The sequence below is a fragment of the Enterococcus sp. AZ128 genome, from assembly GCF_051714485.1.
Taxonomy (GTDB): domain Bacteria; phylum Bacillota; class Bacilli; order Lactobacillales; family Enterococcaceae; genus Enterococcus_A.
Map to the genome: position 1 here is coordinate 1,091,140 of NZ_JBIORZ010000002.1, position 115,343 is coordinate 1,206,482.

The 115,343-nt window shown below is 40.1% G+C and carries 95 protein-coding genes and 2 riboswitches (1 of these 97 running past the window's edge); of the genes, 59 read left to right on the top strand and 36 right to left on the bottom strand.

What is annotated here, in order from left to right; all coding sequences use genetic code 11:
• The 9 genes from IGI38_RS17080 to IGI38_RS17120 all read left to right on the top strand — a co-directional run.
• Positions 1 to 5,297 carry the 3' portion of a KxYKxGKxW signal peptide domain-containing protein gene (locus IGI38_RS17080; protein ID WP_438732776.1) on the top strand. Its footprint begins 2,332 nt before the window's first position, so the window shows 5,297 of its 7,629 coding nt (coding positions 2,333-7,629); the start codon falls outside the window, past its left edge; the stop codon is at positions 5,295 to 5,297.
• Positions 5,298 to 5,363: 66 nt separating this feature from the next.
• A complete protein-coding gene (locus IGI38_RS17085) occupies positions 5,364 to 11,588 on the top strand; it encodes a MucBP domain-containing protein (RefSeq protein ID WP_438732779.1) in 6,225 nt (2,074 codons plus the stop codon).
• 87 nt (positions 11,589 to 11,675) lie between these two features.
• Complete coding sequence (locus IGI38_RS17090) at positions 11,676 to 12,368, top strand: class A sortase (RefSeq protein WP_438732781.1); 693 nt, start codon at positions 11,676 to 11,678, stop codon at positions 12,366 to 12,368.
• Positions 12,369 to 12,440: 72 nt separating this feature from the next.
• Positions 12,441 to 14,024 (top strand): hypothetical protein, encoded by a 1,584-nt coding sequence (locus IGI38_RS17095; protein ID WP_438732783.1) that lies wholly within the window; start codon positions 12,441 to 12,443, stop codon positions 14,022 to 14,024.
• A 25-nt stretch (positions 14,025 to 14,049) separates the two neighbouring features.
• Positions 14,050 to 14,763, top strand: coding sequence for a winged helix-turn-helix domain-containing protein (locus IGI38_RS17100; protein WP_438732785.1), 714 nt, complete (start codon positions 14,050 to 14,052; stop codon positions 14,761 to 14,763).
• A gap of 148 nt (positions 14,764 to 14,911) precedes the next feature.
• A complete protein-coding gene (locus IGI38_RS17105; RefSeq protein ID WP_438732787.1) occupies positions 14,912 to 18,142 on the top strand; it encodes a CapA family protein in 3,231 nt (1,076 codons plus the stop codon).
• Positions 18,143 to 18,272: 130 nt separating this feature from the next.
• Positions 18,273 to 19,751 (top strand): Mur ligase family protein, encoded by a 1,479-nt coding sequence (locus tag IGI38_RS17110; RefSeq protein WP_438732789.1) that lies wholly within the window; start codon positions 18,273 to 18,275, stop codon positions 19,749 to 19,751.
• A 44-nt stretch (positions 19,752 to 19,795) separates the two neighbouring features.
• Entirely contained in the window at positions 19,796 to 20,821 is a 1,026-nt protein-coding gene (locus IGI38_RS17115; protein ID WP_438732791.1) for a D-alanine--D-alanine ligase family protein, read from the top strand.
• A 659-nt stretch (positions 20,822 to 21,480) separates the two neighbouring features.
• Entirely contained in the window at positions 21,481 to 25,212 is a 3,732-nt protein-coding gene (locus IGI38_RS17120) for an InlB B-repeat-containing protein (protein WP_438732793.1), read from the top strand.
• A 91-nt stretch (positions 25,213 to 25,303) separates the two neighbouring features.
• Here the strand turns inward: IGI38_RS17120 and IGI38_RS17125 are convergent, their stop codons facing one another.
• Entirely contained in the window at positions 25,304 to 26,242 is a 939-nt protein-coding gene (locus tag IGI38_RS17125; RefSeq protein ID WP_438732795.1) for a helix-turn-helix transcriptional regulator, read from the bottom strand.
• 79 nt (positions 26,243 to 26,321) lie between these two features.
• Here IGI38_RS17125 and IGI38_RS17130 point away from each other — a divergent pair, with 79 nt between their 5' ends.
• From IGI38_RS17130 to IGI38_RS17150, 5 genes are all read left to right on the top strand, one after another.
• Positions 26,322 to 26,939 (top strand): Type 1 glutamine amidotransferase-like domain-containing protein, encoded by a 618-nt coding sequence (locus IGI38_RS17130; RefSeq protein ID WP_438732797.1) that lies wholly within the window; start codon positions 26,322 to 26,324, stop codon positions 26,937 to 26,939.
• A 477-nt stretch (positions 26,940 to 27,416) separates the two neighbouring features.
• The gene (gene spx, locus IGI38_RS17135) at positions 27,417 to 27,842 is read left to right on the top strand and encodes a transcriptional regulator Spx (protein ID WP_438732799.1); all 426 of its coding nucleotides are present in this window, start codon (positions 27,417 to 27,419) and stop codon (positions 27,840 to 27,842) included.
• 171 nt (positions 27,843 to 28,013) lie between these two features.
• Entirely contained in the window at positions 28,014 to 28,619 is a 606-nt protein-coding gene (locus IGI38_RS17140) for a hypothetical protein (protein ID WP_438732801.1), read from the top strand.
• Between the two features lie 455 nt (positions 28,620 to 29,074).
• A complete protein-coding gene (locus IGI38_RS17145) occupies positions 29,075 to 29,329 on the top strand; it encodes a hypothetical protein (protein WP_438732803.1) in 255 nt (84 codons plus the stop codon).
• Positions 29,330 to 29,895: 566 nt separating this feature from the next.
• The gene (locus tag IGI38_RS17150) at positions 29,896 to 31,461 is read left to right on the top strand and encodes a C39 family peptidase (protein ID WP_438732805.1); all 1,566 of its coding nucleotides are present in this window, start codon (positions 29,896 to 29,898) and stop codon (positions 31,459 to 31,461) included.
• Between the two features lie 103 nt (positions 31,462 to 31,564).
• Here IGI38_RS17150 and IGI38_RS17155 read toward each other — a convergent pair whose 3' ends face one another.
• The gene (locus tag IGI38_RS17155; RefSeq protein ID WP_438732807.1) at positions 31,565 to 32,197 is read right to left on the bottom strand and encodes a pentapeptide repeat-containing protein; all 633 of its coding nucleotides are present in this window, start codon (positions 32,195 to 32,197) and stop codon (positions 31,565 to 31,567) included.
• A gap of 64 nt (positions 32,198 to 32,261) precedes the next feature.
• Positions 32,262 to 32,801 carry a GNAT family N-acetyltransferase gene (locus tag IGI38_RS17160; protein ID WP_438732809.1) on the bottom strand — a complete coding sequence of 180 codons (540 nt, stop codon included), beginning with the start codon at positions 32,799 to 32,801 and terminating at the stop codon, positions 32,262 to 32,264.
• A gap of 140 nt (positions 32,802 to 32,941) precedes the next feature.
• On the opposite strand from IGI38_RS17160, the gene IGI38_RS17165 reads away from it, so the two are divergent.
• Entirely contained in the window at positions 32,942 to 33,367 is a 426-nt protein-coding gene (locus IGI38_RS17165) for a MerR family transcriptional regulator (protein ID WP_438732811.1), read from the top strand.
• A 15-nt stretch (positions 33,368 to 33,382) separates the two neighbouring features.
• Positions 33,383 to 33,778, top strand: a complete 396-nt coding sequence (locus tag IGI38_RS17170; protein ID WP_438732813.1) for an FMN-binding protein — start codon at positions 33,383 to 33,385, stop codon at positions 33,776 to 33,778.
• A 39-nt stretch (positions 33,779 to 33,817) separates the two neighbouring features.
• Here IGI38_RS17170 and IGI38_RS17175 read toward each other — a convergent pair whose 3' ends face one another.
• From IGI38_RS17175 to IGI38_RS17190, 4 genes are all read right to left on the bottom strand, one after another.
• Positions 33,818 to 33,985 carry a hypothetical protein gene (locus IGI38_RS17175; protein ID WP_438732815.1) on the bottom strand — a complete coding sequence of 56 codons (168 nt, stop codon included), beginning with the start codon at positions 33,983 to 33,985 and terminating at the stop codon, positions 33,818 to 33,820.
• The gene (locus IGI38_RS17180; protein ID WP_438732817.1) at positions 33,982 to 34,566 is read right to left on the bottom strand and encodes a DUF1700 domain-containing protein; all 585 of its coding nucleotides are present in this window, start codon (positions 34,564 to 34,566) and stop codon (positions 33,982 to 33,984) included. Before IGI38_RS17180 ends, IGI38_RS17175 begins: the two co-directional genes overlap by 4 nt.
• Positions 34,563 to 34,877 (bottom strand): PadR family transcriptional regulator, encoded by a 315-nt coding sequence (locus IGI38_RS17185; protein ID WP_438732819.1) that lies wholly within the window; start codon positions 34,875 to 34,877, stop codon positions 34,563 to 34,565. The genes IGI38_RS17180 and IGI38_RS17185 overlap by 4 nt, the downstream gene beginning before the upstream one ends.
• An 81-nt stretch (positions 34,878 to 34,958) precedes the next feature.
• The gene (locus IGI38_RS17190) at positions 34,959 to 35,324 is read right to left on the bottom strand and encodes a DUF6713 family protein (RefSeq protein WP_438732821.1); all 366 of its coding nucleotides are present in this window, start codon (positions 35,322 to 35,324) and stop codon (positions 34,959 to 34,961) included.
• Positions 35,325 to 35,458: 134 nt separating this feature from the next.
• Here IGI38_RS17190 and IGI38_RS17195 point away from each other — a divergent pair, with 134 nt between their 5' ends.
• The 5 genes from IGI38_RS17195 (at position 35,459) to IGI38_RS17215 (ending at position 40,456) form a co-directional block, all read left to right on the top strand.
• Positions 35,459 to 35,914 (top strand): response regulator transcription factor, encoded by a 456-nt coding sequence (locus tag IGI38_RS17195; protein WP_438732823.1) that lies wholly within the window; start codon positions 35,459 to 35,461, stop codon positions 35,912 to 35,914.
• Between the two features lie 23 nt (positions 35,915 to 35,937).
• Positions 35,938 to 36,138, top strand: coding sequence for a winged helix-turn-helix domain-containing protein (locus IGI38_RS17200; protein WP_438732825.1), 201 nt, complete (start codon positions 35,938 to 35,940; stop codon positions 36,136 to 36,138).
• Positions 36,131 to 37,120 carry a sensor histidine kinase gene (locus IGI38_RS17205; protein WP_438732827.1) on the top strand — a complete coding sequence of 330 codons (990 nt, stop codon included), beginning with the start codon at positions 36,131 to 36,133 and terminating at the stop codon, positions 37,118 to 37,120. Before IGI38_RS17200 ends, IGI38_RS17205 begins: the two co-directional genes overlap by 8 nt.
• A gap of 82 nt (positions 37,121 to 37,202) precedes the next feature.
• A complete protein-coding gene (locus IGI38_RS17210; protein WP_438732829.1) occupies positions 37,203 to 37,889 on the top strand; it encodes an ABC transporter ATP-binding protein in 687 nt (228 codons plus the stop codon).
• Entirely contained in the window at positions 37,886 to 40,456 is a 2,571-nt protein-coding gene (locus IGI38_RS17215) for an ABC transporter permease (protein WP_438732831.1), read from the top strand. The genes IGI38_RS17210 and IGI38_RS17215 overlap by 4 nt, the downstream gene beginning before the upstream one ends.
• 134 nt (positions 40,457 to 40,590) lie before the next feature.
• Here IGI38_RS17215 and IGI38_RS17220 read toward each other — a convergent pair whose 3' ends face one another.
• The gene (locus tag IGI38_RS17220; RefSeq protein WP_438732833.1) at positions 40,591 to 41,370 is read right to left on the bottom strand and encodes an ABC transporter ATP-binding protein; all 780 of its coding nucleotides are present in this window, start codon (positions 41,368 to 41,370) and stop codon (positions 40,591 to 40,593) included.
• An 89-nt stretch (positions 41,371 to 41,459) separates the two neighbouring features.
• On the bottom strand, positions 41,460 to 43,097 hold the full coding sequence (locus IGI38_RS17225) for an ABC transporter permease subunit (RefSeq protein WP_438733397.1): 1,638 nt from the start codon (positions 43,095 to 43,097) through the stop codon (positions 41,460 to 41,462).
• A gap of 181 nt (positions 43,098 to 43,278) precedes the next feature.
• Positions 43,279 to 43,448, bottom strand: a riboswitch (M-box (ykoK) riboswitch).
• A 304-nt stretch (positions 43,449 to 43,752) separates the two neighbouring features.
• On the opposite strand from IGI38_RS17225, the gene IGI38_RS17230 reads away from it, so the two are divergent.
• Positions 43,753 to 44,655, top strand: coding sequence for a LysR family transcriptional regulator (locus IGI38_RS17230; RefSeq protein ID WP_438732835.1), 903 nt, complete (start codon positions 43,753 to 43,755; stop codon positions 44,653 to 44,655).
• 111 nt (positions 44,656 to 44,766) lie between these two features.
• On the opposite strand, the gene IGI38_RS17235 is transcribed toward IGI38_RS17230, so the two are convergent.
• On the bottom strand, positions 44,767 to 45,891 hold the full coding sequence (locus IGI38_RS17235) for an LCP family protein (RefSeq protein ID WP_438732837.1): 1,125 nt from the start codon (positions 45,889 to 45,891) through the stop codon (positions 44,767 to 44,769).
• Positions 45,892 to 45,972: 81 nt separating this feature from the next.
• A riboswitch (M-box (ykoK) riboswitch) is annotated at positions 45,973 to 46,141 on the bottom strand.
• A gap of 423 nt (positions 46,142 to 46,564) precedes the next feature.
• Between IGI38_RS17235 and IGI38_RS17240 the strand changes: the two genes are divergently transcribed.
• Complete coding sequence (locus tag IGI38_RS17240; RefSeq protein WP_438733398.1) at positions 46,565 to 48,163, top strand: Nramp family divalent metal transporter; 1,599 nt, start codon at positions 46,565 to 46,567, stop codon at positions 48,161 to 48,163.
• Complete coding sequence (locus tag IGI38_RS17245) at positions 48,153 to 48,578, top strand: universal stress protein (protein ID WP_438732839.1); 426 nt, start codon at positions 48,153 to 48,155, stop codon at positions 48,576 to 48,578. The genes IGI38_RS17240 and IGI38_RS17245 overlap by 11 nt, the downstream gene beginning before the upstream one ends.
• 60 nt (positions 48,579 to 48,638) lie before the next feature.
• Here the strand turns inward: IGI38_RS17245 and IGI38_RS17250 are convergent, their stop codons facing one another.
• On the bottom strand, positions 48,639 to 49,010 hold the full coding sequence (locus IGI38_RS17250) for a YxeA family protein (protein WP_438732841.1): 372 nt from the start codon (positions 49,008 to 49,010) through the stop codon (positions 48,639 to 48,641).
• Positions 49,011 to 49,251: 241 nt separating this feature from the next.
• Here IGI38_RS17250 and fsa point away from each other — a divergent pair, with 241 nt between their 5' ends.
• Complete coding sequence (fsa, locus tag IGI38_RS17255) at positions 49,252 to 49,899, top strand: fructose-6-phosphate aldolase (protein ID WP_438732843.1); 648 nt, start codon at positions 49,252 to 49,254, stop codon at positions 49,897 to 49,899.
• A gap of 44 nt (positions 49,900 to 49,943) precedes the next feature.
• Here the strand turns inward: fsa and IGI38_RS17260 are convergent, their stop codons facing one another.
• From IGI38_RS17260 to IGI38_RS17270, 3 genes are all read right to left on the bottom strand, one after another.
• Complete coding sequence (locus tag IGI38_RS17260; protein ID WP_438732845.1) at positions 49,944 to 50,990, bottom strand: LPXTG cell wall anchor domain-containing protein; 1,047 nt, start codon at positions 50,988 to 50,990, stop codon at positions 49,944 to 49,946.
• Between the two features lie 120 nt (positions 50,991 to 51,110).
• Positions 51,111 to 52,031, bottom strand: a complete 921-nt coding sequence (locus IGI38_RS17265) for a DNA/RNA non-specific endonuclease (RefSeq protein ID WP_438732847.1) — start codon at positions 52,029 to 52,031, stop codon at positions 51,111 to 51,113.
• Between the two features lie 37 nt (positions 52,032 to 52,068).
• Positions 52,069 to 52,338: a hypothetical protein gene (locus IGI38_RS17270; protein ID WP_438732849.1), complete on the bottom strand. Its 270-nt coding sequence runs from the start codon at positions 52,336 to 52,338 to the stop codon at positions 52,069 to 52,071.
• 438 nt (positions 52,339 to 52,776) lie between these two features.
• On the opposite strand from IGI38_RS17270, the gene IGI38_RS17275 reads away from it, so the two are divergent.
• Positions 52,777 to 53,883: a glycosyltransferase family 1 protein gene (locus tag IGI38_RS17275; protein ID WP_438732850.1), complete on the top strand. Its 1,107-nt coding sequence runs from the start codon at positions 52,777 to 52,779 to the stop codon at positions 53,881 to 53,883.
• Positions 53,884 to 54,180: 297 nt separating this feature from the next.
• Complete coding sequence (locus tag IGI38_RS17280; protein ID WP_438732852.1) at positions 54,181 to 54,897, top strand: DUF5131 family protein; 717 nt, start codon at positions 54,181 to 54,183, stop codon at positions 54,895 to 54,897.
• Between the two features lie 100 nt (positions 54,898 to 54,997).
• On the opposite strand, the gene IGI38_RS17285 is transcribed toward IGI38_RS17280, so the two are convergent.
• Positions 54,998 to 56,569 (bottom strand): Nramp family divalent metal transporter, encoded by a 1,572-nt coding sequence (locus tag IGI38_RS17285; RefSeq protein ID WP_438732854.1) that lies wholly within the window; start codon positions 56,567 to 56,569, stop codon positions 54,998 to 55,000.
• 163 nt (positions 56,570 to 56,732) lie between these two features.
• Here IGI38_RS17285 and IGI38_RS17290 point away from each other — a divergent pair, with 163 nt between their 5' ends.
• Entirely contained in the window at positions 56,733 to 57,173 is a 441-nt protein-coding gene (locus IGI38_RS17290) for a hypothetical protein (protein WP_438732856.1), read from the top strand.
• Positions 57,174 to 57,275: 102 nt separating this feature from the next.
• On the opposite strand, the gene IGI38_RS17295 is transcribed toward IGI38_RS17290, so the two are convergent.
• From IGI38_RS17295 to IGI38_RS17315, 5 genes are all read right to left on the bottom strand, one after another.
• Positions 57,276 to 58,805, bottom strand: coding sequence for an ABC-F family ATP-binding cassette domain-containing protein (locus IGI38_RS17295; protein WP_438732858.1), 1,530 nt, complete (start codon positions 58,803 to 58,805; stop codon positions 57,276 to 57,278).
• Positions 58,806 to 59,322: 517 nt separating this feature from the next.
• The gene (locus tag IGI38_RS17300) at positions 59,323 to 59,469 is read right to left on the bottom strand and encodes a hypothetical protein (RefSeq protein ID WP_438732860.1); all 147 of its coding nucleotides are present in this window, start codon (positions 59,467 to 59,469) and stop codon (positions 59,323 to 59,325) included.
• A gap of 753 nt (positions 59,470 to 60,222) precedes the next feature.
• On the bottom strand, positions 60,223 to 61,281 hold the full coding sequence (locus IGI38_RS17305; RefSeq protein WP_438732861.1) for a CPBP family intramembrane glutamic endopeptidase: 1,059 nt from the start codon (positions 61,279 to 61,281) through the stop codon (positions 60,223 to 60,225).
• Between the two features lie 111 nt (positions 61,282 to 61,392).
• A complete protein-coding gene (locus tag IGI38_RS17310; RefSeq protein WP_438732863.1) occupies positions 61,393 to 62,787 on the bottom strand; it encodes a sensor histidine kinase in 1,395 nt (464 codons plus the stop codon).
• Between the two features lie 13 nt (positions 62,788 to 62,800).
• Complete coding sequence (locus IGI38_RS17315) at positions 62,801 to 63,544, bottom strand: LytR/AlgR family response regulator transcription factor (RefSeq protein WP_438732865.1); 744 nt, start codon at positions 63,542 to 63,544, stop codon at positions 62,801 to 62,803.
• A 200-nt stretch (positions 63,545 to 63,744) separates the two neighbouring features.
• Between IGI38_RS17315 and IGI38_RS17320 the strand changes: the two genes are divergently transcribed.
• Both IGI38_RS17320 and IGI38_RS17325 read left to right on the top strand, forming a co-directional pair.
• Positions 63,745 to 64,113, top strand: a complete 369-nt coding sequence (locus IGI38_RS17320) for a nuclear transport factor 2 family protein (RefSeq protein ID WP_438732866.1) — start codon at positions 63,745 to 63,747, stop codon at positions 64,111 to 64,113.
• Between the two features lie 310 nt (positions 64,114 to 64,423).
• The gene (locus IGI38_RS17325; RefSeq protein ID WP_438732868.1) at positions 64,424 to 65,239 is read left to right on the top strand and encodes a Cof-type HAD-IIB family hydrolase; all 816 of its coding nucleotides are present in this window, start codon (positions 64,424 to 64,426) and stop codon (positions 65,237 to 65,239) included.
• 84 nt (positions 65,240 to 65,323) lie between these two features.
• On the opposite strand, the gene IGI38_RS17330 is transcribed toward IGI38_RS17325, so the two are convergent.
• The 3 genes from IGI38_RS17330 to IGI38_RS17340 all read right to left on the bottom strand — a co-directional run bounded on the left by IGI38_RS17330 (position 65,324) and on the right by IGI38_RS17340 (position 67,308).
• Complete coding sequence (locus tag IGI38_RS17330) at positions 65,324 to 65,872, bottom strand: ECF transporter S component (protein ID WP_438732870.1); 549 nt, start codon at positions 65,870 to 65,872, stop codon at positions 65,324 to 65,326.
• Positions 65,862 to 66,680 (bottom strand): bifunctional hydroxymethylpyrimidine kinase/phosphomethylpyrimidine kinase, encoded by an 819-nt coding sequence (gene thiD, locus IGI38_RS17335; protein ID WP_438732872.1) that lies wholly within the window; start codon positions 66,678 to 66,680, stop codon positions 65,862 to 65,864. The genes IGI38_RS17330 and thiD overlap by 11 nt, the downstream gene beginning before the upstream one ends.
• Positions 66,681 to 66,771: 91 nt before the next feature.
• Positions 66,772 to 67,308, bottom strand: coding sequence for a PadR family transcriptional regulator (locus IGI38_RS17340; RefSeq protein WP_438732874.1), 537 nt, complete (start codon positions 67,306 to 67,308; stop codon positions 66,772 to 66,774).
• Positions 67,309 to 67,416: 108 nt separating this feature from the next.
• On the opposite strand from IGI38_RS17340, the gene IGI38_RS17345 reads away from it, so the two are divergent.
• Complete coding sequence (locus IGI38_RS17345; RefSeq protein WP_438732876.1) at positions 67,417 to 67,950, top strand: phenolic acid decarboxylase; 534 nt, start codon at positions 67,417 to 67,419, stop codon at positions 67,948 to 67,950.
• Positions 67,951 to 68,005: 55 nt separating this feature from the next.
• Here the strand turns inward: IGI38_RS17345 and aspD are convergent, their stop codons facing one another.
• Positions 68,006 to 69,601: an aspartate 4-decarboxylase gene (gene aspD, locus IGI38_RS17350; RefSeq protein ID WP_438732878.1), complete on the bottom strand. Its 1,596-nt coding sequence runs from the start codon at positions 69,599 to 69,601 to the stop codon at positions 68,006 to 68,008.
• 340 nt (positions 69,602 to 69,941) lie between these two features.
• On the opposite strand from aspD, the gene IGI38_RS17355 reads away from it, so the two are divergent.
• Positions 69,942 to 70,196, top strand: coding sequence for a hypothetical protein (locus IGI38_RS17355; protein ID WP_438732880.1), 255 nt, complete (start codon positions 69,942 to 69,944; stop codon positions 70,194 to 70,196).
• 163 nt (positions 70,197 to 70,359) lie between these two features.
• Here the strand turns inward: IGI38_RS17355 and IGI38_RS17360 are convergent, their stop codons facing one another.
• Positions 70,360 to 71,094 carry a YdcF family protein gene (locus IGI38_RS17360; protein ID WP_438732882.1) on the bottom strand — a complete coding sequence of 245 codons (735 nt, stop codon included), beginning with the start codon at positions 71,092 to 71,094 and terminating at the stop codon, positions 70,360 to 70,362.
• A 103-nt stretch (positions 71,095 to 71,197) separates the two neighbouring features.
• A complete protein-coding gene (locus IGI38_RS17365) occupies positions 71,198 to 71,458 on the bottom strand; it encodes a DUF6442 family protein (RefSeq protein WP_438732884.1) in 261 nt (86 codons plus the stop codon).
• 389 nt (positions 71,459 to 71,847) lie between these two features.
• On the opposite strand from IGI38_RS17365, the gene IGI38_RS17370 reads away from it, so the two are divergent.
• The gene (locus tag IGI38_RS17370; RefSeq protein WP_438732886.1) at positions 71,848 to 72,462 is read left to right on the top strand and encodes a histidine phosphatase family protein; all 615 of its coding nucleotides are present in this window, start codon (positions 71,848 to 71,850) and stop codon (positions 72,460 to 72,462) included.
• A gap of 505 nt (positions 72,463 to 72,967) precedes the next feature.
• Here the strand turns inward: IGI38_RS17370 and IGI38_RS17375 are convergent.
• A complete protein-coding gene (locus IGI38_RS17375; RefSeq protein WP_438732888.1) occupies positions 72,968 to 73,471 on the bottom strand; it encodes a GyrI-like domain-containing protein in 504 nt (167 codons plus the stop codon).
• A gap of 78 nt (positions 73,472 to 73,549) precedes the next feature.
• Positions 73,550 to 74,455: a GIY-YIG nuclease family protein gene (locus IGI38_RS17380; RefSeq protein ID WP_438732890.1), complete on the bottom strand. Its 906-nt coding sequence runs from the start codon at positions 74,453 to 74,455 to the stop codon at positions 73,550 to 73,552.
• 295 nt (positions 74,456 to 74,750) lie between these two features.
• Here IGI38_RS17380 and IGI38_RS17385 point away from each other — a divergent pair, with 295 nt between their 5' ends.
• The 5 genes from IGI38_RS17385 to IGI38_RS17405 all read left to right on the top strand — a co-directional run bounded on the left by IGI38_RS17385 (position 74,751) and on the right by IGI38_RS17405 (position 80,558).
• On the top strand, positions 74,751 to 76,313 hold the full coding sequence (locus tag IGI38_RS17385) for an NlpC/P60 family protein (RefSeq protein ID WP_438732891.1): 1,563 nt from the start codon (positions 74,751 to 74,753) through the stop codon (positions 76,311 to 76,313).
• 129 nt (positions 76,314 to 76,442) lie between these two features.
• Complete coding sequence (locus IGI38_RS17390; protein WP_438732893.1) at positions 76,443 to 76,970, top strand: GNAT family N-acetyltransferase; 528 nt, start codon at positions 76,443 to 76,445, stop codon at positions 76,968 to 76,970.
• Positions 76,971 to 77,066: 96 nt separating this feature from the next.
• Complete coding sequence (locus IGI38_RS17395; protein WP_438732895.1) at positions 77,067 to 77,723, top strand: MurR/RpiR family transcriptional regulator; 657 nt, start codon at positions 77,067 to 77,069, stop codon at positions 77,721 to 77,723.
• A 101-nt stretch (positions 77,724 to 77,824) separates the two neighbouring features.
• Entirely contained in the window at positions 77,825 to 79,216 is a 1,392-nt protein-coding gene (locus IGI38_RS17400; RefSeq protein ID WP_438732897.1) for a 6-phospho-alpha-glucosidase, read from the top strand.
• A gap of 10 nt (positions 79,217 to 79,226) precedes the next feature.
• Positions 79,227 to 80,558, top strand: coding sequence for a PTS sugar transporter subunit IIC (locus IGI38_RS17405; RefSeq protein WP_438732898.1), 1,332 nt, complete (start codon positions 79,227 to 79,229; stop codon positions 80,556 to 80,558).
• Between the two features lie 229 nt (positions 80,559 to 80,787).
• Here the strand turns inward: IGI38_RS17405 and IGI38_RS17410 are convergent, their stop codons facing one another.
• The 4 genes from IGI38_RS17410 to IGI38_RS17425 are packed head-to-tail and all read right to left on the bottom strand — an operon-like array spanning position 80,788 to position 84,505.
• Positions 80,788 to 82,254, bottom strand: a complete 1,467-nt coding sequence (locus IGI38_RS17410; protein WP_438732899.1) for a sensor histidine kinase — start codon at positions 82,252 to 82,254, stop codon at positions 80,788 to 80,790.
• Complete coding sequence (locus IGI38_RS17415; RefSeq protein WP_438732900.1) at positions 82,251 to 82,940, bottom strand: response regulator transcription factor; 690 nt, start codon at positions 82,938 to 82,940, stop codon at positions 82,251 to 82,253. The genes IGI38_RS17410 and IGI38_RS17415 overlap by 4 nt, the downstream gene beginning before the upstream one ends.
• Before the next feature lie 53 nt (positions 82,941 to 82,993).
• Positions 82,994 to 83,773 carry an ABC transporter permease gene (locus IGI38_RS17420; protein ID WP_438732902.1) on the bottom strand — a complete coding sequence of 260 codons (780 nt, stop codon included), beginning with the start codon at positions 83,771 to 83,773 and terminating at the stop codon, positions 82,994 to 82,996.
• Between the two features lie 21 nt (positions 83,774 to 83,794).
• Positions 83,795 to 84,505: an ABC transporter ATP-binding protein gene (locus IGI38_RS17425; protein WP_438732904.1), complete on the bottom strand. Its 711-nt coding sequence runs from the start codon at positions 84,503 to 84,505 to the stop codon at positions 83,795 to 83,797.
• A 252-nt stretch (positions 84,506 to 84,757) separates the two neighbouring features.
• On the opposite strand from IGI38_RS17425, the gene IGI38_RS17430 reads away from it, so the two are divergent.
• Positions 84,758 to 85,078, top strand: a complete 321-nt coding sequence (locus IGI38_RS17430; RefSeq protein WP_438732906.1) for a hypothetical protein — start codon at positions 84,758 to 84,760, stop codon at positions 85,076 to 85,078.
• 57 nt (positions 85,079 to 85,135) lie between these two features.
• On the opposite strand, the gene IGI38_RS17435 is transcribed toward IGI38_RS17430, so the two are convergent.
• On the bottom strand, positions 85,136 to 85,423 hold the full coding sequence (locus IGI38_RS17435; protein WP_438732908.1) for a porin: 288 nt from the start codon (positions 85,421 to 85,423) through the stop codon (positions 85,136 to 85,138).
• Positions 85,424 to 85,546: 123 nt separating this feature from the next.
• Positions 85,547 to 86,506: a helix-turn-helix domain-containing protein gene (locus IGI38_RS17440; RefSeq protein WP_438732910.1), complete on the bottom strand. Its 960-nt coding sequence runs from the start codon at positions 86,504 to 86,506 to the stop codon at positions 85,547 to 85,549.
• A 206-nt stretch (positions 86,507 to 86,712) separates the two neighbouring features.
• Here IGI38_RS17440 and IGI38_RS17445 point away from each other — a divergent pair, with 206 nt between their 5' ends.
• Positions 86,713 to 87,660, top strand: coding sequence for an IS30 family transposase (locus IGI38_RS17445; RefSeq protein ID WP_438725454.1), 948 nt, complete (start codon positions 86,713 to 86,715; stop codon positions 87,658 to 87,660).
• Here IGI38_RS17445 and IGI38_RS17450 read toward each other — a convergent pair.
• Complete coding sequence (locus IGI38_RS17450; protein ID WP_438732912.1) at positions 87,633 to 88,382, bottom strand: PrpR N-terminal domain-containing protein; 750 nt, start codon at positions 88,380 to 88,382, stop codon at positions 87,633 to 87,635. The genes IGI38_RS17445 and IGI38_RS17450 overlap by 28 nt on opposite strands.
• A gap of 168 nt (positions 88,383 to 88,550) precedes the next feature.
• Here IGI38_RS17450 and IGI38_RS17455 point away from each other — a divergent pair, with 168 nt between their 5' ends.
• The 8 genes from IGI38_RS17455 (at position 88,551) to IGI38_RS17490 (ending at position 98,853) form a co-directional block, all read left to right on the top strand.
• Positions 88,551 to 89,786 carry a four-carbon acid sugar kinase family protein gene (locus IGI38_RS17455; RefSeq protein ID WP_438732913.1) on the top strand — a complete coding sequence of 412 codons (1,236 nt, stop codon included), beginning with the start codon at positions 88,551 to 88,553 and terminating at the stop codon, positions 89,784 to 89,786.
• A gap of 21 nt (positions 89,787 to 89,807) precedes the next feature.
• Positions 89,808 to 90,965, top strand: a complete 1,158-nt coding sequence (locus IGI38_RS17460) for an iron-containing alcohol dehydrogenase (RefSeq protein ID WP_438732915.1) — start codon at positions 89,808 to 89,810, stop codon at positions 90,963 to 90,965.
• Positions 90,966 to 91,040: 75 nt separating this feature from the next.
• Positions 91,041 to 92,066, top strand: a complete 1,026-nt coding sequence (pdxA, locus tag IGI38_RS17465) for a 4-hydroxythreonine-4-phosphate dehydrogenase PdxA (RefSeq protein WP_438732917.1) — start codon at positions 91,041 to 91,043, stop codon at positions 92,064 to 92,066.
• Positions 92,067 to 92,098: 32 nt separating this feature from the next.
• A complete protein-coding gene (locus IGI38_RS17470; protein WP_438732918.1) occupies positions 92,099 to 93,271 on the top strand; it encodes a sialidase family protein in 1,173 nt (390 codons plus the stop codon).
• A gap of 60 nt (positions 93,272 to 93,331) precedes the next feature.
• Positions 93,332 to 94,240, top strand: coding sequence for a 4-hydroxy-tetrahydrodipicolinate synthase (gene dapA / locus IGI38_RS17475; RefSeq protein WP_438732919.1), 909 nt, complete (start codon positions 93,332 to 93,334; stop codon positions 94,238 to 94,240).
• A gap of 119 nt (positions 94,241 to 94,359) precedes the next feature.
• Entirely contained in the window at positions 94,360 to 95,646 is a 1,287-nt protein-coding gene (locus tag IGI38_RS17480; protein WP_438732921.1) for an SLC13 family permease, read from the top strand.
• Positions 95,647 to 95,666: 20 nt separating this feature from the next.
• Positions 95,667 to 96,014, top strand: a complete 348-nt coding sequence (locus IGI38_RS17485) for a 2-dehydro-3-deoxyphosphogluconate aldolase (protein ID WP_438732923.1) — start codon at positions 95,667 to 95,669, stop codon at positions 96,012 to 96,014.
• A gap of 106 nt (positions 96,015 to 96,120) precedes the next feature.
• Positions 96,121 to 98,853, top strand: coding sequence for a cation-translocating P-type ATPase (locus IGI38_RS17490; RefSeq protein ID WP_438732924.1), 2,733 nt, complete (start codon positions 96,121 to 96,123; stop codon positions 98,851 to 98,853).
• Positions 98,854 to 98,901: 48 nt separating this feature from the next.
• On the opposite strand, the gene IGI38_RS17495 is transcribed toward IGI38_RS17490, so the two are convergent.
• Positions 98,902 to 99,048 carry a hypothetical protein gene (locus tag IGI38_RS17495; protein ID WP_438732926.1) on the bottom strand — a complete coding sequence of 49 codons (147 nt, stop codon included), beginning with the start codon at positions 99,046 to 99,048 and terminating at the stop codon, positions 98,902 to 98,904.
• 258 nt (positions 99,049 to 99,306) lie between these two features.
• On the opposite strand from IGI38_RS17495, the gene IGI38_RS17500 reads away from it, so the two are divergent.
• The 11 genes from IGI38_RS17500 to IGI38_RS17550 all read left to right on the top strand — a co-directional run bounded on the left by IGI38_RS17500 (position 99,307) and on the right by IGI38_RS17550 (position 115,341).
• Positions 99,307 to 101,001 (top strand): metallophosphoesterase family protein, encoded by a 1,695-nt coding sequence (locus IGI38_RS17500; protein ID WP_438732928.1) that lies wholly within the window; start codon positions 99,307 to 99,309, stop codon positions 100,999 to 101,001.
• 173 nt (positions 101,002 to 101,174) lie between these two features.
• Entirely contained in the window at positions 101,175 to 101,708 is a 534-nt protein-coding gene (locus IGI38_RS17505; protein WP_438732930.1) for a PadR family transcriptional regulator, read from the top strand.
• 54 nt (positions 101,709 to 101,762) lie between these two features.
• Positions 101,763 to 103,295, top strand: coding sequence for an MFS transporter (locus tag IGI38_RS17510; protein WP_438732932.1), 1,533 nt, complete (start codon positions 101,763 to 101,765; stop codon positions 103,293 to 103,295).
• A 342-nt stretch (positions 103,296 to 103,637) separates the two neighbouring features.
• The gene (locus IGI38_RS17515; RefSeq protein WP_438732934.1) at positions 103,638 to 103,862 is read left to right on the top strand and encodes a hypothetical protein; all 225 of its coding nucleotides are present in this window, start codon (positions 103,638 to 103,640) and stop codon (positions 103,860 to 103,862) included.
• 30 nt (positions 103,863 to 103,892) lie between these two features.
• Entirely contained in the window at positions 103,893 to 105,107 is a 1,215-nt protein-coding gene (locus IGI38_RS17520) for a helix-turn-helix domain-containing protein (protein WP_438732936.1), read from the top strand.
• Between the two features lie 214 nt (positions 105,108 to 105,321).
• The gene (locus tag IGI38_RS17525) at positions 105,322 to 105,840 is read left to right on the top strand and encodes a hypothetical protein (RefSeq protein WP_438732937.1); all 519 of its coding nucleotides are present in this window, start codon (positions 105,322 to 105,324) and stop codon (positions 105,838 to 105,840) included.
• Positions 105,841 to 105,873: 33 nt separating this feature from the next.
• A complete protein-coding gene (locus IGI38_RS17530; protein ID WP_438732938.1) occupies positions 105,874 to 106,491 on the top strand; it encodes a hypothetical protein in 618 nt (205 codons plus the stop codon).
• 333 nt (positions 106,492 to 106,824) lie between these two features.
• The gene (locus IGI38_RS17535) at positions 106,825 to 110,391 is read left to right on the top strand and encodes a hypothetical protein (RefSeq protein WP_438732939.1); all 3,567 of its coding nucleotides are present in this window, start codon (positions 106,825 to 106,827) and stop codon (positions 110,389 to 110,391) included.
• Between the two features lie 632 nt (positions 110,392 to 111,023).
• Positions 111,024 to 113,363 (top strand): adhesive domain-containing protein, encoded by a 2,340-nt coding sequence (locus IGI38_RS17540; protein ID WP_438733399.1) that lies wholly within the window; start codon positions 111,024 to 111,026, stop codon positions 113,361 to 113,363.
• Between the two features lie 56 nt (positions 113,364 to 113,419).
• Positions 113,420 to 115,108 carry a hypothetical protein gene (locus IGI38_RS17545; protein ID WP_438732941.1) on the top strand — a complete coding sequence of 563 codons (1,689 nt, stop codon included), beginning with the start codon at positions 113,420 to 113,422 and terminating at the stop codon, positions 115,106 to 115,108.
• On the top strand, positions 115,102 to 115,341 hold the full coding sequence (locus IGI38_RS17550) for a hypothetical protein (protein WP_438732943.1): 240 nt from the start codon (positions 115,102 to 115,104) through the stop codon (positions 115,339 to 115,341). The genes IGI38_RS17545 and IGI38_RS17550 overlap by 7 nt, the downstream gene beginning before the upstream one ends.
• The last annotated feature ends 2 nt before the right edge of the window (positions 115,342 to 115,343 follow it).

Here is a 115,343-nt window from a genome sequence, read left to right on the forward strand (position 1 = left end):
CTTCCGATAGTGGAACGATCAAACCTTCGGGAACATCAGAAGTAACCTATGTGTATCAGCCAATGGGGAGTTATTCTCTGAAAAGTGATGACCCTGATTTCACTGAGGATACGGTTCTTTACCCGAATGATCCTACTGATCCAAGCAAAGCACTAGCAGTGGATGCACCTTCTCACCCTGGCATTGCCTATGTAGAGGGTTATACACCGACGGATAAAAACGGCGGCGCATTGGAATGGATGGATACGGAGGATGAAACCAAAGGATACAAATCACCAGCGATTGCGGACGCAAGTAAAGACACTGAAATTACGTACAAATTAAATGATGCGAAAATTCTCTATCATTATGTAGATCAAGAAGGAAATCCAGTCGCAGAAACGAAGACAGTTCCAGCGAAAGTGAAAGACACGATTTCCGAGAAGATCGATGTCGTATCCGGCTGGTTGTACGTGGAGAAAGATGCGGATTCAGATTCCGATATGATCGTGAATATGAATGGCACGTCAGAAATTACGTATGTGTATACCAAAATGGGCAGCATTACCATTGGTAGTGAAGATTCTAAGTTTCCAGGAAGCGGAACAATTATCTATCCAAATGATCCAAACGATCCAAGCAAGATGCTCGATCAATCAGATCCAGATTTCCCAACGATTGACTATGTTGAAGGCTATACACCGAAGGATAAAGATGGTATTCCGTTGGAATGGGTTGATCCAGAGGATGAAACCAAAGGGTACAAACTGCCAGATATTGATGATCCAACCGAGGATACTGAAATTAAGTATGAGTTAGATGAAGATGAGTCAGATTCAGACTCAGATTCAGATAGCGATTCAGATTCGGATAGCGATTCAGATTCGGATAGCGATTCAGATTCGGATAGCGATTCGGACTCAGATAGCGACTCAGATTCGGACAGTGACTCAGATTCAGACAGCGATTCGGACTCGGATAGCGACTCAGATTCGGACAGCGATTCAGACTCGGATAGCGATTCGGACTCGGACAGTGATTCGGACTCGGACAGCGACTCAGATTCAGACAGTGACTCAGACTCAGATAGCGACTCAGATTCGGACAGCGATTCGGACAGCGACTCAGATTCAGATAGCGATTCAGATTCGGATAGTGACTCAGACTCAGACAGCGATTCAGACTCGGATAGCGATTCGGACTCAGATAGCGACAGTGATTCAGACAGCGATTCGGACTCAGATAGTGACTCAGATTCCGATAGTGATTCAGACTCAGACAGCGATTCGGACTCGGATAGCGATTCAGACTCGGACAGCGATTCAGATTCAGACAGTGACTCGGACTCAGATAGCGATTCAGATTCGGATAGCGACGCAGACTCCGATAGTGATTCAGATTCGGACAGTGATTCAGACTCAGATAGCGACTCAGATTCAGACAGCGACTCAGATTCAGATAGCGACTCAGACTCGGATAGCGATTCGGATTCAGATAGCGATTCAGATTCGGATAGTGATTCGGACTCGGATAGTGACTCAGATTCAGACAGCGATTCGGACTCGGATAGTGACTCAGATTCAGATAGTGATTCAGATTCAGACAGCGATTCGGACTCAGATTCGGACAGCGATTCAGACTCGGATAGCGATTCGGATTCGGATAGCGACTCAGATTCAGACAGCGATTCGGACTCGGATAGCGACAGTGATTCAGACAGCGATTCAGACTCGGACAGTGACTCAGATTCAGACAGTGATTCAGACTCGGACAGTGACTCAGATTCAGATAGTGATTCAGACTCGGACAGTGACTCAGATTCGGACAGCGATTCAGACTCAGACAGTGACTCAGATTCGGATAGCGACTCGGATTCAGACAGCGATTCAGACTCGGATTCGGATAGCGACAGTGATTCAGATAGTGACTCAGATTCAGATAGTGATTCAGACTCGGACAGTGACTCAGATTCGGACAGCGACTCAGACTCGGACAGTGACTCAGATTCGGATAGCGACTCGGATTCAGACAGCGATTCAGATTCAGATAGCGATTCAGACTCGGATTCGGATAGCGACAGTGATTCAGATAGTGACTCAGACTCAGATAGCGATTCAGACTCGGATAGCGATTCAGATTCGGATAGTGACTCAGACTCAGATAGCGATTCAGACTCGGATAGCGATTCAGATTCGGATAGCGATTCAGATTCAGACAGCGATTCAGACTCGGATAGCGACAGTGATTCGGACAGCGATTCAGATTCCGATAGCGATTCAGACTCAGACAGCGACTCAGATTCGGACAGCGATTCAGACTCAGATAGCGACTCAGATTCAGATAGTGACTCGGACTCAGACAGCGATTCAGACTCAGATAGCGACTCAGATTCAGATAGTGACTCAGATTCGGACAGCGATTCAGACTCAGATAGCGACTCAGATTCGGATAGCGACTCGGATTCCGATAGCGACTCAGACTCGGATAGTGATTCAGATTCGGACAGCGATTCGGACTCAGATAGCGATTCAGATTCGGATAGTGATTCGGACTCAGATAGCGACTCAGATTCGGACAGCGATTCGGACTCGGATAGTGACTCAGATTCAGACAGTGATTCAGACTCGGATAGCGACTCGGATTCGGATAGCGACTCAGATTCCGATAGCGATTCAGATTCGGATAGTGATTCAGACTCAGATTCCGATAGCGATTCGGATTCAGATAGTGACTCAGATTCGGATAGTGATTCGGACTCGGATAGTGACTCAGACTCAGACAGCGATTCGGACTCGGATAGTGACTCAGATTCCGATAGCGATTCAGACTCAGATAGCGACTCAGATTCAGACAGTGACTCAGACTCGGATAGCGATTCGGATTCAGATAGTGACTCAGACTCGGATAGCGATTCGGACTCGGATAGTGACTCAGATTCCGATAGTGATTCAGATTCAGACAGCGATTCAGACTCAGATAGCGACTCAGATTCCGATAGCGATTCAGACTCGGATAGCGATTCGGATTCAGATAGTGACTCAGACTCGGATAGCGATTCGGACTCGGATAGTGACTCAGATTCCGATAGTGATTCAGATTCAGACAGCGATTCAGACTCAGATAGCGACTCAGATTCAGATAGCGATTCAGACTCGGATAGCGACTCAGATTCGGATTCGGATAGTGATTCAGACTCGGATAGCGACTCAGATTCAGATAGCGATTCGGACTCGGATAGCGACAGTGATTCAGACAGCGATTCGGACTCAGATAGCGATTCGGATTCGGATAGTGACTCAGATTCGGACAGCGATTCAGACTCGGATAGCGATTCGGACTCAGATAGTGACTCAGACTCGGATAGCGACAGTGATTCAGACAGCGATTCAGATTCGGATAGTGACTCGGATTCAGACAGCGATTCGGACTCGGATAGCGACTCAGATTCAGACAGCGACTCGGATTCAGATAGCGATTCAGACTCGGATAGCGACAGTGATTCAGACAGCGATTCGGATTCAGATAGCGACTCAGACTCGGACAGTGATTCGGATTCAGATAGCGATTCAGACTCGGATAGCGACAGTGATTCAGATTCGGATAGCGACAGTGATTCGGATAGCGACAGTGATTCAGACAGCGATTCAGACTCAGATAGTGACTCAGATTCAGATAGCGATTCAGATTCGGATAGTGACTCGGATTCAGACAGCGATTCGGACTCAGATAGTGACTCAGACTCAGATAGCGATTCAGATTCGGATAGCGACTCAGACTCAGACAGTGACTCGGATTCGGACTCGGATAGTGACTCAGATTCGGATAGCGATTCAGATTCGGACAGCGATTCAGACTCAGATAGCGACTCAGATTCGGACAGCGATTCAGACTCAGATAGCGACTCAGATTCAGATAGCGATTCGGACTCGGATAGCGACAGTGATTCGGATAGTGACTCGGATTCAGACAGCGATTCAGACTCGGATAGCGACTCAGATTCGGACAGCGATTCAGACTCAGATAGCGATTCGGACTCGGATAGCGACAGTGATTCGGATAGTGACTCGGATTCAGACAGCGATTCGGATTCGGACAGCGATTCAGACTCAGATAGCGATTCAGATTCGGACAGCGATTCAGACTCAGACAGCGATTCAGACTCGGATAGCGACTCAGACTCAGACAGCGACTCAGACTCAGACAGTGATTCGGACTCAGATAGCGACAGTGATTCAGATAGTGATTCGGATTCAGACAGCGACTCAGACTCGGACAGTGACTCAGATTCAGACAGCGACTCGGACTCAGATAGCGACAGTGATTCAGACAGCGATTCGGACTCGGATAGCGATTCGGACTCGGATAGTGACTCAGATTCGGACAGCGATTCAGACTCGGATAGCGATTCAGATTCGGACAGCGATTCGGACTCGGATAGTGACTCAGATTCTGATGCGGATCTTAACTATGATAAATGGGTAGTAGTGGCACCAATCTTAGATCCAATTGAAGCAGGGGATTCAATTATTTCAGGAAAAATACCTGATCAAGATATTGACTACGATAGAACGTATACCGTGGATCTTTACGTAAATGGTCAGTTGATTGCAAGTGGAATAACTGTTGGGTCTAATGGAAAATTCCAATATGATCTGAATGATCTTGCGAGAGAATATGCGAGATTGATCGGGAAGCAGCTTGAAGAAGGTGATGAAGTTACTGCAAAAGCAATCGGCCATCAAGATGGTAGAGAGAGTAAAGAGAGTCAGTCAACGAGCATAGTTGTTCAAGGCGAAAGCGACAGTGATTCAGATAGTGACTCAGATTCGGATAGCGATTCGGACTCGGATAGTGACTCAGATTCGGATAGCGATTCGGACTCGGATAGTGACTCAGATTCAGATAGCGATTCGGACTCGGATAGTGACTCAGATTCAGATAGCGATTCGGACTCGGATAGTGACTCAGATTCAGATAGCGATTCAGACTCAGACAGCGACTCAGATTCAGATAGTGACTCAGACTCGGATAGTGACTCAGACTCGGATAGTGACTCAGATTCGGATAGTGATTCAGACTCGGATAGCGATTCGGACTCAGACAGTGACTCGGACTCAGATAGCGATTCAGATTCAGACAGTGACTCAGATTCAGACTCTGATGGAAGCACGACTACTAAGAAGAATCTGCCAAGTACCAATACGAATGACGATCAATTGTTGTATTCAGTTGCTGGTTTAGGACTCGTGTCAATGGGATTGGCTTTCTATGGAGGAACGAAGAAGCGCAAGAAGGATCAAGAGGACAATACCATTTAGGTTTACAGAATATGAAAGGTTACGTTCGCATTTTAGAGCGTAACCTTTTTAAAAAGGATGGCTGCTATGAAAAGAAATAGGTACAAAGTCGTTACTAGTCCACCCAAAAGTGTCTATAAGAGGTATAGGCTGCACAAAGTGAAGAAAAACTGGGTGGTAAAGAGTAGCGTCATTGGTGCAATGATACTGGGTCCGTCGATAGGGTCTACTGCTCGAGCGGAAACAATGGGAACTACGGAAGCGAATGTTCTTTCGGCAGGAACAGACAAATCTGGACTTGCCCGATCGCCACTGACGGAAAAGGTGGACAAAGAGATCGTTCAACCGGCGCTTACCTTAGCGCAATCGGTGCAGAACGAACCGGAGATCGCTACGTTGATTCAGAAGTTATTGGATACCCAGACGAGTAATCCCACGGATACTGGCGGGTCAGTGACAGCTGCCGCAAATGAACTGCGGGCGGCGATTCCGACTGCGGAAACTGCGAGAAAAGCTGCGAATACGAGTGCTAATAAAGCGATTAACCAATATAAAGGTTATGTTGATTGGGATACAGATTGGACCTATCATAATGCTTTGGACCAACCTTTGCAGGCCTTATATGATGCACGATCAGGTGCAACGGCTACACCACCAACGGTGACGACACAACAGTTAAAAGATGCGACGACTGTACTTAATACCATTGGTACACAAGTTGAAGACGAAATTATTTTTATTGGTTCGCCTGGACCGCTCTCGGATCAAGGTGGCGAAGCGGGTCAAACAACAGTGACCTATCGGTATTTATCCGATAGTGGAAAGGTCCTTTTACCGGCGTTTACGTTAGAAGATGCCACGATTGGAGAACAAATTCCTGATCACAAAGTGCCGATTGAAGGCTATACCTTCAAAGAGATCGGCTCTGGCTCTGATAACGATATGATCGTGAATCCGGATGGGGATTCGATGGTCACTTATGTCTATACTGCGAATGATGCGACAGTAACGTATCGCTATGTCGATGAAGCTGGCGAAGAAATTGCCGCTGACTTTGAATTACAAACAAAAGTAGATGCGACGATCGATGAACGCATTGAGGAGATTGAAGGTTATTCCTATTTAGAGAAGAAAGCTGATTCTGATGCGGATATGATCGTGGATCGCAGCGGAAGTTCTGTCGTCACTTATGTGTACAGCTTGAATCAAGCAAAAGTAACGCACAACTATGTGAATGAAGCAGGCAATCCAATCGCTGAAGAGCAGATAGAACAAGCAAAAATTGGTTCAGATATCGTAGAGAAACGTGAAGAGATCGAAGGCTACACCTTCAAAGCGATTGATACTGAAACGTCAGATGAAGATATGAAAGTGGACTCTGATGGAGGGTCAGTCGTGACCTACATCTACACTCCGAACGACGCTACGGTGACGTATCGTTATGTCGATGAGAACGGCGAAGAAATTGCTGAGGATCGTATTATTCCTACCAAAGTAGACGCAGTGATCGAAGAACAAAATGATGCGATTACTGGCTATACCTATCAGAAGAAATCAGAAGATTCAGATGTGGACATGATCGTGGATCGCAGCGGGGCATCAGTCGTGACGTATGTCTACACTGCGAATCAAGTAACTGTGAGCCATAGATACGTGGATGAAGATGGCAAGGAAATAGAGGAAGCGACACTTGAACAAGCGGCAGCGGGGTCTGCGATTGTTAGGAATCCGATCGAGATCGAAGGCTATACATATAAGAGCCTTGATACTGAAAATTCAGATGAAGACATGAAGGTGAATGCGGATGGAACATCCATCGTGACCTATGTTTATTCAGCGAATTACGCGCAGGTAGCTTTTCATTATGTAGACAATGAGGGAGAAACGATCTTCCCTAGCGATACATGGAACTCTCGAGTCGGTCGTGAACTCACGGAAGAGTATATTAGGAACCTTATGGCATTTCCAGAGGGCTATTACTTCATTGGTCTGGATATAGAAAAATCTGATAGTGATATGATCGTCGATCGTGATGGGTATTCTGAGATTACGCTTGTCTTCAAACCGGTAGGCAGCTTTATCTTGACGAGTGATGATCCATATTTCCCGAATACAGATGAAATTCAATATGTTGTCAATGGGGATCAAGTAAGTCCAGATCAACATGTTATCCCATATGTAGCAGGGTATCACGCTGTGGATAAGGATGGGAATGAACTGGAGTTTATCGATCCAGATGATCCGACGAAGGGCTATAAGGCGCCGGAAATTGCTGATCCTACTGAGGATACAGTCGTGAAATATGTCGTGAATGATGATGCAGATTCGGATAGTGACTCAGATTCGGACAGCGATTCAGACTCAGATAGCGACTCAGATTCGGATAGTGATTCGGACTCAGATAGCGACAGTGATTCAGACAGCGATGCAGATTCGGATAGCGATTCAGACTCAGACAGCGATTCAGATTCAGATAGCGATTCAGATTCGGATAGCGACTCGGACTCGGATAGCGACAGTGATTCAGACAGCGATTCAGACTCAGACAGCGATTCGGACTCGGATAGTGACTCAGATTCGGATAGCGATTCAGATTCGGACAGCGATTCAGACTCAGATAGCGATTCAGATTCGGATAGTGACTCAGATTCAGATAGCGATTCGGACTCAGATAGTGACTCAGACTCGGATAGCGACAGTGATTCAGACAGCGATTCAGATTCGGATAGTGACTCAGATTCAGACAGCGACTCGGATTCAGATAGCGATTCAGACTCGGATAGCGACAGTGATTCAGACAGCGATTCGGACTCGGATAGCGACTCAGATAGCGACTCAGATTCAGACAGTGACTCAGACTCGGATAGCGATTCGGACTCAGATAGTGACTCAGACTCGGATAGCGATTCGGACTCAGATAGTGACTCAGATTCAGATAGTGATTCAGATTCAGACAGCGATTCGGACTCAGATAGCGACAGTGATTCGGACAGCGACTCAGATTCAGATAGCGATTCAGATGCTGATAGTGATTCGGATTCAGACAGCGATTCAGACTCGGATAGCGATTCAGATTCAGACAGCGATTCGGACTCAGATAGCGACAGTGATTCAGACAGCGATTCGGACTCAGACAGCGATTCAGATGCTGATAGTGATTCGGACTCAGATAGTGACTCAGATTCAGACAGCGATTCGGACTCAGATAGCGATTCAGATTCAGACAGCGATTCGGACTCAGACAGCGACTCAGATTCCGATAGTGATTCAGACTCGGATAGCGACTCAGATTCAGATAGTGATTCAGATTCGGATAGTGACTCAGATTCGGATAGCGATTCGGACTCAGATAGCGATTCAGACTCGGATAGCGACTCAGATTCAGACAGCGATTCGGACTCGGATAGTGACAGTGATTCGGACTCGGATAGCGACTCAGACTCAGATAGTGATTCAGACTCAGACAGCGATTCGGATTCCGATAGTGATTCAGATTCAGATAGCGATTCGGACTCGGATAGCGACTCAGATTCAGACAGTGATTCGGACTCAGATAGCGATTCAGATTCGGATAGTGATTCGGATTCGGATAGCGACTCAGATTCAGACAGCGATTCAGACTCGGACAGCGATTCAGACTCGGATAGCGACTCAGACTCGGATAGCGACTCGGATTCAGATAGTGACTCAGACTCAGATAGTGATTCGGACTCGGATAGCGACTCAGATTCGGACAGCGATTCGGACTCGGATAGCGACAGTGATTCAGACAGTGATTCAGACTCGGATAGCGATTCAGACTCGGATAGCGACTCAGATTCGGACAGCGATTCAGATTCAGACAGCGATTCGGACTCGGATAGCGACAGTGATTCAGACAGCGACTCGGATTCGGATAGCGACTCAGACTCAGACAGCGATTCAGATTCAGATAGCGACTCGGATTCGGATAGTGACTCGGATTCAGACAGCGATTCAGACTCGGATAGCGACTCGGATTCAGACAGCGATTCAGATTCGGACAGCGACAGTGATTCAGATAGCGATTCGGACTCAGACAGCGACTCAGACTCGGACAGCGACTCAGACTCGGACAGCGATTCAGACTCGGATAGCGACTCGGATTCAGATAGTGACTCAGATTCGGACAGCGATTCAGACTCGGATAGCGACTCGGATTCAGATAGTGATTCAGATTCGGATAGCGACTCGGATTCAGACAGTGACTCAGATTCCGATAGTGATTCAGACTCAGATAGCGACAGTGATTCAGACAGTGATTCAGACAGTGATTCGGACTCAGATAGCGATTCAGATTCGGATAGCGACTCAGACTCAGACAGCGATTCGGATGCTGATAGTGATTCGGACTCAGATAGCGACTCAGATTCAGATAGCGATTCGGACTCGGATAGCGACTCAGATTCGGATAGCGATTCAGACTCGGACAGCGATTCGGACTCGGACAGCGATTCGGACTCGGACAGCGATTCGGACTCGGACAGCGATTCAGATTCGGATAGCGACTCAGATTCGGACAGTGACTCAGACTCGGACAGCGATTCAGACTCGGATAGCGACTCAGATTCGGACAGCGATTCAGACTCAGATAGCGACTCAGATTCGGATAGCGACAGTGATTCAGACAGCGACTCGGACTCAGATAGTGACTCAGACTCGGATAGCGACAGTGATTCAGACAGCGACTCGGATTCGGATAGCGACTCAGACTCGGATAGCGATAGTGATTCAGACAGCGACTCGGACTCAGATTCGGATAGCGATTCAGACTCAGATAGTGACTCAGATTCGGATAGCGATTCAGACTCGGATTCCGATAGTGATTCGGATTCCGATAGTGATTCGGACTCAGATAGCGACTCAGATTCGGATAGTGATTCAGACTCAGACAGCGATTCAGACTCGGATAGCGACTCAGATTCGGACAGCGATTCGGACTCAGACTCGGATAGCGATTCAGATTCGGATAGTGATTCGGATTCAGATAGCGACAGTGATTCAGACAGCGACTCGGATTCGGACAGCGATTCAGACTCAGATAGCGACTCAGATTCGGACAGCGATTCGGACTCGGATAGCGACAGTGATTCAGATAGCGATTCGGACTCGGATAGCGACTCAGATTCGGACAGTGATTCAGACTCAGACAGCGACTCGGATTCGGATAGCGACAGTGATTCGGACTCAGATAGCGATTCAGACTCAGACAGCGATTCAGATTCGGATAGTGACTCAGACTCGGACAGCGATTCAGACTCAGATAGCGACTCAGATTCAGATAGTGATTCAGATTCGGACTCGGATAGTGACTCGGATTCCGATAGCGATTCGGATTCAGACAGCGATTCAGACTCGGATAGTGACTCAGATTCGGATAGCGATTCAGACTCGGATAGCGATTCAGACTCGGATAGCGACTCAGATTCAGATAGTGATTCGGACTCGGATAGCGATTCTGATTACGAAGACTGGATCATTGTACCGCCAGTATTGAATCCTCATTCGCCGGGCGACTCGATTATTTCGGGAAGTATTCCTAATCAAAATATGGATTTTGACAGAACCTATACATTGAATCTATATATCAACGGCTATCTAGTAGCAAGTGGAATACCAGTCACTCCAGGTGGTGACTTCGAGTATGACTTGAATGAAGTTGCGCGAGAGTATGCACGACTAACAGGTCGTACGCTTGCTGATGGTGATGTGGTTACCGCAAAACTGGTCGGTCACCAAGACGGAAAAGTGGATAAGGATGGTCCAGCGGTAAATGAGATCGTCAAGGATACAGAAAGTGATTCAGACTCAGATAGTGACTCAGATTCGGACAGCGATTCAGATTCGGATAGCGACTCAGATTCAGACAGCGATTCAGATTCAGACAGTGACTCAGATTCGGATAGCGATTCAGACTCAGACAGCGATTCAGACTCGGATAGTGACTCAGACTCGGATAGTGATTCGGATTCGGATAGCGACTCAGATTCAGACAGTGACTCAGACTCGGATAGTGATTCGGATTCGGATAGTGACTCAGATAGCGATTCGGACTCGGACAGTGACTCAGATTCGGATGGCAACACGGTGAAGAAAGCAGCATCAACTGCCAAAACTACGCCTAAGGATGGAGCAACGAAGGCTTCGAGTAAGGGTTCGTTACCGAAGACAGGGATGGATGCCGAAGCGCAGATCTATCAGACTTCAGGTTGGGGCATGCTGACGCTTGGTCTGGCAGGATTGCTGAAACGTCTAAAAAATAAGAAGCAAAACGAAGAAGTAGAGAACGAATAGGTAAGTAGTTAGCGAGAATAGCGACAGAAGGCGGATCATTTTCAAATGATTCAAATGATCCGCCTTTTGTTTTATGGGGAGACAGGTATGAAACGAAAAATGGTTGTCCTAGTGTTCGTTCTGGTGGGACTCGTGTTTCTCTTTAACAAGCCGATAAAAAATTATTTTGTGAAGAAAACAGGTGAACAGTACCAGATTTCTAAGATCGATAAGAAAGAGATCGCAGCGAATCAAAAGAAGCAAACAACCTATGATTTTGATGGGGTCAAGCCGATAGATACGAAGGCGATTGCGAAGTCGCAAATCAGCGGACAGAGCAAGGAGCTGCCTGTGATCGCCAGTGTGGCAGTACCAAGAGTAGGGATTTGTTTGCCGATTTTTAAAGGTCTGCAAAATGACGGGTTGTATTACGGTGCAGGGACTCTTTCAGCTGATCAAGAGATGGGCGAGGGGAATTATGGTATCGCGAGTCATCGTTCTGATCAGGCAGATTTATTGTTTACGCCGTTAGATGAAGTGGTCGTAGGGGATACGATTTATCTCACAGATTTAACCAAAGTGTATACATATGTGGCAGTTTGGAAAGAACATGTAGATCCGAGTTCGGTAGAGGTGTTGGATGTTGTTCCCGGAAAACGGCTAGTCACCCTGCTGACCTGCGGGGATATCTACGCTACGACACGATTGGTTGTTCAGGGAGAATTACAAAGTGTGACATCGATCGAGATTATCTCGGAGGCTGCCGCAAAAGCATTTGATTTGCCAGTAAAAACATATTGAATGCGTACTTAGCACCAAATAATAAGTGACAAAGAAAATTAAGGATAAGCATTATCAGAAAGGGATAGATACATGGCGAAGAAAACAAGTTGGCTTTTTGCAAAAAGCAATTCAGAAAAAGTAGAGGATTTCAAGAATAATCGGGCGGATCAGAACTGGCAGGTATTAGAGGCTGAGAAACCCCAAGAGCAAGCCGCTCCGAGTGAAGCATCCAAGCAAGAGGAATCCAAGCTTGAAATCGAACAATTAACAAAGAATCTGGAAGAACTGAAGCAGATCAGCAAAGGTCAAGCAGATGAGCTTTATCAGGAAAAATGGAACAAGGAACAGCTCAATAAGCGGATCTCCGAAAGCCGGGAAACAATCGCTGAGCAGGCCCGCGAATTAGAGGTGCTGGAACAAAAATTAAAGCGCAGTGTCGGTAAAACCGAAGAGATCACCGAACAATTAGCCCTGCAGGAAGAAGAAAAAGAACGACTGCTCACGAAGCATCAACAGCTGGACCAACAGATGAAGGGAACACTGGAGAAGGAAAAAGCAGCATATAAAACGCAACTTCAAAACGTTGAGCAGCAATTAACTGAAAAAGAGCAGAAACTTCAACAACTGTTGCAAGCAACTGAAGAAAGTAAACAAGAAACAGAAGCACAAATCAAACAGCTTAATGAAAAAATCGCTGCTCAGCAAAAAATCATCGAAGATTATGAACAGCAAATCCTAAGCAACCAAGGACAGTTCGCTGAAATGGAACAGGAAAATCAGCGTCTCGTCACGCAGCATGAGACGAATCAGCAGAAGTTCGAGGCATACGAAACAACGATCAAGCAGTTGGAAGCACAAGTAACGAATCAAGTGCAAGAAGTACAGGAGAATCATCAGTTAGAGCTTGAAGAACAGCTTGCCCGTTTTGAAGAGGAGCGCGAGCGATTATTGAAACAAGTGGAAGAAGGTGCGACTGCGATGGAAGAATTGAAACAATCAACAACGAACACTGAAACGGAAAAGCAGCAATTACTTGCCAAATTCCAAACAGAAAAAGAAATCCTAAACAATTCCTTATTTGATGCACATGAAGTCATCAATAAGTTAGAGAAACAGGTGGAGGAGCGGACTGACTCAGAACAAGTCTCCTGCGATCAAGCGGAAACGATCCATGAACTAGAAAACAAGCTGACGGAACTAACCGAGGAGCATCAACAAGTGCAGCAGCAAAAAGATGATTTCTCTCAGCATCTGCAAATGCTTCAAATGACTTTAGCAGAAAAAGCGCAGCATATCCAAACACTTGAAGAAACAATCCATGAATTAACTGCCAATAAGCAAGACGATGACTCATTAGAGGAAGCGAAGCAGCAAATTCAAGACCTGATTACGAAAAATACGGATTTAAAAGCACAGCTCCTCCAAGCCCAACAGGAAATCGGAGAGGTCCTATTATCCGCTAAGAAACAAGCGACCTATACGATCGAGGATGCACAAGAAGTTGCGCAATTACGAATTGATGCCGCTGAATTAGAAGTGAAGAAAATGAGCACACGGACGAAAAATCTATTATCCGAAGTCAAAGACGCCAAACAACATGTTCTAGCTATCTACACTGAGATCGAAAACAAAGTAGAAGAGTTAGCTGATGAAACACTAGAAGAGATTGAATAAATCAATAGAATGAGAGGAATATCAGATGAACATACTATTGTTAACAAATAATATCCTGTTCGAACAGGACTTCATTGCACAGATGAACGCCTTAGGACATGAAGTATTGTGCAGCAAGAATTTATTGAGAGATATCCAAACTAGAATCGACAAGAGAGAGATATTGAAATATTTTGATAGCTTGATTTTCAGTGAAACGATCTGTGACGCAGAGGTTCGGAATGTCATCCCAGTAAATATCTACAATATTCCTTTGATTCTTCGAAAGAATGAAAAAGAAATACCAGACACAGAAAAGGAAGAATGGAAGAAGTTCGGTATTTCCGGCTTCTTCTCCAACGACTCCTCGTTGGATGACTTCCGTGAAATCTTAACCAATAGAGATCAGAAAAATGAACTGATGGAAAAATCATTCATGAAAAAGCGAAATGCGTTGTTAGACGATCTAGACATCAGTTTATCCGCACAAGAAAAACAACTGTTTACGATCCTAAAAGAATTAGACGGGGCGTTCATTACCAGAGAAGATATCTGTTATAGGCTATGGAACAGTTCACCGACCAACTCAATGGCTAGCCGCTTATCTGGCATTGTCAAAAATCTCAGAATAAAAATTGAAGCGTCAGGTTTCAACAAGAATTGTCTAGTTACCTCTTGGGGTAAAGGCTATCGGTTAAAAGAGCTGACCTTGAAGGAAGTAACCATCACCGTTCCGGTGAAGGAAGCCGTGGAAGGTTAAACAAGTGACGCGTGGGGCGTTCTCAATCATTAACGCCCCCTATTTATCATGAAAACAAGAATAAACCTACCGCATCGTATATCTGTAGGGTAGGTTTTTTGTTTTCTTATTAATATAAAGAACTATTATCTATGAAAAAGGGGAAGCCATGGAAACAGTTAGCGGATTATTTTTAAAGGAATATTTTGCACGATTTAGTAAGGGTCATTGGATAAACGAGGACAAACTGGAGCAAACTGAAGTGGCGAAAGTGGTTTACACAAAACCAGAAATGGGAGCTAATAATAATGCATTTATTGCAATGACCAAGGAAACTTTTTTAAAGGGATCTCAAAATAAAGTATACACGAAATGGTTTGATAGCCATGAACTTGTGCTGAGAGATATAGAAAAAGTTTCACTGTTAATAGTTGAGAGGGAAGTTCCAAACGTAACAATCCCACAATATGTTGTAGAGAATTCTTATGAATTTATGGAAGCATTAGGCAAAGCGAACAGAGAACAGTTTTCAGGAAAAATTATCTCTGTCACAGGTACGGTTGGAAAAACGAATGTAGTGGAGTTGTTAAGAAAAGCCCTGAAGACTAACTATCGTATATTAGCACCTAAAAGTAATTATAATAGTCGTACTGCGATTCGTTGTATGTTAGCGAGCATTTTACCAGGAATAGATTATGATTTTGTCATTTTAGAAGTAGCTGTTTCCGCACTTTGGTATGGAGACGCGGGGATAACAAAGGAATTAAAAAGTGATTATGCAATTTTGACACAATTTGGTCGAGGTCAAAAGGGAACGAGCGTAACGGACACTATTAAATATAAAACACGTCTTGCGAAAAATATATCTGATGAAGGCACAGTTATTTTGAATCGCGATGTGGAAAATTATATGGATGCCTATTCGAATGTTGAATCAAGTACGAAGAATGTTTTTACATACAGTCTAAAAGAAAATGACACATATAGTCACTTTGTAAAGACCCTTTCTTCTGAAGAAAAAAGCATTGTTTGTTTTGAGATCAATGGGAAAATATACAACCTTCAATTGAGTTTGATGGATAGTATAAATGACGGAGGGTTGAGCAATTTACTTAGTGTATTAACGTTACTTTCTCTCATCGGTGAGAATTTGGAAGATTATCAAGATGTTTTTTTTACTTTTGAGAAAAGAGCGCATTTTTTAGAAGAGATACCAATGAAGTTAGGAAGTCAGTCGGTTACACTAGTCGACGATACCTATAATGCGGAAGAATTATCTATGATGAATGCTTTCGCTTATATAGAAAAAATTGCATCTCGATTTTCAGGAAAAAGAATTGCGGTATTAGGAAAAATCATTAATTTGGATAATCAAAAAGAAATTGTCTATCAAAAAATTGCTGATAGATTGAATGAAGGTATTTTTGATGAAGTCTGTACTTTTGGTGAAGAAGGAGAACTGATATTTAGACACCTTACTAAAAGTGTTCAAGGGCAACATTTTACAGATATCACTGAATTAAAATCCTATTTAGCAAATTCTGTAACACCTGATAGCGTGATTTTAGTGAAAGGTTCTGTGAATGGAACACAAATGCGGCAAGTAGTTCCTAAACTTTTGATGCAAGAACAAAATACAAGCTCGTCTGTCTTTTGGGGAACAGGAAAAAAATGTCTGGGTGATGAAACCTTAAGTTTTGACTATGGTTTAGGGAATCTTTTGATTATTCACGAAGTTCTTTTTCGCTTACAGGAAAAAATAATAACTATTAACGATTTGATTTCTTTTCCTAAGAATGTATTGGAATTGAATTCTATTCGATCTACTAAAGGAAGAGAGAATGAACAACGCTATTTAGGAGATGTTTTATCACAAGCAGTTTCATTAAACGCGCCAGACACACTTTTAGCATTGGCACAATTTTTATATACCGATAATACAAGGGCAACAAGAGAGATTAAACGAAAAGCTCAAAAAATAGGGATTAACTCAAACAGCGTGACCAATGTTACTGGAAGAATTAATTGTAAGTTAGGTCAAAAAATGACTGTAAATGATTTGAAAAAAGCTGGGGAGCTGTTCAAAAAAATTGATGTCGAATATTTAAGATTGCTACAAAATCGAAATTGGTTGATTCATGGTAAACAATTTTTAGGAATTAATCCATTGGATCAAAAAATTTCAGACACAGCTTCAATATTTTGGGGCGGTGACAATAATATAGGATTATTGATTGATTTTTCTAAGAAGAAAGTCAAAACAATTGTGGGAATGACGACGAATGACTATCAGGATATAAAAAGTCAGTTATATTATTTATTAGAAAACAAAAATTTCAGTCCAAGAGTAAAAGAAAAAAATCAATTAGAATCAGGGAAAATCAATATTTTAGGAGATGTATATTTCGGAGAATGGTATAGCGAAAAGCGAAAAAGGAATAATCGTAAGGATGCTTTAATGGAAAAAGGCTATGGACATTCTTTTGATAAAATCGCTGGAAAATTGAAAAAGGATGATCTGAACATCGTGAATTTTGAGGCTGTTTTTCCTTCTCCAAAACTATCAGGAAGCCCAACTGAAGGGGTCAAGCCGTTCAATTTGTATGCTGAACCAGCTGAAACGTTAAAAGAGCTCAAGAACAGGAATATTCAATTAGCTACTTTTGCGACGAATCATACCTTTGATTTTGGACAAAAAAGTATTGAGTATTCATTAGACTGCTTCGATCAAGCTGGTATTCAAACATTAGGAGCGGGGAAAAAACAGTCTGATGCATACGAAATAATTGAAGTCACCTACAAAAAGCAAACAGTCGCGCTATTCAATGGGTATTGGTATCGTACAACGAATGAAAGAAAGTTTAACGGTTATGCATATGGAACACAATCGGGAGTAGCTAGTTTAACTAATTTAATGGTGGAAAAGGTTGAAGAATACAAGTATAAAAATCCTCAAAATAGAATTTTAATGATTTGCCATTGGGGAGTAGATTTTAAAGCAATCCATCCTGAACAACGAAAAATAGCGAAGAAACTAACGGCAGCAGGGGCTGATTTGATAATAGGTCATGGGCCTCATTTCATACAACCAATTGAAATAATCAATCATAAAAAGGTGCTTTTTAGTGTAGGAAATGGTGTCTTTAATTCAGATGGTGAATTTGATGAACGAAAGATTCCACCGTTTGGTCTCTTTATTCAACTGGATTTAGATAAGAATGAAATACGATTATATCCAATGTATATTCATAATAAAAAAACTTTTTGGCAGCCTTTTTTCCTAAATGAAGAGAAGCATTTTGACGATTTTAAACGTTTGGATTTAGGAGTTTTAGCAAACAACAAAATGTTAAGGGATGAGATGGGATATTACTATATCAAAACCGTTGCTTTTGAATAGTGTCTTATTGGTGAATAATTTTTTGAATTTAATAGAAGTATTTAATAGTATGTGATTTTGAAAATTCTAGCAAATAGATTAATCTTTGGAATTGCTGGATTAATAGAAAAAAATAATAAAGGAGTAACATATGAATACAAAAATTCCTTTTGCTATATCGGATTTAAAAAAAGTAGATCCAGAAGGCCGTTTTTTAAATAGAGAATTACCTGATGAGTTTCAATTAGAAAGATTTATTGATCGTTCTCAACGTTTAAATAAAAATTTGAAAGGCCATACTGCACTGGTGGTTACCTACAATTTTTCACTAAAATATCTGGAAGAGAAGCGGGATGCCTGTAGGTTAATTATTACAAATAATCCAGTAGAAAAGTATCAAGAAACAATCCCACAATTTATAGTTAAAGATGTTCAGCAGTTTATGATTTCACTCGCCACTTACGTGAGAAAACAATACAAAAATAAAATAATTGGTGTAACAGGTTCAGCAGGTAAATCGACTACAACTAAAATGTTATGGAGACTATTAAAAGATGATCAAACGGATTCAATGGTAAATATTGGAAACCATAATGATAGACATAGCGTGCCTTATTATTTAGCAAATACTCTTAGAAATCCTGAATTTCTAACTTTAGAATTTGCAGGTGATAGTTTATTAAAACATAAAAGATTTGGAAATTTAACTGAATTAGCAAAATTAGACATAGGTATTGTTACGACTATTGGGGGAGCGCATTTATCTAAATATAAAGATGATTTGAATGTTGCAGAAATAAAATCCGCACTAGTCGAAGGAATTAAAATTGGAGGGACATTAATAATAAATCAAGATATTAGTGAAGACCAAAAGGAAATATTTATTAGAAAAGCAAAGGATAGATCTATTACTATTTTTACTTATAGTTCAACACAAAGAAATGCTGATGCGTACCTTATTAATCGTGAATGGAATGGGGATTATTCAAGGGTTACTGCTTGCATTGGTGAAAGAAAAGTGAACTATGAGGTTCCGGGAGGTTCTGAAGGCTCCGTCCAAAATTCGCTAAGCGTTTTGTTAGCATTGGAAATTTTAGGTGTGGATTTATCGAGTGAACGATTAAAAAAATTCAAACTTGTTAAAACGTTGCCGAGAGTATTGACTAAAAAACAATTTAGTTTGGTAAATAATGAACGACTACTATTGATTGATGATACTCATAATTCTTCGACTCACTCGGCGATAAATGCCATTAATTATTTCAAGTTAATGGCAGAATCAGGACACCACAAAGGAAATAAATTAATGATTTTTGCCAAGATTGCTGATCTTGGTGAAAAAAGTCAGGAGATTCATTATCAATTTATTGAGCCACTTGCAAATGCTGGTGCTGATTACATTTTTTTATATGGTGAACAGATGAAGGACATAATGAAGGAATTGCGAAAGAAAAAAATCATGGCCTACCATTTCGATAATTTAGAGACTTTAATTGAGGAAACAATGGAATTGATAGTAGATGATTCGATGATTGTTTTCAAAGGATCACGTTGGGAATCGAATTTCGAAGACATCAGTAAACTTTTACCAGAGAAAATTATCTCTTCAGGTGGGAAACTATTGACGTAGTTTCATAGAGCCATTAAGTCAACGAAAGGATAATTGATTAATATATGAAAATTGTTGTTCTAGCAGGCGGAAGAAGCAGTGAAAGAGAAGTCTCGATGACTTCGGGAAGTAAGGTTGCCAATGCTCTGATCGCAAAAGGTCATCAGGTTTTACTAATCGATTTATTAACTGGCACACCCAAATACACTACTTTTGATCGTGCATATAAAGAACTTAGGACAGATTACTATTATCATCAGGTTTCGGAAAAAATTCCTGATTTAGAAGCGTTTTCGGAAAATGAAATAGGTTCAAATATTTTAGAAATCTGTGACAGTGCGGATATTACATTTTTAGCATTACATGGCGGTATCGGTGAAAATGGGAAATTGCAGGGGATGTTTGATATTTATAATATCAAATACACCGGCTCGGATGCTCAAAGCAGTTTGTTAGCGATGAATAAATTGTTAGCAAAGAAAATGATGCTTTTTCACGGTATCCCTACGGCAAATTGGAGAATCGTTTCCAATTTCAATCACATCGAAGGGATTAAACTGCCAGCTGTTGTCAAACCGATTGATGGGGGATCAAGTATTGGGATATCGATGGCGGAAACAGAGAAAGAGCTGGAGTCAGCAATCGAGAAAGTCCAAAACTATACAAATAATTCCCAAATATTAGTAGAGGACAAAATTATTGGCAGAGAATTTTCTGTTGGGATACTGGGAGAGCAGGTATTGCCAATTATTGAGCTGATCCCTAGGCCAGGATTCTATGACTACAGGAGTAAATATCAATCTGGTCGATCGAAACGAATGATTCCCGCACAGATAAACGAGAGGTTCGCTAATCAAATGAAGGTGTTGGCGAAGAATACGCATCGGATGCTAGGATTATCTGTTTATTCGAGAACGGATTTTTTGATTGATAAACGTGGAGATATTTTTGTGCTTGAAGTGAATTCATTGCCAGGGATGACGCCGAATTGTTTGTTCCCGCAGGATGCAGCAGCGGCGGGGATCAGTTTCAACGATTTGTGTGAGGCGATCGTGAATGAATCGATGAAGAAATATGAGGTGAAAGGGTAGAGGTTTTCTCTATCCTTTTGGGAATAGTTAATTTTTAGCTTCTAAATAAAATAACGGATGTTTCGTAGGATTGATGCTTTTCCGGGTGCCAATAATTTTATAAATAAAAGAATTCTAAGATCTAAGTCTTTAAATATCAAAAACTTTAAACTTCATAAAAAAAGTGATCTTTTGTTTTGCATTCCTTTTGTCTAATCGCCAATAGTTACAATTAGCGCATGATATAATTAAACAGCGAAGGAATACACGTTGCAGGTCATTATTATTTATAGATATATCCGGAAATTTATGTTGAAATGGAGGGGAAAAATGAAAAGAGCACTATTGATTTCAGTTGTTGTCTGGCTGATAGGAAATGTTGCACAAATAATGCGATGGGAAGCAACTTTGAATAAAGGAAAAAGTTAGTAAATTGAAGGTAAGATCATTCTGATCTCCTATCCAGTATCAAACACCATTTACTATTGCGCCTAACACTGTGTAATAGTAAATGGCAAGCCTTTACCAGTGAACATTTCAAGCTTCATAAAAAAGTACGCTCTGGGTGGTTAATCCTCTTGGTTAACCACCAATAATTAAATAGGCTATTTACAGTGGAAACCAGTTCTTTTTTGTTCGACGCCAATGTTATGGGATACATCCATGAGGAGGATGAAATGATGAAAAAGCTATTTAGTAAGTTCCTGCTTTTTGTGCTGCTCTTAGCGATTTTTTTACCTTTTGGACAAGTAGTTTCCTCTGAAACGATAGCTTCAACGGCTTCTTCAGCACCACAAAGCACAGAACTTTCGTCGCCTAGCGTGCCTGAAGCGACTTCTATTGAACCACCACAAAGCACGGTTGTTCAGCAAACGCAAACAACATCTTCGGCTGCTGTTAAGCAAGAAAGTCAGCAATCAAGTTCCCCTGAAATTCAACCAAAAAAAGAACAAACGACAGTAAATACCACTCAGTCAACCTCTCCGCCAGTACAGTCAAAAGAAAAAAGCGAGCAACAAGCCGCTCGATTACAGCTAGTAAAAGAACCGACGCCTTCAATTTCGATCGATTTCGTAAATGAACAGTTAATCGGCTTTGATAGTACTGGAAATTATCAAGTGAATTATGGCGCTCGTATCGAAACTGTCTCTGGGCAAACGGCTTTTCCTATTACTGACGATATGATGAGCAAAGTTTGGCGTATTAAAAAAATGGGTAATGGGATTACCACTGAGGATAGTGATCAACAACAGCTAACGATTCCTGGCAGAGCGAAGTTGCCGGAGGACTGGATTCAAGCTTTTGATGAGACAGTTCAAGGAAAAAATGATGGCAAGCTGCAAGGTGTCAACCAAGAATATGAGTATCGCCTGAATGGAGGGGCTTGGACAAAAGGAACTCCGGGCGGGCTAGTCGAAAATCTGGCACCTGGAACTTATGAGATTCGTATCGCAAATGGAAGACAATTTGTGAGTTCCCCCATCGTTAAGACAATCAAGGCAGCATTACCAAAACACGCTGCTCCGAATATTACCATTGACTATGAAGAGGAGCTTCTGCAGGGGTTTGATCAAAATGGCACCTATGACGTTTATTTTGATGGCACTAATAGTAAAACGATAACTGGGCAGACAGAAATGAAAATTTCTGAAGACATGTTTGGCAAAGGGTGGCGAATCGTACGAAAGGGCGATGGTCTTTCTATACAGGATAGTGATAGTCAGCAACTATCTGTTAATCATCGTAGAATTCTATATGATTCTCATATCAAGGCTATTCCCGAAAGTGCACACGGGGATAACGATGGTCAACTAGAAGGCGTAGATCCAGAAATGGAGTATCGACTAGCGGGAGCATCAACATGGACAAATGGTCCTCCTAATCGCATAGTGAAAGGATTAGCCCCCGGAGACTATGACGTTCGTTATGAAGGCAGCAATCCGAGCAAAAAGTTTGCGAGTGTGATTGTCAAAAAGACGATTCAAGCTGGCTTGCCAAGAGAAGCGACACCATCAATTACGATTGATTATGAAGCAGAAAAACTAGCAGGTTTTGATGCGACTAGTACCTATGAGATAGCTTTCGGGTCAGATAAACGAACGATTACTGGTCAGACAAGTTTTACTATTGCGGAAGATATGTTTGGTAAAGGCTGGAAAATCGTAAAGGTCGGTGATGGGACTAACACACAAAACAGCCAGGTCCAGAGCTTGACCATTCCAGGGCGACAAAGTTTGTATCCAGAAATGGTTACGGCGATTGATGAAAGTGCGCAGGGTGAAAACGATGGCAAGCTGCAAGGTGTCCGCTTGGATCGTGAATATCGCGAAGTAGGGGACCAGAATTGGATGAAAGGCACCAATAGTGGAACGGTGGAGAATCTATCGCCAGGGGACTATGAGATTCGTTATTATGGTAGTAACCAAAATAAAAAGTTCGCAAGTTTGCCTGTTAAGAAAACAATTCAAGCTGGCTTGCCCAGAGAAGCGACACCATCAATTACGATCGATTATGAAGCAGAAAAACTAGCAGGTTTTGATGCAGTTAGCACCTATGAGATAACCTTCGGATCAGATAAACGAACCATTACGGGCCAGACAAATTTCGCTATTACGGAAGATATGTTTGGTAAAGGCTGGAAAATTGTAAAGGTCGGAGATGGTACCAACACACAAAACAGCAAGGTCCAGAGCTTAACCATTCCAGGGCGCCAAAGTTTGTATCCAGAAATGGTTACGGCGATTGATGAAAGTGCGCAGGGGGAAAACGATGGCAAGCTGCAAGGCGTCCGCTTGGATCGTGAATATCGCGAAGTAGGGGACCAGAATTGGATGAAGGGCACCAATAGTGGAACGGTGGAGAATCTATCGCCAGGGGACTATGAGATTCGTTATTATGGTAGTAACCAAAATAAAAAGTTCGCAAGTTTGCCTGTTAAGAAAACAATTCAAGCTGGCTTGCCCAGAGAAGCGACACCATCAATTACGATCGATTATGAAGCAGAAAAACTAGCAGGTTTTGATGCAGTTAGCACCTATGAGATAACTTTCGGATCAGATAAACGAACCATTACAGGTCAGACAAATTTCGTTATTACGGAAGATATGTTTGGTAAAGGCTGGAAAATCGTAAAGGTCGGTGATGGGACCAACACACAAAACAGCCAGGTCCAGAGCTTGACCATTCCATGGCGACAAAGTTTGTATCCAGAAATGGTTACGGCGATTGATGAAAGTGCACAGGGGGAAAACGATGGCAAGCTGCAAGGTGTCCGCTTGGATCGTGAATATCGCGAAGTAGGAGATCAGAATTGGATGAAGGGCACCAATAGTGGAACGGTAGAGAATTTATCACCGGGGGATTATGAGATTCGTTATTATGGTAGTAACCAAAATAAAAAGTTCGCAAGTTTGTCTGTTATGAAAACAATTCAGGCGGGGCTGCCAAGAGAGGCGTTGCCAACGATTGTGATTGATTATGAAAAAGAGCTGTTGACAGGCTTTTTAGCGACAGCGAAGTATGAAATCAGTTATGCGAGTACGATTATTTCTGTCGAAAACAAAACGGAAATTCCAATTACGGAGGCAATGATGAATGGGAACACTTGGCAAATTATCCAAAAAGCTTCAGATACGACGAAGCTGGATAGTAAACCGCTGAGCTTAACTATTCCTAAGCGGCAAATACTTTCAGCAGATGCAGTCAAGGCGATTGATGAGAGTGTTATTGGAAAAAGTGATGGTCAGCTACAAGGTGTTCTGCCTACGATGGCGTACCGTTCAGTCAAAAATAGTGATTGGATGGTAGGTGTTCAGGACGGTGTAATCAGAAATCTAGCACCAGGCGACTATGAAATTCGAGAGCGTGCGAATAATCAACAGCAAAACTTTAGCAGTACGGCATTGATTAAGACAATCAAGCAAGGCAGTCCTGAGCCAGAGCAGCATTACGTCGTGACATTTGATAGTAATGGGGGAAGTAAGGTTGATTCTCAAAAGGTAGAAAAAGGTGAGCGTCTCAAAGAACCTCAAAAACCTACTCGAAAGGGCTATACGTTCGGCGGCTGGTTCTCTGACCAAGAATTACGACAAGTCTGGGATTTTGCTGAACCGATTTCTTCAGATATCACCCTATATGCCAAATGGGTGCTCGAGCAAAAAGAAACGAGTACAACAAATTCAACAGTTATCACCACGGAAGTTACGACAACGTCCTCCACTGCTGCTGGAAAACCTGCTGGATCGACGACTAAAAAAACGGAACAACAAAAAGCGGCGCAAAATCAAACCGCAAAACAATACCTGAAAGCGAACGATCAGGCATCGAATAGCTATTGGGTAGGTATGGGATTAGTCCTTCTTGGAGCTGCTGGATTTCTTTTACGAAGAACAAGGAAGTTTAACAAGTCATAAGAATGACGTATCTTGATTTTGAATCAGACCGATGGGCTATTCAGAGCCGATCGGTCTATTTGTGTTCCAACTCCTGAGCAGGCACAAAGAGTTATTCCTTGTACCTGCTCAATACTTTTTCGATCAGCTTCGTATATTCTTCTCTCAGTATTTCGGGCTCCAATATCTCAGCGTGCTCGCCGAAACCAAGAAAGTAGTTGGTCAAAAAGGCGAGTTCATTCGCATTAAATTCTCCAACAATAAAAAAATCATGCTCAACAGCTGTGAGTCTCATATTTGGGAATTTATTTTTTAGGAAATGTTCTTTTCCTTTAACGGATAATCGTACTCTAAAAGGGGTATCTCGGTAGTCCTTTTGCTGTGTCGTTAAGATCTGATTGATTTCTTCTTTTGAGAGCGATTGTGGATGATCCACTTCTGCTTCAATATCTTCTATGTAATCGCAGCGGTAAGTTCTCATTTCTTTTTTTGCGACATCTATGGCGATGCAATACCAATAGCCATCCATTAAGGTTAAACGAATCGGCAAAATTTGTTTTACCTTTTGGGTATAGCGAGTATATCGAATGTTGATCGGCTCATTTTTCAAAATCGTGCTGAATAATTCCTCCAGATTTTTAGCAGTCTCGATTTGGTCGATTCCTGCATAATGGACAGAATCTGTTGCTGCGGCTATTTTTTCTTGTTTTTCTTCGCTGAAGGTGTTGAGTAATTTTCTTTTTACAGTGGAATGGGCGCTGCCAAAAGGTGATCCCGATAAGAGGTCTAAAAGCTGCAGCGAAAAAAACACACTAAAAATTTCTTTTTCTGTAAAATAAATCGGCGGTAATAATGAGGAGGGGAGAACTTTATAACCGCCATATCTTCCGTTTTCAATATACAATGGCACTCCTAGGTCCTCTAATTCTGCCAAATCTCTCAATGCGGTACTTCTCGATATCTGAAATTCATTCATTATATCAGTGAGATTAAATTCTTTATGATTGTTCACGAAAAAAAGCTCTTGTTGAATGCGTTCTGATTTTTTCATACTAGCTCCTTTATAGGTGTCAAAAAATGATACCTTTAAATTGTATACTTAGTTTATCATAACGAAAGGGCGTTTAACTATGACGAAACTATTTTTAGCATCATCCTTTGCAGATGTTTCAGCTGAATTACTATCATTTGAAAAGAATCTGCGAGGAAAGACCGTTACCTTTATCCCAACTGCAAGTAAGGTCGAGAAAGTGAAATTTTATGTAGAATCGGGAAAACAGGCTTTGGAAGAAATGGGGATGTTGATTGATGAAATCGATATTTCTGTTGAAGCTTTGGATGTCATTGAAGAAAGGATCAGAAAGAATGATTTTATTTATGTTACGGGAGGAAACAGCTTCTTCCTATTACAAGAACTCAAAAAATCGGGAGCAGATCAGATTATTATAGAAGAAATCCGAAATGGCAAACTGTATATTGGCGAGTCCGCTGGAGCAATCATTTTGTCCCAATCGATTCAGTATATTGAAAAAATGGATTCCCCGGAGTTAGGTCCAGAGTTAGCTTCTTGTGAGGGATTAGATGTGGCTGATTTCTATACTCTACCTCATTATGGAGAAACGCCGTTTAGTAGAATCACGAAGGCTATCGAAGCGGAGTTCATGGATACCCGCGCGCTGTATCCAATAACGAATAAACAAGTGATTCTGGTAGAAGGAAATGAAAAGACAATCGTTCAGAGCGAATGAAGAGTGGACAGAAAAAATTGATATCCCTTTTAAATAAGAAAGCTAAAGTAACATCACTACTCAATCTAGTGGTTGCTTCGGCTTTCTTTTTTGATCTCGAAATTTGGCTTTTCATATCACTATTATTGATAGTTTTACAAGCGATAGAAACAAAAATAATAATGATTAAGAACAACTCTTGTCAAGTAATCATATTTTTACTTTCGGTAGAAATAATTGAGTCAACTGCTGACTACTCTTTCTAAATGATTTTAATCGTTATTATTATACAGGTTAGAAATGATAAACGTGCGGTTTATTCTCTTTTTTATGTATAAGAGCGTTATTAAATGCGAGCTCGGAAGTAGCCCATAAATCCTTTTTTTAAACACTTTTTAAAATTGAGATTAACAAGTGCTGGCTGGTGCTGTATCGTAATAGGTGTAGAATAACAACTCGTATTTAAAAGGAAAATTCTAACAGAAAGGTGTTTTTAAAATGATTAAATTATATAGTTCAGCTAGTTGCGCTTCGTGTAGGAAAGCCAAAGCTTGGTTAAATGAACAGGGATTAGCTTTTGAAGAAAGAAATATTATTTCTGCCCCATTAACAAAAGAAGAGATCAAAGAAATTCTTACTTTAACAGAAATGGGAACGGAAGAAATCATTTCAACACGGTCAAAAGTCTATGATAAATTAGCGATCGACTTTGATGAGATATCTCTGAATGAATTAGTAGCTGTCATTGAAGAAAACCCTGGTTTGTTAAGACGGCCAATCGTTTTGGATGAAACAAAATTACAAATTGGATTTAATGAAGATGAGATTCATCAATTTATTCCCCGAGAAGTACGCAGAGTTACTTCAAAGAAAATGACAGAAATCTTGTTCTATATGGATTTAGAAAAGCAAAGCTTGGTCTAAGTAGCAGTCAAGGAAGACTGAGATGGAAGAATAAACCAAACAACGGATGAAAAGAAGAATAGACAGCCGAACCGACTCCTATAACTGCCAACTTAGGGGTCGTTGTCTTTTCTTATCGATCGAGATGCTTCATTCTAGTTGGCAGAGTTTCAATTTTGGAGGGAGTTTATCATGAACACAGATTTTGAAAATGAGTCGATTGAAATTATGAAACATGCTGGAATCAGCATGAAATACATACAAAAACAAAAAAGAACGATTCTCCAGGATGCACACGTGGAAGAATATTACGATCTGCTGGAAAATAGCGAGGTTCGCTGGGATAAGATTCCGACGGATAAAATTATTGCGATAAAAACGGATTGGGCGACTGCTGGGAAATCAGTTTATGATCTTTTCATGGGAAAAGTCGGCGAAGCAGATGCGCAAAAAAAAATCGCAGAGAATGTGAACTCGTTGAAGGCGCATGGCCTTGATTTTCAACGAGCGTTCTATTCAGGAGAGAGCAATCTTGAAGGGAATGAACGTATCAAATTTAACTACTATCGAGAGGATGATTGTTACATCATTCAAAATGACGGGTTTGATCGAATGATCTCAGCCAAAATGTTCGGTGCGCCATTTATGTCGGGGACCGTGACGACCTATGTGTTAAATGAAGAAAAAAAGAAACTCTATGATGAGTATGAATCGTTGCAGGAAATCTTGCGCTTAACAGATTTAAAGGGATTAACGATGGATTTGTTGGCCAAAGAAGATAACGCTGACGATAAATAGAGCATAAAATCATTGTTACAGTTATTCATCCATTATCGAAAAGTTAATTATTCGTTATCATTTGTTTAAATATGTCTAAACAAAACAATTTTGAATAGATCGAATGATAAGGTGTAATAAATAATTAGTTAGGGTGATAATTTTTGACGGTATTCATTTTGTTTTTTGTAAAAAAAGCGCTTTTAGGGTTGATCGTTGAGGTGGGGTTGACCATCTATTGTATAAAGCAGAGGCGTTGGCTTTTGTGGATTATAGCGACTTATTTTATTGCGATCCATTGTTTACTCATTCTCTTTCCATTGACGCTCTATGTAGTTTACGCAAGTGACTATCTCTTAGTATCGGTGCTTTTTTTCAAGTACTCGAATTTAACAGACGGGAAGAAGAGTCTCCTGATTCTTTTAGATATCTTTCTATTTCTGTGGTTATCCTGCTATGTGCTCTTTTCTCCAATAGTGTCAAACACGTATCGTTTTACTGAGTTTAAGGAAAAAGGGCAGGAATATGTCGTTGTCCAAATGATTACCGAGTATAGCCATTTTGCGCAAGAGAGTACAACGGTGAATGGCTATGTTTATAAGAATAGTTTCTTTACTCCCAGCGATACAGTGTTGCATAAATCACGAATTGCAGGTGAATATGCCACGATTCCTGCATTGCTGAAGAATCTTAAGGAATTAGCAACGTACCTTAATAGTAACGAACAATGACAATACTAGACGAACCTGAAACAAGCGTAACGGCTGTTACGCTTGTTTTTTCTTTTCTTTGTCGGTCAACAGCCAGTCGATTGACATAAATAGAAACGTGACAGCGATAAATCGCCAGAGGATGTGTCCAATTTTTTTCATTGTAGCCCTCCTTTTTTTTACTGTAACATATTATTAATAGAAGAAAAATATCTAGCGGATTCGTTCTTTTTATTTATTTTAAAAATCTTTGTTTATCGAGGTGGTCAGTGGTTCTGACTCGTTGTAATTTACTATTCTATGAGGTTGGAAATGAACAAAATGTCGAAAATTATGAAATTCATTATTTGTCAAACGCTCAACTTACCAGCGTCAGAAAAACTTGATGGAAATAAGTTGTTTGATGATATTTTTTAATGAAGAAACTTCAAAATAATCCTTAATCTTTAGTGTGCACCCTTTTTAATGGTTATTTATTAAAAATATTATGTGTGAAATTGATTGATTATTTGATATAATGCAATTATATTGTTGTTGATAGCTTATCCAAGTAAATCATCAGTGATTTTGAATGTGGGAGGTAAGGAATGGAAAAGAAACGATTCAAAATGTATAAAAAAGGAAAAATCTGGGTAGTCGCACCGATTGTCTTTCTAGGCGTTATTGGTTTAGCTGGGGAAAAGACGATTGTTCACGCAGATCAGATTGAAACAGCTCAGGTTCAGCAGGTGAATGAAGAAGCCTCGCCTACATCGAGTGAAGATAGTTCTGCTGATGTGAAGATAGAGGAGTCTGCTGACGCAACGACCAACGAACTGTCGAACGAAGGTGAGACAACGGCCTATGCGGAAGTACCAGTGGAGCGTCAGACTATTTCTGAGGGATCGGTGGAAGCAAGGGTAGAAACTCCAGCCGCTGTTCAAACGGAACTAGAAGACACGGAACGAAAAACTGCGGTGGAACCAGCAGAAGCGGTAGTGGACGAACCTTCGACAGACGGGGAATCTGCAATTGATGAAACGAAAAAGGAAACAACAACGAGTTCTGAAAAAACGGAAGAGACGGTAAAAGAGAGTGCCAGTGTTCAATCAAGCCAGCCAGTAGAGGAACAAACGACGGCATCTTCTACAAAAGCTACGACAGAATCTTCGGCGGCAACGCGATCAGCAGCGGCAAAGGCAGCAAAAATTGCCATCTATCGGGTTTATAATCCCAATTCTGGTGAGCATCTACACACGATGAATGCAAATGAACGAGACTACTTGGTTCGCGTTGGTTGGCGCAATGAAGGAATTAGTATGTACGTAGACGGAACTGGAAATCAGTTGTACCGTTTGTATAATCCCAATTCTGGGGAGCATTTCTACACCTTGAATGGGAATGAACGAGATAACTTGAAAAAACATGGCTGGCGCTATGAGGGTGTTGCTTGGAAAACACCAAAAACAGGGCAACCGATGTATCGTGTCTTTAATCCAAATTCACGAGGGGCTGGTTCCCATCATTACACCATGCTGCTTAGCGAACGAAATGATTTAGTGAAAAAAGGCTGGCGTAACGAAGGGATTGCTTGGTATACAGCAGGCGGTTCCCAATCTGTGGCTTCCTATGTTTTATTGAATGCGCCATTTATTAACCAATATAGTGCCGGTTATCCGATGGGCTGTGAAGCGGCATCCTTGTTGCAAGCCTTGCAGGTAAAGGGCTATGCCAAAAATTATAACTTAAAGAGTTTCATTAAAGAGATGCCGATGTCATCTAATAATAACCCTAATAACGGTTTTTCCGGAAAACCGGATAATGTAGTATCGGGTATTTATCATTCGATCTATGCAAAACCTTTAGCAAATTGGGGAAATAAATATGGGAAAGTTGCGGACATTTCAGGTGTTTCGGTTGAGACGCTGAAAGATGAGCTCCGTAAAGGAAATCCTGTAGTTGTCTATGTAACTGGAGATTATGCTGCACCACGTTATGGCAAGTATTGGTGGGGAACAGGTATTGATAACGCACATGTCGTGACGTTAGATGGATTTAATCAAAGCAATAACTCGTATCATATCTCGGACCCGGCTGGAGGCAAGTATTGGGTATCCGGCAGCAAGTTCGAAGCAAGCTACAATCTAAGAAAATCTGCCGTTGTAGTTAGATAAAAAAAGAGCCGTCCGTTTCCAGATAAACGGGCGGCTGTTTGATTTTCAATATACTAGTTTTGATAACTATCCAAGCCGCGCCGTTCATCAGGAGAGCGGTTTTTTACATGTACCCCTCAGCTTCTTTACGAGTCAGCCAAAAATGAATCCCTCCAGTGGAATCTGCCCAGCGATTGGGGTTGAAGTTTTCCGCCACCACATATTCGCCGACGCGATAAATAAAGTCGCCATCGACATAAGAGACTGCTTCGTTGTAAGGCTCATTCGTATACATATCCTTGATGGTCAAAACTTTGGCCTTATCACAACGGCAGCAGGTATTTGTCGCAGAAGTTCTGCGAGCATCTGCTGGGATCAGTAATTGAACGATACGGTAATCAAAGCATTTCTTGTAGCCGATAAACGGCCCTTCAGCAGGGCAATAAAGGTCAAAAAACGTAGTCCGGTCATCGTGGATGATATCGGTCAAGTTCGCGTGCTCCAACATCGCGAAAAATAAATTCGCGCCCGAAATATCCGCTTCCCGTAAGCTGCAGTCTTGGAAATCCGTTCCTTGCAAAGCGGCATCCCTTAAAAGCGCCCCCGAAAAATCACAGTCGATACATAAACAGTTGCTTAGATTTGCTCCGGTCAAATCAGCATTAGAAAAATCTACATGTTCAAAGGTCATATCATGAAAGTTTGCTTGTTGCAGCTTTCGAAATGAGTAATCATGATTTTTTAGTGTGGCCGTCATTTAAAATCGTGTCCTTTCTCTACGTTTCTCTCACTATTAGTTTAGCATCTGAAGGACTGGAAGACTAATTCTTATTTGTCAAAGTGATCCAATAAATTTGGACTGCTTTTCCGTCGCTATGGATGAATTCCCTCGTTAGAAACCCACCATTTTTCTGAATGGTTTTCGCCGATGCGAGGTTGCTTTTTTCGCAAGCGACCATTACTTTCTCTAAGTTAAGTGTCTTACAATAATCCAATGCTAAGTAAAGAATCTGTGAAGCATACCCTTTGCGACGCTCGGATGGGCGCACCCCATAGCCAATATGTCCGCCATAATTTAGCAGCACCTCATTCAGATAATGACGAACATCAAGAATTCCAACTACTCGCTGATTATTTTCCTCCACAGCAAGAAAGGTACTGGCCTGGACCCAATTTTCTCCTACGGTTGATTCGTCAGATAGATCCGATAAATGCTGCAGCCAAGCATCATAACTTTCCATTTTTTCAAGTAGGGAAGCACCATGAAGCTCGTGCTCGCCAAGTGAACGATGCTCCTGCAGATAGTCCAGCATCGCTGCTTTGTGTTCTTTTGTAGGTTTGATGAGTTGAATCGTTGCCATAGGCGTCCTCCTTGAGGGTTCTTTTTGCCAGTTTAGCATGTTTAAGCCGAATATTGGAAAAGATCTGTGATTTATTCTGCTGAATAGGCTTGACCTTCACCTGAACTTGAATGTTAGGATGAAAAAAAGGAGGGAACGGGATGTGGACGATCAAGGAGTTTTCGAAAATGACCGGCGTTTCAGCGGTTTCACTGCGCTATTATGACAAGAAAGGCATTTTGCCATCGAAGCGCTTGGAAAATGGCTATCGTTTTTATGATCAGAATGATTTATTGATCGTAAAGAATTTAGTCGTATTAAAATATGGCGGATTTTCATTGGAGGATATTAGGCTATTGACTTCGCTATATGGGGAACCAGAAGGCCAGGATTGCAATGATAAGGCAAATGAGGTATTGCATCGCAATTTGAAGGAAATGAAGGAGCGGTTAAGTTTGCTTCATCAGATTATTGAAGTTGTAGAGGATATCATGCCGCTTTTTGAAAATCATGAACTTTATAAATTAAATCAAGCAGAGCTCAACCAAAATGTTGAGGCGATTTTTAAGCAACTAAAAACTGAATGATGGAAGGGGATACCTATGAAGAAGGGAAAAATGTTTTTGCTGATTGGATTAGTCGCAGTCATTCTGTTGGCCGGATTCGGCTTGGTGTATTATAAAAGGTTCCTTGATTATAAAAAGGCAGTTCAGATGATTCACGTTGTTGAACCAGACTTGACTCAAATCGAGGATGGCGAGTATGTGGGCCAACATGATGTTGATTTTATTCGCGCCAAAGTAAAAGTGATCGTGAAGGACCATCGTTTTCAATCAATTAAAATGCTGGAACATTATAATGATCGCGGGAAAAAGGCTGATAGTATTCCTGACAAGATGCTGACAGAGCAAAAGGTGACTGTTGATGCGGTGTCTGGCGCGACCAATTCGAGTAAAGTGATTCAAAAAGCAGTTGAAAAAGCGTTGAATAAGGAATAAAAAGAATCCTTTTCGTATAAGCGAAGAGGATTCTTTCTGTTAATCATCGATATAAAAGCCTACTACATTGTACCAATGACGGTCATCATTATGTTGAGCATAGCGCTCTGGAGAAAAACCGGACAGTGCATAACCCAGCATCATCAGGATGACTCCGGCACCAATTAAGTAAGTAGCAAGTTTGGGTATTAAATGTTTTGATCTCATACTTGAACCACCTTTCGTTGGAAAATGTTACGACGAATGATGCGCATTAAATTACGATGCATATTCATGAAGACTGCGCTGAATTTATAGGTTAACCACATGCATAGTAAGCCGAATCCGAAAAGAAACATTCCAGCACCAAGCTGAGTAACACCCATAAAGAATGAATCGAATAGAACAAATGGGCTTGTGAAGGCTGCTGCGACTCCGCCGATAATCGTTCCGCCAGCCAAGCAGGCTCCCGTAAATGGAATACACCAGATCACGATATCAATACTTAAAAGTACTAGAAAGGCTGCAAGTGCTAAGCTGCCCCATAAAGGGAAACCAAGGATCAGCATGGTAATCCATAACCAATTAAACCGACGAGGGACTTTTACTTCGGTAGGAATACCCGCAGCTTCATACGCCAGCTGTTTTGGATCGCCTAATTTTTTGACGGCGGCTCGCTCAGAGTACCCATCTTCCATCAAATCCAAGATCATTTCATCATAATATTCAATCAAGCGATGGACCTCGCTAGGTCTGACTTCGTAAGCTAAATAATTGCTTAGTTCCTTAATAAATTCCACTCGATTCATTCTTCAACACTCCTTTTAATGTAATAGTGAACTGCTTCTACATCGTTCCATTCTTGTAAAAATTTCTGAATACTGGCAACTCCTAAATCGGTTAAATGGTAATACTTTCGCAAGCGTCCATTATGGACCTTGGAATAAGTGGAGACTTTTTTATTGGTCTCTAGTCTTTTCAAGATTGGGTACAGCGTCGATTCAGTAATCTCAAGATGGGGATGGATCTCTTTGACGATTTGATAGCCATAGGAATCGATCTCCACTAATGAGGCCAAAACACAATACTCAATCAAACCTTTTTTCAATTGACTATCCATCAACAACACCTCTCTATACGTTATACTATACATTACATAGTATAGAGGGACTATAGGACTTAAGGCGTATTTTCGAAAAAATCAATGAATACTGTGTAAAACTAAATGCACCCCCGCGATAATTCCAGCCGAATGAATAATCAGCTTGGACCAGAAGTTGGTGACCTGATTGTTGGGATGATTCCGAAAATGATGGTGAACAAATAAATGGCAGATAAGAAAAATGTCTACTATTAATAAAATGATTGGATGATTCAATAGAAGAAAAACAATTATCAAGGTATACAAAATAATATGTGGCAAAGTAAAAAGCCAATATGCCGTTCCTTCGGGCAAATCCTTCAAACCAATAAACATTTGCCATTCTTTATGGCGCACAGCATCCATTTCATGGGTTAGCAGTAATGCGAGCTCGATCGCAAATAGGACGTTTAGAAAAATGGTCATATTTTCTCCTTTTTTTAGAACTATCATTCTCTTTAATTCTAGAGCATGAGACCGCGATTTAAAAGAGAACCGTCGGAATTGTTCGTTTGATGGTAGAATAAATAAAAAGTAAAAATAATGAAGGAGTCTATCCGATGACACATATATTCTTGGTAGAAGATGATCAAGCAATCGCTAAAAATTTGATGCTCCTGCTTCAAACAGAAGGATTCTTCGTGACACATGCTGCGAATAAGAGCGTTGTCTCGCAGTTATTAGCTGAAAATGAGTTTGATTTAGCTTTAGTCGATATTTCATTACCCGATGGCAATGGGTTTGCGGTCTGCACAGAAATCAAAGCGGAACAAGCAATTCCAGTTCTTTTTTTGACTGCTTCGGCGGATGAATCAAGTGTCGTCACCGGTTTGAATATGGGGGCAGATGATTATATCACGAAGCCTTTTCGACCGCGGGAGTTGTTGGCACGTATCAAAAATGCGCTGCGAAAAAGCGGACAGGTATCAGCAGTCTTTGAAATTAATGGGTTATCCGTCGACAGCACTAGCGGTATCGTCAAAAAAATGGCAGCGAAGTTTTTCTGTCAGCTTTAGAATATCGTTTGCTGCTGGTTTTTGTGAATAACCCCAAAAGTATCCTTACACGAGAACGATTATTGGATGAGCTATGGGATGCGGCAGGGGAATTTGTGAACGATAATACCTTGACTGTTTACATCAAACGACTACGGGAGAAAATCGAGGAAACCTCGGCTAAGCCTGAGATAATTCTGACGGTTCGTGGAATGGGCTATCGCTTAGGAGGCAGCAATGTTTAGAAATCGAGAATTTCGCAGGTTCATCATAGTGTTTCTCTTAATCTCGTTCGTTCTGACTGTCATTGGATTTTGTCAGAGCAGTAGTACTGGCGTGCTTGTCTTGGGATCAGCACTTATTTTTGGTGTACTCTTTTTGTTATTTACGCAGTCACGATATAAACAGATTGCTGAAATGGCGAATCAAATTGATCTGGTCTTGCACAATGAGGATCATTTATTTATCGAAGAACTGGATGAAGGAGAGTTGTCGATTCTACAAAGCGAGATTGCTAAAATGACGTTGCGGATTCGCGAACAAAATAGGAATCTGAAGAAGGAAAAGGAACATTTGGCGGATTCGTTAGCAGATATTGCCCACCAACTGCGTACGCCACTGACTTCGATCAATCTTCTGTTGTCTTTAACTGCCGAAAGTACGGATGAAAAAGAGCGAAAAATGAATTTGCGTGAGATCGAAGCTTTGCTTTTACGAATGGATAGCTTAATTACAGCTTTGTTGAAATTGTCACGTTTGGATGCGGATGTTGTAGAATTTCAAAATGAATCGATTCCTCTCGCTGAAATGGTCGATGATTCTTTGCGCCCTTTTTTGGCGACGTTGGATTTGCATGAAATCCAGATTGAGAACAATGTCTCATCGGCTATTACGATCCAAGGCGACGTTGTTTGGCTGTCAGAGGCCATTCAAAATATTTTGAAAAACTGCATCGAAAGTATTGGTGAACAGGGCGAAATCGTTATTAACGGAAATGACAATCCTTTATTTACGGAGATCACGATTCAAGACAATGGTAAAGGATTTGAAACAGCGGATCTGCATCATTTATTTGACCGTTTTTTTCGTGGAGAGAGCGGCAGTAAAACCGGTTTTGGTATTGGCATGTCTCTCAGTCAGTCGATCATTAAGCGTCAGGGTGGAACGATCGTCGCGAAAAATCATCCAGCTGGCGGCGCGCTGTTTATCATTCGTTTTCCAAAGTGACGGATCTCTCACTTAGAAGTCACCGAGTTGAAAGGTGAAGCTTCTATTATATAGGTGAACCATGAGAAAGGGGGCTCATATAATGGAGCTGTTACGAATCGAACACCTCAGCAAAGTATATGGAAAAGGAGAAAATAAGGTCGTTGCGCTGAACGATGTGTCCTTGACGATTGAAAAAGGCGAATTTACGGCGATTATCGGTGCGTCTGGATCGGGAAAATCAACACTGCTGCATATGATTGGCGGAGTCGATATTCCTACTAGCGGAAAAGTATTTTTAGATGGTCAGGATGTGTATGCCCAGAACAATGAGAAACTTGCGATTTTTCGCCGACGTCAAGTTGGGTTGATCTATCAGTTTCATAACCTGATTCCTACATTGAATGTCGTGGAAAATATTACCTTACCGGTTTTGATGGATAAACGAAGGGTCAATCAGGAACGACTTAATGAATTATTGGCGCTCTTAGGGTTGGGCCAACGAAAGGATCATTTGCCGAATCAACTATCTGGCGGACAACAACAACGGGTTTCCGTTGGGCGGGCCTTGATGAATGCTCCTGCAGTTTTATTGGCAGATGAACCAACGGGAAGTTTAGACAGTAAAAATGGCCATGAAATTATCAATCTGTTAAAACTAAGCAATCGAAAATATGGGCAAACATTGATCGTCGTGACCCATGACGAGGAGATCGCGCTGCAAGCGGATCGAATCATTGGTATTTCTGATGGTTGTGTGACGCGTGATGAGAGGATGTTGCGCTCATGAACATCTTCAATAAAGTCACATTGCAAAATATGAGGAAAAACCGCACGCGCACAGTTGTAACGATCATTGGTGTGCTCTTGTCGAGTGCGATGATCACCGCCGTCGCTACGTTTGCTATCTCGCTTCAACAGTATATGGTGGCAGGTGCTGCGCAAAAGTATGGGGATTGGCATGTGGAAACTCTGGATACAACTGCCAAATTTGCCAAGAAACAGGAACAGAATAAGGCTGTCTTAAAGGCGACAACGTTTGAGGATATCGGTTATGGAAAACTTGAAGGCGGGAAAAATCCCAATAAACCGTATCTATTTGTCGCAGGTTTTAATCAACGAACCTTCGAAACCTTACCGATAAAAATGATTTCCGGCAGATTACCGAAAAATAGTCAGGAAGTAGTCATTCCTGCTCACATCGCGGCTAATGGCGGAGTGAAATATGCTGTCGGCGAGACACTGTCATTAGCTGTTGGTGAACGCTTGAAAGGAAACAATCGTCTTAACCAGCACATCGCGTATGATGGAACGAAGAAAAATCAAGAAAAGCTAACAGTCACCAGTGAAAAAAAGTATAAAATCGTTGGTATCTGTGAACGGCTGGGATTTGAAGAACAGAGTGCTCCGGGGTATACGTTGATTACTATTGCGGATAAAGCTGAGAAGTCAAAAAATCTCAGTGTTTTTGTTACGCTTAAAAATCCGCGAAAAGCGAGTGCTTATGCCAAAAGCGCGATAAAAAATCAGGAATATCGGCTTAATGATGAAGTCCTGCGGTTTACAGGAGCTTCAAATGATAAAATGTTCAATTTATTATTGTATTCAATTGGTACAATCTTGGTGGCATTGATCATGCTGGGCTCGATTTTTCTGATCTACAATTCGTTTACGATTTCCCTAAATGAACGGACTCGTCAATTCGGTATTCTTTCATCCGTGGGTGCGACACCAAAACAGCTGCGAAATTCTGTTTTATTTGAAGGTCTTTGTATCGGAGCAATCGGAATTCCTCTTGGGGTGATTTTTGGACTTGGCAGTATAAAGATCGTTATCGGACTTGTGGCTAAAAACTTTCGTAACGTTTTATACGCGAATGTTCCATTAGTCCTGTCCGTATCAACTCCGGTAATATTAACGGCAGCCTTGATTAGTTTGATCACGATTTTGATTTCTGCTTACCTACCTGCAAGAAAAGCGGCGAATACGCCAGTTATGGAAAGCATTCGCCAATCCAATGAAGTAAAGATTTCTGCAAAGGAGATTAAAACGACCAAATTTTCAGAACGTATCTATGGTTTGGAAGGTCTGTTGGCGCTGAAAAATTTTAAGCGCAACAGGAAACGTTATCGAACGATCATTTTATCGTTGGCGTTTAGTGTCGTTCTTTTCGTTTCGGCGCAAGCATTTGGGGACAGCTTGCAGCGGTCGGCTAAACAGATGGTGGTGGACTCGGATTACGACATTGTATTTTCTAGCTCGGAAATGCAAGAAAGCGAGCTTTTTCGTCTGTATGAGAAATTTCAAAAGGTAGAGGGGATTACCAACAGTTCGTATCAAGCGATGCTGCAATATACCAGCCAAGTGGAAAACAGAACCTTTTCCTCGCGGTATCTTGCTTTGAAAAATAGTGAACCAGCTCAAAAGACAAATTTGAAGTTAGATATCCAATTCATCGAGGACACAGAGTATTTGAAATTTATCCAAAGCCTGGATTTGCCGGTTAAAGAGTATACTGGGGAAAATGGGAAAATACTTGCTGTCGCAAAAGAGCGAATCGAAAAATCGGAAGGGAAAAATGAATTGATCGATCTCTTTGCGAAAGATACGATGAACCTAGTTATGATTCCAAAAATCTCAGGGCACGCCTCTTCAAATCAGCAGCTAAGGATTCCAGTCAAATTCGTTGATACATTTCCGCTGGATACCTTACCTCGCCAAGTTATAGAAAATCAATCCTATGTTTTTATGCTCGTCGCACCTTATCAAATGAAGGCAAAATTTGCACCAGTTGGGATCGATCAAGATCTAGGGTTAACGTTTCTATCGAAAAATGCTGGGCGTTCGACAGCAGAAATAAAGAAAATTATTCAAAAGGAGGGCGTTACGGTTCCCTATGAACTGTACAACGTCCATGAGATATTTGATCAAAATCGGAATACGATCTTCGTAGTGAATATCTTCAGTTATGTATTTGTGGCGATGATCTCTTTGATCGCGATTGCGAATGTCTTTAATACAATCTCTACCAATATCAAACTTCGACGGCGGGAGCTTGCGATGCTGCGCTCCGTTGGGATGACAAATAGAGATTTTAATAAAATGATGGTCTTTGAATGCATCTTTTATGGTTCGCGTTCGCTGCTGATAGGTATCCCAACAGCCGGGCTCATTTCGTGGTTGATCTACGTAGGAATGATAAAGGGCGGTGCGGAGATCGCCTATCATTTTCCTTGGGTCAGTCTCTTGATCAGTGTGCTGGGTGTATTTTTGATCGTATCGATCACCATGCTTTATGCAGTGGGAAAGATCAAGAAAGAAAATATCATTGAAGCCTTGCGCGATGATTTGGCCTGATTTAACGTAAGTGAGCTGTGACAAAAGTCTTGTCACAGCTCATTTTTACGATTAACTGGTGCTCCAGAGGTAGCTTCTACGGAAATAAGCCGAAATTTCTTGAATCTGACTATTTCTGTCACAGCCTCTTCATTTTATGAACGCATTCGTTGAATCATTTCTTTCGTAATTCGATCGACGATATTAATAATTGTTTTAGGTGAGCGTTCATTTCTTGGAATATCGATTTGATAAATTTTTGCTACACGCCCAGGGTTGGAATCCATTAAGACGACACGATCGGAGAGTTGAACGGCTTGTTGGACATCATGAGTGATCATGACGATTGATTTGGTTGCAATTTGATTGTTCAACCAGATTTCTAGTAAATCATTGGATAATTGGCTAGCTGTAATGATGTCTAGCGCTGAGAAGGGTTCATCTAATAGCAATAAACTGGGTTCAATCGCTAAGGCCCGAGCAAAGCCAACACGTTGTTTCATTCCGCCGGAGAGTTCTCTAGGGTAAGCTTTCTCAAAACCTGTTAAGCCGATCATTTCGATTAGATTGCTTACTCTTTTTTTTATTTGTTCACGAGAAAGTTCTGCACGATTTTCCAGACCAAAGCTGATATTTTTCTCCACAGTCAGCCAAGGAAAGAGGGCGAAATGTTGGAATACCATACTGATGTTGGCATCTGGTTCAGTGATTGTTTTATTTTCAAAAGTGATTTCTCCCTTGGTTGGTTGAAGGAGTCCGGCGATACTTCTTAACAGCGTTGATTTTCCTGTTCCAGATTGACCGATAATGCTTAAAAATTCATTGGTTTTTACTGTTAGGTCAATGTTTTCAAGTACCTTCAAATGCTCCCTATGACCTTCAATCTCAAACTCCTTACATACGGCTTTTACGTTTAATAATTCTGTATTTTCCATTTTATCTTTTTGTATAATCGAAGAATTCGATCACACTTCTCCTTTCGATTGTATGCTAATAATTGATAAACAATAAAATGCTGGGAATGTTAATAATGAAATTTTTCCTTTGCAGCTCTGTATAAGGGCTGCCAAATAAATGCAATGCATAGTCCTACCATGAAGCACATGGCTAGTGTTCCTAAAGCAGATTTGTCTTTTATACCGTCGTTCGCTGAAATATATTGTCCTAGTCCTGTGACATTGATTGATCGCTTGCCCCATTGAATACTTTCAGCAGCAATATCAGCATTCCAAGCGGCGCCGGCAGCATTGATAATCGCAGTAATTAGATAAGGCAGGATAGAGGGAATCAGATATTTGATCCACCAGTGCCATTTAGAAAGTTTGAACAGCTTCGTTACGTCCCGAATGTCGTCTGGAATTGCTAAGTAACCAGCGATTACATTAAAGAAGTAATACCATTGACAGCCAACCATAATCAGCGGCAGAATCCACCATTGCAGCTGGTTAAATCCCATACCGATAATAAGAACGATAAAGGGCGTATAAACATTCGAGGGAATCGATCCCAAAATTTGGCCGATAGGCTGAACAAAATTTAGACGGCGATTATCACTAGCTACCCAAATCGCTAACGGTGTAAAGATAACTCCAGCGATAATCATCGCTAGTGTGACCCGCAAGGTGGTATAGAGAGTTAATCTAGGAATCATGCTGAAATCTTGATGAGGCAAGAAATGATAGAGCTTGATCGAACAATTGATTACGATAAGCGCCAAACTGACATACCATAAGGTTTTGAAAAAATTGCGTAGCTTTGCGACCAGCCGATACAGACGATCCAATTTGAAGAAGTACCAAATTTTAGGTAAATCGTAGAGCCAAAAGCTGCTGAACCTCGCAAAAGCTTTTGAAAATTGCTTGGTCAATGTTGCGTTTTTCAACAGGTGATAAACGATCGATTTAGGCGGCGTCGTACTTTCAACGTCTGTCTCATATTTGAAGTAATATGTTGCCCGAACCAAGGGCTGAAATACCAAAAAATTCAGGATCACTACATTCAGCAATAAGGCTAGAACTGCCCATAGACAAGCCTTGAAATCAGCACGTTCCAACGCAATTTGAATATACGAACCGATTCCTGGTAAAAAAAGCGTTGTATCTTTGGGAAGAGCGACAGATGCCTGTTCACTAGCAACCAAAGCAAACCAAGCCGCTGTTTGAGAAATAATCACGTTCCAAAGCAATCCCGGAATGGCATAAACAAATTCAAGTCGCCAAAATTTTCCCCAGGGATTGTATTTGAATTGCTCTGTGACATTAGACAAATCAGAAGGAATAACCTCCATGATTTGATACAGGGTCAACATGATGTTCCACGCCTGACCAGTGAAAACCGCAAAGACGGCGACACATTCAGCACCCAGCACATTTTCTGGAAATAACCCCAACAGCCAGGCAGTCGTAAACGTTAAGAACCCTAATAATGGTACGGATTCAAGAAAATTGACCAATGGCAGGATGATCCTTCTAGCGGTCTTGTACTTTACCGCCAGAAGGCCGAAAACAAAGGAGAACAGGAAGGACCAAAGCATCCCGACAATCATTCGAAACATCGTTCGAATGGAAAAATAGCCAAGATTTGCGACAGATAAAAAGTCATTCTGCTTGTTTGCTGTCGCTAAGAACTCCTCCGAGGGTAAGGTGTGAAGCGGGCGATTCATTTTTATCAGAGAAAAGATAAGAATGAATGCAAAAAGGGCCAAAATGAACAGGAAGGTGATATTTCCGACGATTTTTGTGATCCGTTCATTTTGCTTAGATGATACGTTTAAAACTTTCAATGTAAAAAACCTCCTAAATAATCATATTAAGGAGGTCGCCGAATAAATGAACAAGTCTATAAGGAAATCACGTTAATTGAGCTTTGGCTTTCTGAGACGTAAGAAAGGGATCTTCTAGTTATCTTGGGAAAGCCTTAATTCGACAATCCCTGCTTTACTCGTTACTGTCTCTCGACATTTCCGAGCGATAACCTGTGTTCTTCAGAGTAACCTCACCTAATATGATTATATTTTATTGTGCAAACTCATCATACTCGTGAAAAGTGATAAATCAATTGTCACTCAGGCCGGCAATGAATAGATGAAAGGGAAGCAGCCTTATTAATAAAGCTTTTTAGCAGCTTTTCGCTCTTTTTAGAAATGCTTTCCAGATTATTAAGATGCGTAATCGTTCCTCCTGATTTAGCGATAGGAATCCAATAATAGTTAACCTCCGTTGAAGAATGATTGTTATTTAATGTTTTTACTTGCCTAAAAGACAGTCACAGGAGCAAGATTAGGTTAACCTAAAATTTGCAGCAGGGATGTGAAAAAAATGTCGATTGAGAAATTAGAGTATTTCTACATTATCGCTAAATACAACAGCCTCTCAAAAGCTTCGCAGGAGTTGTATATCGGAATCTCCTCTTTGAGCTCGGCTCTTAAAAGTCTTGAGACTGAGCTTGGCTATGATCTATTTACACGTCATGGGAAGAAGTTAGTTTTGAGTGAAGAAGGCGAAAAAATTCTGCCTTTTGTAAAACGAATCATAGAGGAGGCCAAAAAGATTCAATTCCCTCTTTATCAAATGATTGATCGTCCGTCCTTTAAAGTAGGGATCAGCGATTCTGTTTTGATATTTGAAGCAGGGGAGTGTGCGTGCAGCAATGACAGCTATACGATCAACTATGTCAATGCCGCCCCTTTAGAATTGTTGAATCAGCTGAAGCAAAAGGAAGTCGATTTAGTAATAACCAGCAGTGTGGTTGATGACCCGCAATTTGAACGGACCTCTCTGATTCGCTCAAAAATATTGCTCGCCGCTAATGAATCTTTAGCAGAGAATGAACTGAGGCAGGCAGCCGCTGAGGATCTGGAAAAAATTCCTTTTATTGTTTTGACTGATCACCTCGGTCATCAGCAATTGACGCGAAGAACGGCTGATTATTTTAACATTGACCCTGAATATCTTTATTGCCATGATAGTCTAGGAATTCATAAATGGTTGAATGAGAAAAAAGCGGTGTTTGTGATTCATGCCATTGAAAAGGAATTGTTGTCTAGTGAATCGATTGTTTTTCTAGCGTTGCCCAGTGCATTAAGTTTGGACTATTATTTATATAAAAATAGGAACAGTCAGCATGTTTTTGATATTGAAGAAGTGGAGGATGATTTAAAACGAATCTTCAAAGAAATCGAGATCAAAGGAAACGGCATCCGAAAGGAACGAAATGACTAATCCATACAAAAAATCAGCGTAGGCGAGTCTTTAGAGGACGGCCTGTACGCTGATTTTTTTGTCTGGATTAGGACTTGGAATTGCTGCATTATCGATCAGCTGTTGCGTAATTTAAGAAACAAACCCGTTTTTAGTTTTTACGGTAGGTGGGGTGCCGGTATCTGTATTACCGGGTGTTCCTATATAGCTATTGCCGTTTAAGGAAGTGGATTCGTTGTCTTCTGATTCTTGATCCTGTACGGAGTAATCACTTTGATAGAGATATTGCCCGTTTGTATGAAAGGCAAATGTTTTCTTGTCCCGGTCGTCCTTTTTATCAATTCCGAGGCTCACCCGCAGTTCATGACTGACATATTGAATGCTATCTGGATAAAGTTCCACCATACTGCGTCCTTGATTACTGAAGGTTCGCCAATCAAAGGTGAGCTGTTGTTTCCCATAGCTGTTATAAGTCAACCCGTTTTTTATTAGATCTATCAGCTGGTCTGTTGTGATATCGGTTTGAATATTATTATCAAAAGAATCAATGATTCCTGTCAAATTTTTAACAGCCGTCTTTGATTTTAATTTTTTGCCGACGGATTGAATGATCTCCTGTTGACGAAAGCCCCTCATTATATCGTTATCACTATGGCGTTCACGAGCGTAGGAAAGTGCTTTTGTACCGTCAACATGCTGTTTTCCTTCATCGAAATGGATTGATCCGGGCCCATCTTTTGTAACGCCGTCAAAGGAATGTTGGACATTGATGTCGATTCCGTCAATTGCGTCAATGAACTTAATGAAGGACAGAAAATTAAATACACAGTAATGGTCTATCGGGATCTTCAATAATTTTTCCACCGTATTAACAGAAGCGGTTGGTCCATTAAAGGTGTAGGCCGCTTCGATTCGTTGATTGCCATGATAGCTTTTGGCAGCGATCGGAACAAAGCTGTCTCGCGGTAGGCTGCAAAAGGTGAGTTTTTTAGTTTTGTTGTTGACGGTAATGACCATCATCGCATCGGTTCTAGTTGTTCCTAGTTTTCTTTCGATAGTATTGTCGAGTCCCATGACTAAGAAGGATTCCGTATCACGTCCTTTTGTCGTTTGATATTCGTTTTTGATCGGATGGTAGCCATTGTCCAAGGTTTTTCTTAAGTGTTGGTTGACTAATAGGAAATAGGCGGAGACGGAGATGGTGCACATTAATATCGCGGCGAGACTAAGCAGAATAATTTTTTGCGATCGTTTCATGGTAAGACTTCCTCTCATTGTTACTAAATTTTTATCAACAAAAAGGATCGCCTTCTTATGCACAACAAGAAGGCGATCCTTTAATGTCCTCTCATCGTCTGAGTTTTGGCACTATACAACGTAAAGAACAATCTTAGCTATCTTTAGAAAAGCCTTAATTCGACAATTCCTGTTTTACACATTGGCATCTTTCGATGTTTCTGCGCAATAGCTTGTGTTTGTATAGAAGCCTCACCTAACAAGGTTATACTAGCTGTCAGCTGAGTATATAATAACGAGAACCAGATAATAAAAACAGTCGGATAGTTTTTCTTAATAATATATTTAAAAAAGAATAGATAGAATAAGCATTGTTAAATTAGGGAAAAGGCTTTACGATAAAATCGAAAAGGCGAATTCCTACCTTATAAAAAAACGATAACATTAATATTTCCAATGTTTAAATAACGAAATTACCCTATCTAGAAATTGAGGTGAAGCTAGGATCTGTTGAGAAGCATCGCTTGAGAACATATACGCTTCACATAACAGTTTATACTCATCAACGAATTATTTCAGGTTCTGTACATCTACATCAGGCCATTGCATAAAAATGGAGCTTGCGATATTTTAGGTATGCCTAAAAATCTGTATATAAATTTTGAAAGAGGGTATTTACTTGAATGATTCACAGATGAATAATAAAAACACGGCGCACAAGAAGCATCATTTAGTGGAATATGCAAATGGGCCGTCGCTTGAGGAAATCAATGGCACGATTGAAGTTCCGAAAGATATGGGATTTTTGAAAACATTATTTGCCTATTCTGGGCCAGGCGCTTTAGTCGCTGTGGGCTATATGGACCCTGGAAACTGGTCGACATCGATTACTGGAGGACAAAATTTTCAATACCTTTTGATGTCGATTATTCTCATTTCTAGTCTGATTGCGATGCTGCTGCAATACATGTCCGCAAAATTAGGCATTGTATCTCAAATGGACTTGGCACAGGCGATTCGAGCCAGAACCAGTAAATCATTGGGCATCGTCCTTTGGATTTTGACTGAGTTGGCAATCATGGCGACAGATATCGCAGAAGTTATCGGAGGGGCTATCGCACTGTACTTATTATTTCATATCCCGTTGTTCCTTGCCGTATTCATTACCGTTTTTGATGTCTTACTGCTGTTATTATTGACTAAAATCGGATTTAGAAAGATCGAAGCGATCGTTGTAGCGTTGATTGTCGTCATTTTTATCATTTTCGCCTATCAAGTCGCTCTGTCAAAACCGGAATGGCACGCTGTTTTTCAGGGATTAATTCCTAGCTCAGAAGCATTTTCTACCACTCATTCGGTCGCTGGACAAATACCCTTGACAGGAGCGTTGGGAATTATCGGGGCGACAGTTATGCCGCACAACCTTTATCTGCATTCTTCGATTGTTCAAAGTCGAAAAATCAATCATGAGGATCAAGAGGATATTGCACGTACATTGCGTTTTTCCAAATGGGACTCTAATATTCAATTGACAATGGCTTTTTTTGTCAATTCATTACTGTTGATTATGGGTGTTGCAGTTTTCAGGACCGGCAGTGTAGCAGATCCATCTTTTTTCGGGTTGTTTAAAGCACTGTCCGATCCGTCTGTAATGAATAATTCAATTTTGGCTCACGTAGCTAGTTCAGGTATTTTATCGATTCTTTTTGCTGTTGCACTGCTGGCTTCGGGACAAAATTCTACCATTACCGGCACACTCACCGGACAGATTATCATGGAGGGATTTGTTCATATGAGAGTTCCGATCTGGCTGCGGCGATTAGTTACTCGGCTGCTGTCTGTGATCCCTGTTTTGATTTGTGTCTTTTTGACTAGTGGGAAAAGCGAGGTACAGGAACATATCGCGATAAATAATCTAATGAATAACTCTCAAGTCTTTCTGGCCTTTGCCTTGCCATTTTCGATGCTTCCGTTGCTGATGTTTACAGATAGTCGGATCGAGATGGGGGAGCGGTTCAAAAATTCATGGCTGATAAAGCTATTAGGATGGGTCTCAGTAATCGGCTTGATTTTCCTGAATATGAAGGGCCTGCCAAATCAAATCGAAGGTTTTTTTGGGGACAATCCGACAAAGAATCAGCTTCATTTAGCGGATAATATTGCATTCGTAATCATTATTTTAGTTATCGTAGTGTTGATTTGGACCATTGTTGAGCTGTATAAAGGGGATAAAAGATACGCCCAACAACTGAAAGCGACTAGAGCTGAAGGGAAGAATAAAGATGAATTTTAAAAAAATAATGGTCGGCGTGGATGAGAGTCCAGATGCTTTGAAAGCATTTCGTTATGCGATTCAAGAGGCACGTCACGAAATGGCTGAATTGATTATTGTCTCCGTATTAGAAGAAAAGAATATTAATGTCTATCAGTCTTTGGACAGAAGCTATTGGGAAAAGGAAATGAATGAACTAAAAGAACGGTGTGAAAAATATAAAAAGGAAGCCCTTGAACATGGTGTGGTTCATGTAACTACGATAGTAAATGAAGGGAATCCGGGAGAGCTGATCGTGAATAAGTTTATTCCTTTAAATCAGCCAGATCTGCTGGTAATTGGAGCGAGATCTACAAGCAGAATAAGAGATTTTTTTGGGAGTCAGGCCGCTTATATGGCCAGGTATGCTAAAATTTCGACTATCATCATTAGATAATAAGAAAAGTAGGAAAGGTTCACTTGTTGCTAAAGACAAATGAACCTTTCCATTTTTCATTTATCGCGGATCAATTTCATTTAGGGCTTTCTCAGGCACCTGATCGCGCCGGACTTCCTCATAAGACTCGACATGTGTTCCCTTGCCAGTTAATTTTAAGTAGCGATTCGTTTTTAGTTGGGAGATACCGATGAACTGAATTTTACGAGTTTTCCCATCTTTATTAGCAGCAGTTTGCTGATAACTTGCTGTACCGTGTTCATTAACAGATTGTGGTTCCGTTGTTTTTACATAGAGTTCACTTTTTGGAACAAGAGGGTTGAGCTGATCTAGAATACCCGCCACCTCACTGGATGAATTTTTTGAATAGAGCATGGCTCCAAATAATAAAATAAAGACGCCAATAATTACTCCAAGTATTTTTTTAATCATTAGTCAAATGACCGTCCTTTCACATTTATAGATTCAGCTTATCAAGAAAATCGACACCGAAAATCGGGCGAGGGACCTATCTGGGTCTAACAAAACTGTCACAATGAGGTTCGGGATGTTGAAGTAATCATTGGTAGTGAGTATACTCTATATAGGAAAGAAAGCGCTTTTAAAAATTGGGATGTCGAGTCAATTCAACTGAGAGTGTTGCAGCGGGAACAACCTAGTATAGGAGGAAAATATGAAATTTTTTCTAGATACGGCGAATATTGAGGAGATCAAGCGAATCAATCTATTGGGCTTGGTAGATGGTGTAACAACAAATCCAACGATCATCGCAAAGGAAGGCAAAGATTTCGAATCGATTATCAAGGAAATCTGCGGGCTGGTTTCCGGACCAGTAAGTGCGGAGGTCACTTCTTTAGATAGTGAAGGAATGATTCGCGAGGCGAGAGAAATCAATCAATGGGCAGAGAATATCGTAGTCAAGATTCCTATGACAGAAGCCGGACTGCAGGCGGTTCATACGATTTCAAAAGAGGGGATCAAAACCAATGTGACATTGATTTTTTCAGCGGCACAGGGGTTGATGGCCGCTAAAGCTGGGGCGACATACGTCAGTCCGTTCTTAGGTCGTTTAGATGATATTGCTTCGGATGGTATTCAACTCGTGAGTGATCTACGAGAAATTTTTGATAGTTACGATTTTGATACGGAAATCATCGCAGCTAGTGTTCGTCATTTAGGACATGTGGAAGAGGCGGCTTTAGCAGGATCAGATATTGCTACGATCCCGGGCAATCTGTTTCCAAAATTGTGGAGCCATCCATTGACTACCAGCGGCATCGCTCAATTTGAAGCGGATTGGCAAGCATTTCAAGCAAAATAATAAAAAATCAGTGGGCACACCATCACGTATGCCCACTGATTTTTTTATTTTTTACGGTTTCGACGAATCATGACAAACGCGATAAGTGCTAAGATGATAACCCCAGCGACGGTTAACCAAGTTCTTCTTTCTTCACCGGTTTTTGGTAAAATACCCAAAATTTTGTCATTCGTATCCTCTTTGGCAGCGGCTTTGTTTTCGGCGCTATTAGTAGAAGATACGGCTTGTTCTGAAGTAGAGCCAGAAACAGATTCACTGGTTGTCGTACTTGGTGTTACACCGTTACGAATATCATCGTCTTCAGCATAGCGGCTGATCCAAGCGATGATTCCAGGGAAGAACGAATTGCCCGTTCCGATTATTTCTTCTTGGATCGGAGAAATGTATTTTAATACATTAATCAATTCTTCACGGCTCATATTGCGAACCGCCATAAATGAACTATCACTAGGATATAGAGCATTTAAATAGGCTTGCAAGCTATCGACATCGTCGATCATTTCAATCGCATTGCCATATCTGTTGGGATCAAAATTTAAGATATTTTCAATTTTGTCCCAAGAAAGACTTTTGTCTTTATACAAGGCTTGTAAAATTCTTGCATAACCACCAACATCAAGGCCCCAAATATCACTGCCCATTCGATTTGTTAATTTCATGGCGTTTAATAATTGTTGATCCGTATAACTATCTATCTCTTTTTGCGACATGATTGAACTTAGATCGCTTTCTTTCAAGGTTTTGCGTATTTGTTCAGGATCATTATCAGTTGTGACCTCTTCACTTGTTTGCTTAACACCAGTTTCTTTTTCAACCTTCTTGATGGTTTTTTCTTTGGCTTTCTCAATATCTTTTACTTCAACATTTTCTAGTTCACTTGAAGAGGTAGTGGATGCAGTTGAATCTTCAGTTGTTGCAGTGGTGCTGGATTCATCTGTCGTACTACTATCACTTTGGTTGTCTGAAGTTGTCTCTGTCGTTTGTTCTGTTGCTGCTGTAGAATCTTCCGAGGTATTTACAGTCTCAGTCTCAGCGTTCGCACTCAGGGGAAATAAAAATAATAGCGCGCATGTTAATAAAATCTTTTTCATCAAAAAATCACTCCTTAATCTTTCTGTAACACTAGTGTAACATAAGAAATATATCTGTAAAGAGAAAGTTGAAATTTTTTTATATTTATTCATCTGATCGTTGATTTTTACGCTAAGAAATTATTTTGCTGGTCGATATCCAGCTTTTTTTGCTTCATTGATTGTTTTGAACCAAGCTTTTGGATTGGTGGTTTTATCATAATATTTACTGCCAGGCAGGTGATAGATACCGCTTTTTGAGCCTTTGATCAATCCTTTACCGTTACTGTCGACATATTCTTCATTTGGCGAAGCCGTCGAAGAAGCAGTAGTATCCTGCTTGCTAGTTCCAATCGTGCTAGTCCCATCTGCATAATTCAAGGTTACACCATTTTGCACATTGAAGATGTATACGTTGAAATGAATGTCATCACTGCCGATCGATTGAGCCATCATATGAACACCCCGAGCTAACAATTCATCGTTACGAAAAACCGGAACGACGGAATAGCGAACATAATTCTTAGGGCTTTTTTCTAAGTAGTATTTGACATCCATCTCAAAACGCAGCATTTCGGGACTGTTTAATTGTCGAGTACCAGTGATCAAATTTTTCCAGTTGGCGTTTTCTCCGCTTAATTGATAACCGATCAGATGGGAGCGATTATATAAATATTGGCCATTAATTTTTTTGCTATGCCAGCCGGTGGGAGTAACACTGGAGATTTCTCCACGTTTTTCAGTGGGCATCAATTTTTTGTTTAATAAAGCTTCGGCACTGGTTGCACGATTTAGATGATCTAGATCGCCATAATTTTCCCAAGGCCCCTTTGTGGTGGAGAGTGTCTCTTTGGAAAACGTCGGATTATTTTGATTAATCTCGATTGTTTGGGTGCCTTCGTACTCAAGTTCAGCTAAGTCCTGCTGAGCAGAGACGACTTGAGATTGCGATGCAGCAGGTGTAGATTTCGTTGATTCTTGAAAATGATCTTTTACGCTGTACACAGCGAAACTAGCTGCCGCAATCACGATCGCAGCAACTAGCTTAGTTTTCTTTGACAAGGGATTTGCTCCTATTCTATTGGTATCTCAGGCCGGGTTATTCTGGCGCACCGATGATCTTGATGTATTCATCAGGATTCATGATCTCAAAATGTTTCGCAACTAACTGGTTGCGCTTATTGCGACGACCTTCAATATGGATCATATATTTGTTTTCCGGCAAGCGAAAAACGTAACCAGAGAGATAACGGTCTTTGATCAAGACTTCGGTTTTATTCTCCCCATCGCTCATAATCAATAAAGACATCATGATCGGCTTTTCTTGCAGTAAAATCGTTTTTTCTAATAAGCCGCGATATTCTTCCAAAAAATCACATCCTTTAATAAAATCTATAATCCAATTTTAGCATTTTTAAGCAATTAATGCTCTGATAACGAAATCGCTTATATTAAAAACAGGAAAAAATTAAAAGAATCATTTATTGGCTTGAAGTTTAACTAGAACAGTTCATTTCAAAAGTGATACCTTTCGTTGAAAGACGTCGCTTTTAGGAAATCAATTTTAAAGAAGAAAAGTATATTGTTTAAAAATGACATGAAAAGTCTCTTAGAACTCTTTGCTGAGATCTAAGAGACTTTTTTTGCGTATCTTATTATTGATAGAAGCCTATAAAAAGAATTCAAATCCTTTAAAAAAATTAAAAAGCTTGACCAATTTGAAACGCTGTCATTGTTATATAATAAAGAAGCGAAGGTAATAATCGAAGGAAGATAAGAATTCATAAATTAAAAGGAGAGAACACTTATGCCAACAAAACCAGTGTCACAAATCACTCTATTTACTATGGGAAAAGAAAATCTTGAACGTCGAATATCGAAGGTATACGCAGATTCCTCAGATGCGGATTCTGTTATCCAATATATTGTGGCAGTGCTGATCCGGCACTCGTTATGCATCAGTGATTTTTCTGATTTCTGCAGTGAATTGGTGAAGGAAATCTTCCTTTTTGCGGAGCCGTCAGATGTGCTGCGTAAACTTTGTCCCTTGTTCCGTGATTCTTTTCAAGGTGGAAAAGAATGGGAACAGGTTTTTCGTCGTTTATATAAGAATAAAAACGAATATCACCGCTTCAATAATCGTTTGAGTGATTGCAAGAAGTATTTATTCACCGAAACAACGCCGGTAGAAGAAACCGATGGCCAGCAATATAAGCTAATGTCGACCTTTGAGGACGCGGTAGGGAAAATTCACACCTGGAGCTTGCGGGATGCGGATCTTCATTCGTCAGGAATGAAAATCGACGCGGTTTTAGAGCTGCTGAGTTCCTTAACGATCTTCGAGAAGGACGGCATTCGCCGCTTTGTTAAACTAGAAAACTCTGATATCCAAAACTGCACACGCCATCCTAAAGTCAAAAAAGGGGAGATCGTGGAGGAGACCGAACCACGCACTCCAGTTCAACCAAAAACCGAAGCGGTATCCGGCGTTGACTTCAGCACGATGACGGAAGATGAAAAACTGAAATTAGTGAAATTGTTATTACCAGAAGGGATGATTCTGACCGATACACGAATGAATGCGCTTAAATCTGAAGCTCCAAAGGAAAAGGAGTGTACTGAAAGTTCCGTCGTAACACCACAAGCAGCCGAACCAATCAGCGAAGGTACTATTTCTGCAATAAAAGAAGAAGTAAAAGAAGCACCAAAAGCACCAACTAAAAAGGCCTCTGAACCAAGACCAATGGCTCTTTCCACAACCGGAAATCCCAGTTTTAAAGAATATAAAAAGCCAAAAAGTGCGGGACAACTGGAGCGGGAGCGCCGAGAAGGATTGTTGAGGCAGATACCCGAAGGGAAGAAAGCGTCCAGAAAAAAGAATGCAAAGAATAAGCGGAAAAATAAACGGAAATAGGCTATTTGCGCGGACCTGAGGACGTCATTTTGTAAAAAAACTTCCTGAGTATGAAGGGTTATTTGTTGTGGGGGAAACTCATTTATCATGCACTATTTTTTAAATGGCGGATGGTTATTTGGCGTTCAGTTGCGTAATCTCCTACTTTCAACTATGCAATCAGAAGTTAAACGAATAAAACGTACAAGAAACACTCTCATAGCCCTGTTTTTTTGAAGGTTATAGAAACTCTACATAATCCTGGTTAACAATCAGTCATAGAATTTGATATGATAAAAGAAAAAAGCAGGTGAAGGCATGGCATTTTGGAATCCGTGGCGCGGTTGCCGCCGAGTCAGCGAAGGGTGCAAATACTGTTTCATTCATGAAGGTGACAAAAAACGAGATATTGATACGAGTAAGATCGAAAAATCTGCGCAGTTTGATGCACCGATCAAAAAAACAAAGAATGGTTATAAAATGAAAGGCGGACAAAAAGTCTATGTGTGCTTTTCCAGTGATTTCTTAATTGAAGATGCGGACTCGTGGCGAGCAGAGTGCTGGCGGATGATCAAAGAACGGGATGATTTAGAGTTCATTTTTTTAACAAAGCGAATCGAACGCTTAATGTCTGTTGTGCCTGATGATTGGGGCGAGGGGTACGAAAATGTTACGATCGGTGTCTCGGTGGAGAATCAAGCAAGGGCAGATCAGCGTTTAGCATTATTACAAGAACTTCCAATCAGACATAAGAATATTATTTGCCAACCCTTGATCGAAGAAGTGACGATCATTGATTATCTAGATGGTGTGGAATTAGTGATGGCAGGCGGAGAGTACCATAGAAATGCCCGACCATTGAACTATGATTGGATTTTGAAATTGCGAGAGGAAACGGTAGCGCGGGAAATACCTTTCGAGTTTCGTCAGTGCGGAACCCATTTCATCAAGGATGATCAGGAATATCAGTTAAATTATCGTCAATTGTTTTCTCAAGCTAAAAAAGCGGCGATTAATTGGTATCCAACGAAATAAAACAAAAAGCCAAACGATTCTTTCCTTTCATAATTGAAAGGAAAAGGGCGTTTGGCTTTTATTTTGTAAAGTATTTTTAAAAAAGAAATTTGATTCTGTACTAATCTGATAATTCTTCTTTTAATTCTTTTGTGGCAAGAGCGACGCGTTTGTTCCCTTTGTACAATTCAACAATTGTCCAAACTAACAAGGCGAGCACTGCAATGATTAAGATATAGGCAATGGTGTCTGCTGTAATAAGTTCAGCGGCTGAAGGCGCATCGCCAAAGAATCCTTCAATTTGACTTGGTAAGCCGATTAGATTCAAATAAGTCAGGCCAATAACCGATACCCAACCTAATAATTGGATGATACGTTTATTTTTAAAGCGTTCCCCCATTTCCGCGGTACTGTTGGTCATCATTAACAATGGCAGCATGGAGAATGGTAAAGCAAAGGCTAGGAAAACTTGCGAATTATTCATTAAATTATTCAATGCTTCGTGTTCTTCAACAACAGTGCTTCCGCGAGTCAATAATACACAAATCAATACTGGAACGACAGAGATCAGACGAGTAACCAGACGGCGCAGCCAGATTGGCATCCGCATATGAACGAAACCTTCCATAATAACTTGACCAGTCAACGTACCTGTAATGGTTGAATTTTGACCTGAAGCGAGGAGCGCGACAGCGAATAAGGTTGATAATGCCCCAGTTTTTGCGACACTCATGAGAATCCCGTTGCTCATAGTAGCAGGATTGGACAAAGCTTCGTACAATCCGAAGAATGAGGGGTCTTTAACGGTGCCTGTTTTGAAAACGGCTACCCCCATGATCAAAAGCAGTGCATTAACAAGAAAAGCTAATGACAATTGGATATTTGAATCCCAAGTGGTAAAACGAACGGCATTAGCAACATCCTCTTCATCGTCATGATCAACTTCACGAGTTTGCGACACAGCTGAGTGCAGGTATAAGTTATGGGGCATGACTGTTGCACCGATGATTCCTAATGCGCCAGTTAACGGTGTTTGCCCGCCGATTGCCGGAGATTTAGCAAAGGTTTCCTGTGTTGGTACGAAGCCTTTTATAACCTCCCCCCAGTTAGGATTAGATAACGCGACTTGGTAAATAAATACAAAGAGAATGACGAAAATCAAACAAACGACGATCGCTTCGATTTTTCGGAACCCGACTTTTGTCAGGAGCAGCAATAAGAATACATCGAAAACGGTGATAAAAACAGCGATGACTAAGGGAATATTAAACAATAGGTAAAGCGCGATGGCGGCTCCAATAACTTCCGCGATATCTGTTGCCATGATCGCTAACTCAGTTAATATCCAAAGAACAATCCCAAGTGATTTGCTTGTCCTCGCACGAATTGCTTGAGCGAGATCCATTCGGGTGACGATTCCTAGTTTAGCAGCCATATATTGCAGCAGCATCGCTACCAAACTAGAAAGTAAAATGACCGACATTAATAGGTATTGGAAATTTTGACCACCGGTGATGGAGGTTGACCAGTTTCCCGGGTCCATATATCCGACAGCGACTAAAGCTCCCGGTCCTGAATAGGCGAGCAATGTTCGCCAAAAACTTTTTCCTTTCGGTACTTTGATTGTACCGTTGACTTCCTCTAAGGATAGTCCGTTTGTATGTTCTAAAATGGGATGTTTATTCGTACTCAAGGAACGCCCACCTTTCTCTAAACTTTTCTACGATGCCATCATACACCCAAAATCAGGAAAATAAAAGAAAAAGATTCGGCGTGCCTAAAATTACAGAAAAGCATATTTCTTTGGCATAAATCAGATTTATTTTACACTGAAAAGAAGAAATAGGGGTGAGACCATGACTGAATGGCATACACAATTGGACGGTACGTGGGAAATCAAGGGAACGACCTTTCCTTTATGGGTATCGGATAAAAGAAAAAATCCCCGGATCACATATAAACGGACAGAAAAAGGTACGGTAGAATTACTCGATTTGGTGGAATATGAAATAAATGGCAAGACAAAACAAATCAAGGGGATTGATCGATTCGTCGACGGTCGATTTGTTTGGCGAGGAATCGGTCTCTTGAGTTTGTTAAGCAGCCACTGGCAAGTCGTAACAATCAAAGGAGATGTCTTGGTGATTCGTTTCGAGAAATCTTTGGTAACACCAGCTGGAATAGATATTTTAACGCGTAAAGGGGCGGATGTACCAAATTTACGTCTACGAGTGTTAAAACATTACGAAAGCTTTGGGTTGACCGAGCAGGAAAAAAGAGAGATTCAATGGAAATAGAAACCGAATGATTCTAACGTATTATTGAGAAATACTTTAGAAAATGAAAGTCGAACAGTCTCATTACTTTACAAATAGAAAGTAGTGAGACTGTTCGACTTTTTATTGACTGATCTCAATCACACGATCGGTCCAATCTTGATAGAAGCCTTCTTCGTGGGAAACGACAATGACCGTACCAGCGAAATTCGCTAGACTTTCACGTAGACTGTCTTTTGTCGCTTGGTCGATGTGGTTTGTCGGTTCATCAAGAATCAAAAAGTTGCCTTTTTGCATGGTCAATTGACAAAGCTTGACCTTTGTCTGTTCGCCACCGCTTAAGGTGCTGAGGGGTTCTTGAGCTAATTGATTCGGCAAACCAGCTTTAGCTAAATGTTTTCGCAATTCCTTAACGGTTTCTTTTGGAAAGTGCTCACTCAGATATTGTAATGGGGTTTGGTAAGGATTTTCCCATTGCAAATCTTGTTCGAAATAATTGATCTTTGTATTAGCTGGAAAATGGAACTCTCCAGCGATTTTCGGAATCGCTCCAATCAATGTTTTCAGCAGCGTTGATTTACCGATCCCGTTGAATCCGCGGATCGCGACTTTTTCACCGTAACGAAGAGTGATGTTGATGGGCCCCAGCAAGGGTCTTTGATACCCGATCTCAAGATCTGTTGTTTCAAGCGCTAATGTCGTAACAATCGGGGCAAAAGGGAATTCAAAATGAGCGACTGCATTCGAAGATGGCGGCGTCAAACGTTCCACTTTGTCTAATTGTTTTTGGCGGCTTTTTGCCATTGTTGAACGAGAACCGGCCTTGTACTTGCGAATATAGGCTTCGGTTTTTTCGATTTGTTTTTTTTGTGATGCATATTGCTTCATGTAGGTTTCTTGAAATTGCTCTTTCTGCTTCAGCGCTTTCGTCAAATTACCTGTATATTTGGTTAACTTGCCAAACTCAATATCTGCGATGTGGGTGGTGATCTGGTTCAAAAAGTCGCGATCATGGGAAATCACTACAAAGGTACCGGCAAAATCTTGCAAGAATTGGCTTAACCAAGCAACATGTTCGTCATCTAAGTGGTTCGTCGGTTCATCCAAGATCAAGACGTCTGGTTTTTCCAATAACAATTTTGCCAAGATCAATTTTGAACGCTGACCACCACTTAGATCCTCCAACGGCGTGTCCATTCCTAAAACGTCCAACCCTAAACCGCTGCTCATTTCGGCAATCAAGGTATCGATTTGATAGAAATCCCCTTGGTCTAATTCAGTCTGCAAGCGTCCAGCTCTTTCTAATAGCTTGTCATCCATTGATTCGCTATATTCCATATAGAGTTCACCGATTTTTGCTTCTTTAGCAAAGTCCGCCGCATATGCGGTCTTCAAGAAATCTTTGATCGACAATGTCGGATCAACTTCAACGTATTGGTCTAAATAGCCTACATGGATATTTTTTTGCCATGCGATGGTGCCTTCATCTGGTAATTGCTCACCGGTAATAATCTTAATCAAGGTACTTTTTCCTGCGCCGTTTTGTCCAATCAGGCCTAGATGTTCCCCTTTATTCAAATGCAATTCTAAATCTTCATACAGGATCTTATCGCCAAATTGTTGCGCGATCCCTGTTAAATCTAAGATACTCATGTTTCTCCTACTTTCTTACTCAAATTCCCATCATCTAATAAAAGAGGGCGATAGTCAAGAAAAAAAGAGCCCATTCATTTGGACTCTACGACTTTTATAGTTGGGCGGAGAATAGATAAACAAGGATATCAGAGACGACATCGATCGTTTGCCCGAAGAACTCTATTGCCCAACGAATCAGACTACTAAAAAATTCAATTATTATCTCTATCATATAGTTGTCCTCGCTAACTAAATAAATTGTGCAGCCAATTGATTGGATAGAGGGACAGATGCAACGTCACGTGAGCTAAGAAATAACTTACTGCGAAGAATGGAAATAACAAGTGTTTCATAAATTTTCAACCTCCGTATTTTTCGTTGCTTTAGTATAACTTAACTATAGCGGCTGAAGACATGGATTTACCTTATCGTTAACGAACAATTCTGTAAGTTTAAGATACCAAAAAAGCCTCTGCTTTATTATTTTAAGCAGAGGCTTTTAATTATAGGCTTCATTCATTGAGATGTGCGCTCCTTAGGCAGATTTTTTTAAGTCGTAGATCGCTTGTTCAATGGTGATTCCAGTTCCTTGCTGATTAGTAACAGTAGAATAAACAATAAAGATGTTCTCTGCTAAATCAAATGTCACACGGTAGGGTTTTTCTTGTTCAAAAAAAGTCATGTCTACTTCTCCTTTCTTTTAATAACAAACTTACAAATGAAATTATAACACATTAAAATAAAATAATAAAACAAATTCGCATTCATAAACTATTTTAATTATTTAGAATATGAAATGATAGAGGCGTTCGTTAATGAATCGAATGTCTACAGGAAAAACACTAGTAAAATAGTGAATAGATGACATGAGTGAACATACTATCCTTTATTTGATTGACATTTGGAAAGTGAAGGACCGATGCTTTTATTTAGTCAGTGTTTGATTGCGTGTCTCGTATTTACTTTTCTTATTCTTCCTGCTCAATACCGTGATCCTTTATCACAATTTACCTCATACCCGAGAGCGATTAAGCAACGAGTTTATGAATTGCCTCAATACAAAGAATCAATTGCCAAAGTAGAACAGGGGAATTAGAAACGGAAAATGTTTGGGGCGTGTTTGCTGTCTCTTATTTTCGCTCTTATTACTTATTACGCTGGCAAAAAATCTTTTGAGACAGCTTTTTTTCCTGTTAATAGCCTATTCCTAGCCGTTAATCTATATGATTTATTTGTCATAGTAAAATGCTGATGATCCCAGGTACTGAGGATAAGGTGGAGGAGTATCGCGACCCGACACTCACATTATCGGTGCTCTAAAAGGTTGCGTTATTGGGGTAGCAGTCGCCTTCGTTTCAGGATTGCTGGTGGTATTGTTTGGGATAGTGTAAATAAAGACGGTATGCCATTTGAGGCATGCCGTCTTTATGTTCTGCTACTCATTATCCAAATGATAACTTACACTATCCGCTCGATGTTCTGGTGTCGGATTGAGGTTGCTGCGATCTCGGAAGAATTTTGTTAATGCTGGCCAAGCATAGAAGATGGTCATAATGATCGCCATAAATGCTACGTCACTCCACGTGATGCTGTAGCCCTTTATAGATTCACCCGTTAGGTCGCCAGAGAAGATCGGAACAAGGTTATTGTTCAAAAAGTGCATCGCGACGACTGTCCAAATATTATCCGTCGTCATATACGCGTAAGCATAAAAGATTCCCAGCGTCAGACAAACAACGACTTGATTGGTCACAGAGATGATGCCGTCAGCCGGCGAGGTATAAAAGAAAAAGTTCAGCGGCAAATGCCAAACGCCCCACAATAGTCCCAAAAGCAAGACGCCTTTTAGCGAGCCGTATCTTTTCTGTAAAATTGGCTGTAAAAAGTAACGCCAGCCATATTCTTCACCAAAGTAGGGGACAAACAATAAAATATAGGAAACCAACGTTGTAATAAGCACTATCCAAGTCGTAGAATCCGAAAAGATTTTTACTAATGGATCAAGACCTCCATCGGCAAGAGAGGCAACGACCATTCGCGCAACATACAAAACTAGATAGAGTAAGACCATGCTGATCGTAGCTTTCCAATTTTTACGATTTAAGCCATAAGCTGCTCGTCGATTTTTCTTGGCGATGCCCAGACAGATCAACAGCAGCAGTCCGCCAATCAACATGAGGATGCTTGACAGTTGAACCAATGCTTTTCCATCTGAAAATAGGCTGAACAAACTCAGACCGATCATTATAACTGTTTGTAATAAATAGCAGATAAAGAAAGGTTTCGGTAAAAGCTTGTTCTCTCGACTCCCGATCATCAGTGCGATCATGGCACCCGCTGCAGGATAATACATATGAGTCATGGAAAATAGATCAATGTTCTTTTCTTGGCTATAGCCATACCACATAAACAACCCCATAATGACTGGCATACCAAAAGCAATGGCAGAAAAAATTGCCAGCTGCTTTTTTTCATTCCGTTCATTCACGTACATTTTTTCACTCCTCAAATAAAAATAGTATTACAAAAAGAATGGTACAGGAAAAAGACCTTCAACAGGAGCAATTTTCCTAAATGGTTGGTTCTTCATCCTGAATGACAGCACTTAACCATCAAAAATTGCTAATTCTTGGATAAATTCACCGTTCTGCTGTTTTGTTTCAGTTAAGATGTTTGAATATTTCGCGGTGATCTCCTGATAAATCGCTAAACCAAGCCCACGATTGCTTCCTTTTGTAGATACACCGCGGTTTCTGATTCTTGCGAGATCGGCCTTCTTACTGCAAGGATTTTTAACAACTAACTGCATTCTTTTTTCTTCCTGCAGTAAAAGGATCGTGATTCGGCGAGTGCTGTTTTCCTTTTGAGTGGCCTCGATGGCATTATCTAATAAGATCCCGACACAACGGATAAAGTCATGGCTATCCATTTTAACCCCGTCAATACTTTTAGCGACCTCTAAGTTTAGCTGAATGTTCTCTTGTTTTGCGGTCAGCATTTTTGCCATCAATAGTCCCTTTAATTCAGGTGATGCAATATTAGCCAATTGATTGCTCCATTTTATTTCTTCTTGAATTCCAGCGTCTACATTTAGTAGGGAGGATTCAATATATGTTTGAATTTGCTGCGTGTTGCCTTCCTTGGCGTGAATATACAAACCAGTAATCATATTCTTGTAATCATGTTGAATATTTCGCAATTCTGCTTGAATTTTTTCGAGGTGGTCCATATAGCTCTGTTGCTGCAAAAGGAGCAGACGGGATTGTTCCAGCTCGGATGAATGCTTGACATCGCGAGAATAAATCATGAAAAAAATAAAACTGAAAAGGGATATAAGACCAGTAGCGCCAAGCCAAATCCAAGTCCAGTCAACGGAAGAAGGCTTGAGATGAAGCGTGTAATAAAAGGACAGTTGAATGATCACTGCCGCCCCAAACAGTTTGAGACACAATCCGCGATTTTTAAGGATCTCATTCAAATAATTGAGGAAAGGGCTGCGGGTCAAAGCAACATACACCAAGATCACGGATGAAACACAAAGGAATTTGAATGCAGCTTCTGCTAATGGATCGCTGATAGGCAACAGCTCTCTTTGATCACTGATCAGTATAAAGGCAACGAGCAAGGTAGAACTGATCAATTCAATAATCAAAGTGATGTACTGCATCAGCATCGCAAGAAATAGTATTTTGTAAAGCGGAACATTTCGATCGTTAAGCCACACCCATGAGACGATAAAGAGAACAGATAGCAATGTAAATAAACTAAAAAGAGTAATACGAATCGCATAGGGAAGCGCCGAAAAGCTCAAAAAGTAAGTGATCGTGCCTTGAAAGAAACCGATAGTAATTAAGAAAAGGACACTAGTCGGCAGAATTTTTTTTCGGTTTATTTGAAAGGATAGGAAATAATATGCAAAAAATAAGCTGGCTGCATGGCTCACAAGTATCAGAGGCAGCTGAGTGAATAATTTAAAAATAAAATCTGTCAAGTTGAACATGGGTATCCTTCTTTCAATCATTTTCCAAGCAGGCCATGATCCGTTTCTTTTTATTGCGTGAAAATAAGACGGTCGCGCCATTCGTTAAGTGGATCAGATGATCTTTTTTTGAGAGTCCGGCGATGTATCTCTTATTTACGAGATACGAACGATGTGTTCGGATAAATTCGTCTTCCAGTGATTCCTCGATCTCAGATAGTTTTCCATAAAATTCAATGAAGGCTTCCTCGGTCACTAGATTCAATACGTGTTTTTTAGTAGATGTCTCAAAATAGAGGATCTCATCAAACGCTACGTAAGAGGTTTCATTCATGCGTTGGACAGTGAAATATTCTTTTTCTTGTCTTTTATCCTTTTTACAGCGCATATTTATTTCGGCTAAGCTTAATCCGATACGCTCGACTAATTGCTGTTCATTGTCTTTAGGAATGTAGTCCAATGCCTCCAGCCGATAATTGAAGGTCTCCGTTAAAAGCTCCGTATGTGTCGTGATATAGACAATGAATCCTCGGCTGTCTATTGAACGGATCTGTTTGCCAAGTTCAAAACCGTTTAATTGCTCATCCTTCAAATCGACGTCTAAAAAATAGATCCCTTGTGTTGGCTTCGCGGAGATCGCTGTCAGGAGTTTGTGAGGAGAGGTGGTCGCTGATTTTACTAAAAAATCATAGTCTTCAATCATACAAATATCTCTAATTTTCTTATTCAAATAAGCTAATATTGTTTGATCATCTTCACAGATGTGGATGGGTATCATTCTTTGCCTACTTTCTTAATTAATAGTCTGATTTTTTAGCAGAATAATTACAATATACACTATCTTAGTCACAGTAAAAATCTTTTTTAAGAACTTTTTTACTTGTTTTTGACTATAATCCGGTGTGCATCACTTTTTTCTATAGAAAGATCCTCCGACCTTTTTGCTATACTGTTAAAAAGAGCGCGGAGGAGAGCAGGATGAGACAAAAAGTCGTTGAAGGATTTGTAGAAGCGATCAATCAACAGGATTTAGCAAGGATCATTGAAATGATGGCGGAGGATTTTCGATTTATCGATACCTATGGCGATTGCGAAAATAGAGAAGCGATGCAGAGCGGCTGGCAAGGGTATTTCGAGTGGTTTCCAGATTATCGGATCGAGATTGATGATTACTTAGCCAATGAGTCCTTTGCAATGATCATTGGAAAAGCGAGCGGTTCCTATTTAGGACAAGCAGATAAACAGTGGTCATTTCCTGCTGCTTGGAAAGTAGAGACCACAGGACAGCAAATAAAAACGTGGCAGGTTTTTTGTGATTCGAAAAAGCAGCTGGATTCGCTGGGATAGCGCTAAAAAAATCAAAAATGATGCGGCTTTTCCATTAGCCACATCTGCAATAGGGATAAAGATAGTTACAGATAGTAATCGCGAGAAGAATGATAGAAATTTTATAAACCTCGGCTTTAAGAACGTTCTTGTTGGGTGTTTTAACTACTTGTTGGTAGTTAATCAAACGAAAAAAACAGAAAAACCAAGGATTGGCTTCTATAAAATTAGAGCATTCTAATAGTATAGAATACGGGTGATGGCCGACCGTTTGCTCACCAAATGATTAATCCCTAGAATAAAGGTAATACATTTGATTGGAGAGAAGACCATGAAGTTTAATCCTCACGGTATCAAATTAGTTGCAGTAGATATGGATGGAACATTTGCCCGAAATGATCATACCTATGATATTTCTAGATTTAAGGCCGTTTTGTCTCGAATGAAAGCGGTCGGCTGTCAATTCGTAGTTGCTAGTGGAAATCAGTATTATCAATTGCGTTCCTTTTTTCCGGATGACTACAATGAATTGAGTTTTGTTGCTGAGAATGGTGCTTTAGTAAAAGACAAAGAAGAACTTGTTTTTTCAGCAACTATTTCCAAAGAAGCCATTCTATCTGTTCTTGAGCTATGCAAAAAACATCCTGAAGTAAAAAATGTTATGTGCGGACTGAACAGCGCGTATTGTCAACGCGGAACCGTTAGTGAAGAGTTTTTTGAATTGACCAACATCTATTACCACAAATTAGCGTGGGTAGATGATTTTGCCCAAGTAGAAGATCAGATTTTGAAATTTGCTCCTACAGTTCCCGTTGAAAAAACAGACTATTATTGTGAGTTGTTTCGCGATGAATTACATGGGGAATTAATTCCTACTAGCAGCGGTCACGGTTCAGTGGACTTAATCATTCCAGCGTGCCATAAAGCCTCTGGATTGAAGAAGTTAGTTGAGCGTTGGGGCATCACTTCTGAACAATGTGCAGCTTTTGGCGACGGAGGAAATGATCTCGAAATGTTGGATTATTGCGGGATCAGTTATGCGATGGAGAATGCGCCCGATGAGGTGAAGGAAGTCGCGGATGCTGTTTGCCTATCAAATGAGGATGACGGGGTTTTAGTTACTCTGGATCAGTTGTTTCCAATATAATAAAAAACGACCAAAAATCAATCGCGATTTTTGGTCATTTTTGTTCGCTTGCGCCCCTGCCAAGGATGTTTATTATAGCATAGTTTAAACCGGTTGATTGTGAAAAATCAGCTGCATTGCACGTCTTAATGGAAAGTAAACGAGACTGACAATCAGGATCGTCGAGAAAATATTGATGACCGTGGCCGGCATCGTAGCCAAAGCCGCAAAGAAGGCGGGTTTTAACTGAGCACCGGCGAACATTGCCATGACCGTCGCTTTAATGACTGACATGATAAATTTCGCGATACCAGCGCAGATTCCGATCACGATGACTTGCGAAATGCGTGTCGGCTTATGTTTAAAAATTGAGAAGGCAGCATAGGCGGCAGCCCCAACCACGAAACTTTCAATTAGAAAATAGGGTGCTTCAGCCGCAAAGCCATTTAGAATGTCGAAAATAAAAAATCCAATTCCGCCCGCCAATGCACCTTGCCAATACCCGATCAGCAAAACGGCTAATAATACGACTGAGTTTCCAAAGTGAATGAAGGCCCCAGTCGGTAGAGGAATCTTGATCATCGTTCCCATCAATGTGAGTGCCGCAAATAGTGCGACCAATACCAAATTTTGAATTCGTTTATCACTGTTCATCTGAGTACTCCAATCGTTTTTCTCCATGTGTGTATGCCCCATGCCAAACGTGACCGACATATGGATTAATTTTTTCTCCCATTGTAATCGCCGCCTGGACAAAATCAATCGCCAGTTTAATTGCGGGTTCAACCGGATAATTTTTAGCAATCGCTGCCGTGATCGCCGCTGCAAAGGTACAGCCAGCACCATGATTGTAGGGTGTATCAATGACAGGATGTGGATAGCGATGGAAAGTTGAGCCATCATAATGAAGATCTAGAGTTTGCTTGGAAGCGAAACGTGCTCCGCCTTTGATCACAACGTGTTTTACACCTAGTAAAGAAATTCTTTTTGCAGCTTCCTGCATTTGTTTTTCAGAAGTTAGTTCACCTAGTTCTGACAAGATACCGGCTTCTCGCAGATTGGGAGTTGTGAGTAAAGCCTCAGGCAATAATTTTTCCCGTAAGGCTTGGACCTGTTCATTTTTAATGAAGTCTTGCGTGCCTTTGCCGCCGATGACAGGATCAACGATTAGCGGAATATTTTTTGGGATAGATTCGCTGACTAAGTGAATGATTTCCTGCGAGGGTAGCAGACCAGTTTTGATCGCGTCAATCGGTCCCGCAAAGGCCGAAGTAATTTGTTCCTGAATCAGCTCTAAGCCAAGTGTTCGTAAATGATGCGCACCTGTATCTGGTTCTAAGGTGACGATCGAAGTGATCGCTGCCAGGCCAAAGGTTCCAAATTCTTGGAAGGTCTTCAAATCCGCCTCGAGTCCGCCACCGCCAGTAGCATCTGACCCAGCTATTGTTACAACTTTTTTCATATAGAAACGCTCCAATTGTTTTTTTATAGCATAACTTTTTGGTTATCGGATGAAAACAGCCAATTGGATTTGTTTTGTCTCAGCCAATTTTTCAGTTTCTCATGGTCAAGTTTTGTAACCAGCTTAAATATTCTTCCTCACGATGAATCGCATGCATCAAGATAAGATAATGACCGTAATTTTCTTTGATCTTTTCATCTGGAAAGACCGCAAGCTTGCGATCTTCTAAATGCGTCAGTTTTTTTTGATGCAAATCGATTTGCTGCTGGATCATTTCCGGTAATCGTTCATCATCCATACTTCTTATGAAATACAATTTTAAAACAAACTCGTCTTTATTTACCGGCAGCTCAGTTAAGGGTTCTTTTAGCCACTCAAGCAAGGCCTCATTTCCTGAGGGCGTCAGAGAGTACGCTTTTTTTTCCAGTTTTGTTCCAACAATCTCTGTTTGGAAATCGATCCAGCCCTTTTTTGTGAGCTTTGATAACTCCGGATAAATTTGACTGTGCTTCGCTTGCCAAAATTCCCCAATCTCCGTTGTGAAAGCAGTCTTTATATCGTATCCAGTTTTTTTACCATCTTGAAGCATTCCTAAAATAATGTATTGCAGCGTATTTTTTTGTGCCATTTTTAAACCTCTCCCTTGACAACTAAGTAAAATCATTTTATCATAAACAAGTAAACTGAAACATGTAATTAATTACATATTTTGTGGTAAAAAATTGGAGGAATCAAATTGAAACAATTTAAAACATTGGCAGACTTTGTCGGCACACACTTTATTTATACGTATGATAATGGTTGGGAATATGAGTGGTACGCAAAAAATGAGCATACTGTAGATTATCGAATTCATGGTGGAATGGTTGCTGGACGCTGGGTGAAAGACCAAGAGGTACAAATGGATCTATTGACGGAAGGCGTGTATAAAATTACTTGGACAGAGCCTACTGGAACAGATGTCGCACTAGATTTTATTCCAAATGAAAAGAAGCTTCATGGAACGATCTTCTTTCCAAAATGGGTGGAAGAACATCCTGAAATCACGGTGACCTTCCAAAATGATCACATCGATGAAATGATTGCAGCCAGAGAAAAATATGAGACATATCCTAAATTAGTGGTTCCAGAATTTGCAAAAATTACGTATGTCGGAGAAGCCGGAGATGATAACGAAGACGTTATCAGCGAGGCGCCATATGAGGGAATGCCAGAAGATATTCGAACTGGAAAATACTATGATGAAAACTATCATCGTATCAATAAATAGTAGAATTAGATAAAAAAAGTTCAACATTCTAAAAATAGAGTGTTGAACTTTTTTATTATTTCGTTTTCATCCATTGGTCGCGAATGTCATCGGTTAGCCGAATAATCCGTTTGCCGACTTCTGGATATTGATTGGTGGCGAGATTCGCTAAGGAAACGCGAACGGCCCATTCGCTGCTGCCAAAGGCATTCGCTTTCAACAGCATTAGTTGTTCTTTTTCTGCTAGTGAGGTTAACACCTTTGTTACTGTCCATTTATTTTTTAAGTAATCCGCAAAGGCGTTACCGTAACGTTTTCGGGACCAGTCTTCGTAATTAATTTCGCAATAATAGGCGGTGTCTAAATCTTCTAAAGGTTCCTGCAGGCCTAAAGTATGGAACAATAATTTTTCCCGTTGGCGGCAAATATCCATTACTTCCGCTTTATAAGCTTTGCCTTCATCTAATAAACTATACAAACTGAACATCACCATCATAACTTGTTGTGGCGCTGAAAGACCAGCTGCGTGATTCAAGGCTACGTCACGACTGTCTGCAACGATCCGATCAATGAAAGTAATCGTTGTTGGATCAGCAGTCAAGGAAGCATAACGTTCATTTAATTGCTCGATCTTTTCTTGTGGCAAGTTAGCAATCAATTCATCAAACAAATTATGTTTGGCTACAGCAATGGTACCGACACGCCAGCCAGTTGCACCAAAATATTTTGAATAGGAATAGATGCAGGCTGTGTTGTAAGGAATCTCTGAAAATAGCGACGTAAAGACAGGAACAAACGTCCCATAGACATCATCGGTTAAAATCATCAATTCAGGATTATCTGTTGCTACGATATCCTTCAGTAAATCGATCGTTGGTTGGGCCAGCGCATTTGCTGTCGGATTGCTTGGGTTTACTACAAAGACTGCTTTGATCTCAGAATCCCGCAGCTTATTAATTTCCTCATTAGGATACTGATAAGTCATTTTGCCATCGATCATTGTTTGTTTTGCTTGAACCTTGACGATGTCAAACGCGTATTTTGGCAATTCAGGAATTTCTAAGTAGGGTGCAAAGGTTGGCAGCATTAAGGCAATTTTGTCTCCACGATTCAATAGAAAATTATTGAGCAGCGTGTCAAAAATGTAACAGATGCCCGCTGTTCCGCCTTCTACGGCAAAAATATCAAAGGTTGTTTTGCTGTCGGAAAAAAGTTCTTGGTTCAAATAGGCCTTGATTGGGCCTTCGCAGGCTGTTAGGCAACGAACCGGATTAGGGTAGTTGTCTCCAATGATATGATCCAGCATATCAGTCAGCCAAGCTTCTTTTGGCATTCCTAGATAATTATTATCAGAGAACCAGATTTTTTTTAAAAAGTCAGCACCTTTGCCAGGATGAGCAGCTAAAAACTCAGTGAATCGTTGACCACGGCCGATATCAGCTTGGATCATGCCGGCTGTTAATTCGCCAGGACCAAATAATGTTTCTTGTGTGGCGAACTGACCAAGTAAAAAGAAGGCTTCTCGTGGGGTAGGGGCGGTCCAGTTTGGATTGCCTCGACCGGCATTCAGAAGGTTGGTAACATTTTTATTTTCGTGAATCTTTTGTTCTAAAAAGAGACTTAATTCAAAGGGACTTAATTCTTCTAAGGCTTGTTCTGTAATTGTCGACACAAATACGACTCCTTCTACGCTTTATTTTGATTCTATAGTAACGAGAATAATTTTTATTACAGCGTAAATACGCTTAGAGTTTATGAGAAAATTTCTGTTAAAATCCAAAGAAATAAACATTGTTTTCTTTCGAAACTTGTCAAAACCCTTGCTATAGCGATGTAAGCAGCGCTTACAGGATTCTTAGAGTTCTTTATTCGGCGATTTTCCCGAACAGATATCAGACTTACGACCCATGCCAAAAATAAAAAAAAGATGCATAATAACCTTATAAGTTAATCGTTTAGAAAATTGCTGAACAGTAAAATATATATAGATTTATAAAAAGGAGGATTCAGAGATGGATCAATTGATTGCTCTTGCGTTTATCGCGTTATTGGTTTTCTTTGTCGTAAAGGTCGGCTCAGTTTTATGGCGCATTGCCGGTGTGTTGTTTTTGCTCTTTATTATTTATGTGTATAAAGACCAAGTGATTTCTCAAGTACAAAATTTTATCGCTAACCCGAATTTTGGCGGATTATGGCAAAGCGTTTCAGGTTTCTTCGGTGATTTGTTTGATAAAGTTGCAGGTTTTGTGAGTACAGCTATTCATTAGACAGCTATGAAGTTCTCTTTAGGAGAGCTTCTTTTTTTTGCGAAGATTTAATGAGTTACAGCTGTAAAATCTCAAATTGCAAAAGGAAATTATATTCGTACAAACGGACAAATAATGTAAAAAACCGCCGCTTTCACAACAAGAAAGCGGCGATTTTATTGATTTATTTACGCTCAATATGTTCTAAAAACTTTTGACAGCTTCGATAACTTGCTAAAACATTCTCTGGCACGTCTACATGGGGGATAAAGCCCATCCCATTTGGACCATACCCTTCATCATCATCATTCAAACGGCGAATCTCGCCAACAACTAAAGATAAGAAATAATTAGGTGACCACCAGCTGTCCATTTCAGGATTTTCAAAATGCGGATATACAACGAAATCAATCAGTTTAGGCTGTTCAAAAAAGAGTGGTTGAATAGCTGATAGGTTCAGCCCCCATTCTTTGGCAAAGGTAATCTGAGTCCGTTTTTGTACCAGCGGGTCTTGAACTAGCCAAAAATTTTCTGGTGTCTCTTGGTTAAAAAGCTCAAACGAAAAGCGGGCATTTTCTCCAGTATTGGTTGATTTCTTTTCCAACATTACTGTGAGTTTACGCGAGCAATAATGCAAAAAGATCTCCTCAGTGATTTCAGCCTCTGAAAGCTGTTCCCAGTCTATTCGAACCAGCTCTGGATACATTTTTTTACAGTTTGCGATCAGAGGGGCGGTACCATGACCGATCCCGCCGACAAAAACAACGCGTTGAATACTTGAATCTTGCTCACAGAATTTTGCGGCAGCAACAATTAAATTTGGCAGGCTGTTGCCAGCGATTAGTAAAGTATCAGATTGAAAATTTGGATTTTCTGGAATAGTCGTTAGATAATCCACGAGTATAGAAAAATCAGACATAATGGCCTCCTTAGATAATAAGTCAGAATAATACCTTCTATAATAGTAGCAAAAATTTAGACAGAAAAAAACTGTCGGCAAAGTGAGGCCGACAGTTGCTTAGTTAGAATAAATAGCGAATAAAAAAGAATAGGCATAAGGCCAGCAGTACAACGGATAAGGTCAACCAGGATTTCTGTTTGATCCAAAGAAACTTTCCGTAACAAAAGGCAGCGGCAGCACCTGTGAAGAGACTAGACAGATCCATTATTTCGCGATGCTCGACAACACGTGCCAGCATTAGGATACTGAAAAGGATCAAACTAAAAATCCCGGCTGTTGCTAGCGCCAAATCAGTGCTGGTCTGTTTTCTTTCTTTTTCCATGCGTTGCCCTCCAATCTAAAAGATTAATCACTCATGCTAATTATAAAGTTAATTCTGAGTTAAAATTTTGGTGATTTTAAGTATAGGTCGCGTTCGTATTAAGTGAAAATGGGTCAATATCATGTACATTGTTGTTTTTATTATAAATGAATCCGATTACAATGTCACGCATATACGAGCGTTCTCTTGTATAAAACAGTTATTTTTAGGGTTTTATCTGATTCAGTCTATCTTTTTGGTATAAATCACTGATTATTGGTGTATACTTGGTGGGTGAAAGCTGCTTCGGCAACTTTACTAGTAAATAGGGAACTATTGAAGCAGTCGATGATGATACTATCCGACCTGGAGAACAAATACAAGATTAGTACGATACGAGGAGTGAGAGTGTGACACAATTCTATTTTGTTCGTCATGGAAAAACTGAAATTAATGCAGAAGGGCGATTCAATGGCGGAACTGTCGATTCCCCTTTGATCCCATCTGGAGTAGAGGCGACGAAGCGCATGGGACAGGCGCTCAAAACAGTTCAGTTTGACTTGGCGTTGACTTCACCGCAAATGCGCGCACAAACCACTGCAAAAATTATTTTAGCAGAAAATACTCAACCGCCAACAGTGAAGGTGATGGAAGGCTTGCGAGAAATGCGTTTAGGTGATTGGGATGGACAGAAGATCGATCAAATTACGGAAGCCTATCCTGAAGATTTGAAAAATTATCGAACACGTCCAGATTTGTTTGCGGCTGAGAAATTTCAGGCAGAATCTTATCCTAGTTTAATCGCACGCAGTACAAAAGTGATTGAAGAAGTAACGAAAGAGTATCCAAGTGATAATGTTTTAGTCGTCAGTCACGGAATCCTATTGATGGCGTTGCTGAACACGTTAAAGGGAGTTCCCTTAGCGAAGATTCGTGAAAGTGGGATTGTAGACAATTCAAGTTTAACGATTCTAAATCATTCAAAAGAAGAAACAATAATCAAAACTTGGGGTCAAACGTTTTAGCGCAGCAATAAATGATTAATGGCAGAAATGCCAGAGAATATCCTTGAAAGAGAATCTTTAAATTCGATTTATACGACTATTGGTGTGTTTTGAGCATTTTCAAAAAGAACTAGTTATTTATGTGGATATATTATGATAAAAAGCCTAAATGATCGTTTCAGTTATTTTTAGGCTTTTTTATGATGTGCAAAATAATAAAAAAGAACATCAGTTAAAGACGTGAAAATCGGCTATGACGCTTAATTTTTACTTACATATGATTGGATAAAAGATAAACATCGAAGAGTTTCTCTTAATTTTCAACATCAAGTAGGATTGGAATTATAAATAACTTTTAAAAAACTTTTTGCCGCTTTTTTGAAAAGTGTTTTTTTATTAAGCAATTGAAATAAGATACAAAAATTAAAAAAACAGAATTTTGATAGACCTGGAGACTTTCAAAAGACAAAAATTAAAAAAATCCCTTCGAAATTTTCATCGAAGGGATTCACATTCTATTTTAATGTTAGTGAGAAGGAGCTGTAAACAGGTCCTTACGTTTTAAGTGATAGGTGAGTTCAATCATGGTTTCTTGGTCTTCTAAAGGAACGGACGCATCTGTCAGAAAGTATTCATAACTTCGGAAGGTGAAGATACCATTTTCCTGTTTGATGGCTTCAATCAATTCTCTGTAGGAATCAGTCAATTCATCGTAATCACCAACATAGAGTGTCCTTACTGCCTGATAGCTGGGCAGTACATAGCTTTGGAATTTTTCTGTCGAAGGGATCTCTTCATTAATAGGAAAACCGATCTCGACATCTAAGAGCTCGTCTTTGGGTTGTCCCGTTTCGTCTAAGTTCAAATAGGAAATAAAAGGTGTTCCTACCAGCTCCGCTCCGTTTTTTTGTATATATTCTAACAGTTCGATAAAAGAAGTCCCGATATAAGCTGGTATGTGCTCATGTGAAATATGAGTGGACATCGACACGATCGTTTGTGCTGGTTTAGTAATCTTCTCAATTTGCATAGTCATCCCCCGTTTCTAAAAACCCCTACGCTGATTGTAACAAGGATTGAAATCGAATACAAACAGGAACTATTTTGCTCAAGCGGGAAATCCTAAGACTTGCCCGTGCTGATTCAGGTAATTAAAGAAGATAGGAAAAAGGTCGACATCAGCTTTTTCTAAACGTTCTTTAGCATTAAGCCGTTGCCATGTTTTAATAGAAACGTTTCTTTCTAAGCGCTTCTTTGCTTGCTCAAACGTAGGTTCACGTTGATAAACAACCCGATTCAACAGCTCGCCTTTTACATAGAGGTAGCAATAGTAGGTTCCAGCTTCTGGCAGAATTCCGACAAACGTTTGGTTTTGCATGATTTGAATCAATTGTTTATTCCGACGTAAAAAGCGTTGTACGGTTAGATAATTCTCCCACCATTGAGCGGAACCTTCGTAATCATGTCGCTCACTTGCAGCTTGAACGCGTTGGTCGATTCGGGTAAGAAGGGCGGTAGACGTCCCTAAAAGTGTTTCTTTGATTTCTTGAATCCGTAGTTCGAATTCTGCTTCAGGGGAGATTTCATCATAGTTTTTTACTATTCCAGATACATATTTTAAGGGACCATCCAAGCGATATGTACTATTGATAATCTGTTTCAATTCTTGAATTTTACTCTGTTTGTAAAAGGGTCCGATCACTAGTCCTTTTTCATCCCACTCGTTCAGGACTTTCAAGTAGGGGGATCTGTCTATGAACTGAAAGTAGCCATAGCCTTCATAATGATTCATCATTCGATTATATCGTGGACGAATTTGATGGATTAAATGGCATTCTAATAAGAGCGCATCAAATTCTGTATCCACCAATTCATAATCAAAGTCCACGATCCACCGAACCATCTCTTGAACTTTTCGTGAATGCTGTTTGTTTTGAATAAAGTAGGAACTGACTCGCTGCCTCAAATTTTTGGCCTTTCCAACGTAAATAATCTCACCTCGACTGTTTTTCATTTTATAGATTCCAGGCGTTTTTGGTAGATTCTTAATCTTTTCTTTTAGCATATGCTCACCTCGATTGTTCGATTTAACAAAAAAGACTTTATAATAACTTTTAAAAGTGCTGTTCCAGAATCAATTTTTTTAGAATTTTGAAATTAATTGAAAAATAGGTGTTTTTGGTCTATTCTCTGAAAAAATAATCTAAAATATCAAAAAATGCAGTTCATGAGCAATGACCAACCATTTCTATTGTGTTATAATTAATTATGTTAAGAAAGCAATGAGAGAGAGAATGGAGAGATGTTAAATGTCAAATAAAGTTCTAACCCGACGCGAACTGCGTCAACAGAAACGACAGAAGACCACTAATTATCGCTACCTTAAAAAGGGGTCTGCTGTGGTCGGTACTGCCTTAGTAACGGTTTCGGTAGCGGCACCATTACTAAACACCCATGAAGTAGAAGCTGTTGAAGGAAAAACGACTGCAACTACGTCAAATGTTGATAAAAAAGCTTTTATCAATGAAATTTCAAGTGAAATCAAACCGTTAGCCGAAAAACATGATCTTTACGCTTCGATTATGATCGCACAAGCCATCATTGAAAGTGATTGGGGACAAGATAGTTACGCACAAGCCCCTTATTACAATCTATTTGGTTTAGAAGGTCAATATCAAGGCAAGTCTGCAATGCTAGACAAGAAGAACCCAGAAACCGGTCAGACTGAAAAGAAAGAACTAAAACAATATGGTTCTTATAAAGAAGCAATCCAAGACTATATTGAGATCATCAAGACAACTTCTCGCGATGGCAACGAAAATTATTTTAGTGGAACTTGGCGTAGTAACGCTCAGGACTACCAAACAGCTGCCGCAGCATTAGAAGGTCGCTTCAATGACGATCAAAGCTATGTTCAAAAATTAGTTTCAACGATTCAAGAACATGACTTAACCAGCTATGATGCGACTGAACCAGTAACACCGCCAGTGGCACAACCAGCTGCTGAAACACCAGCTCAGCCAACAGAATATACGGTTCAATCTGGTGATACAGTTAATTCTATCACGAACGAATTTGGAATCGGTGTTCAAGAATTTACTGACTGGAACAACATTGACGACAGCAATATTTACGCTGGACAAAATGTGGTTGTCGGTAATGGGACGACGACTCAAGAAGCTGCTCCAGCAGTTCAAGCAACTCCGGTTGCAACTGCAACTCCAGTTGTTGATCAATCAGTTGCTAATGTTACACCAATTTCGGATGTAACGCCAACACCAGAAGTATCGGCAGCAACTACGGAAGTAGCACAGCCAGAAGCGACAGCGCCAGTTCAAGAAGCACAAACACCTGTGCAGCAAGAACAAGCGCCAGCTGAAGTGCAAACTCCGGAACAACAACCGGAACAAACACAACAGAATCAAAATCAAGAACAGCAACAACAACAAAATCAACAACAGCAAGAGCAGCAAACACAACAAAACCAGCAACAAGAACAACAAACAACTGATACTACTCGGGGACAACAAGTTGTTGAAGAAGCTGAAAAATACATTGGCACTCCTTATGTTTGGGGCGGAAAAGACACAAGCGGTTTTGATTGCTCTGGTCTTACTCAATACGTCTACAAGCAAGTAACTGGAGAAGATATCGGTGTTTGGACAGTTGCGCAAGAATCTTCTGGTACTCAGATTTCAGTTGATCAAGCTCAAGAAGGCGATTTGCTTTTCTGGGGTGATCAAGGTTCTACGTACCACGTGGCCATCTCAGCAGGGGGAGACCAATACATTCACGCACCACAACCAGGTGAAAACGTGAAATACGGTTCAACTCAATACTACACACCTGACTTCGGCGTTCGCGTATACTAAAAGTAACTTAAAAATAATATCCAAGGAGACTAAAAAAAACTTAGTCTGCTTGGATATTTTTTTGTTGAAATATAGTAATAATGCTCGCTACAATGTGAGTAGGCATTTACATACATTAGGAGGCAGCTGATGCGAACAAAACACATTGAAACGGAACGATTATTTTTTTCCCATTGGGAAGAGATCGATCTATCACTGGCTGAAGCATTATGGGGTGATGAAATGGTCACTCATTTTATTACTAAGAACGGCTCTTTTTCTACTGAACAAATCACTCAGCGATTGCGGTTCGAGATCGAGAGTCAAAAGGAATGCGGGTTACAATATTGGCCATTATTTCTTAAAAGAGAGGAAAAATTTATTGGTTGCTGCGGTCTGCATGCCTATGATCTAGAAAATCAGATTGCTGAGTTTGGGGTTCATTTGCTGCCTTTCGCGTGGGGCAATGGTTTCGCTGAGGAAGGAGCAAAAGGAGTGATTGATTATGCAACGGCTAGAACAGATTTATCTGCTTTATTTGCGGGACATCATCCAGATAATCACGCTTCTGAGAAATTATTGAGAAAGGTAGGCTTTCAATTTCTATCAAGGAATTATTATGAACCAACTGGTTTGGAGCATCCGTCCTATCTTCTGAAACTAACTGTTAATCACTAGTTGATGAGACCATTTAATCTCATCAATTTTTTTTTAGAGATAAAATGCTTGAAATCGCTCAAATGTTATAATGATAATAAAAAAGGGTGGGACACGATGGTCTATCAACTCAATCATACGGAGCATAAAATCTATCAAAAAATAATGAGAGCGGTTGCGAAAGGCGAGTTGCCTAAATTGACAAAGGTCGCCGAAGAAAATTATGTTTCGACGACCTATATCGTTAAATTTGCTAAAAAATTGGGGTATTCAGGATTTAGCGAAATGATTTATGTTAATAAATATAAGCAACGCTTAGGAAAGACAGCCAGTCATTCTGAAATCGCTCTTTTTGATCAGGGAGAGGTTCATAAATTAGCTGACTTGATCAAGCAATTCTCAGATAAGATCATCTTTGTCTTCGGAATCGGTTATTCGGCGATTATTGCGGATTATCTGCAAAAGAAACTTTCAAAACTAGGATTATTTGTAAATAGCAGTTCGCCGATTGACATGACGATACCTTATCAAGAATATTTAGTTATTTTTATTAGTAAAAGCGGTGAAACCGAAGATGTTTTAGAAATTGCTAAGAAAATAAAGTCGAATGTCTCCGTTTCACTACTATTGACTGCGGCGGCAGATAGTTCGATTGGTCGACATGTTTCACACACACAAATGATAGAAACAGAACGTGAACCGAATATGCCAGATCTTTTTGATAGCAAGTGTTTAGCACTTTTTGAATACATTTTATTGGAGCTCAACAAGTAGTTACAATTGTAACTGGTCTAAAAAATTTTAATCCTTCCGGCTGTTGTATAGTGAATTCAGATACAAGAAATGAGCGCAGCAAAAAGGAAGGATGAGGTCAGATGAAAAAGTTTAATGTTGTATTTGTGGGAGGCGGAAGCACGTATACTCCTGACATGATGGAGTTAATGTGTTTAGTAAAGGAAACCTTCCCGGTGAAAAAAATTGTTCTTTATGATAACGATGAAGAACGCCAAGAACCGATTGGGCAATATGGTGAGGTATTATTTCGCGAATATTATCCTGAATTGGAAGAATATGTTTATACCACCGATAAGGAAACGGCCTTTAAAGGGATGGACTTTGCTTTTGTTCAGATTCGGGCTGGCGGGTTATCCATGCGTGAACAGGATGAAAAAATTCCTTTGAAGTATGGTGTAATCGGGCAGGAAACCTGTGGGCCGGGTGGATTTGCATATGGAATCCGCAGTGTCTTGGCAATGAAAGAATTGATTGAGGACATTCGAAGCTACTCGCCGGAAACGTGGATTTTAAATTATTCCAATCCAGCGGCAATCGTGGCAGAAGCGTGTAAGTTATTGTTCCCAGATGACCATCGGATCATTAACATTTGCGACATGCCAATCGATATCATGGATGTTTTCTGTCCACTGGCTGATAAAAAACGTCAGGATGTTGAACCGCGCTACTTTGGTTTGAATCACTTCGGCTGGTTTACGGCGATGTACGATAAAAAGACTGGGGAAGATGTTCTACCGACAATCTTGCAGGAATTATTATCTGGAAACGCCAGCGACAAGTTGGGCTTTACTGCTAAAAATGATGAGTACTGGAATTTCACCTTTAATCATCTGGAGAAAATGGTTAAGGATTATCCTTATTCGTTGCCTAATACGTATATGCAATATTATCTATACCCGCAAGAAATGGTAGAGCATAGTGATCCAAATTATACTCGTGCTAATTATGTGATGGATAATCGTGAAAAGAATGTTTTCGCTTATTGTCGCGAGATCATCGAGTTAGGCAAAATGAAGGGAACGAAGCATGATTTAGATTTGCGCTACGGGGAAAATGCGGATAATGAAAATGAGAAAGCGTCGGTAGCCAATAATGATGCTCATGCAACCTATATTATTGAATTAGCAGAAAGTCTCGCATACAACAAACATGACATTTTCTTACTGATGGTCAAAAATGATGGTGTCATTCCAAACTTAGAAGACGGGATGATGCTGGAGGTTGCTTGTCGGGTAGGGTCTTATGGTGCTCAGCCATTGGCGTATGGCCCAATCGGTACGTTTGAAAAAGGGTTGTTGGAATCGCAATACGCGTATGAAAAATTAACTGTTGAGGCGACTTTGGAAGGGTCTTATCAAAAATGTCTGCAGGCTTTAGCTGCGAACAGAACGGTGGTTGATACGGATTTAGCGAAGACGATCTTAAACGAATATATTGAGGCAAACGGACAGTATTTCCCAACATTTAGTTAGGAGGATTACGATGGAAGCTTTCACAAATTTAATTGATAAATCCTTAACGCCTTTTGCAAATAAATTGGCAGGGAATAAGTATTTGACTGCCTTGAGTCATGGCTTGATGGCAACCTTGCCGATTCTTATTTTTGGATCAGTCTGCATTATTATCGCGGATTTTCCTGTTCCGATTTTTCAGGAGTTCATGGTTAATACGTTGGGAGATGTCTGGACTGAGTGGGCTTGGGAAATTGTTGTTCCTTCCACGATTGGATTGATGTCGTTGTTAGCCATCGTTGGTGTTACCAATTCTCTTTGCGAGCAGAATCAGGTGAACGCGACACCAGCGATCGTCATAGCAATTTGTTCTTTCTTTGTTTTGCTGGTGCAGACAAAGGATGGCGGATTCAGCGCTTCTGATTTTGAAGCGCGGGGCCTGTTCATGGCGATCATTACAGCCGTGATCTGTGGAGAGCTCTATGCCTTTTTGATCAAACACGATATTCGAATCAAAATGCCGAAGGGTGTTCCTGATTTTGTTTCAAACCAATTTTCGGCGATTATTCCGGCAGCGATCATTATTCCGATCTTTCTGATTGTTCGTTTGGGTTTTGAGGCTACCTCATATGGCACCTTTACTAATTTCCTGATTGATATTGTACAGAAGCCTTTAGTCGGGATTGGGTCGACTTTGGTGGGAACCACGATTGCGTCTTTCTTCAATACGTTCTTCTGGTTCTTTGGTATTCATGGGACAGCAGTAGTAGGAGCAGTGATGGACCCGCTTTGGTACGCGGCCCAATTTGAAAATCTGGAAATTTTTAAACAAGGCGAAAGTCTCATCCGACCATTTATTGGAACAATGGATTACGCAAACTTCTTTATTTACCTAGGTGGAACAGGATTAACCTTTCCCTTAACATTGATCATGGCATTTAAATGCCGCTCGCAACGGCTAAAAGATTTAGGAAAATTATCAATGCTGCCTGGTTTTTTCAATGTGAATGAGCCCGTCATTTTTGGACTGCCGATCGTCTTGAATCCAATGATGCTGATTCCATTTGTATTGGCACCATTAATTTCGATTCTTGTTTCTTGGATGGCGATGTCCAGCGGCTTAGTTCCCTATCCAACCGGTGTTACGATACCCTGGACAACGCCAGTATTTATTGGCGGCTGGTTGATGACCAGCAGTTGGAAAGGCGGGGTGTTGCAGATTATCGTCTCGATCCTGTCAGGTTGTATCTATTATCCATTTATAAAAACACTAGATCGACAATATTTAGCTGATGAGCAAGAGTTAGAAGAACCTGAAGAAGCCATCAGTGTTGAAAAACAAACGGTGAGTGTCAATGTGTAAAATTTAATTATACCCCTATTGAAGAAGTTGGTTACCCCTATGACCAGCTTCTTTTTTTTTTTTTATGTTTTGAAAACTACAGGCTCGGCCTGTGGTTCGTGAGAGCTTCCAGCGATGTAGAAAAAAAACCTCCTAAGAAGCTGATATGAAAGGGAGTTCTCAACCACTCATATTCAGTCAAATGAGGATATGTCATGAATGACAAACAAAGCTACATCTCTAGTCAAGTTTAAGTAGAACCATACAACATCACTTGAAACATCTTCTCGTGATTTGCGATTTCAACAAAAGAGATTTTTCCACCATGTTTTTCCACGATTTTTTTACTGATAGCTAAACCAAGCCCGCTGCCATTTTGAGTAGAGCGAGAGCTGTCCCCGCAAACAAAGGGTGAAAATAATTGTTTCTGCAATGCTACCGGGATTAGCGTTCCGTCGTCTTTGATCTCGAAAACAATCTTATTATCAAGATAGAACAAACGGATCTGCACGGTTGTTCCAGCCGGATTATGCTGGATACTGTTGCCAATTAGGTTATCGAAAACGCGACGCATCTCAATGGGGTCGCCAGAAATTTCTAAAGGTTCTTCCGGTAAGTCAAAATGCAGTTCGATACCATTTGTTTCTGCGGAATCAAGATGCTCCAATAAAACTTCCCGAACCATCTCGGATAAATCCAGTTTTTGAAGATGAAGCTGATAATCCGGACTTTCCAGTTTTGAAAAAATCAATAACCGATTCACTAATTCATTCATATGATCTGTTTTTGTGACAATGGTTTCCATTGTTTGCGGCAATTTATCTTCACTAACTAATCCATCTGCCACCGCTTTTGCAGATCCTTGGATCGTCGTGAGCGGTGTACGCAGATCGTGAGCCATGTTCGCGAACAATAGCTGCCGTTCTTTTTCATAATAAGCGCGTTGCTGCTCGGATTTTTCCAATTGATTTGCCATATGATTAAAGGAATCCTCGATCTCGACGAATTCATATTCAGCATTCATATGAATTTTTTTTGAGTAGTCTCCGTTTTTTATGGTCCGTAAGCCATTAATTAGAACGGTATTTGGAGCGACGATATGTTCCTTGACAGATTTTGAGTACCTTCTAAGGCAAAAAATAAAAATAAGCAGTAAAGGGATAAGCAAAAGTGCCACACTTTTAAAAATCGCTGTTGAGGTCGGTGAACCGATTTTGTTGAAAACAAGTGTGAAATTTCCGCGAATAGCATTTTGCGGCATCTTCGTAATACAAATATATTGACGACCATCTGTGCCTTTGAAAGGAGCAAAGGTGGCCATATATTTTTTTTTAGAAGTATTGCGTTTGAAGGAAACGGGTCCAATCTGATAGATCTTTTGCTTGATTACGGATTGCAGTGCCTCCATTTCAAGCAATTGCTTTTGAGTATAGTGCGTCTTTTTTTCGCCAACCGGACCTTTAGTGTAAATCACATGATTATTGTCATCGAGAATTTCTAGCCAGCCGTTAACATCTTGCAAGGCGGAGATATTGATTTTTTTATAATCAGGCCGAACGATCGTTTCTGCACATAAATCTTTGACGATGTCGTTTGTACCGGATACAAAAAACTGAGCAATCGTGGCTAGCGCAGAGATCAGGAGCAACATAAGAAGAGAAGTTGTAATATATTTCTTCGTTAAAAAGCGTCCTAATGTTTTGGGTTTCTTACTCATGGCACTATCTTATATCCTAATCCGCGGATTGTTTGGATATAAGATTCCTCCTCTCTGATTCCCAGTTTTTCTCTCAGGCGGCTGATATAAACCATAATATTATTATCATCAACGATATAGGTGTCTTCCCAAACGGCTTCATAGATCTGTTTTTTGGTAAAAACACGACCTGGGGTGCCTAATAGCAAACGTAAAATTTTAAATTCGATCGAGGTCAAGTTTACCTGCTCGTTTCCCTTGAAAAGAAGACATTGCTCCAGGTCAAGAACTAAATCATGGAGTGCAATTGTTTTTGGTTCAGTAATTTCCTGAGCGCCTAAAGAATAGAAGCGGCGGAGTTGAGCGCTGACACGTGCAACCAATTCCAACGGATCAAACGGCTTGGTCACGTAATCGTCTGCTCCGATATCTAATCCCAATACTTTGTCTGCACTCGCATCTTTTGCAGTTAGAAAGACAATCGGCATATTTTTCTCTGCGCGAATTTTTTTGATTAATTGGTAACCGTTCATTTTAGGCATCATAATATCTAAAATGGCTAGATCGATTTTTTCTTGTTGGATACAGTTCCAAGCCTCTTCGCCATCTGAAGCAGGGAAGACCTGATACCCATCTTTTTCTAAATATAAAGTCACAAAATCGATGATCCCTTGTTCATCATCCGCTACTAAAATCGAAAATCCCATCCAACGCACCCCTTCATTTTTCCTATTCCCTTCTATTATACCGTTCAAAAGAGCTATTTTATATCCACTCTTTTAAAAAGCAACGAAGTCACTAGTATAATGCAAACGATAATCAAGACAGAAGAAAAAAGAGCATACAGTAAATAGTCCGTATTACCGGCCATCAAATGGTTGCTGACGGATAGAGCAGAATATTTCAGAACTTCGACAGCATTCGTGTTAATCAAATAATTGAGCACAAAGAGACTGATTAACGAAAAGATAAAAGCAATAAAAGGAGACAAAAATAGTCCGACGAGTAATGTTACGGCCATAAAAGAAGCGAGATGAAGAAAAATAAGTCCAATCATCGCTGCTGTGTTCGACAAATCGATCATTGATGAAGAAAATGCGCCATTGCCAATACTAGAGTTGGCAATAAAGAGATAATAGCCGCCGCCTGCGGTAAGAGTGAACAGAACAAAAGCACCAAGAGCAGTCGTCAATAACGCAAGAAATTTCGCAACAATAATCGGTCCTCGTTTACCAATCCGCAAGAGCGTCATTTTGATTTGTCCACTAGTAATCTCACCAGAAAATTGAAAAGCTGTGACCAAAATCAATAAAATACCCCAGATACCTAGTGCGCTGAAGAAGGCCCAAATCGTGGTAATAAAATCTAAACAAGCGAATTTTCCGCCGCTGGATAGGGCATCGCCGGTAAACGTCAAACCGCCAGTCGAGATCCCGAATGCCATGATCATGACTAAAATCGATGGGATCAGTAGAATCAAACTATTTTTTCTTTTCAGTGTTTTGATTATTTCCATTTTATAAATTGTCCATATTTCCATAATTGATCGCTCCTAGTTTTTTTATTTCATCAGCTCAATCAAGTGAGCTTGCTGGTTTTCAAAATGAGTATTTTGATCAGAATAGCTGATCACGCCATTGCTTAACACCAAAATATCATCAGTCAAGTCACACACTTCCTGCATTTGATGACTAGAAAAGAGAATCGCTGTACCACGTTCGTCGCAAAGTTTTCGCAGCAACACCTTTACTTCCTCCACACCAATCGGGTCAAGACCCACAAAAGGTTCATCCAAGATCAATAATTCGGGTTTAGTGATCAACGAAAGCGCCAAAGCCAAACGTTGTTTCATTCCAAAGGAAAAATTCTTGACCTTTTTTTTGGCGGCATTATCCAGTTCTACAAAGGCTAAACTTTCTTGGATCATTGGTCTCCGTTCTTTTCTAGGGATCGAATCGATTAACCGAATAGAAAGCATCAAATTATCGTAGGCGTTCAAATCTTCGTAAAATTGGACGTCCACTAATGAACCGATTTTCATTTTTGTTTGTGTATCTGTTGTATTCAAGGTGCGGCCGTTAAAAGTCATGCTCCCTTTGTAGTTCGCAGTCAGCCCTAAAACACACTTCATTAAAGTTGTTTTTCCTGCACCATTTCGCCCGAGCAGACCAGTAATTTTTCCTGGTAGGAGCTGCAAATTTATTCCTTTCAAAATGGTATTATGCCCGTAGCTTTTTTGCAGATCGGTAATTTCTAAAATCGTTGTTGCCATAATTTTTCCCTCCGGTTTCCTGTGAGTGCATCTATTCAGTAGGTGTGATGCATGTATCATTTCCTGATAAATCCAGTATAGGCAGGGAAACTTGCATAGAACTGTTCTTAACCTTAAAGTAACCTTACAATTTTAAATGTGCAAAAAAATGAATTGTCTAAAAATAATAAGTGGTTTTTATTACTTTATCTGCAAATTTGGTATAATTATAGAAAGAAGAGAACCTATTTGAGTAAAAACGAGGTGGAAGAGATGAGAGAAATAGTGCTTGTTGGTGGGTCGATTTTAGTAGTTCTTTTACTTTTTTCGCTTGTTAACCATTTTAGTAAACGTGTTGAATCAGATCCTTTAGAGCATGATTTGATCGTCTCGATAAAAATGGATCCCGCCCCGGATATTATTCAACATATCAAGATAAAAAAATTGGCAGCATGGGAAATTTATGGGGAAGGTGTTTTTAGAGGGAAATCCCAATTGACGAAAGAAGAAATGAAACAGTTGCTCATAAATGAATTATGTCTACCTGAAGAGACAGTGATCGTGGTCGAAGCAAGAGAGAAACCTGCAAAATAAAAGAGAATAGAGCAAAAGAAGGAGCGACTGTGACATGTCGTTCCTTCTTTCAGTTTATTATTGTAAAAAGAGCCATGAACCGACTGCGATAAATGATAGTGAGATGATATAAACAAGGAGACTGGTACATAGAACTAGAATCTTTCCATTCTCACTAAGAATATTTGCTTTAAAAGCTGGTAAAACTAGATCATATTTTTGAAAAAGGAACACACGACCAGCAACGATTCCAGCAATAATTCCGAACAAGAGTAAAAAGAATGAAAGGCTGATGGTTGACGTAAGTTTCAGAAAAACGCAAGAAGTTAACGTAGCGACATAGACATATTTTTCCAAAATGATCACCCGATTCCTTTGAGTATTCTGTTCCTTCTTCTATTATACGAAATCCTTGTGGGCTCTTGAGACGTCTGTGATTAAAAATGCTTTCTAATTTTTAAGTCTTTATAAAAAACTAGGGAAAAGTGATCAGTCCCCCTTTAGATAACGCCAGAGGGTAGTTCGACTGATTCCCAATTGTTCAGCCGTTTTCGTTTGATTGCCATTATTTTGTTCTAACACACTTAAGATAATTTCTTTTGAGTAATCAAATAGGGTGGGCTTTTCAACTTTCGTTTGCAAGGTGAAGCTTCCAAGATGACTGGCTGAAAAATTTTGGATTAATCGTTCCTTTCTCAACAGCTGAATAACTTGATGCTCAGAAATATAGTGAGTTGTTGCATTGATGACTAGTTCCTTAATGGCAGATTGCAGTTGATTGAAATTACCAGGCCAATCAAAAGCTAAAAATTCTTTCAAGGCATTGGGATCAAAACCGACCACCTCTTTATTGCATTCAATATTCATTTTATTCAACAGTAAGGTAGTGATCGCATTTAGCTCATGCTTGCGTTCCCTGATGGGCGGTGCATAGATGCTGGCGCAATTCAATTCGAACAGTAGGCGATGATAAATTTTTTCTTCTTGCACATTATTCGCATTATAGGTAAATAATAAGTTGTTTCGCTGTAAAAGCTTTGTGTTTTTTACGATCGTAATCAATTGCTCAGCGTCGCGAACCGAAAGTTGTTCAATATTTTGGAAAAGCAGTGTATTATTTTCATCAACCAGCGGACCATTTGTGGAATTAACGAGAAATTTCCACATCTTTTCGTTCATTAGTTTAGCATCAATAGAGATTAATTGATTGCTGTGAATTTTCTGATTCAAAAAAGCCTGGTAGGCGATACTGGATTTTGCGGTCCCTGTTTCTCCGACAATAATGATAGAGTTATAAAAATTATTGACTTGCTGAAGCTCTCGCTTCGTGTCCTCTTGGATAAATTGAGTAAATAGGAGTTTCGTGGTAAAAATCTCCTCGATCTCTGCTCGTTTCTGATAAAAGATGCCAAAGCGATTATTAATAATTGGAGGGGTCGAAATTTTCAAGTTGCAGCTATAGTAAGATAAATCATCAATACTTATTTTTTTGACAATAAGCATATAAACCTTGTTATTAAAGGTATGATAGTATTGGTTCTCGTCTGTCATATCTTTTTTTGTGCTCTGAATTGTAATATTAATCGCAACAAAGAACCCATCAAAAATTTCTAGTAAAATGAGTTTAGGATAACAAACTACTAGGAGTGATTTTGATGGGTTCACACAAAAAGCTTACACGAGATAATCGAAAATGTATAGAGACGATGATTTATGATGCCAAGAGTATTCAAGAAATAGCGGACAGAATTGGTGTTAGCCGAACAACGATTGATCGTGAGTTGAAACGAGTACCCGAAGATTTGATCTATAATGCCGACAATGCGCAATTAGATGCGGAAATGAAGCGCAGTGCCTGTGGTGCGAAGTCCAAATGGACTTCTGAATTCGCTTATCAGATTGAATGTGATCTTGAAGACAGCTGGTCCCCTGAACAAATTGCGAATGATCGTCAAATAGTTTCATTCAAAACCATTTACAATTGGCTCTATGCCGGTATTCTTAATGTGTCTAAACAGTGTCTGAGACATAAAGGCAGAAGACAAGAAAAACAAGAAGAGGCACGAGGCAAAATGACTGTAGGGCATACCATTGATGAACGCCCAGCTTCTGTGTCAACTCGAGAAGAATTTGGACATTGGGAGTTGGACACAGTTGTTTCTAGCAGAGGGGAAAGTAAAGCCTGCGAAGCAACGTTTATTGAACGGAAAACACGCTTTTATTGGGCGATCTCAATGAGGGATCGTACCGCGAAGTCAATGGCACAAGCGATTAAAGCTTTTGTGCAAGACCTAGGGAGTCACAAGGCATTTTTAAGCTTTACGGTCGACCGTGGGAAAGAGTTTTCTTGCTGGAAAGAAATTGAGAAAGATTTAGACGTACCTATGTATTTTTGTGATCCGTACTCCCCATGGCAACGCGGATCTAACGAAAATGGGAATGGTTTATTTAGAGAATTCTTCCCTAAGGGAACTGATTTTTCAAAGGTACCCCCTACGGAGAAACAGGAAGCATTACGCAAGATAAATATGCGTCCTAAAAAAACATTGAACTGGAAAAATTGTTGGGAAGTCTTTCAAGAAGAAATGTTGCAATTAATTTGACAATTCAACGTGCATAAAATTTTAGCAATCGAGTTGGATAATTCGATGGCAACATTAGAAAACTGAACTTGAAATGTACCGTCTAGAATAACAAATGCTTGTTTTTGCTGTTTGATGCTTTCTTCTAGTACAAGCTTTTCATGAATAACGCGTTTTAATTGTTTGGCGATGGTCAAAGCTTCTCGGTACGCGTGTTTGATACTTTCAAAACCAGAGGTGATCAAAATAGTATTGATCGATTTGGTTAACGCTAAGCGATTAGTGATCGCATCACAGAGAATCATTTCGTAGTTTTCCTCTGCCAAAATATCTAATGTCATATTTGCGTCGGTCATTTCATCTAAAGTGATGATTTTTATGTTGTAGCCTAAAATATCACAAAGTAGGTGGGCAGTTTCTGTGATACTGGCGTACCCAACGATGGCGAAATTTTCAGTGTAGTTTTTCGCTAATCGAATGGTTCCAAGGATATCATAAATGGAAATAGAAACATCGATGACTGGGATGGTGACCACTTGCCTGATCAAATCGGCAGTTCCTCCTCGGGAAATGATGGCATCATAGTTATTGTCAAAGAGTTCAGCTGCAACTTTCTGACCTTCCTCCAAGTCGGCAGTATAGATATCTGACTCTATTTCTGCAAATTGCTTACTAACAATGTTCATGGAATTATTCAATTCATCATAAGGGGCAATACCTAAAATTTTGATTTTCGTGGCCATTTATTTTCTCCTCGTGTTTCATATTAGAACTATTATACTGCTAATCATTTAGGTAATGTATTTTAAAAGTGGAAACGTTTCAAAAAGAAACGTTTTTTCTGATTAATGAATATAAAAAGCTACGAACGCAGGCTAAAATAAAATTATGAAATCAAAGGTGGTGAACGGATGATAAAGCTACTAGTTATTGCAGATGATTTTACTGGGGCTCTAGATACCGGTGTTCAATTTTCTAAACAAGGAATTTCAACACTCGTCTCAACCGATATAAAAATAAATTTTTCTGAGGTAGACAACACGCTGGATGTCTTAGTGATTGATACAGAAAGCCGCTACTTGAATTTTGAGGAGGCGTATGAATTAATTCATGCAATAATTGTAAGCGCTAAAAAAAATGGAATTCCATATATCTACAAAAAAGTCGATTCTGCATTACGCGGAAATATCAGTGCAGAGATCAAGGCTGTTATGGATGCAAGTAAAAAGTCAGCAATCCCATTTTTGCCAGCTTATCCGGAAATGAATCGCGTGGTGGTCAATGGCGAACTGTATATAGATCAGGTCTTAGTTTCAAAAAGCATTTTTTCAAAGGATCCTTATGAACCTGTGATTGAAAGCAATGTATTGCGCAGGCTAAAAATGGAAGCCGATATCGAGGGCTATTTAATAGAAGGAACTCTTCCGGAAATGTATAACGGTATCTTGGTTTTTGATGCCGAAACAAACGAAGATTTAGAAAAACAAGCTGAAATTCTCGAACAGGAGCAGCTACTATCTATCTCGATCGGTTGTGCAGGGTTTGCAAAGGTGTTAGCCGAAAAATTATTTCCTAAAGGTGAAGTTAAGTCCATTTCATTGAAAAAACCTCTCGTTGTGATTTGCGGAAGCGTTAATCCAATTACAAGAAAACAAGTTGATTACATTGAGCAGCAAAATTATCCGAGAGTTTCTCTACAATCGCATCAACTGTTATATCCGAATTATTGGAATGGGCGGGAAGGGAAAAAAGAGGTGGCTGATTATCTAAGCTTAATGACTGACCAACCCTTGATTGTATTTGAAACACTGAGTAAAGAAACTTGCTTAGGTATCGAGCAGCATGAGCAAGAACAAGGAAGGGGCGGTTCGGATTTTCGGTTCAAGATCGGCCAATCATTAGGTGAATTGACTCGAGCGATTTGGTCAAAAAATTGTGAGAATACTTTTTTGTTTACTGGCGGAGATACATTGTTTCAGTCAATGAACGTGTTAGGAGTCACTCAAATAAACCCAATCGCTGAAATCAGTGCAGGAGTAGTACTTTCTTCAATTAAGTGGAAAGATAAAAAAATCCAAGTCATTACTAAATCTGGTGGGTTTGGGAAGGAACAGCTTTTTGAAGAAATTAGTCAGTTAACAGAATAAAAAGAAAATGGAGGAAGAAAAATGCTTGTCGATTACAGTCTTAAAATGCCAAAGAACATCAATGCTGGAGAACACGCACTTGAACAGTTATCGGAAATTATCACGGAGGGTGTTAATAAAATCGTGATTTTTACAGATAAAGGAGTTTTAGGAGCAGGACTAGCGGATCTGCCCAAAGAATTAATTGAAAAAGCCGGTATAGACTACACGATTATTTCAGAGATTCCCGCGGAACCCAACTATCACGAAGCACAAGTAATGGTGGATGAGTTCAAAAAAGAACAAGCTGATTTTATCATCGCTATCGGTGGCGGCAGCGTGATGGATGTAGCAAAGCTGGCATCTATCCTTGCAACAGATGACTATACTGTTAAAGATTTACTGGATGATCCATTGTTGGCGAAGAAGCAAATCACAAGTCTGATGATTCCGACTACAGCAGGTACAGGGTCAGAGGCAACACCTAACAGCATCGTGGGTGTTCCGGAAAAGGAATTAAAAATCGGGATTGTCAATCCTGAAATGATTGCAGACTATGTGATTTTAGATAGCCGAATGATCAAAAATTTACCAAAACCAATTGCTGCTGCAACTGGAGTTGACGCATTGTGCCACGCAATCGAATGCTTTACTTCCGCAAAGGCTAATCCAATCAGCAATACCTTTGCATTAGAGGCACTGGATTTAATCATGAACAATATTCTCGAAGCTTGCACCAACCCAGAAGCTTTAGAGGCAAAAAGTAAGATGCTTTTAGGCTCATTCTACGCGGGCGTAGCCATCACTTCTTCTGGAACAACTGCGGTTCATGCATTATCGTATCCGCTTGGTGGGAAATATCATATCGCGCATGGTGTGTCTAATGCGATGCTACTAACGCCAGTGATGAAATTTAATCAGCCAGTAATCAAAGCGCTATTGGCACAAGCATATGATCGCGTGGTAAGGAACGGTGATATGGAATTAGCAATTGATGAGAAGTCTGATTACATGATCAAACAATTAGAAGAAATCGTCAAAATTCTAAAAATTCCAACTAGTTTAAAAGAATTTAATGTGCCTGAAGAAGATCTAGACGGATTAGTAGCCGCAGGTATGGAAGTCACTCGTTTACTTGTTAACAATAAACGAGAAGTTACACCAGAAGATGCCAGAAAAATCTATTTGGAAATTTTGTAATAAAGAAGAATTCAAAGAAAAAGAAGCGATACCTATAAATAGTGATCTTTATTATATAAAAGGAGTTAAAACGTTATGAAAAAAATCATCGGCATAACCATGGGTGATCCAGCTGGTATTGGTCCAGAAATTTCACTAAAGACTTTTCAAAAACCAGAATTGTATGACAGATGCAAACCGCTTCTTATCGGAGACAAAAGTGTTTTAGACCATTACTTAGCCAAGCACGCTGAGTTAGATTTAACAGTAAATCCGATCAAACATCCAAGTGATGGGAAATATATATTGGGTACCATTGATCTGATTGATTTACAGGTGGTTGACATGGCGGATCTGCCAATCGGCAAAGTATCGAAAGTCGGCGGGAATGCTGCATTTCAATATGTTAAAAAAATTATTGAATTAGCTTTAGCAAAAGAAATTGATGCTACGGTTACGAATCCTTTAAATAAAGAAGCAATGAATGCGGCTGGGCATCACTATGCCGGGCATACTGAGATTTACGCCGATCTAACGGATACAGACAAGTATACGATGATGCTGGCGGATGGAAATTTGAGGGTGGTTCATGTTTCTACTCATGTTTCATTACGGGAGGCGTGTGATCGCGCAACAAAAGAACGAGTGTTAGATGTTATTAGAATTGCCGATACAGCATGTAAAAATTTAGGTATAAATAATCCGAGAATCGCTGTGGCGGGATTGAACCCACATTGTGGTGAAAATGGGTTGTTCGGTCAAGAAGAAATTGAAGAAATTAATCCAGCGGTCGAGGCTGCTCAAGCTGAAGGGATAAATGCATTTGGTTCGCTTCCTGCGGATACAGTATTTTCTAAGGCAAATGGTGGTATGTATGACATTGTGGTTGCTATGTACCATGATCAGGGCCATATTCCGTTAAAATTATTGGGTTTTGTATATGATCAGAAAACAGCTAGCTGGGAAGCAGTCAAAGGAGTTAATATCACACTGAATCTGCCAATCATTCGAACTTCTGTTGATCATGGAACAGCATTTGACCAGGCAGGGAAATGGACTGCTAGTGAATTGAGCCTTGAAAATGCGATTGATTATGCCATTCGTCTAGCAGAAAATTCTTAAAAATGAAACATATTGAAAAAGGGGGATTTTTAGTGACAACAAATTTACCATGTGTAAGAAAATCAGAATCCAATGGTGTTGTGTATCGAGATGATTTTCTAAATGTAGATTTTGGACTAATACCAACGGGTGGTAATAATACTGCGCATGCACCAACCTTAATTGAAACGAAGGATGGAGGATTATTATGCGCATGGTTTGCTGGTAGTTTTGAAGGGAGTGGTGATATTTCTATTGTCGTATCAAAGCTAGATCCGGAAACACAAGTATGGTCAGTACCAGAAACAGTCTCAAAAGGCGAGGATCGCAGTGAACAGAACCCTGCTTTCTTTAGAGCACCAGATGGACATATCTGGTTAATCTATACTTCTCAATTGAGTCGCCAAGAAGGCAAAGACAATATGCAATTTACTTCGATTATCATGGTTCAAAAATCGAGGGATGAAGGAAAAACATGGGGAGCGTCAGAAGTACTATTTGCGAATGAGGGGACTTTTTCGCGTCAAGCAATTCAAATATTGAGCAACGGGCGCTGGATTTTCAGTACGTGGTTATGTGAAGATTCGCCAGAAGGCTTGACCAATGATCCAACAGAATTTCAATTATCTGATGATCAAGGAAAAACTTGGAGGGCTGTTCGAATGCCAGATAGTAATGGCCGGGTTCATGCAAACGTTGTAGAAGTAGCAACGGGACATCTTGTCGCATTTATGCGCAGCCGCTTTGCTGATCATGTGTACAGAAGTGAATCTTTTGATTTTGGTGATAGTTGGAGTGTTCCAGAAGCTACAGTTTTGCCTAATAATAACGCTAGCGTCAGTGCAATTAAACTGCGATCGAGTGAAGTTGCGCTAGCCTATAACATGAACGCCGCAAATAACGCAGAATTCGGAAAGGTTACATGGCCAGGTTTGCGAAACCCAGTAGTGGTTTCTGTATCAGAAGATTTTGGAAAGACTTGGCCAGTCGGTCGCATCCTTGAGGCTGCTGAAGGATACATTGGTAATGAGAATAAAACCAATAATTCTCAGCATGAGTATCCAACGCTTTATCAAGATAGAAAAGGTCTTTTGCATTTGGTCTACGCCTACAAAAATCGTCTTTGTGTGAAGTATGTTCGTTTTACTGTGGAAGAGCTATTTGGTGAAAAGCGAGAGGCAGAAGGGTTATACAATCCAACTTCAGGTGAAGGCGTTAATAAATAAAATGGTAACGCATTCTTAAAGGCTATAGATTTAAAACAAAAAATTAAAGGAGCGAGTTGAATGAAACAAACAGAATTGAAAGGGATCATTACCCCGATTTTAACCCCCATGAATGAGGATGAAAGTATTAATCTCGAAGAGCTTCGTATCCAAGTTGATCGCATGATTGAAAATGGTATACACGGAATCTTTCCTTTCGGGACTAATGGAGAAGGCTATATTCTGACCGCAGAGGAAAAGAAATCCGTTCTTGAAACAGTTGTTGATCAAGCCAATGGTCGCGTGCCAATTTATGCTGGAACAGGAACACTTTCCACTAAAGAAACGATTGAACAGAGCAAGATGGCTCAAGCAGCAGGGGCAGATGTACTTTCCTTAATTACTCCAAGTTTTGCTGCTGCTAGTCAAGAAGAGTTATACACACATTATAAAACAGTCGCTGAAGCAGTGGATATGCCGATCGTTCTTTACAATATCCCAGCTAGAACAGGCAATGCGATCGCTCCTGCGACTGTAGGAAGATTGGCTGAAATTGAAAATGTTATTGGAGCCAAAGATTCTAGTGGGAATTTTTCGAACATTTTGGGCTATATTGATGCGGGTAAAAAGAAGGAGAATGGTAAATTTTATACGTTGTCTGGCAATGATCAACTGATTATCTGGACACTTTTAGCTGGAGGAACAGGCGGTATCGCAGGGTGTGCTAATGTTTATCCTCAAACAATGGCTTCAATCTATGATTTGTTTGTGCAAGGAAAAATAGAGGATGCTAAAAAAGCAAACGAAAGCATTCAAAGCTTTAGGGCCTGCTTTAAATATGGAAATCCAAATACAATCGTGAAAACGGCTACTCGTTTATTAGGGCATAACGTAGGCGCGTGTCGTGCGCCATTTAATCAAATTCCAGAAGAAGGAATTGAAGCAATCAAAAAAGTTTTAGAAGAAAATAAAGCAAAAGGTATGAAGTAATCGAATCCTGCTTCAAGTAGCAATAAATTGTTGTATTTAGATAGAATATTTTCTTCTTTATGAAGGTAATATTCTATCTACTTCATAAAGATTTTTCAATAAATCCTGGGAGGGATACTATGACTATTCAAATGATTATTGCTTTGGCAATCACAGCACTAATGATCGTTTTAATAATGATTGATAAACTACCATTTGGTGCGCCACCATTATTTGCGTGTATATTGTTAGTTATTTTTGGAATTACTGATATTAAGGGCGCCTTTGCTGGATTTTCAAATTCGACGATTATTATGTTAGCTGAGTTTATGGCTATCATTGCCGCACTGCAGAAAACAAACTTTATTGTTGTGTTTAAAAAGACTATGTTTTCAATGGCTAATAAGGGCGGCTTCAAATCGTACATGTTGATTATACTAGTCGTCATGTTGGGCTGCAGTATGTTCGGAACAGGTTCAACCGCATATTATGTACTTACGATTGGGTTGCTTTCTACGTTACCATATAGCAAAAAACTTCCACCTTCAAAAGTAATAATGACAGCTGGCTTCGCTGCGAATCACCCTTTGGTACCATTTAATACAGCGTTGCAATATGGAATCGTTATCGCTGTTTTGGGTGCGGCAGGACAGGCAGTCAGCGTTTCTGTTTTCAAATTTGCTATTGTTAACTTATTTTTATCTCTTGGTTTTTTGCTAAACTGTATTATTCAATATAAGTTTTTACCGGATCATCCGATAAGAGACGAAGAAGATGATGAGGAAGCAGAATCAATTGAAAATGAAACCGCTTCGTTATTGCCGAAATGGAAGCAAAATGTGACTTATGCAGCATTTGTCTTTGCAGTAGTAGGAATGCTTTTTCAAGGAAGGATAGGCGATGCTGGTTATGCAATGGCAGGTTTATCGGTAGCAGTGATTTTAGTTATTGGGGTATTAGATTTTAAAGAAATTAGAGACGCAATCAGCGCGCCAATCATCTTGATGTCGGCCGGTGTTATTGGTGTCGCGGATGCTTTAGGAAGTACCGGACTTACTAATTTGGTTGGAGAAACAGTAGCCGGTGTCTTAGGAACAAATGTTAACCCATTTGTGATGATTTTTGGATTCTGTATTTTGACTAGTCTGCTTGCTACATTGACGGGGTCTACCATTGGCACAGTGTATGTATTTACGCCTTTAGCTATTGCAGTCTGCTCAAATCTCGGGTTAGATCCTACAGCAGCAGCTTGTGCGATAGTAATTTCTGGTTGGTGCGGACACTTCTTACCGATTGACGGGATGCCTGCAATGATCCTAGGGTACGGAAAGTATTCGGCAAAAGAGTTTTGGGTATTCACGATTCCTCAATATTTTATCAGATTATTTGCTTTGACTGTTGGATCATTGATCATGTTCCCTATGTAAAAAAATAAAGAGGTGTAAAAATGACTAATAAATTTGATTTAGAACATATTGGTATCAATACTGAAAATGCAAAAGAAGCAGAGGCGCTGGCTTCTCTATTAAGTAGTATTTTTAATTTAACTCCGCGTCATGGACAAAAATCAGAGTTTGCCGGGGATTATTTTGAATGTATGAGAAGTCCTTATTTAGGCAAAAATGGCCACATTGCTATGCGAACACCTGATTTAGAAAGCGCTATGGAGGAACTTAAAGAAAAGGGACTCGTTTTTAATATGGATACAGCTGCTTATGCTGAAGATGGAAAATTGAAAAATATCTATTTAGATGGAGAATTCGGCGGTTTTGCGATCCATATTTTAAAAAAATAAAACCACTTTTAGACTGCTGTCTGAAATGGATTTAAATAGTAAGACTTGTGTATTCAATATGAACTATACGCAGGTCTTCTTTTTAAAATAAAAATGGGAGGGTCATATGACAGAGTTGAATAAGAAACAACGGACAACGAAGTTTTATGCGGAGTCTACAGAGATCGTCTTGGCGAATCTGAATTCTTCAGCTGAAGGGTTAAGTGGAAATGAGGCGCAAAAACGTTTAATCGAATATGGGAAAAATGAATTGGCTGAAGGGAAAAAGAAAAGCTTGTTCATGAAGTTTGCAGAGCAGTTCAAAGATTTTATGATTTTAGTTTTATTGGCGGCAGCAATTATTTCAGCGGTAGTTTCTCATGAGATCGTTGATTCGGTCATTATTTTATTGGTTGTAATAATTAATGCGATCATGGGTGTCTTCCAGGAAGCCAAAGCGGAGCAAGCAATTGAGGCGCTAAAAGAAATGTCTACACCGAACGCCAATGTTTTAAGGGATGGCCATACTTTATCGATCAAAAGTGACGAATTAGTTCCCGGAGATATCGTGTTATTGGAGGCTGGGGATGTTATACCAGCAGATATTCGCTTGATAGAAGCTGCTTCATTAAAAATTGAAGAGGCTGCATTGACCGGTGAGTCGGTGCCAGTGGAAAAAGAAATTAGTGTACTGCCTGCAGAGGATATCGGTATTGGGGATCGGGTCAATATGGCCTTTTCAAACAGTAATGTTACCTATGGCCGCGGCAAAGGCGTGGTTGTGAATACAGGAATGAGCACTGAAGTAGGCAAAATAGCCAATATGCTAGCTCAAGCAGACGAAACAGAAACACCGCTGAAAAATAACTTAAATGATTTAGGCAAATTTTTGACAATCGCGATTATTGTAATTGCCGTTATTACGTTTATTGTCGGAACGTTGGTTAATGGGACTTCCTTTGTAGATATGCTGTTGACATCTATTTCATTGGCAGTTGCAGCGATTCCAGAAGGGCTACCAGCAATCGTTACGATTATCTTAGCGTTGGGAACTCAAGTCATGGCGAAACGTAATTCAGTTATTCGAAAATTACCAGCGGTAGAAACCTTAGGAAGTACAGATATTATTGCTTCGGATAAGACTGGGACTCTAACGTTGAACCAAATGACTGTCGAAAAACTATATGCTGATTTTCAACAAAAATCAGCTAAATCTGAGATCAATAGGAATAACATGGCATTAAAGATCATGAATTATGCCAATGATACAAAATTCTCGCAAGACGGGACATTGATTGGTGATCCGACAGAAACGGCCTTGGTTCAGTTCGGAATCGATCAGAATTTTGATATAAAAGGTTCCCTTAATAAAGAACCTCGCGTAGGAGAATTGCCTTTTGATTCGGACCGGAAATTAATGAGTACAATTCATCAACTTACTGATGGTAGATATTTAGTCGCGGTAAAAGGAGCGCCTGATGTTTTGATTCAACGGACAACGCGAGTGTTTATTGATGGTCAAGAAGAGGGATTATCTGAAAAACAAAGAAATGAAATCTTATTTAACAATGCAGATATGGCTAAACAAGCGCTGCGTGTTTTAGCGATGGCCTTCAAATATCTTGATGAATTACCTCAAGAATTGACCTCAGATGATCTTGAAAATGATCTGTGCTTTGCTGGATTAGTTGGAATGATCGATCCGGAACGAGAAGAAGCGGCTGAAGCTGTAAGAATGGCTAAAGAAGCCGGGGTACGACCGATTATGATTACCGGGGACCACAAGGATACGGCTGAAGCAATCGCTGTTCGATTAGGAATCATTCATTCAGGAAATTCCAATGCAGTTTTAACAGGAGCGGAATTGAATGAGATGAGTGACGAAGAATTTGCTAAACAAGTGTATCACTATTCTGTTTACGCCCGCGTATCACCTGAGCATAAAGTTCGGATCGTCAAAGCTTGGCAGCAAGAAGGTAAAGTCGTGGCGATGACGGGTGACGGTGTCAATGACGCGCCGTCACTAAAGCAAGCGGATATTGGTATTGGTATGGGAATTACGGGAACAGAGGTGTCTAAAGGCGCGTCAGATATGGTACTGGCAGATGATAATTTTGCTACGATCGTTGTCGCTGTAGAAGAAGGACGTAAAGTATTCTCTAATATTCAAAAAACAGTTCAATATTTATTAGCGGCGAATTTGGGAGAAGTATTGACGTTGTTCATAGCGACATTGTTTGCTTGGGACACGCTACTGCCAATTCATCTTCTGTGGATCAATTTAGTAACGGATACGTTTCCAGCGATTGCTTTAGGAATGGAACCAGCTGAAAAAGATTTGATGAGTCATAAGCCAAGGGGGCGGAGTTCGAATCTGTTTTCTGGCGGTGTTTTCAGCAGTATTATCTATCAAGGAATATTAGAAGGCGGACTTACGTTATTCGTCTATTGGTTTGCTATTAAAAATCCTGCTCATACAGCATTGAACATGCCTGAACTTTCGGAACAAGCGCTTTATACTTTACAGCATGCAGATGCCTTGACTATGTGCTTTGCGACACTTGGGTTTATGCAGCTTTTCCATGCGTTTAATGTGAAGTCTGTAAAACAGTCGATCTTTAAAGTGGGTCCTTTTCGTAATAAAACCTTTAATTGGGCGATTCTACTTTCTTTTGCCCTAATGGGTGTCATCATCCTCGTTCCAGGACTCAATGATATTTTTAGAGTTGCGTCGCTAAATGGGACACAATGGGGAGTAGTTACAGGAGTTTCCTTCTCGATTATTCCAATCGTTGAAGCTGTGAAGTTCGTTCAACGGAAACTTTTCAGTGAAAAAATAGAAGAAGCGGTGACTGAATAAAAAATAGAAGCAAAGTGTCCCCTCGCACTTTGCTTCTATTTTTTTAATTCATTTTAACGTTTTTTTGAGGCAGACATATTTCATTGTAGATGTTCCGACAATTATTGTATTGGTGTAAATCTGTTCGATGATTCCCGTTACTTTTTCCCCGTAACAATTAAATGCGGTGATTCTATTTCCGATAACTAATTCCATCAATACCCATCCCTCTCTGATGACATGCTAACACTGTAAGTAGAATCATTCTCTTCAATTATTTATAGTGAAACGAAATAATGTATAGTACGTTTTGCTTGTTATTTTCCTCGGAAAATCATTTGCGAATCGTTTTACTAAAATTTTTATTGAATTTGAAATTTAGCAGGCTTGAAACATAGATAAACGCTATAATGAATGTATTACCTAAATGTACGTAAAGAGAGAGCGAACGCTCTTTGAAATAGAGGTGTTTTGATGAGATCGAAGAAAAATGAAAAAGAAATAATGATAAAAAGACAAGAACTGTCTTTACCGGTGAAAACAGTGTTGCCGCCTGCATTGGCGGAACGAATGGAACGCTACCCAGAAAATAAACGACGTCCGGTTAACAAGACTGTTTTTAAAAATGATTTTTTTCAATTAACCTACAATACAAGAAATCATGCTATGGCAATTTCCTCAAAAGGGAATCTTGTTTATTCAGCAATTCCTTATGATACGGCTCGAAATTATATTCAACGAGCAGCGATCCAATATCTGCTTCATCCAGAAGAGATACGAAAGTATATCGAACTGCATCAAACAACGCTAGAAAAGTATTTGACGTTGAGTATTTTTCAAGTGACTGGCAATCGGGTCGATGAACAGTCATTTGAAGTAAAACAGGCTTATCATGCGATCTTGCAAAATCCGCTGTTGGAAATTCAGATCGCCGGACGCTTGATGCAGCATGATGAAACTGGTCCGTTGTCCGCCAATCTTGCGGGAAAATTTCTTTTTAGTGAAAATGTCAAAACCGGGATTGCCGGGTACATTTCTGAATACTTGAATTTTGTTGTTCAACTGGCTAATTCATTACCGTTGATGATCGACGGAAAAGAAGTTCAGCTGTTAGAGTCAGCAGGACAAAATCAGCAACTGCTTGAACAAGCTCTAACGATTCATTCGGATATTGATTCCGCTTTATCCTTACTGCCGCAAGAAGTAAAACAAGGGGTTGAGAATGCATTACTGTCCGCAGATTCGGCTCAAATGATCAATACGCAGCCGCTTTTGCGTTCAGAGTACGGTGAAGAGCTTGCTAGATTACGTGAAAACTATATTGCCCATAGTGTCCATCCAGACGAAGCAGAAAAATATTTTAAAAATGTCCATTCCTCTGAAAATCGTAATTTAGTAAATGTGGTTTCAGATATTCATGCGAGGGATGGAAAATTGCCATTTCTTAATCGCCACTTCAATATTCTTGCCGGGGATGTTTCGGATTCTCATGTCCATGATGAAGAAATTGCGGGAGTCTATGTGATCGGTGGTCACGAGTTAGTGGATGTACTGCCAGAAACAACAGATCAGACCACAGCGCAATGGGATAAATGGCGGCCGTTTTTAAACTATGAATGGTTTAAGGAGCTATTAAATGATTCAGATGAGGCTTGGTATCTATTACCGACGGGTGATCATGCGTTTTATGCCGTAATTAACAGCGAGCTTGCTGAGCGGTTTCCGAAAATGAATTTACTGAATAATCGTAGTTTAGTTCATGACGGAATTCGTTATATAGGCTTGACTATTCCAGTAGCTTTAGTAAAACGGAAAAAAGCGCAACAGAAGTTTATTTTGAACACTTTAGAAAAGCTGTTAGCTAATGATCGGGATATGCCAACTGTGATCGTTTCCCATGCCCCCTTATTCAATGAATTGAGTTTACTGCCGGAGACGAGCGAAGCATATAATAAAGAATATATCTGCGAGGAACCGATGATCGAAAAATTGTTTGAGCAATACAATATTATCGGAGCGATTCATGGGCATCATCATATTCCAGCATCCTCGCGCCGGTTCAAAAAGACGGAATTTGCTGGAAAACGACTGTTTGTAGTCTGCTCTATTTATTCGAAAGTCAATACTGGCTTCGAATTGCTTCGTTTGTTGCAAGATGAAAAAACATAAAATTTTTTTAGAGACCCACATTCTTGTACAGAATGTGAGTCTTCTTTTTTTACCCTTGAGACCGAATGATCTCTTGGGAAACCTTTTTGATTGACACTAGGTCTAAAAGACCTATAATAAACAAGCTGATATATCTAAAAGACCTATGCAATTTTGTCGGGGAGGAGGATATAATGTATGATTTACTGCTTTTAGGTTCATTGGTTACAGGTGATAAAACCGGCTATAAACTACAAAAAATTGTCGGTTCTGCTTTGCAGCCGATGCGCAAAGTTTCCAGCGGAGTGTTGTATCCTTCATTGGAAAGATTAGAAAGAGAGGGACTCGTCACTTCAACGATTTATGAAGATGGCCGAAAATTAAAGTTGTGGCAGATTACTGCAAAAGGCATGGATCGTTTTATTGAATTAATGAAAGAAAAAATTCCTTCTGATGCGAAACGAAATGATAGAATTCATTTCAAATTACGTTCGTTGGACAGTGTAACGATCCCTGAACAGTTAGATATCTTGGAAGAATTTCAGATGTTCATTGAAAAAGATCTAGCTTTCTATCAAAAAGCGCAAGAGGATATGATAGAACTTCAAACACGTTTTCCTGAAAATGCAAAGCGTTTTTGTACCTTAGCAGAGGCCTATGAGTTGGATATCCAAATTGCCACAACCAAATTAAACTGGATAAAAAAACAAATTGCTGATCGAAAATAAATGGTTTGCGATCAGCGGATTGATAGTTATAGATAGTAGGAGTGCTGATAATTTATGGAAAATTCTTCAAAAAAATGGTTTTCATTAGTCGCGATGTCTTTGGGCGTTTTCATGGGGCTTCTGGACGTTACAGTGGTAAATGTGGCGTTGCCAACAATGCAAAAGGCCTTTAATGAACCTTTCTCCCAATTACAATGGGTATTGAATGCTTACACATTAGTTTTTGCTGTTACTTTATTAATCATTTCAAAAATGGGGGATATGTACGGTCGAAAAAAAGTCTTTTTGGCTAGTCTAATTCTCTTTGTAATAGCTTCTGTAGTAAATGGGTTCGCACCGTCATTATTAGTTTTAGATATTGGACGCGGGGTCCAAGCTATTGGTGGCGCGGGTATGATGTCGTTGTCAATGGCGCTGGTGGCATCAAACTTCGATGGAAAGCAACGTGGACTAGCCTTAGGGATTTTAGGTTCTGTTATCGGCTTGTCTTCCGCTTCAGGTCCGTTAGTCGGTGGTTTGTTAGTTGATGCCTTTGGTTGGGAATCGATTTTCTTTATTAACTTGCCGATTGGGATTATTGCTGTATTAATGACGATACGTTTTGTCAATGAAACGCCGAGCTATGGAAAAGATCAAAAAATTGATTTTATTGGAATGGTTCTATCTGCCGCTGCTTTGTTCAGTGCGATTTACGGACTGATCCAAAAAGAGACACATATTGATTTGGGTTGGACAAGCCTGAAGGTAGGCGGATGGTTACTTCTAGCAGTTGTTTTCTTAGCACTATTCATTTTTGCCGAAGCAAAAGTTAAAAATCCAATGATGGATTTGAAGATGTTTAAAAACATCAACTTTGTCGGTTCCGTTCTTGTCGCGTTTGCTTTGGGATCAGGTATTTATGCGTTCAACACATACCTCACTGTGCTGATGCAAAACTATATTGGCTGGTCTGCATTTGATACGGGCATTCGCCAATTAGCGTTATCGGTTTGGTCGTTGATTTTAGGTCCGGTCGTTGGGATTCTTGGAAACAAATTTTCAAAAAAATGGATGATCGTTGCGGGCCTATTAGTCAGTGGGGCTGGTTTTATCTTTTTGATTGGTCAATTGTCGCCTACGATGGGTTACGCTCAATTATGGCCAACACTCGTCATGATCGGGATTGCCAATGGAATCGTAAATCCAGTATTGAACTCTGCGGGATTAGAAGGCGTCGCTCCTGAAGAAATGGGGATGGCATCAGGCTTGCTGAATGTTTTTCGACAATTCGGTACAAGCTTTGGTGTTGTCATTTTAGGATTGGTCGAGGCAAATCGTTATGCGGACGTGGTAAATCAACATGCAGCATCAATGCACTTACCTGAGAAATTGACGACTAGTTTGATCCAGGCGGGACCATTTTCTGGACATCAAATTGCTTTTTCCGATGCGTTGAGTAAAGCTCCGTTTGCACACGAATTACAAAAAGTTGTCGTCGATGCTTTTGATAAAGGACTGATCCAAATTTGTTATGTGGCAGGTACGATCATTTTGATCGGTGCGGTAGGGGCAGCGATTTTTATGCGTGAATCTAGAATTATAGAGTAATTATTTAGAGTAGTGAGAAATTTTTAATTTTTCATATATAATAAGAAAGAACTTTTTTATTCAGAATATATTTGTTTTTTTCGAATCGATGATCAGTATCATCGATTTTTTTTGTTATACTTAAATAAAATTAACCTAGAGGAAAGTGGTTGTTAAGGTTCGGTTTTAACTATTTGCAGCAAAAATAGACTGCACTTTTTTCTCGAAGCGTAGATGAATGTACTTTAGATTAGTGATTTGCTTGGAACCACAAATGGATAATACTCAATAGGATATGCAATTGGTTGTATAAGAAATTTTACTTAAAATGAAGCGCGCATTTATTCGTCGTGGGAGGAAAAAATGTTACCAACATCAAAAAAGAAAGAGCTATACATTTTATACTATATTTTATCTTCTGAGGCTTCTTCGTTAAAAACAATTGAAGAGGATCTAGGAATACCCGTCAGAAATGCGAAAGCGATCATTTATCGATTAAATAAAGCGATCGAAGAAAAATTGAATGATAAGAACTTTCTCTATGCGACCAATCATGGGAATATAATGGTGGACTCTGTCTACGAGTAGCGTAAATTTGAAGTTTTTTTCAAGCTGCGTTTGGCTTTTTATGAAGAATCCTCTATGTATAAAATGCTGATATTTTTGATAAATCATCCGGCAATTACGAGGGATGAGCTAGTTGATCGTCTCTTCATTTCGACATCTAGCTTCAATAGAATCTACCAGGACTTAAATCGATTTCTCAAACAGTTCGAGCTTCGAATTATCGGTAAGAACAATCATTTTCAATTTGAAGGAAAAGAACTCAATATCAGACTCACGTTGTTTCATCTAACGTATTTTGTTTATCAAGATATCGAGTGGCCTTTTACTGCGATTTCTTTGGAAACGATCGACAGTCTTCTAAGGAAAAAGTTTGATAAAATTGGTCGGGTGCAATCTGAGGCGAAAAGAAGATGCGTCTATTTTCTTTATGCGATCATTCAAACGCGCGCTGATGAAGGTCATCTTATCTCTGATGAGTATTCTTCTGATATCCATGAAATTCTGACTTTATTTCAATCATCAAAAGAGGTTCAAATTTTTAACAAACGAATTATTGAGAAGCAGTCTATTGAAACAAAGGAATTAGAATCAAGATTTGGCGAATTTTTTGGGCGTGTCTATTTTCCTGAATTAGACAAGCGCTCAGAACAAATTGATCGAGGAAAAAAAATGGCTCAAGGGAATAACAAGTTTTTAGTTTTTTCTCGAAGTGTAATTGAAGAGATCGATTGTTTATTTCAACTAACGAAGGATGATGATTTTTACCTTAGAATCTATGAATTCACTCTTTTTTTATGTTTGATCACCATTTTAGGTCCGACGTTTCCTCAATTGCATTTAATTGGCCTTCCACATTACACACGAAGTTTTGATTTCAATGAAGCGCGTATGGCTGCCATCGAAAAAGGGATCAATAAGTACTTAGATATCGCACTCTCCAAAGAAACATTGGCAGAGATCACCTCTTTTTTATATACGATCTATGAGTCGAATAGAGTTAAACCGATCAGTATCTTTTTAGAGTTTACGAAGAACTTATCCGCTGAATATGTGGTGAGAAGAAGAATCACTCAAATATACAACGGCCAATATATTTATTTTACAGATAAAATAGAGCATGCTGATTTAGTTATATTTGACGTGAATAGTGTGGCAAAGCCACTCGATAGTCATTACTTCTATTTGAGCTCTATTAACAGTAATGCATTGTGGAAAGAGCTATTCACAATCATTCAAAAAATAATTAACGATAAAACTTTTAGCTAAATATTTTTAATGCGTAGCAAATAAATGGTAAGAATCACTCTTTTTTTCGAGTGATTCTTTTTTTGTCTAACAAGTTAACGAAGCGATAAAATTAGAAATGTGTCTAGCGATATACATAATATTGGCGTTTCCATAAAAATTTGAGCCATTATAATGAAATTACTCTCAAATTGTAAATAATATAGAAATTTTAAAGAGTGGAGGTGAATGAGTGATGACTGATGAAATTTCAAAGGATCGAAGAATAAAAAAGAAACGGATAGTACTACTCCTTATACTGATACTGTTTGTCTTGTTTTTTTTACTTTTTAAGCAGCTCTATAAAAATCCGAATGTAACTATTTCAAGCGATGTTCCTGATGGAGAGTTTGCCAAAAAGCTGTCGAGTAATGAATTAGAAAAATATTTGCAAGACAAGGCAGATAAAAATTATATGAGGATTCAGATGAACCCCTCGATGCTTTTAAACAATGAGAGAGTATTGTCTCTAAAGCTAGTCAATTCTCCTAAAAATGTCTATGCTGTGCGGATAGTCACATCGATTGAAGGCGAAAAGGAAAAAATCTATGATTCAGGACTTGTTGAGCCTGGAGAATATGTAGAAAAAGGAAGACTAAAAAAAGAGCTGGATAGAGGAATTTACAAAACGCTAAATAAGGTTATGTATTACGATGATGAGCGGATGCTGGTGGGTCAAAGTAATCTGAAGGGCCAATTATCCGTTCCTGTTTAAAGAAATTAGTAAGAATTATTTGGAGGAAGAATAATGAAAATGACAAAAATTACTGGATTTGTTGCAAGTGTTTGCTTAGGGGCGTCACTACTTTTTATCAGTGGAACGACTACTTATGCTTGGACCGGAGGAATAGAAGATCCCGACACTGTGTATGATCAAGTAAAGAAGAGTGACGAAGCAATCGTTCCAGCAAATGGTGAATTTAAAACCTTTGATCCGACAAACCCGGAGGGACCTGATCCGGAAGATCCGACTGATTGGGTTGATGTCACTGTTCCGACATCAACAGATTTTGCTCAAACGGATGCCACACCATCGGGAATTATCTCACCAATCTATAAAATTACGAATAATTCCGCCAAAGGGGTAAAAATTTCGGTGAAAGATTTTCAAGATACGAATACAGCGGAATCTGCAAAAGTACCAGATTTGGCTTTAAGTATCGAAAATAAGAGTGTTGGTCTTAAAATTCCTGTTATTGAAGCGGGAAAACCAAGTGTTGCTTTGACCGAACTGGCAACACTGGCTAATAAAGGAGATGCATTGTCATTTACTTACTCTGGAAATGTCGGGTCTGGTTTTCAGTTCACTGAAGAGGCTGTACAGCCGAGCTATAGCTTGATTCTTCAACTGGAATCAGTTGTTTAAAAAGAGTCATGAAAATACATTTTTTTCTATTGATGATAATTATTGGAGGATTTCATTTTCCATCCATCAGCTTCGCTGAAACAAAAGAGGCAAGTGTCCCAACTCAAGGTCATTTTATTAAAGAATCAGGGAAGGCCTCTGTATCAAATAGTTCTACAGATTCTAGGCGTAAAATAGAAGTGGTTAAGCCGAATAAGAAAAGCTCATTGCCAAAACTAAATGAGGCATTCAATTATCGAATCGTTTTTTCAGGTGTGCTCCTGCTTTTGCTTTTTTGTCTAATGACTATTTTAAAAAATGATTCAAAGAGGTGTTAGCGTGGAAGAAAAGTGTATGAAAAGAATGAAACGGAGTGTGCGGTTTCTTTTGTGCTTGCTAATAATGGTTCATTCGATGGATCTTGCTCCGTTTGTTTTTGCGGAAAAGACGGTTTCTAAAGAGCAGCAACCTGTAGAAACGAAGGAAATGGATTTAGGGAAAGCTACTAAATCAGAACTAGAGAAATCCGAAGAAGCAGCGAGAACTTCTGACGATGAAGAAATCGAAGCTGTCACTCCTTCAACAAGCCCAGATAGTTTCGAAAATCCTTCCGAGAATGAGCAGAAAAACCAACGTTCGGAGGCTTTAAGAGCTCCCAGAATGAGTGATCTCAGCAAGGTATTAGTTCCTTACATTAATGCCAACACTGCGGACTACAGTACGATCATTTCTCCATTAATGAGACAAATCACTGGAAGTATTGCGATTGGGAAAAATGTAGGAGATAAAGCTTCTTTTTCACAGAGTAATAACAATGGGTATAGAAGGTTCTTTTCTTTTTCAGATGGATTTATGGATTATTGGATCACTGCTCGTCATTTTGCTACAGTCACTAATTTTCGTTCTTTGGATTCAAATCCAGGATTTAAAGGAACTTATGGGGTGAACTATGGTAAAAATGATCTTGGTGTTGAGCGTCTCTTATCTCCCACAACAGCGTCTTCTTTTGAGTTTACTTATGAACCACAATTAGAAGTAACAAAGCTTGAAACATATTTTAAAGGGACTCCGAACTTGTTTCGTTCGGAAGAAGGGTACAGCTACTACAAAGGGGATGCGAGGAAAACTGTAGGAGAAATGTATATGCCGGCTCTTTCAATGACGATTAATGGGCCTCCATCTGTTGACTTGATATTAGGATCTGACATGACTATGTTGAGGAATAAAATCAGTGAGCGGCTCAGTGTCTCAGTCGGAGGTTCTACAATTTCTCAAGATGCGTACGATATTTTTATTGATAATACGCCCACCGTCAATAAGGTTGGTGAACAAGAGATAAGCTATACGGTTAAGTGGAATCAGACCCCAGAAGTCAGTGCTCAGGGGAAAACAAAGTTGAAGGTAACTTGGGGAAGTACGATTGCTATGGGCGGATTGGATAATACCCAGCAACGAACGACGGCGGCTTTTACCCTACAGTCAGGGAACGCTAAAAATATTACGATCTCACAAGGAAATAGTGACGACAATTATTCTATCCATCACTATTTTTCAGGAAAGAAATATTACAGTTTTGATTGGTTTGATTTAAAAAATCTATCAACTGTTCATCTAACGCCAACTAAAAAGGGAAACCAACATATTGAAGCAAATGGGGATGAGCTGAAGCAAGAGGCTCTTAAGAAATGGCAACCTCAACCTGTCAATACGGGTGATATTGTGCATGCATGGACGGCTGAAGGAAAACAGTACTTTACTGAGAATGAACAGCTTAATTGGGCGGAAGCGGATAACTATTATGAGGTCACAAATCAAGGATTCAAAAAATTAACTCTCAATCAATTGAAGCCGTCAAAACAAACGATCAATTATGGAATAAACAATAGCGAATTAGATAAGAACATTGGAAAATATTTAGATACGAGTAAATTCGGAAATCTCACAGCGAAAAAATTTGTGACATACCCTGATACAAGTCAGCAAGGGGATACCAAAGGAACCATTCAAATAGAAGAAACCACAACAGCTGGGAAGAAACTTACCTATGATTATGATGTTCCATTTACGGTGGAGCGCTTAACAGCGAAGGGAAAAGCCGGCACCAGTTCTTTAGGGCAATCAATCGACTGGAAGAACTATGTTCAAGAGGTTCAGTTGAATGGTCAAAACATAAGTCAGACGGATTATTCAGTAACGTTACTAAATAATTTGTCTTTGGATACAATTGGAAAAAAAGGCGTGAAATTGCGGATATCCTTGAAAAGTGATCCGACAAATTTTGTAGACATTGATACCAATCTTGATATTAAATGGGGGACTACGATCAAAATTGGCGGAATTGAGCTTCAAGGATCACCATCAGACGGACGATCAGTTGCAGCTTTTAGTCTACAGACTGGAACCACAAAAGTTATCACTGGTACGCAGGGAAATCAAGATGATAATTACGCGATCCATGATTTTTTTGCCGGGAAAAAATATTACAGCTTTGATTGGTTTGATTTGAAAAATCGTTCCTCTAGCCACTTTGAACCTAATAAAGTAGGGAATCAGCATATTGAAGCAAGTGGAGATGAGTTTAAACAAACAGCATTAAAAAGATGGAAGAAGCAAACAGTGTCCATTGGGGATGTAGTCAATTCCTGGATGCCGGAAGAGAGACAGTATCTTTATGGGAATGAAAAACCTGTTTATCATGGCCGAGATAATTATTATGAAATCACAAACAACGGCTTCAAATTGTTAAATTTAAATAAGCTGAAAGTTGAAAAGCAGTCAGTAAATTTTGGCATGAGTCAAACAGCGTTAGATGATCAGCTCAAGCAGTATTTAGACACTAGCAACTACAATAATATTGTCGCAAAAAAATTTGTGAAGTATCCAGAAACGGATAAACAAGGTGCTACAATGGGGACTATTCAAATAGAAGAAACAGCAACTAGCGGGAAGAAACTTACGTATGATTATGAGGTCCCATTCTCTGTAGATTCTCCAGAAGCGGCGACAGCTGATGCGGTGACTCAGATTGTTGAGCTTAAAGGCTCTCTACCTGATGATGCGATGAAGGTTTTGGCCAATATTCAATATGATGGAGACAAGACCGATCTGAAAGCAAAATACAACAAAACTCCAGATACATCTGTTATGGGACCTGCGAAAGCGGAGGTGGAGTTAAGCGCTCTAGATGGCAAGAAAACGACTATCACAATCCCGGTATTTGTGAAAGATGACTACACAGTGGTGAAAAATGATTATGCCATCCAGGCTTCAGGGTTCACTCTTTATAATGGAGAGGTCAAAAAGGCAGAGGAGTCCAATCGTTTAGATGCGTTCATCATGAATAAAAGTTTGGCAAAAGCGTGGAATGTCCATACTGGTTCAGTGGAGACAAAAAATCTAACGATTGTGAAAAATGATATTCAAAGTAAGCCGGGCACCTACAAGGTGATCTTTGCACTAAATGATACGAATAAAGAAATCGATGTGAATGTTCTTGCAGATAGTGAATTAGTAGATATGACTGTTCCGGTTGCGACGAAATTTGCGGGAATCGATGTGGATAAAGGAAAAGTAAAATCTCCTAAATACAAAATGACGAATAACTCTTCTATTGAAGTGGGGGTCTCGGTAAGCAAAATTCAAGTAAAATCGAATTCTGCGCAAATAAAATTGCTAGAGCAACATGAACCTGATCCAACGGAAAAGGAGAATACTGTCAAATTATCGCTGAGTCTCTCAGAAAACTCGGAAAATATTTTGCTAAGCATGGTGCCTTCTACGACTAATCAACCGGTGTATGATCTGCTTTCTGGCGAGAGTGGAACAGTTGAAATAAAAGGAAGATACTTTGGTGATTTTTCAGCTATTAAAAAGTTAGAGTATCAGATTTTCTATTCTTTTGATGTCTTATTTGATAGTTAAGGTAGGAATAGATAACGAATAAGAAAGAAATCCAGTTCACAAGTTGAACTGGATTTCTTTTTGGTTTGGTCAAAGAATAAATTTCAAGTTATGAGTACAAAATTAGCGAACTCATATAAAAAAAGAATCTCTTTTTTGTTTATGGTTTAAATAAAGTAATTGCTTTGTTGCATAATGGCATTCGACCTATAATTTTCTAATTTATATTCAGGTTGCAAATTTACCATAGAATAAGACGTCATTTTTTTCATTCAAATGGAAATTTAAGAAATTTTGCTAATTTTGAATTAATCACTAATTTTAAAGAACGGTAATTATTATTAAAATAACGAATCAAAGTAAGTGTGTTTGTGTTTTTAATGATCGGAAATCGCCCACTTAAAAACAGTTTTATACGAGGGACTAGCTAGCTTATTACAAGATTATTTTATAACGCAGATACGCAAAAATATATTATTAGGCAAGACTAAAAATAAAATGATAAAAAATCTATGGTTATTTATTACGGAACATTACAATTGTCATAAAATTAATTTCTTGTTAATTTCCATTTAACTTAAGTTGAATGAAAATTTTTTACTGGCGCCGCTAAAAAATAGCTTTGAGAAATTATTTTTAGGGGGATGGAAAAATTGAAGAAGGATTATCGAAAGTTAATGGATCAAAAAGCACGAGCGAAACGAAGATCAAAAAAATATGTATACGTAGGAACCACAGTTGCCACAGGATTATTACTGGGATTGACCCCAGTCACCATTTCAACACCGCTCTTTTCAATTCATTCAAGTCAGGCGTATGCAGCATTAATTGATGGTCAATTATTCAGCAGTTTGAGCTCCTCAAATTCGAGTGGGACAACTGATGGCAATCCTTTTCCAATTGAAAATACGAATAGAAACGTAGATTTCACTATTTCTGCAGACAGCGGCATTGATTTAAGTGTTCTTCCAGGAAATAGACTTGCTGTGCTGGCAATTCCGGAGGGACTTCGAGGACACGTAACTCCTAATGGTGTCGGAACACTTTCAACAAATATTTTACTTCCTGAAAATGGGCTGGCCCCTTTAATATCTGTCGTTGATGGTGCAACAACTACCTTAGTCAATTCTATTAATACATTGATAAATTCAAATCCATTATTGAATATAAATTTAGATGATGTCTATGCTCAATTAAATCGTTTGGAAAGTTTGAGTAATCTAACTGCAGCAGACGTAGCGTTACAATTGCAGGCGCAAGGAGATCAATATATCTATGCGGATATTGATGGTGTTTTAGAGACAATAATTCGAGAAAATGTTATAGAAATTCTCAATGATCTGAACAATGCCGTCCAAGCTCTTACAATTACGGGGACAGGTGCAGGGCTCTTGAATCAGACATTGAATTTGACTATAAAACCAGTTTTTAATGCCACTTTCGATACAGCTCAAACATTAGTGAATGTTGGTTCAACTTTGCTTGGTGATTTAGTAGATGCAAGCGTTTTAGGTGGAACAACCGTCACATTACCAACAACGATCACCGACCCCACCCCACAAGATTTAGTTAGCCAAGGCGTAAATTTGGCGAATCCATATGAGGCGGGTTTCTTAGCAACAATTGTGAAGTCTAATATCATTTCAATTGATATCGCATCAGAAAATGACGGCTATACGCCAATATTTTACAAAGCGGCAGCGGTAACTGCACCGTATGATGTAGCCGTCACTGGTACTTCATCGACGGGGTATGAAGTTACAGGATATGCCGACCCTAATACTACAGTAAGAATCTATAAGGATGATGTGCTAATTGCGGAAGGCCCGACTGATGAAACCGGTAAATTTACAATTCCAGTTTCTGCAGAAGATGTTGATGCCTTAGATGAAATTGAACTGATCGCGTATGATCAAAATAATATTCCTAGTTTGCCGACCCCGGCAATCATTCCAGATGATGATGAAACTGATGCTGACGCCGATGCTGACGCCGATGCTGACGCCGATGCTGACGCCGATGCTGACGCCGATGCTGACGCCGATGCTGACGCCGATGCTGACGCCGATGCTGACGCCGATGCTGACGCCGATGCTGACGCCGATGCTGACGCCGATGCTGACGCCGATGCTGACGCCGATGCTGACGCCGATGCTGACGCTGATGCTGATGCTGACGCTGACGCCGATGCTGACGCCGATGCTGACGCTGATGCTGACGCCGATGCCGATGCTGACTCTGATGCCGACGCCGATGCTGACGCCGATGCCGATGCTGACGCCGATGCTGACGCCGACGCTGACTCTGATGCCGATGCTGACGCCGATGCTGACGCCGATGCTGACGCCGATGCCGATGCTGATGCCGACGCTGACTCTGATGCCGACGCCGATGCTGACGCCGATGCTGATGCTGATGCCGACGCTGATGCTGACGCTGATTCCGACGCTGATGCTGACGCCGATGCTGACGCCGATGCCGATGCTGACGCCGATGCTGACGCCGACGCTGACTCTGATGCCGATGCTGACGCCGATGCTGACGCCGATGCTGACGCCGATGCCGATGCTGATGCCGACGCTGACTCTGATGCCGACGCCGATGCTGACGCCGATGCTGACGCCGATGCTGACGCCGACGCCGATGCTGACGCTGATGCTGATGCCGACGCTGATGCCGACGCTGACGCTGACGCTGATGCCGACGCTGACGCTGATGCTGATGCCGATGCTGATTCCGATTCCGATCAAGACAGAGGAGTTCCGTTAATTGCAGATAATCAAAGCACGCCCCCAGCTGCTTCGGCTAGAGGATATAGTGCTAGTGGAACCGGAAGTGTCGGGAATGGTGGGACTAGCTATACCGGAAGTTCCAAACAATACCCAGCAACAGGTGAGGATACTGAAAGCCACTTAACAGCGTTAGGGGCATTGGCTGCATTCTTTTCTGGGATCGGCATATGGAAACTTAAGAAAACAAAGAAAGAAGAATAGAAAGGGTGGATTGATGAAGGGGATAACCTCTTCATCAATCTTTTGTGGGTGATAAAATGTCTATTCAAATAATTGAAAATAAATTCCAAGTAGTAGAAGAACTGCTTAGTAAGATGAAAGTAAAAAGCGTGAGTCCGATGCTAATTATCAGTACTGGTGAAATTGCAGGGCGTAGCCAAGTGATTGAGCTATACGGGGAAAGTTATCAAACGGTTTGGAGCGATTTTTTATCATACTATAAAAAAAATTGTCTTGAACAGGCGCCATATTTTCGAATTGATATCGTGACTGAGGAAAAGGGAATTACCTTCCAGCAGTTGCAAGAGTTGATTGGCACGGTAAAAAGAAATAACTACGGTGATTTCAATTTTCGCGTGGATGGAAAAAAGAAATATAGTTTTATGATGGAAGAATTGGTTGGAAATGCTATTTTGAAACCTAGCAAGGAACACAAAGTTGGACGAAATCTTCCGAAACTTTTGATAGATGAACAGAATTATCGAGGCTATATAAAAAGAAAATATGGGTTAAAGAATGCGAAGGTAACAGAGCTATCAAAAAATTCACTTTATTTATTTAAAACAAAAGCTTTCTTTTTCGAAAATGAGCAAGTTTTTCCCTTGATTGATTACGGAAATGGAAATCGTGTTCGGGAGATTTCGGATTCAAATTTAGATCAAATGACGGATGTGGTGATTAAAAAAGGTAGTGACTATTTGGAACATCAGTTATCAGAGAGCGGACAATTTATTTACGGGTATTTTCCATGTTATGACCAAAGAATAAAAGGCTATAATTCTGTTCGACATTTCTCTTCTTTATATGCACTAGCCGAGTCAATTGGATATACAAATGATACAAAGATGATTCCGTTACTTGAACAAGGAATTTCTTGGGGAATTAATCAGTTAACATCAGAAATGGAAGGCTATCTTTTAGTGAAGGAACCTTTAAGTTCAAATGTAGAATACAAGCTGGGCGCACAAGCAACAGCTATTTTAGCAATTGGTAAATATAGCGAAATAACGGGTGACACGCAGTTCTATCCAATTTTGAAGAAATTAATCATTTCTGTAAAAGATAAATTCATAACGAATGACAACCATACGATTCATGTTTTGGATGAGAAGTTAAAAATCAAAGAGCGATTTAGAATTGTTTATTATGATGGTGAAATTCTGTTTGCCCTGCTTCGTGCCTATGGTATTTTCAAAGAAGCAAAGATTATGCAGATTTGTGAGGACTTGATGAATCAGTTCATTGTCGATGGGTATGAAAAGTATCATGACCATTGGCTTAGCTATGCGACAAACGAAATGCTGTGCTACCAGGAAAAGAAGGAATATTATCAGTTTGGTCTAACGAATGTGCTCGGCAACATCAATTTCATTGATAAACGCGATACCGCTTACCCGACGATGCTAGAATTACTCGTTGCGGCTTCTAAAATGATTGAAAAGCTATCTATTAGTGAGTTGAAAATAGAATTTTTCCAAAGCTCAGAGGAATTTGACCAGGTAAAAAATCGGATCAATTCTGTAATGAGAAAAAGAATCCAGCATGAGTTAACGACTGGAGTCATGTTCCCAGAGTTTGCTCAATTTTTTAAACAACCAAGTACAATCGGCTACGGATTTTTTGCTAGACATGACCGTTTTAGAATGAGGATCGATGATGCTGAGCACTTTTTATCTGGTTTAATTAATTACCGACTGCATACAATTAAGGAGGAAGAGTTATGGTAGGAACAATCAGGTTTATCGCATTAGTTTTGATTGCTCTGTCCTATTTCCTTATGCGCTTGCGGAAAAAGAAAGAGCATAAAGTACATTCGACCCATGACGAACTTAAAAATTTTAAAAAAAACGAAGAGGGACTTTATCCATGGGAAGCAGATACGAATGATTCGCCGAATCGAATCCCAGCAAATGCGAAGCGTTATGTTAATAAGGCAAAACTAAAACGTGGAAGATGGTAAAA

Bases quoted from the DNA above. Each gene is read 5' to 3' on its own strand.
- IGI38_RS17085 (WP_438732779.1), top strand. From the start codon at position 5,364: ATGAAAAGAAATAGGTACAAAGTCGTTACTAGTCCACCCAAAAGTGTC.
- IGI38_RS17090 (WP_438732781.1), top strand. From the start codon at position 11,676: ATGAAACGAAAAATGGTTGTCCTAGTGTTCGTTCTGGTGGGACTCGTG.
- IGI38_RS17095 (WP_438732783.1), top strand. From the start codon at position 12,441: ATGGCGAAGAAAACAAGTTGGCTTTTTGCAAAAAGCAATTCAGAAAAA.
- IGI38_RS17100 (WP_438732785.1), top strand. From the start codon at position 14,050: ATGAACATACTATTGTTAACAAATAATATCCTGTTCGAACAGGACTTC.
- IGI38_RS17105 (WP_438732787.1), top strand. From the start codon at position 14,912: ATGGAAACAGTTAGCGGATTATTTTTAAAGGAATATTTTGCACGATTT.
- IGI38_RS17110 (WP_438732789.1), top strand. From the start codon at position 18,273: ATGAATACAAAAATTCCTTTTGCTATATCGGATTTAAAAAAAGTAGAT.
- IGI38_RS17115 (WP_438732791.1), top strand. From the start codon at position 19,796: ATGAAAATTGTTGTTCTAGCAGGCGGAAGAAGCAGTGAAAGAGAAGTC.
- IGI38_RS17120 (WP_438732793.1), top strand. From the start codon at position 21,481: ATGAAAAAGCTATTTAGTAAGTTCCTGCTTTTTGTGCTGCTCTTAGCG.
- IGI38_RS17125 (WP_438732795.1), bottom strand. From the start codon at position 26,242: ATGAAAAAATCAGAACGCATTCAACAAGAGCTTTTTTTCGTGAACAAT.
- IGI38_RS17130 (WP_438732797.1), top strand. From the start codon at position 26,322: ATGACGAAACTATTTTTAGCATCATCCTTTGCAGATGTTTCAGCTGAA.
- spx (WP_438732799.1), top strand. From the start codon at position 27,417: ATGATTAAATTATATAGTTCAGCTAGTTGCGCTTCGTGTAGGAAAGCC.
- IGI38_RS17140 (WP_438732801.1), top strand. From the start codon at position 28,014: ATGAACACAGATTTTGAAAATGAGTCGATTGAAATTATGAAACATGCT.
- IGI38_RS17150 (WP_438732805.1), top strand. From the start codon at position 29,896: ATGGAAAAGAAACGATTCAAAATGTATAAAAAAGGAAAAATCTGGGTA.
- IGI38_RS17155 (WP_438732807.1), bottom strand. From the start codon at position 32,197: ATGACGGCCACACTAAAAAATCATGATTACTCATTTCGAAAGCTGCAA.
- IGI38_RS17160 (WP_438732809.1), bottom strand. From the start codon at position 32,801: ATGGCAACGATTCAACTCATCAAACCTACAAAAGAACACAAAGCAGCG.
- IGI38_RS17165 (WP_438732811.1), top strand. From the start codon at position 32,942: ATGTGGACGATCAAGGAGTTTTCGAAAATGACCGGCGTTTCAGCGGTT.
- IGI38_RS17170 (WP_438732813.1), top strand. From the start codon at position 33,383: ATGAAGAAGGGAAAAATGTTTTTGCTGATTGGATTAGTCGCAGTCATT.
- IGI38_RS17175 (WP_438732815.1), bottom strand. From the start codon at position 33,985: ATGAGATCAAAACATTTAATACCCAAACTTGCTACTTACTTAATTGGT.
- IGI38_RS17180 (WP_438732817.1), bottom strand. From the start codon at position 34,566: ATGAATCGAGTGGAATTTATTAAGGAACTAAGCAATTATTTAGCTTAC.
- IGI38_RS17185 (WP_438732819.1), bottom strand. From the start codon at position 34,877: ATGGATAGTCAATTGAAAAAAGGTTTGATTGAGTATTGTGTTTTGGCC.
- IGI38_RS17190 (WP_438732821.1), bottom strand. From the start codon at position 35,324: ATGACCATTTTTCTAAACGTCCTATTTGCGATCGAGCTCGCATTACTG.
- IGI38_RS17195 (WP_438732823.1), top strand. From the start codon at position 35,459: ATGACACATATATTCTTGGTAGAAGATGATCAAGCAATCGCTAAAAAT.
- IGI38_RS17205 (WP_438732827.1), top strand. From the start codon at position 36,131: ATGTTTAGAAATCGAGAATTTCGCAGGTTCATCATAGTGTTTCTCTTA.
- IGI38_RS17210 (WP_438732829.1), top strand. From the start codon at position 37,203: ATGGAGCTGTTACGAATCGAACACCTCAGCAAAGTATATGGAAAAGGA.
- IGI38_RS17215 (WP_438732831.1), top strand. From the start codon at position 37,886: ATGAACATCTTCAATAAAGTCACATTGCAAAATATGAGGAAAAACCGC.
- IGI38_RS17220 (WP_438732833.1), bottom strand. From the start codon at position 41,370: ATGGAAAATACAGAATTATTAAACGTAAAAGCCGTATGTAAGGAGTTT.
- IGI38_RS17225 (WP_438733397.1), bottom strand. From the start codon at position 43,097: ATGAATCGCCCGCTTCACACCTTACCCTCGGAGGAGTTCTTAGCGACA.
- IGI38_RS17230 (WP_438732835.1), top strand. From the start codon at position 43,753: ATGTCGATTGAGAAATTAGAGTATTTCTACATTATCGCTAAATACAAC.
- IGI38_RS17235 (WP_438732837.1), bottom strand. From the start codon at position 45,891: ATGAAACGATCGCAAAAAATTATTCTGCTTAGTCTCGCCGCGATATTA.
- IGI38_RS17240 (WP_438733398.1), top strand. From the start codon at position 46,565: ATGAATAATAAAAACACGGCGCACAAGAAGCATCATTTAGTGGAATAT.
- IGI38_RS17245 (WP_438732839.1), top strand. From the start codon at position 48,153: ATGAATTTTAAAAAAATAATGGTCGGCGTGGATGAGAGTCCAGATGCT.
- IGI38_RS17250 (WP_438732841.1), bottom strand. From the start codon at position 49,010: ATGATTAAAAAAATACTTGGAGTAATTATTGGCGTCTTTATTTTATTA.
- fsa (WP_438732843.1), top strand. From the start codon at position 49,252: ATGAAATTTTTTCTAGATACGGCGAATATTGAGGAGATCAAGCGAATC.
- IGI38_RS17260 (WP_438732845.1), bottom strand. From the start codon at position 50,990: ATGAAAAAGATTTTATTAACATGCGCGCTATTATTTTTATTTCCCCTG.
- IGI38_RS17275 (WP_438732850.1), top strand. From the start codon at position 52,777: ATGCCAACAAAACCAGTGTCACAAATCACTCTATTTACTATGGGAAAA.
- IGI38_RS17280 (WP_438732852.1), top strand. From the start codon at position 54,181: ATGGCATTTTGGAATCCGTGGCGCGGTTGCCGCCGAGTCAGCGAAGGG.
- IGI38_RS17290 (WP_438732856.1), top strand. From the start codon at position 56,733: ATGACTGAATGGCATACACAATTGGACGGTACGTGGGAAATCAAGGGA.
- IGI38_RS17295 (WP_438732858.1), bottom strand. From the start codon at position 58,805: ATGAGTATCTTAGATTTAACAGGGATCGCGCAACAATTTGGCGATAAG.
- IGI38_RS17300 (WP_438732860.1), bottom strand. From the start codon at position 59,469: ATGACTTTTTTTGAACAAGAAAAACCCTACCGTGTGACATTTGATTTA.
- IGI38_RS17305 (WP_438732861.1), bottom strand. From the start codon at position 61,281: ATGTACGTGAATGAACGGAATGAAAAAAAGCAGCTGGCAATTTTTTCT.
- IGI38_RS17310 (WP_438732863.1), bottom strand. From the start codon at position 62,787: ATGTTCAACTTGACAGATTTTATTTTTAAATTATTCACTCAGCTGCCT.
- IGI38_RS17315 (WP_438732865.1), bottom strand. From the start codon at position 63,544: ATGATACCCATCCACATCTGTGAAGATGATCAAACAATATTAGCTTAT.
- IGI38_RS17320 (WP_438732866.1), top strand. From the start codon at position 63,745: ATGAGACAAAAAGTCGTTGAAGGATTTGTAGAAGCGATCAATCAACAG.
- IGI38_RS17325 (WP_438732868.1), top strand. From the start codon at position 64,424: ATGAAGTTTAATCCTCACGGTATCAAATTAGTTGCAGTAGATATGGAT.
- IGI38_RS17330 (WP_438732870.1), bottom strand. From the start codon at position 65,872: ATGAACAGTGATAAACGAATTCAAAATTTGGTATTGGTCGCACTATTT.
- thiD (WP_438732872.1), bottom strand. From the start codon at position 66,680: ATGAAAAAAGTTGTAACAATAGCTGGGTCAGATGCTACTGGCGGTGGC.
- IGI38_RS17340 (WP_438732874.1), bottom strand. From the start codon at position 67,308: ATGGCACAAAAAAATACGCTGCAATACATTATTTTAGGAATGCTTCAA.
- IGI38_RS17355 (WP_438732880.1), top strand. From the start codon at position 69,942: ATGGATCAATTGATTGCTCTTGCGTTTATCGCGTTATTGGTTTTCTTT.
- IGI38_RS17360 (WP_438732882.1), bottom strand. From the start codon at position 71,094: ATGTCTGATTTTTCTATACTCGTGGATTATCTAACGACTATTCCAGAA.
- IGI38_RS17365 (WP_438732884.1), bottom strand. From the start codon at position 71,458: ATGGAAAAAGAAAGAAAACAGACCAGCACTGATTTGGCGCTAGCAACA.
- IGI38_RS17375 (WP_438732888.1), bottom strand. From the start codon at position 73,471: ATGCAAATTGAGAAGATTACTAAACCAGCACAAACGATCGTGTCGATG.
- IGI38_RS17380 (WP_438732890.1), bottom strand. From the start codon at position 74,455: ATGAAAAACAGTCGAGGTGAGATTATTTACGTTGGAAAGGCCAAAAAT.
- IGI38_RS17385 (WP_438732891.1), top strand. From the start codon at position 74,751: ATGTCAAATAAAGTTCTAACCCGACGCGAACTGCGTCAACAGAAACGA.
- IGI38_RS17390 (WP_438732893.1), top strand. From the start codon at position 76,443: ATGCGAACAAAACACATTGAAACGGAACGATTATTTTTTTCCCATTGG.
- IGI38_RS17395 (WP_438732895.1), top strand. From the start codon at position 77,067: ATGGTCTATCAACTCAATCATACGGAGCATAAAATCTATCAAAAAATA.
- IGI38_RS17400 (WP_438732897.1), top strand. From the start codon at position 77,825: ATGAAAAAGTTTAATGTTGTATTTGTGGGAGGCGGAAGCACGTATACT.
- IGI38_RS17405 (WP_438732898.1), top strand. From the start codon at position 79,227: ATGGAAGCTTTCACAAATTTAATTGATAAATCCTTAACGCCTTTTGCA.
- IGI38_RS17410 (WP_438732899.1), bottom strand. From the start codon at position 82,254: ATGAGTAAGAAACCCAAAACATTAGGACGCTTTTTAACGAAGAAATAT.
- IGI38_RS17415 (WP_438732900.1), bottom strand. From the start codon at position 82,940: ATGGGATTTTCGATTTTAGTAGCGGATGATGAACAAGGGATCATCGAT.
- IGI38_RS17420 (WP_438732902.1), bottom strand. From the start codon at position 83,773: ATGGAAATATGGACAATTTATAAAATGGAAATAATCAAAACACTGAAA.
- IGI38_RS17425 (WP_438732904.1), bottom strand. From the start codon at position 84,505: ATGGCAACAACGATTTTAGAAATTACCGATCTGCAAAAAAGCTACGGG.
- IGI38_RS17430 (WP_438732906.1), top strand. From the start codon at position 84,758: ATGAGAGAAATAGTGCTTGTTGGTGGGTCGATTTTAGTAGTTCTTTTA.
- IGI38_RS17445 (WP_438725454.1), top strand. From the start codon at position 86,713: ATGGGTTCACACAAAAAGCTTACACGAGATAATCGAAAATGTATAGAG.
- IGI38_RS17450 (WP_438732912.1), bottom strand. From the start codon at position 88,382: ATGGCCACGAAAATCAAAATTTTAGGTATTGCCCCTTATGATGAATTG.
- IGI38_RS17455 (WP_438732913.1), top strand. From the start codon at position 88,551: ATGATAAAGCTACTAGTTATTGCAGATGATTTTACTGGGGCTCTAGAT.
- IGI38_RS17460 (WP_438732915.1), top strand. From the start codon at position 89,808: ATGCTTGTCGATTACAGTCTTAAAATGCCAAAGAACATCAATGCTGGA.
- pdxA (WP_438732917.1), top strand. From the start codon at position 91,041: ATGAAAAAAATCATCGGCATAACCATGGGTGATCCAGCTGGTATTGGT.
- dapA (WP_438732919.1), top strand. From the start codon at position 93,332: ATGAAACAAACAGAATTGAAAGGGATCATTACCCCGATTTTAACCCCC.
- IGI38_RS17480 (WP_438732921.1), top strand. From the start codon at position 94,360: ATGACTATTCAAATGATTATTGCTTTGGCAATCACAGCACTAATGATC.
- IGI38_RS17485 (WP_438732923.1), top strand. From the start codon at position 95,667: ATGACTAATAAATTTGATTTAGAACATATTGGTATCAATACTGAAAAT.
- IGI38_RS17490 (WP_438732924.1), top strand. From the start codon at position 96,121: ATGACAGAGTTGAATAAGAAACAACGGACAACGAAGTTTTATGCGGAG.
- IGI38_RS17495 (WP_438732926.1), bottom strand. From the start codon at position 99,048: ATGGAATTAGTTATCGGAAATAGAATCACCGCATTTAATTGTTACGGG.
- IGI38_RS17500 (WP_438732928.1), top strand. From the start codon at position 99,307: ATGAGATCGAAGAAAAATGAAAAAGAAATAATGATAAAAAGACAAGAA.
- IGI38_RS17505 (WP_438732930.1), top strand. From the start codon at position 101,175: ATGTATGATTTACTGCTTTTAGGTTCATTGGTTACAGGTGATAAAACC.
- IGI38_RS17510 (WP_438732932.1), top strand. From the start codon at position 101,763: ATGGAAAATTCTTCAAAAAAATGGTTTTCATTAGTCGCGATGTCTTTG.
- IGI38_RS17515 (WP_438732934.1), top strand. From the start codon at position 103,638: ATGTTACCAACATCAAAAAAGAAAGAGCTATACATTTTATACTATATT.
- IGI38_RS17525 (WP_438732937.1), top strand. From the start codon at position 105,322: ATGACTGATGAAATTTCAAAGGATCGAAGAATAAAAAAGAAACGGATA.
- IGI38_RS17530 (WP_438732938.1), top strand. From the start codon at position 105,874: ATGAAAATGACAAAAATTACTGGATTTGTTGCAAGTGTTTGCTTAGGG.
- IGI38_RS17535 (WP_438732939.1), top strand. From the start codon at position 106,825: ATGAAAAGAATGAAACGGAGTGTGCGGTTTCTTTTGTGCTTGCTAATA.
- IGI38_RS17545 (WP_438732941.1), top strand. From the start codon at position 113,420: ATGTCTATTCAAATAATTGAAAATAAATTCCAAGTAGTAGAAGAACTG.
- IGI38_RS17550 (WP_438732943.1), top strand. From the start codon at position 115,102: ATGGTAGGAACAATCAGGTTTATCGCATTAGTTTTGATTGCTCTGTCC.